General features: G+C 63.4%; 101 protein-coding genes and 1 pseudogene (1 of these 102 running past the window's edge). 55 read left to right on the top strand and 47 right to left on the bottom strand.

Features of this window, described 5'->3' with window-relative positions; genetic code table 11:
• The 4 genes in view from X771_RS151190 to X771_RS151200 are tightly spaced (at most 55 nt apart) and all read left to right on the top strand, a layout consistent with a single transcriptional unit that may run on beyond the window.
• Positions 1-1,909, top strand: partial view of a TonB-dependent hemoglobin/transferrin/lactoferrin family receptor gene (locus X771_RS151190; protein ID WP_031202687.1) — the 3' portion only. Its footprint begins 227 nt before the window's first position; only the last 1,909 of its 2,136 coding nucleotides appear in the window; its start codon lies off the left edge, out of view; its stop codon occupies positions 1,907-1,909.
• A 5-nt stretch (positions 1,910-1,914) separates the two neighbouring features.
• Positions 1,915-2,349, top strand: a complete 435-nt coding sequence (locus X771_RS151195) for a hypothetical protein (RefSeq protein WP_023673858.1) — start codon at positions 1,915-1,917, stop codon at positions 2,347-2,349.
• Position 2,350: 1 nt separating this feature from the next.
• Positions 2,351-3,442, top strand: coding sequence for an energy transducer TonB (locus X771_RS0133980; protein ID WP_245260815.1), 1,092 nt, complete (start codon positions 2,351-2,353; stop codon positions 3,440-3,442).
• 55 nt (positions 3,443-3,497) lie between these two features.
• The gene (locus tag X771_RS151200; RefSeq protein ID WP_023688161.1) at positions 3,498-3,812 is read left to right on the top strand and encodes an antibiotic biosynthesis monooxygenase; all 315 of its coding nucleotides are present in this window, start codon (positions 3,498-3,500) and stop codon (positions 3,810-3,812) included.
• Between the two features lie 45 nt (positions 3,813-3,857).
• Here the strand turns inward: X771_RS151200 and X771_RS151205 are convergent, their stop codons facing one another.
• Both X771_RS151205 and putA read right to left on the bottom strand, forming a co-directional pair.
• Positions 3,858-4,922, bottom strand: coding sequence for a glycosyltransferase (locus X771_RS151205; RefSeq protein ID WP_023688160.1), 1,065 nt, complete (start codon positions 4,920-4,922; stop codon positions 3,858-3,860).
• 87 nt (positions 4,923-5,009) lie between these two features.
• A complete protein-coding gene (gene putA / locus X771_RS151210; RefSeq protein WP_023688159.1) occupies positions 5,010-8,618 on the bottom strand; it encodes a bifunctional proline dehydrogenase/L-glutamate gamma-semialdehyde dehydrogenase PutA in 3,609 nt (1,202 codons plus the stop codon).
• A gap of 163 nt (positions 8,619-8,781) precedes the next feature.
• Between putA and X771_RS151215 the strand changes: the two genes are divergently transcribed.
• Complete coding sequence (locus tag X771_RS151215) at positions 8,782-9,234, top strand: Lrp/AsnC ligand binding domain-containing protein (RefSeq protein ID WP_023688158.1); 453 nt, start codon at positions 8,782-8,784, stop codon at positions 9,232-9,234.
• A 1-nt stretch (position 9,235) separates the two neighbouring features.
• On the opposite strand, the gene X771_RS151220 is transcribed toward X771_RS151215, so the two are convergent.
• Complete coding sequence (locus X771_RS151220) at positions 9,236-10,435, bottom strand: cytochrome c peroxidase (protein WP_023688157.1); 1,200 nt, start codon at positions 10,433-10,435, stop codon at positions 9,236-9,238.
• Positions 10,436-10,439: 4 nt separating this feature from the next.
• The gene (locus tag X771_RS151225; RefSeq protein WP_023688156.1) at positions 10,440-10,883 is read right to left on the bottom strand and encodes a FixH family protein; all 444 of its coding nucleotides are present in this window, start codon (positions 10,881-10,883) and stop codon (positions 10,440-10,442) included.
• Positions 10,884-11,037: 154 nt separating this feature from the next.
• On the opposite strand from X771_RS151225, the gene X771_RS151230 reads away from it, so the two are divergent.
• A complete protein-coding gene (locus X771_RS151230) occupies positions 11,038-11,958 on the top strand; it encodes a sugar kinase (RefSeq protein ID WP_023688155.1) in 921 nt (306 codons plus the stop codon).
• Positions 11,959-11,962: 4 nt separating this feature from the next.
• Here the strand turns inward: X771_RS151230 and X771_RS151235 are convergent, their stop codons facing one another.
• The 3 genes from X771_RS151235 to X771_RS151245 form a co-directional block, all read right to left on the bottom strand.
• A complete protein-coding gene (locus tag X771_RS151235; protein WP_023688154.1) occupies positions 11,963-12,988 on the bottom strand; it encodes an aldose epimerase family protein in 1,026 nt (341 codons plus the stop codon).
• 193 nt (positions 12,989-13,181) lie between these two features.
• Positions 13,182-14,639, bottom strand: coding sequence for an NAD-dependent succinate-semialdehyde dehydrogenase (locus X771_RS151240; protein WP_023670445.1), 1,458 nt, complete (start codon positions 14,637-14,639; stop codon positions 13,182-13,184).
• A 251-nt stretch (positions 14,640-14,890) separates the two neighbouring features.
• On the bottom strand, positions 14,891-15,841 hold the full coding sequence (locus tag X771_RS151245) for an AEC family transporter (protein ID WP_023681741.1): 951 nt from the start codon (positions 15,839-15,841) through the stop codon (positions 14,891-14,893).
• 145 nt (positions 15,842-15,986) lie between these two features.
• On the opposite strand from X771_RS151245, the gene X771_RS151250 reads away from it, so the two are divergent.
• The 7 genes from X771_RS151250 (at position 15,987) to X771_RS151280 (ending at position 24,812) form a co-directional block, all read left to right on the top strand.
• The gene (locus X771_RS151250) at positions 15,987-19,037 is read left to right on the top strand and encodes a caspase domain-containing protein (RefSeq protein WP_023688153.1); all 3,051 of its coding nucleotides are present in this window, start codon (positions 15,987-15,989) and stop codon (positions 19,035-19,037) included.
• Between the two features lie 98 nt (positions 19,038-19,135).
• Positions 19,136-19,684 carry a histidine phosphatase family protein gene (locus X771_RS151255; RefSeq protein WP_023688152.1) on the top strand — a complete coding sequence of 183 codons (549 nt, stop codon included), beginning with the start codon at positions 19,136-19,138 and terminating at the stop codon, positions 19,682-19,684.
• A 209-nt stretch (positions 19,685-19,893) separates the two neighbouring features.
• A complete protein-coding gene (locus X771_RS151260; protein WP_010909964.1) occupies positions 19,894-20,175 on the top strand; it encodes an acyl carrier protein in 282 nt (93 codons plus the stop codon).
• Positions 20,176-20,230: 55 nt separating this feature from the next.
• The gene (locus X771_RS151265) at positions 20,231-21,421 is read left to right on the top strand and encodes a beta-ketoacyl-ACP synthase (RefSeq protein ID WP_023688151.1); all 1,191 of its coding nucleotides are present in this window, start codon (positions 20,231-20,233) and stop codon (positions 21,419-21,421) included.
• Between the two features lie 42 nt (positions 21,422-21,463).
• Positions 21,464-22,735: a beta-ketoacyl-ACP synthase gene (locus tag X771_RS151270; RefSeq protein ID WP_023688150.1), complete on the top strand. Its 1,272-nt coding sequence runs from the start codon at positions 21,464-21,466 to the stop codon at positions 22,733-22,735.
• A 36-nt stretch (positions 22,736-22,771) separates the two neighbouring features.
• Positions 22,772-23,800: a zinc-binding dehydrogenase gene (locus X771_RS151275; protein ID WP_023688149.1), complete on the top strand. Its 1,029-nt coding sequence runs from the start codon at positions 22,772-22,774 to the stop codon at positions 23,798-23,800.
• A 4-nt stretch (positions 23,801-23,804) separates the two neighbouring features.
• Positions 23,805-24,812 carry a lipid A biosynthesis lauroyl acyltransferase gene (locus X771_RS151280; RefSeq protein WP_031202684.1) on the top strand — a complete coding sequence of 336 codons (1,008 nt, stop codon included), beginning with the start codon at positions 23,805-23,807 and terminating at the stop codon, positions 24,810-24,812.
• A gap of 13 nt (positions 24,813-24,825) precedes the next feature.
• Here X771_RS151280 and X771_RS151285 read toward each other — a convergent pair whose 3' ends face one another.
• Entirely contained in the window at positions 24,826-25,257 is a 432-nt protein-coding gene (locus tag X771_RS151285; protein WP_023681747.1) for a L,D-transpeptidase, read from the bottom strand.
• Positions 25,258-25,480: 223 nt separating this feature from the next.
• Between X771_RS151285 and X771_RS151290 the strand changes: the two genes are divergently transcribed.
• The 5 genes from X771_RS151290 (at position 25,481) to X771_RS151310 (ending at position 32,125) form a co-directional block, all read left to right on the top strand.
• Entirely contained in the window at positions 25,481-26,761 is a 1,281-nt protein-coding gene (locus X771_RS151290) for an acetylornithine deacetylase/succinyl-diaminopimelate desuccinylase family protein (RefSeq protein ID WP_023688147.1), read from the top strand.
• 121 nt (positions 26,762-26,882) lie between these two features.
• Positions 26,883-28,358, top strand: coding sequence for an ABC transporter substrate-binding protein (locus tag X771_RS151295; RefSeq protein WP_023688146.1), 1,476 nt, complete (start codon positions 26,883-26,885; stop codon positions 28,356-28,358).
• A gap of 334 nt (positions 28,359-28,692) precedes the next feature.
• Complete coding sequence (locus tag X771_RS151300; protein WP_023688145.1) at positions 28,693-29,640, top strand: ABC transporter permease; 948 nt, start codon at positions 28,693-28,695, stop codon at positions 29,638-29,640.
• The gene (locus X771_RS151305) at positions 29,637-30,506 is read left to right on the top strand and encodes an ABC transporter permease (RefSeq protein WP_023688144.1); all 870 of its coding nucleotides are present in this window, start codon (positions 29,637-29,639) and stop codon (positions 30,504-30,506) included. Before X771_RS151300 ends, X771_RS151305 begins: the two co-directional genes overlap by 4 nt.
• Positions 30,503-32,125 (top strand): dipeptide ABC transporter ATP-binding protein, encoded by a 1,623-nt coding sequence (locus X771_RS151310; RefSeq protein ID WP_023688143.1) that lies wholly within the window; start codon positions 30,503-30,505, stop codon positions 32,123-32,125. The genes X771_RS151305 and X771_RS151310 overlap by 4 nt, the downstream gene beginning before the upstream one ends.
• A gap of 115 nt (positions 32,126-32,240) precedes the next feature.
• On the opposite strand, the gene X771_RS151315 is transcribed toward X771_RS151310, so the two are convergent.
• A complete protein-coding gene (locus tag X771_RS151315; protein WP_023688142.1) occupies positions 32,241-32,672 on the bottom strand; it encodes a TerB family tellurite resistance protein in 432 nt (143 codons plus the stop codon).
• 196 nt (positions 32,673-32,868) lie between these two features.
• Here X771_RS151315 and X771_RS151320 point away from each other — a divergent pair, with 196 nt between their 5' ends.
• The 3 genes and pseudogenes from X771_RS151320 to X771_RS151325 all read left to right on the top strand — a co-directional run.
• The gene (locus X771_RS151320) at positions 32,869-33,654 is read left to right on the top strand and encodes a TSUP family transporter (protein WP_023688141.1); all 786 of its coding nucleotides are present in this window, start codon (positions 32,869-32,871) and stop codon (positions 33,652-33,654) included.
• Positions 33,655-33,706: 52 nt separating this feature from the next.
• Positions 33,707-33,877, top strand: a complete 171-nt coding sequence (locus X771_RS1000000166785; protein WP_023670429.1) for a hypothetical protein — start codon at positions 33,707-33,709, stop codon at positions 33,875-33,877.
• A gap of 99 nt (positions 33,878-33,976) precedes the next feature.
• Positions 33,977-34,195, top strand: a pseudogene (locus X771_RS151325) (AraC family transcriptional regulator); the annotation flags it as partial.
• A 107-nt stretch (positions 34,196-34,302) separates the two neighbouring features.
• Here the strand turns inward: X771_RS151325 and X771_RS151330 are convergent.
• Both X771_RS151330 and X771_RS151335 read right to left on the bottom strand, forming a co-directional pair.
• Positions 34,303-35,763 carry a cobyric acid synthase gene (locus X771_RS151330; RefSeq protein WP_023688139.1) on the bottom strand — a complete coding sequence of 487 codons (1,461 nt, stop codon included), beginning with the start codon at positions 35,761-35,763 and terminating at the stop codon, positions 34,303-34,305.
• 24 nt (positions 35,764-35,787) lie between these two features.
• A complete protein-coding gene (locus tag X771_RS151335) occupies positions 35,788-36,396 on the bottom strand; it encodes a dimethylsulfonioproprionate lyase family protein (protein WP_023670427.1) in 609 nt (202 codons plus the stop codon).
• Between the two features lie 148 nt (positions 36,397-36,544).
• On the opposite strand from X771_RS151335, the gene X771_RS151340 reads away from it, so the two are divergent.
• The 3 genes from X771_RS151340 to mmsB all read left to right on the top strand — a co-directional run bounded on the left by X771_RS151340 (position 36,545) and on the right by mmsB (position 39,107).
• Positions 36,545-37,714, top strand: coding sequence for an isobutyryl-CoA dehydrogenase (locus tag X771_RS151340; RefSeq protein ID WP_023688138.1), 1,170 nt, complete (start codon positions 36,545-36,547; stop codon positions 37,712-37,714).
• A 27-nt stretch (positions 37,715-37,741) separates the two neighbouring features.
• On the top strand, positions 37,742-38,110 hold the full coding sequence (locus X771_RS151345; RefSeq protein ID WP_023688137.1) for a four helix bundle protein: 369 nt from the start codon (positions 37,742-37,744) through the stop codon (positions 38,108-38,110).
• A 112-nt stretch (positions 38,111-38,222) separates the two neighbouring features.
• A complete protein-coding gene (mmsB, locus tag X771_RS151350; RefSeq protein ID WP_023688136.1) occupies positions 38,223-39,107 on the top strand; it encodes a 3-hydroxyisobutyrate dehydrogenase in 885 nt (294 codons plus the stop codon).
• A 424-nt stretch (positions 39,108-39,531) separates the two neighbouring features.
• On the opposite strand, the gene X771_RS151355 is transcribed toward mmsB, so the two are convergent.
• From X771_RS151355 to X771_RS151375, 5 genes are all read right to left on the bottom strand, one after another.
• Entirely contained in the window at positions 39,532-40,911 is a 1,380-nt protein-coding gene (locus X771_RS151355; RefSeq protein WP_023688135.1) for an aspartate aminotransferase family protein, read from the bottom strand.
• Positions 40,912-40,963: 52 nt separating this feature from the next.
• Entirely contained in the window at positions 40,964-41,086 is a 123-nt protein-coding gene (locus X771_RS151360; RefSeq protein WP_023670422.1) for a hypothetical protein, read from the bottom strand.
• A gap of 32 nt (positions 41,087-41,118) precedes the next feature.
• Entirely contained in the window at positions 41,119-43,188 is a 2,070-nt protein-coding gene (locus X771_RS151365; RefSeq protein ID WP_023688134.1) for a prolyl oligopeptidase family protein, read from the bottom strand.
• Between the two features lie 97 nt (positions 43,189-43,285).
• On the bottom strand, positions 43,286-44,443 hold the full coding sequence (locus X771_RS151370; protein ID WP_023688133.1) for an MFS transporter: 1,158 nt from the start codon (positions 44,441-44,443) through the stop codon (positions 43,286-43,288).
• A 110-nt stretch (positions 44,444-44,553) separates the two neighbouring features.
• A complete protein-coding gene (locus X771_RS151375) occupies positions 44,554-45,747 on the bottom strand; it encodes an MFS transporter (RefSeq protein WP_023688132.1) in 1,194 nt (397 codons plus the stop codon).
• A 271-nt stretch (positions 45,748-46,018) separates the two neighbouring features.
• Between X771_RS151375 and X771_RS151380 the strand changes: the two genes are divergently transcribed.
• The 5 genes from X771_RS151380 to X771_RS151400 all read left to right on the top strand — a co-directional run bounded on the left by X771_RS151380 (position 46,019) and on the right by X771_RS151400 (position 53,841).
• Positions 46,019-47,596, top strand: coding sequence for a trimethylamine methyltransferase family protein (locus X771_RS151380; protein ID WP_023688131.1), 1,578 nt, complete (start codon positions 46,019-46,021; stop codon positions 47,594-47,596).
• A gap of 215 nt (positions 47,597-47,811) precedes the next feature.
• Positions 47,812-48,276 carry a DUF559 domain-containing protein gene (locus tag X771_RS151385; protein ID WP_023688130.1) on the top strand — a complete coding sequence of 155 codons (465 nt, stop codon included), beginning with the start codon at positions 47,812-47,814 and terminating at the stop codon, positions 48,274-48,276.
• A gap of 18 nt (positions 48,277-48,294) precedes the next feature.
• Positions 48,295-50,865 carry an FAD-dependent oxidoreductase gene (locus tag X771_RS151390; RefSeq protein WP_023688129.1) on the top strand — a complete coding sequence of 857 codons (2,571 nt, stop codon included), beginning with the start codon at positions 48,295-48,297 and terminating at the stop codon, positions 50,863-50,865.
• 44 nt (positions 50,866-50,909) lie between these two features.
• Positions 50,910-52,478 (top strand): glycosyltransferase family 39 protein, encoded by a 1,569-nt coding sequence (locus tag X771_RS151395; protein ID WP_023688128.1) that lies wholly within the window; start codon positions 50,910-50,912, stop codon positions 52,476-52,478.
• A 55-nt stretch (positions 52,479-52,533) separates the two neighbouring features.
• Positions 52,534-53,841, top strand: a complete 1,308-nt coding sequence (locus tag X771_RS151400; protein ID WP_023688127.1) for a Xaa-Pro peptidase family protein — start codon at positions 52,534-52,536, stop codon at positions 53,839-53,841.
• Here the strand turns inward: X771_RS151400 and X771_RS151405 are convergent.
• The gene (locus X771_RS151405; protein WP_023688126.1) at positions 53,806-54,633 is read right to left on the bottom strand and encodes a PhnD/SsuA/transferrin family substrate-binding protein; all 828 of its coding nucleotides are present in this window, start codon (positions 54,631-54,633) and stop codon (positions 53,806-53,808) included. The two genes, X771_RS151400 and X771_RS151405, sit on opposite strands and share 36 nt — an antisense overlap.
• 91 nt (positions 54,634-54,724) lie before the next feature.
• Positions 54,725-55,735, bottom strand: coding sequence for a fatty acid desaturase (locus X771_RS151410; protein WP_031202678.1), 1,011 nt, complete (start codon positions 55,733-55,735; stop codon positions 54,725-54,727).
• A gap of 224 nt (positions 55,736-55,959) precedes the next feature.
• On the opposite strand from X771_RS151410, the gene X771_RS151415 reads away from it, so the two are divergent.
• Positions 55,960-56,817, top strand: coding sequence for a helix-turn-helix transcriptional regulator (locus tag X771_RS151415; RefSeq protein ID WP_023681768.1), 858 nt, complete (start codon positions 55,960-55,962; stop codon positions 56,815-56,817).
• 114 nt (positions 56,818-56,931) lie between these two features.
• Complete coding sequence (gene bmt / locus X771_RS151420) at positions 56,932-57,954, top strand: betaine--homocysteine S-methyltransferase (protein ID WP_023688124.1); 1,023 nt, start codon at positions 56,932-56,934, stop codon at positions 57,952-57,954.
• An 8-nt stretch (positions 57,955-57,962) separates the two neighbouring features.
• Here the strand turns inward: bmt and X771_RS151425 are convergent, their stop codons facing one another.
• From X771_RS151425 to X771_RS151455, 7 genes are all read right to left on the bottom strand, one after another.
• Entirely contained in the window at positions 57,963-58,229 is a 267-nt protein-coding gene (locus tag X771_RS151425) for a hypothetical protein (RefSeq protein ID WP_031202677.1), read from the bottom strand.
• A 241-nt stretch (positions 58,230-58,470) separates the two neighbouring features.
• Positions 58,471-60,582 (bottom strand): VWA domain-containing protein, encoded by a 2,112-nt coding sequence (locus tag X771_RS151430; RefSeq protein WP_023688123.1) that lies wholly within the window; start codon positions 60,580-60,582, stop codon positions 58,471-58,473.
• Between the two features lie 2 nt (positions 60,583-60,584).
• A complete protein-coding gene (locus X771_RS151435) occupies positions 60,585-61,145 on the bottom strand; it encodes an RNA polymerase sigma factor (protein ID WP_023688122.1) in 561 nt (186 codons plus the stop codon).
• A gap of 215 nt (positions 61,146-61,360) precedes the next feature.
• Entirely contained in the window at positions 61,361-62,539 is a 1,179-nt protein-coding gene (locus X771_RS151440; RefSeq protein ID WP_023688121.1) for an NAD(P)/FAD-dependent oxidoreductase, read from the bottom strand.
• Positions 62,540-62,634: 95 nt separating this feature from the next.
• Complete coding sequence (locus X771_RS151445; protein ID WP_023688120.1) at positions 62,635-63,372, bottom strand: dienelactone hydrolase family protein; 738 nt, start codon at positions 63,370-63,372, stop codon at positions 62,635-62,637.
• 104 nt (positions 63,373-63,476) lie between these two features.
• A complete protein-coding gene (locus tag X771_RS151450) occupies positions 63,477-64,163 on the bottom strand; it encodes a hypothetical protein (protein ID WP_023688119.1) in 687 nt (228 codons plus the stop codon).
• 89 nt (positions 64,164-64,252) lie between these two features.
• Entirely contained in the window at positions 64,253-65,827 is a 1,575-nt protein-coding gene (locus X771_RS151455) for a trimethylamine methyltransferase family protein (protein WP_023670403.1), read from the bottom strand.
• A gap of 259 nt (positions 65,828-66,086) precedes the next feature.
• Here X771_RS151455 and X771_RS151460 point away from each other — a divergent pair, with 259 nt between their 5' ends.
• Positions 66,087-66,785: a B12-binding domain-containing protein gene (locus X771_RS151460; protein WP_023688118.1), complete on the top strand. Its 699-nt coding sequence runs from the start codon at positions 66,087-66,089 to the stop codon at positions 66,783-66,785.
• A gap of 88 nt (positions 66,786-66,873) precedes the next feature.
• Here the strand turns inward: X771_RS151460 and X771_RS15890 are convergent, their stop codons facing one another.
• Positions 66,874-67,014, bottom strand: coding sequence for an entericidin A/B family lipoprotein (locus X771_RS15890; protein WP_023688117.1), 141 nt, complete (start codon positions 67,012-67,014; stop codon positions 66,874-66,876).
• Between the two features lie 65 nt (positions 67,015-67,079).
• On the opposite strand from X771_RS15890, the gene X771_RS151465 reads away from it, so the two are divergent.
• Positions 67,080-67,721 carry a DUF1638 domain-containing protein gene (locus tag X771_RS151465; protein ID WP_023688116.1) on the top strand — a complete coding sequence of 214 codons (642 nt, stop codon included), beginning with the start codon at positions 67,080-67,082 and terminating at the stop codon, positions 67,719-67,721.
• Positions 67,722-67,737: 16 nt separating this feature from the next.
• On the opposite strand, the gene X771_RS151470 is transcribed toward X771_RS151465, so the two are convergent.
• Positions 67,738-68,304, bottom strand: coding sequence for a hypothetical protein (locus tag X771_RS151470; RefSeq protein ID WP_156935992.1), 567 nt, complete (start codon positions 68,302-68,304; stop codon positions 67,738-67,740).
• Positions 68,305-68,388: 84 nt separating this feature from the next.
• Here X771_RS151470 and X771_RS151475 point away from each other — a divergent pair, with 84 nt between their 5' ends.
• The 9 genes from X771_RS151475 (at position 68,389) to X771_RS151510 (ending at position 76,764) form a co-directional block, all read left to right on the top strand.
• On the top strand, positions 68,389-68,964 hold the full coding sequence (locus tag X771_RS151475) for a DUF4893 domain-containing protein (RefSeq protein ID WP_023688114.1): 576 nt from the start codon (positions 68,389-68,391) through the stop codon (positions 68,962-68,964).
• Between the two features lie 110 nt (positions 68,965-69,074).
• Positions 69,075-69,857, top strand: coding sequence for a formyl transferase (locus X771_RS151480; protein WP_023688113.1), 783 nt, complete (start codon positions 69,075-69,077; stop codon positions 69,855-69,857).
• 188 nt (positions 69,858-70,045) lie between these two features.
• Positions 70,046-70,348, top strand: a complete 303-nt coding sequence (locus tag X771_RS151485; RefSeq protein ID WP_023670397.1) for a virulence factor — start codon at positions 70,046-70,048, stop codon at positions 70,346-70,348.
• Positions 70,341-70,964, top strand: a complete 624-nt coding sequence (locus tag X771_RS151490) for a methylenetetrahydrofolate reductase C-terminal domain-containing protein (RefSeq protein ID WP_023688112.1) — start codon at positions 70,341-70,343, stop codon at positions 70,962-70,964. Before X771_RS151485 ends, X771_RS151490 begins: the two co-directional genes overlap by 8 nt.
• Positions 70,961-72,052 carry a methylenetetrahydrofolate reductase gene (locus X771_RS151495; protein WP_023681780.1) on the top strand — a complete coding sequence of 364 codons (1,092 nt, stop codon included), beginning with the start codon at positions 70,961-70,963 and terminating at the stop codon, positions 72,050-72,052. Before X771_RS151490 ends, X771_RS151495 begins: the two co-directional genes overlap by 4 nt.
• Before the next feature lie 80 nt (positions 72,053-72,132).
• Positions 72,133-73,113 (top strand): methyltetrahydrofolate cobalamin methyltransferase, encoded by a 981-nt coding sequence (locus X771_RS151500; protein WP_023688111.1) that lies wholly within the window; start codon positions 72,133-72,135, stop codon positions 73,111-73,113.
• Complete coding sequence (locus tag X771_RS151505; protein WP_033001388.1) at positions 73,064-75,193, top strand: ASKHA domain-containing protein; 2,130 nt, start codon at positions 73,064-73,066, stop codon at positions 75,191-75,193. Before X771_RS151500 ends, X771_RS151505 begins: the two co-directional genes overlap by 50 nt.
• A gap of 186 nt (positions 75,194-75,379) precedes the next feature.
• Positions 75,380-75,547, top strand: coding sequence for a hypothetical protein (locus X771_RS1000000168790; protein ID WP_196813564.1), 168 nt, complete (start codon positions 75,380-75,382; stop codon positions 75,545-75,547).
• Positions 75,548-75,798: 251 nt separating this feature from the next.
• On the top strand, positions 75,799-76,764 hold the full coding sequence (locus X771_RS151510; protein ID WP_023688109.1) for an alpha/beta hydrolase: 966 nt from the start codon (positions 75,799-75,801) through the stop codon (positions 76,762-76,764).
• Between the two features lie 124 nt (positions 76,765-76,888).
• On the opposite strand, the gene X771_RS151515 is transcribed toward X771_RS151510, so the two are convergent.
• On the bottom strand, positions 76,889-77,788 hold the full coding sequence (locus tag X771_RS151515) for a LysR substrate-binding domain-containing protein (RefSeq protein ID WP_023670389.1): 900 nt from the start codon (positions 77,786-77,788) through the stop codon (positions 76,889-76,891).
• Between the two features lie 202 nt (positions 77,789-77,990).
• Here X771_RS151515 and X771_RS151520 point away from each other — a divergent pair, with 202 nt between their 5' ends.
• The 3 genes from X771_RS151520 (at position 77,991) to X771_RS151525 (ending at position 79,962) form a co-directional block, all read left to right on the top strand.
• On the top strand, positions 77,991-78,176 hold the full coding sequence (locus X771_RS151520; protein ID WP_023681786.1) for a hypothetical protein: 186 nt from the start codon (positions 77,991-77,993) through the stop codon (positions 78,174-78,176).
• A 363-nt stretch (positions 78,177-78,539) separates the two neighbouring features.
• Entirely contained in the window at positions 78,540-78,674 is a 135-nt protein-coding gene (locus tag X771_RS1000000169740; RefSeq protein ID WP_023681787.1) for a hypothetical protein, read from the top strand.
• Between the two features lie 349 nt (positions 78,675-79,023).
• Positions 79,024-79,962, top strand: a complete 939-nt coding sequence (locus X771_RS151525) for a GlxA family transcriptional regulator (protein WP_348524244.1) — start codon at positions 79,024-79,026, stop codon at positions 79,960-79,962.
• A gap of 13 nt (positions 79,963-79,975) precedes the next feature.
• On the opposite strand, the gene X771_RS151530 is transcribed toward X771_RS151525, so the two are convergent.
• The 16 genes from X771_RS151530 to X771_RS151605 form a co-directional block, all read right to left on the bottom strand.
• A complete protein-coding gene (locus tag X771_RS151530) occupies positions 79,976-80,773 on the bottom strand; it encodes an ABC transporter ATP-binding protein (RefSeq protein WP_023688108.1) in 798 nt (265 codons plus the stop codon).
• Positions 80,770-81,543 carry an ABC transporter permease gene (locus X771_RS151535; protein WP_023688107.1) on the bottom strand — a complete coding sequence of 258 codons (774 nt, stop codon included), beginning with the start codon at positions 81,541-81,543 and terminating at the stop codon, positions 80,770-80,772. Before X771_RS151535 ends, X771_RS151530 begins: the two co-directional genes overlap by 4 nt.
• Positions 81,544-81,634: 91 nt before the next feature.
• On the bottom strand, positions 81,635-82,585 hold the full coding sequence (locus tag X771_RS151540) for an ABC transporter substrate-binding protein (RefSeq protein WP_023688106.1): 951 nt from the start codon (positions 82,583-82,585) through the stop codon (positions 81,635-81,637).
• A gap of 98 nt (positions 82,586-82,683) precedes the next feature.
• Complete coding sequence (locus X771_RS151545; protein WP_023688105.1) at positions 82,684-83,529, bottom strand: DUF1194 domain-containing protein; 846 nt, start codon at positions 83,527-83,529, stop codon at positions 82,684-82,686.
• Positions 83,530-83,623: 94 nt separating this feature from the next.
• The gene (locus X771_RS151550) at positions 83,624-83,803 is read right to left on the bottom strand and encodes a hypothetical protein (protein WP_156935991.1); all 180 of its coding nucleotides are present in this window, start codon (positions 83,801-83,803) and stop codon (positions 83,624-83,626) included.
• Positions 83,800-84,381 (bottom strand): M50 family metallopeptidase, encoded by a 582-nt coding sequence (locus tag X771_RS151555; protein ID WP_023688103.1) that lies wholly within the window; start codon positions 84,379-84,381, stop codon positions 83,800-83,802. Before X771_RS151555 ends, X771_RS151550 begins: the two co-directional genes overlap by 4 nt.
• A 138-nt stretch (positions 84,382-84,519) precedes the next feature.
• Entirely contained in the window at positions 84,520-87,081 is a 2,562-nt protein-coding gene (locus X771_RS151560; protein ID WP_023688102.1) for an FAD-dependent oxidoreductase, read from the bottom strand.
• Positions 87,082-87,235: 154 nt separating this feature from the next.
• Positions 87,236-87,991 carry an FkbM family methyltransferase gene (locus X771_RS151565; RefSeq protein WP_023688101.1) on the bottom strand — a complete coding sequence of 252 codons (756 nt, stop codon included), beginning with the start codon at positions 87,989-87,991 and terminating at the stop codon, positions 87,236-87,238.
• Positions 87,988-89,214, bottom strand: a complete 1,227-nt coding sequence (locus X771_RS151570; protein WP_023688100.1) for a DUF2029 domain-containing protein — start codon at positions 89,212-89,214, stop codon at positions 87,988-87,990. Before X771_RS151570 ends, X771_RS151565 begins: the two co-directional genes overlap by 4 nt.
• A 33-nt stretch (positions 89,215-89,247) precedes the next feature.
• Positions 89,248-90,678, bottom strand: coding sequence for an aspartate aminotransferase family protein (locus X771_RS151575; protein ID WP_245260644.1), 1,431 nt, complete (start codon positions 90,676-90,678; stop codon positions 89,248-89,250).
• 67 nt (positions 90,679-90,745) lie between these two features.
• A complete protein-coding gene (locus X771_RS151580; protein WP_023688098.1) occupies positions 90,746-91,753 on the bottom strand; it encodes an NAD(P)-dependent oxidoreductase in 1,008 nt (335 codons plus the stop codon).
• Positions 91,750-92,193 carry an EamA family transporter gene (locus X771_RS151585; RefSeq protein ID WP_023688097.1) on the bottom strand — a complete coding sequence of 148 codons (444 nt, stop codon included), beginning with the start codon at positions 92,191-92,193 and terminating at the stop codon, positions 91,750-91,752. The genes X771_RS151580 and X771_RS151585 overlap by 4 nt, the downstream gene beginning before the upstream one ends.
• A 124-nt stretch (positions 92,194-92,317) precedes the next feature.
• Positions 92,318-93,670: an FAD-binding oxidoreductase gene (locus tag X771_RS151590; protein WP_023688096.1), complete on the bottom strand. Its 1,353-nt coding sequence runs from the start codon at positions 93,668-93,670 to the stop codon at positions 92,318-92,320.
• 3 nt (positions 93,671-93,673) lie between these two features.
• Entirely contained in the window at positions 93,674-95,107 is a 1,434-nt protein-coding gene (locus tag X771_RS151595) for a UbiA family prenyltransferase (RefSeq protein ID WP_023688095.1), read from the bottom strand.
• Between the two features lie 207 nt (positions 95,108-95,314).
• Entirely contained in the window at positions 95,315-95,578 is a 264-nt protein-coding gene (locus X771_RS151600) for a hypothetical protein (protein ID WP_023670370.1), read from the bottom strand.
• A 145-nt stretch (positions 95,579-95,723) separates the two neighbouring features.
• Positions 95,724-98,213 carry a mechanosensitive ion channel family protein gene (locus X771_RS151605; protein WP_023688094.1) on the bottom strand — a complete coding sequence of 830 codons (2,490 nt, stop codon included), beginning with the start codon at positions 98,211-98,213 and terminating at the stop codon, positions 95,724-95,726.
• Positions 98,214-98,532: 319 nt separating this feature from the next.
• Here X771_RS151605 and X771_RS151610 point away from each other — a divergent pair, with 319 nt between their 5' ends.
• From X771_RS151610 to X771_RS0133970, 5 genes are all read left to right on the top strand, one after another.
• Positions 98,533-99,792, top strand: a complete 1,260-nt coding sequence (locus tag X771_RS151610; protein ID WP_023688093.1) for a sarcosine oxidase subunit beta family protein — start codon at positions 98,533-98,535, stop codon at positions 99,790-99,792.
• A gap of 11 nt (positions 99,793-99,803) precedes the next feature.
• The gene (locus X771_RS151615) at positions 99,804-100,100 is read left to right on the top strand and encodes a sarcosine oxidase subunit delta (protein ID WP_023688092.1); all 297 of its coding nucleotides are present in this window, start codon (positions 99,804-99,806) and stop codon (positions 100,098-100,100) included.
• Positions 100,097-103,108: a sarcosine oxidase subunit alpha gene (locus X771_RS151620; protein ID WP_023688091.1), complete on the top strand. Its 3,012-nt coding sequence runs from the start codon at positions 100,097-100,099 to the stop codon at positions 103,106-103,108. The genes X771_RS151615 and X771_RS151620 overlap by 4 nt, the downstream gene beginning before the upstream one ends.
• Positions 103,101-103,718: a sarcosine oxidase subunit gamma gene (locus tag X771_RS0133975; RefSeq protein WP_050587437.1), complete on the top strand. Its 618-nt coding sequence runs from the start codon at positions 103,101-103,103 to the stop codon at positions 103,716-103,718. Before X771_RS151620 ends, X771_RS0133975 begins: the two co-directional genes overlap by 8 nt.
• Before the next feature lie 153 nt (positions 103,719-103,871).
• Positions 103,872-105,257 (top strand): MFS transporter, encoded by a 1,386-nt coding sequence (locus X771_RS0133970; protein ID WP_245262609.1) that lies wholly within the window; start codon positions 103,872-103,874, stop codon positions 105,255-105,257.
• Between the two features lie 74 nt (positions 105,258-105,331).
• Here the strand turns inward: X771_RS0133970 and X771_RS151625 are convergent, their stop codons facing one another.
• Entirely contained in the window at positions 105,332-106,036 is a 705-nt protein-coding gene (locus tag X771_RS151625) for a nitroreductase (protein ID WP_023670762.1), read from the bottom strand.
• 282 nt (positions 106,037-106,318) lie between these two features.
• Between X771_RS151625 and X771_RS151630 the strand changes: the two genes are divergently transcribed.
• From X771_RS151630 to X771_RS151650, 5 genes are all read left to right on the top strand, one after another.
• A complete protein-coding gene (locus tag X771_RS151630) occupies positions 106,319-106,861 on the top strand; it encodes an XRE family transcriptional regulator (RefSeq protein ID WP_023688088.1) in 543 nt (180 codons plus the stop codon).
• Positions 106,862-106,957: 96 nt separating this feature from the next.
• Positions 106,958-109,411 (top strand): FAD-dependent oxidoreductase, encoded by a 2,454-nt coding sequence (locus tag X771_RS151635; protein WP_023688087.1) that lies wholly within the window; start codon positions 106,958-106,960, stop codon positions 109,409-109,411.
• Entirely contained in the window at positions 109,408-110,307 is a 900-nt protein-coding gene (locus X771_RS151640) for a homocysteine S-methyltransferase family protein (RefSeq protein WP_023688086.1), read from the top strand. Before X771_RS151635 ends, X771_RS151640 begins: the two co-directional genes overlap by 4 nt.
• The gene (locus tag X771_RS151645) at positions 110,307-111,488 is read left to right on the top strand and encodes a pyridoxal phosphate-dependent aminotransferase (protein ID WP_023688085.1); all 1,182 of its coding nucleotides are present in this window, start codon (positions 110,307-110,309) and stop codon (positions 111,486-111,488) included. The genes X771_RS151640 and X771_RS151645 overlap by 1 nt, the downstream gene beginning before the upstream one ends.
• Complete coding sequence (locus tag X771_RS151650; RefSeq protein ID WP_023688084.1) at positions 111,485-113,932, top strand: FAD-dependent oxidoreductase; 2,448 nt, start codon at positions 111,485-111,487, stop codon at positions 113,930-113,932. Before X771_RS151645 ends, X771_RS151650 begins: the two co-directional genes overlap by 4 nt.
• Before the next feature lie 170 nt (positions 113,933-114,102).
• On the opposite strand, the gene X771_RS151655 is transcribed toward X771_RS151650, so the two are convergent.
• Positions 114,103-114,684 carry an NAD(P)H-dependent oxidoreductase gene (locus X771_RS151655; RefSeq protein WP_023688083.1) on the bottom strand — a complete coding sequence of 194 codons (582 nt, stop codon included), beginning with the start codon at positions 114,682-114,684 and terminating at the stop codon, positions 114,103-114,105.
• On the bottom strand, positions 114,684-115,265 hold the full coding sequence (locus X771_RS151660; RefSeq protein ID WP_023688082.1) for an NAD(P)H-dependent oxidoreductase: 582 nt from the start codon (positions 115,263-115,265) through the stop codon (positions 114,684-114,686). The genes X771_RS151655 and X771_RS151660 overlap by 1 nt, the downstream gene beginning before the upstream one ends.
• Positions 115,266-115,343: the final 78 nt, after the last annotated feature.

Raw genomic sequence — 115,343 nt, 5'->3', positions numbered from 1 at the left:
CGACCGCCGCATGGCGACGACGCCGAACGAAATGCTGCTCGGTGTGCCTGGTGTCGCCGTGCAGGCCGATGCGCGACGCGTCAGCTCCAGCATCAACATCCGCGGCCTGCAGGATTTCGGTCGCGTCGCCGTCATCGTCGACGGTGCCAGGCAGAATTTCCAGCGCTCAGACCACGGCACGCAGTCGACCTTCTATGTCGATCCCGAGCTCATCAAATCCGTTGACGTCATTCGCGGACCGACCGCCAACACCTACGGCTCCGGCGCCATTGGCGGCGTCGTCTTCTTCGACACCAAGGATGCGGTGGATTTCCTCAGATCGGGCGAAACCTGGGCCGGCTCCGTCACCGGGCGCTATGAAAGCAACGGCAAGGGCTGGACCGCCAGCGCCAGCGGCGCCTACAAATTCAACGACGATTTGGATGTGCTGGGCAACATCGTCTACCGCGACTACGGCGACTACAAGAATGGCAGCGGCGACACCGTCGCCGGTTCCGGTTTCGACGTGCTGAGCGGCCTGCTCAAGACCACAATCCGCCCGAGCGAGAACAGCGAATTGAAGCTCGGCTGGGTCGGCTCGAGCGACGGCTGGACGGAAACCAGCGGCGGCGTGCCGGCCAACGACGTCGACCTGAAGTCGAACACCTTCACCGCCCGCTACAACATCACTGACGACGCCAAGAGCTGGCTCGACCTCCACATCAACGCCTCCTACAACAAGACCAATCTCGACCTCACCACGCTGGTCCCGCAGAACCGCTTCGATCCGTCGACCGGCCTTCCCGTGCTGCTGCCCGTCGGTTCGACCTCGACCTTCGACGTTGGCACGGCCGGCGTCGACATCTGGAACACGTCGCGCTTCGAAACAGCCGGTGTTGCGCACGAATTGACCTATGGCGGCGACTGGGTGGGTGACGATGTCGAGACCGGCGGCACCGCCGGCGGCGACAGCTTCTACACCCCATCGGGCAAGCGTAGTGTTTCGGGCGCCTACATCCAGGACAAGCTCACCTGGGACTGGCTCGAGGTCATTGCCGGGCTGCGTTACGACAATTACAGCCTCGAAGACAGCACCCACGAAACGTCAGGTGATCGTCTGTCGCCGCGCATCACCGTTGGTGTCACGCCCTTCGAAAGCGCCAGCCTGGCGGGCCTGCAGTTCTATGGCACCTACGCGGAAGGCTACCGCTCGCCGTCGCTGACCGAAACGCTGATCAGCGGCAACCATCCGGCGGGCGTCACCTTCCCGTTCCTGCCCAATCCGAACCTGCGGCCAGAAACCGGCAAGACCACTGAATTCGGCGTCAACTACAAGCTGAACGACCTTATCGAGGCCGGCGACGCGTTCCGGCTCAAGGCCGGCTACTTCCACAACGATGTCGACGACTACATCGAAGGCGTCACGTTGTCGGCATTCGACCCGACCAGCGGTTGCCCGTTCGGCCCCGGCATCCCGATCTGCTTCCAGTACCAGAACGTCGCCCAGGCCAAGATCAACGGCTTCGAACTGGAAAGCGTCTACGATGCCGGCTGGGGCTATGCTGGCCTCTCAGCCTCGATCATCAACGGCCACACCATCTCCGATGAAGGCGAGCGGGCCGACCTTGCCACCATCCCGTCCTCGCAGGTCACCGGGCAGCTCGGCTTCCGCTTCCTTCAGGACAAGCTGACCGTCGGCGGCGAGGTGCAGTACAACGGCAAGCCGAAGGGCAACCCCGTGGCCAAGGATTATACTCTGGTCAACGCCTTCGCCAGTTACCAGGCCACCGACAATCTGAAGGTGGACTTCCGCGCCGACAATTTGTTCGACGTCAAATACACCAACCCGCTGAACGGCGGTACCACCGCCGTCATCTATGAACCCGGCATCACGCTGAAGCTGGCCGCAACCATGCGCTTTGGAGGCTGACACCCATGACAAGTTTGACGGCATCGCTTCGCCTCCTGACCTCGACGCTGGCGATGTCGCTTGGCTTGATGCCGGCGTGGGCTCAGTCCGCGTCGGCTCCGCAACTCAGCCTCGAGCTCAATGCCGCGCAGCCCTCCGAAAAGGGTTGCCGGCTGACCTTCGTCGTCAACAATGCGCTCGGCGCCGATCTTTCCAAGGCGGCATTCGAAATCGCGCTGTTCAACGAGGCCGGCATTGTCGACCGCCTGAGCGTGCTCGACTTCAAGGACCTGCCGGCCGGCAAGACCAAGGTGACCCGCTTCGACCTCGCCGGCACCGACTGCACCAAACTCAGCCGCGTGCTGATCAACAGCGCCACCGAATGCGCCGGCGTCGAACCGGGCGCCTGCATGCGCGGCCTGAAGACGCAGACCAAGACCGGTATCGCATTCGGCGTTTGAGGTGGGTCTGCATCCCGCCTTCCTGCACGACAATGCGACACGACCCGTCGCAGCTCCGCCGTTATGGCCGGCAACCGATCTTGATTTGACAATCCCGCCGCGCTCGCGGCAGGTCTCGCCGCGAACCATGCAGGACATCACCCCCCTCCCCGACGCTGGCAACGAACCGGCGATAACAATGGACGAGCTCGTACAGCCGGCGGCCGCGGACCGCAAATGGACTGTGGCGATCGTCGCGTCCTGCCTGCTCCATGCCGCTGCCGCAGCGGCGTTCATGGTCGCACCCGCCGGGACATTCGATACCGGAAAGGCAATACAGGCCGAAGGCGCCGATCGATCAGGCGCAGACGTCCTCGGCACCGCTTTGCAAAACCCGGTACCCGACGCAGTGGATGTTACCCTGGTAACCGATCCTCAGCCGGCCAACCCCGTCCAACCCACGCCGCAAACCGAGGCGCCTCAAGCCGTAGAGGAGCCGGCGGCGCCCAAATCTGCGCCGGAAGCTGCCAAGCAGGTAGTCGTCGCTCCGGATGCACCGACGGCTGCCATCCCGGATGATCAAAGTGTCGCCCCGGAGGGTGAGACGCCTGCACCGTCACCGGTTCAAACGCAGAGTTCGGAGGCGTCTCCCGCCAATGAGCCTGCCGTTGAATTGCCTACCGCGAGGCCACCAGTCCCAAGCCCGAGGCCAAGTACATCAATATCAGGCGCACCAATACCGGGAGAGACTGGCGGCACGGCAGATGGCGAGGAGCGCGAGGCAACGGCGGTTGCCAGCAAAGGCGGAAAACAGGGCGCGGCGGGCAATTCGATGGAATCCGGCTACAGCGTTGAAGTTCAGAACAAGCTTGTCCGCGCCAACCGCCACGTTTCGAAGGCGGTTCAAGCCAAGGCTCGCAACAATGCCAGGGTCTATTTCGTCGTCATGGCCGACGGCAGCGTCAGCGACTTGCAGCTTGTCGAAAGTTCAGGGTCTGCCGAGCTAGACCAATTCGCTTTGAAACTGGTGCGCCAGCAAGCCCCGTTCCCGCCCATTCCACCCGAGACCGGATTATCAAGTTGGGTGTTCAGGGCGCGGATCGGTCCGTTTTAACCAGCTCGCAGACCTTCGCCAAATGTCGTCGTCCACCAATTCAAGAGGAAGCCCAATGTACATCGCCATGAACCGCTTCAAGGTCCAGAACGGCTCGGAGACTGCCTTCGAGGATGTCTGGAAGAACCGCGATTCCAGCCTTTCGAAGATGGAAGGCTTCAGGGAATTCCACTTGCTGCGCGGCCCGGTCAACGAGGCCGAGGGTTACACGCTGTTTGCCTCGCACACGGTGTGGGCAAGCCATGAGGATTTCGTCGCCTGGACCAAATCCGAGAATTTTCGCGCCGCCCATCGCAACACCGGCACCTCGAAGGTGCATTATCTCGGCCATCCGCAGTTCGAAGGCTTTTCGGTTGTCGAAGGCGCCTGATTGAGATTTCACCCGTCGACGAGATCTGACGACCTGCAGATGCCGTCATGTTCCGGTTGAATTCCGGCCGCCCAGTCGCCGAAGCCACTGGGCAATGTGCAGGCGCAGCCGCCGCCAGGGCTGTCCGCGTGTCAGGTAGCGCGCCAACCGCGGATCACCGGCCAACTCCGGGAACTGGCGCACATGCTGCGTCAGGAATGCAGGTATGAAATTGCGCCCGTTGAGATCGCTGAGCCAGGCAGAATTCGCCAGCAAATAGTCTGCGGCATCCGCCGCCAACACGCTCCTGTAGCTCCTGTATGCAGGCGTTTGCCGCACATTGCCGCCAGCAAAGGCAGTTCCGGTGGACAGGTTGGAGCCATGCAGGCGATAGAGCCCGAGACCTTCTGACAGGATGAGGCTGCCGCCGGCCTGGTGCGCGAGTGTCGCCGTCAGATAATCCGTCCCGACCTTGGCCTTGAACGGGAAGGACAATACCGGTTCCAGCGCGCCACGCCGGTACATGATCGCCGAGCATTGCGACCACAGCCAGCCCGTCACCGCAGGTGCGAAATAGGTTACCGGATGCTCCGATGCGTAGGCGATCCCGGGCGCCATGCCGGCAAGCCGGCCACCGGGCGCGATGGCGACGCCACTGCGATCCGCTCCGGACCGCGGTTTGCGCAAGGCAAGGAAGGTACCGCCCAGCAAGGTGCCGTCGCCATCGACAAGGAACACATCGGAACTCGACAGTGCGGCCGAATGCGTCGTGTTGAGGTGGGCGGACAGATGAGCGAGGAGAAAATCCGGCAGCCACACGTCATCGGCGTCGAGAAACGCGACGAAGGGCGCGTCGGTTGCGGCAAAGCCGTCGCGGAATCCCGCGGTCTGGCCGCCATTCTCCGTGCGCGCCAACAGGCGCAGGCGCGGGTCTTCTATATCCCTTAGAAGCTGTCGGACATGGTCGGCCGAGCCGTCCGTCGAGGCATCGTCGACGATGACGCATTCCCAATTCCGGTAGGTCTGCGCAAGCACCGAGCGGATCGCCTGTTCGACGTACGGCCGATAGTTGAAGCAGGTGATGACCACCGCCACGCGCGGCAGCTCAAACGGTCGGGACGTGTCTTCCATCTGTTCGGCTGCCCCGCTCGAGTTGCTCTCTGTCCCTTGCGCATACCCTTGCAACCCGACGCAGGCAAGCGAGCCGCGAAAAGCCCCCTAGGCCGCCGCGAGCAGGCTGGCATTGCCGCCGGCAGCCGTGGTGTCGACGCAGACAGCGCGTTCATGCGCATAGGCCGCCGGGTTGAGCACCTCGCTGACCAGCGGCACGATCGGCCCGCTGCGGTCGGCAATGACCTTGCGCACGATCCGCGCCGCCTCGGGCCTGCCCGAGAAGGCGACGACATGGACGCGCAGCGAACGCGCTTCGACTGGGTCTGGCCGACCGTCTATGGCCGCCAGCGGCAACCCCTTGCCGGTCAGCGCCGACAGTGCCGCCGGCGCGCCCGGCGCCACGGCCAGCACCGCATTGCCGGCGGCCAGCGCCTGGATCGTCTGGGCAAGCAGCGTGTCGGCGTCCGGACCGAGGCACAGCACCCGGCCACGCGGCGACAGCGACAGCGTGTTGGCCTCGCCGGTCGGTCCGGGCAGGTCGACCTGGCCGAAATCGATGGCGGCTGCAGCGCCGATGGCTGCAGCGCCCTTGCCGCGCAGATGTTTTCTCAAAATGGCGATGCGGTCCGGCCTCGTCGACCAGCCGCCAAGCGTCGGATCGGGCAGATTGTCGGCCAGTTCGGTCGCCGTCACCTTGTGGCCCTCGGCAATCTCCGTGCCCGCCTCCGGCCCTTTGCGGAACCGCCGGAGATAATGCGGCCCGCCGGCCTTCGGCCCGGTGCCCGAAAGCCCCTCGCCCCCAAAGGGCTGCGAACCGACGACGGCGCCGATCTGGTTGCGGTTGACATAGATGTTGCCGGCATGGATGCCGTCGACGAAATGCTGGACGCGGCCTTCTATGCGGGTGTGCAGGCCGAAGGTCAGGCCATAGCCCTTGCGGTTGATGGCGGCGATGACGGCGTCGATCCCGTCGGCGTCGAAGCTGGCGACATGCAGCACCGGACCGAACACTTCGCGCTCCATCTCCTCGATGCCCTTGACCCGGAACACATGCGGCGCAACGAAGCGGCCGTCCTTCGGTGCTTCGAGCTTGGCAATCAACCGGCCCTGCAGCCCCATCTTGGTGCAATACTCGCGGATCGATTCCTGCGCCTCGTCATCGATGACCGGCCCGACATCGGTCGAAATCTGCCAGGGATCGCCGATGGTGAGCGCTTCCATGGCGCCCTTCAGCATCTCCAGCATCTTCTTCTCGACATCCTTCTGCACGTAGAGCACGCGAAGCGCCGAACAGCGCTGGCCTGCACTCTGGAAAGCCGATGCCAGTATGTCGCGCACCGCCTGTTCGGGCAGTGCTGTGGAATCGACGATCATGGCATTGAGACCGCCGGTCTCGGCGATCAGCATGGCGTCCGGCGCGGCCGTCTCGGCCAGTTGCTTCTCGATCAGCTTTGCAACCTCGGTCGAGCCGGTGAAGCAGACGCCGGCAATGCGCGGATCCGCAGTTAGCGGTCCGCCGACCGCCGGACCGTCGCCCGGCAGAAGCTGGATCACATCTTCCGGCACGCCGGCCTCGCGCAGCAGCTCGACGGCGCGGAAGGCGATCAGCGGCGTCTGTTCGGCTGGCTTGGCGATGACCGAATTGCCGGTGACGAGCGCTGCCGCGATCTGGCCGGTGAAGATGGCGAGCGGGAAATTCCACGGCGAAATGCACACGATCGCGCCGCGCGCCTCGGTGCCCGCTTCGTTGTTGGCCGCTTCGGCAGCGTAGTAACGCAGGAAGTCGACGGCTTCGCGCACTTCAGCCACGCCGTCGGCCAGCGACTTGCCGGCTTCCCTTGTAGCCAGCGCGAAAAACTCGACCGCATTGGCCTCATAGAGGTCGGCGGCGCGGTTGAGGATGGCGGCGCGCTCGGCGACGGGACGCTTCGCCCAGGCCGGCTGCGCTTCCACAGCAAAGCGCACCGCGGTCGCGACCTGCTTGGCAGCGGCTTCGGCGACCGTGCCGACGATCTCGGCAGGCTTTGCCGGATTGACCACCGGGCGCTGCTTGCCGTAGCCGGCGGCGCGCGTGATCGGCTTGGCATGCCAGCGCTCGGGCCCGGCAAAGGCCGCCTTGGCCTTGTCGATCGCCGCCAGCGTCACCGGATCGGTGATGTCGAACCCCTTCGAGTTGCGCCGACCAGCGCCGAAGATCGTCGCAGGACGAGCGATTGCCGGATTGGCGGCGGGGCCCTGGCTCTCGACCGTCTCGAGCGGATCGCGCGCAATATCCTCCGGCTCGACGTCCTCGTCGGTGAGCTGATGGACGAAGGAGGAGTTGGCGCCATTCTCCAGCAGGCGGCGAACCAGATAGGCCAAGAGGTCGGAGTGCGCGCCGACCGGCGCATAGATGCGGCAGCGCGTGCCTTCGGCCTGGCGCACCGTCTCATGCAGCGCCTCGCCCATGCCGTGCAGGCGCTGGAATTCGAAAGCGTCACGGTTGTCAACCATCGACAGGACGGCAGCGACTGTATGGGCGTTGTGCGTGGCGAATTGCGGATAGATGCGGTCGGTCATCGACAGCAACTTCCTGGCGCAGGCCATGTAGGAAACATCGGTGTTGGCCTTGCGGGTGAAGACAGGGTAGCCGGAAAGCCCGAGCGTCTGTGCCCGCTTGATCTCGGTGTCCCAATAGGCGCCCTTGACCAGCCGCACCATGATGTTGCGGTCGTACTTTTTCGCCAGCGCATAGAGCCAGTCGATGGTGAAGGCCGCGCGCGGGCCGTAGGCCTGGACGACGACGCCAAAGCCATTCCAGCCGGCAAGCTCCGGCTCGGACAACACACGCTCGATCACATCGAGCGACAGGTCGAGCCGGTCGGCCTCCTCGGCGTCGATGTTGAGGCCCATGCGCGAATGGCGTGCGGCCAGCGCCAGCGACAGCAGCCGCTCCGCCATCACCGGCAGCATCTTTTCCTTCTGTGCCTCTTCGTAGCGCGGATGCAGCGCCGACAGTTTGACCGAGATGCCGTGGTTCTGGCGGATATCGGGACCGTTGGAGCCTGAATCGAGCGAGGAGATCGCATCGGCATAGGCCTTGAGGTAGCGCAGCGCGTCGGCCTCGGTGCGGGCCGCCTCGCCCAGCATGTCGAAGGAATAGAGATAACCTTTCTGGATCATCGACTTGCCGCGCTTGACGGCTTCCGCAATGGTGCGGCCGAGCACGAACTGCTCGCCCATTTCGCGCATGGCGGCGGCGACCGCCTTGCGGATCACCGGTTCGCCCAGCCGGCGAACCATCGAGCGCAGCGTGCCTTCAATGCCGCCCTCGCCCTCGTCGAGCACACGGCCGGTCAGCATCAGCGCCCAGGTCGAGGCGTTGACGAAGATCGAGCTCGAACCGCCCGAATGCGCCGACCAGTCATGCGGTGCGATCTTGTCGGCGATCAGGTCGTCCATAGTCTCGGTGTCAGGCACGCGCAGCAGTGCCTCGGCCAGGCACATGAGCGCCACTCCTTCCTTGGTGGAGAGGCCGTAGGCGGAGAGAAAAACCTCCATCAGCCGCGGGTCGGACGAGCCGCGCACCGCGCGCACCAGATCCGCGGCACGGGCCGAGACGGCTTTGCGGTCATCGGCCGAAAGTTCTGTCGCGGCAGCCAGGCGCTTCACAGCCGCGTCTTCGTCGGGCAGGTAGTTGGCGCGGATCTGCTGGCGGATGGTGTCGAGCGGCATGGCGGTCCTGCGGAGCAAGCATCTGGGAGCGGGCCGGCGGTCGCCGGACCGAATGGCGCAAGCTAGCACAGAGCCGCATTTTCGGCCGGTCCAAAGAAATCGACATGCCAGGCCGAGCGGTCTATCATGCGGCTAAATTGTTATCAGATGGACTGTGATATCCGTGACAGGAGACCAATTGGACCGCATCGACAGAAACATCCTGTCGGCGCTGGCGCGCGACGGGCGGCTGTCCATGTCGGAACTGGCCGGCAAGGTCGGCCTGTCGAAGACGCCGGTGCAGGCGCGGGTGAAGCGCCTGGAGAAGGACGGCTATATCAGGGGCTATCAGGCGATCATCGATCGCGAGCGCATGGGCGAAGGTCATGTCGCCTTCGTCCAGGTCAAACTGTCGGACACACGCTCGGCCGCGCTCGATGCTTTCAATCGCGCGGTGCAGGCCGTGCCGGAGATCGAGCAGTGCCACATGATGGCGTCGAGCTTCGATTATCTTCTGAAGGTCCGCACCACGGACATCGCCGCCTATCGCCGTGTCCTCGGCGAGCGCATCTCGGCATTGCCGCATGTTGCGCAGACTTCAACCTTCGTGGCCATGGAGACGGTGAAGGATCGCTGACTCACTCCGACAGCGTCTTCAAAAACGCCACCAGCGCCGCGCGTTCGCGGTCCGACAGCTGCAGCGGGTGGACCTCGGAGGTGCCCTCGACGCTCGCCTCCGCCTTCGCATAGTGCGCCACCACCTCCTCCAGCGTGGAGAACTGTCCGGCATGCATATAGGGCGGCCGTGTCGCCGCGCCCCTGAGCGACGGCGTCTTGTAGGCGCGCATCAGTTCGGGTGCTGCCTTGACGATGAAGCGCAGCTCGCCGCAGGCGCCGGCGTCGCCATCGCGGAAGGCGCCGAAGCAGTTGAATGGGTCGGCCTGAACCTGGGCCACCGCATCGAAACGGCCGCGATCCAATGGCAAATCCCTGACCGGCGGCACGCCGGTGTTGTGGAAAGCGTTGTCGGTGAAGCGCGGGCCGTTATGGCAGGTGACGCAATTGGCCTTGCCGATGAACAGTTTCAGCCCGAGCATCTCCTCCGGCGAAAAGGCATCGTCGGCTTTCGACTTGGCGCCTGACGCAAGATCGATGGCAAAGCGGTCAAAGCGCGTCTGTGCCGGTTCGACCGACCGTTCGAAGGCGGCGATCGCCTTGCCGATGTTGGAAAAGACGCGGTTGACGTCGTCCATTTGGGCCGCGGTCATTCCCTTCCATGCCGCCTGCTCGGCCTCGTTGCCAAGCGGGCTGGCGTTGGCCGGCACGGCGGAAAGATCCGGCAGTGGCCCGAAGATGCGCTCGTAGCGCGCACCAAAGCGCTTCTGGATGTAATGCGCGAAGGCCGCGCGGTTCCCCGCCTGCTCGAGCGGATTTTCCAGCGGCGTCAGCGCCTGCGCCCACAGGCTGTCGCGCCGTCCATCCCAGAAGAACCAAGGATTGCGGGCGATGCCGGCCAGCGGCATCGAGCGCCTGTTGGTGCGGCCGACACCGACGGATTGCGGCAGGTCATCCTGGAACTGCCGGTCGATCTTGTGGCAGGTCGAGCAGGATACGTTACCGTCGCGGCTCATGCCCTGGTCGAAGAACAGAGTGGAGCCCAAGGCGGCGGCGGCCGGCACGTCGGCGAACCGGTTGGTGGTGTCGGGTTTGAGCGCCGGCAAGGTGTTCAGCGCCAGCGAAGCGATGGTCTTCTTCTCGGCATCGGAAAAATCCGGTTTGCCGCAGCCGGCAACGAGCAAGACCGCCGCCAATGCCAGAAGGCGCAACAGGCGGTTCATCCGCTCACAGCACCACGTTGAAGACGACCGTGTCGGAACCGGCCGCCGCCGAAATGGCGAAGCGCAACTGCCACACGCCGCTCATGGTGAATTTCAGCCCCTCGATCCTGTAGCGCCCCTCGCCAAGATAATCGGTCGCCTGCGGACTGGTCGGCAAGCCGTGATTGTGCTGCGGCATGCCGCCGGACACCGAGATCGCCGCACCTTCCACGGAATCGCCCTTGACCGTCTTCAGGGTCAGCAACCAGGATTGCAGTTCGCCTTGCCGGATAACGCCGCGTTCCGGCTGAATGCTGGCGACAAACAAGCCGTTCGCCGTCTTCTTCGAGCGCGAAATATCCGGGCCCGGCGCCGACTGCGGCGCGGTCAGATAGACGATCGCCAATATGCCAGCCAGCAAGGCGGCCAGACCAACGCCCGCAAGAAGATAACGCCATATCGATGCCAAACCGGTTCCTCTTCTGGACATAACGTCTCGGGAAGCAATTCGCGTCCCGCCGCTTCTGTGGGAAAACGCTTCTGGCGCAAAAAACCGCCGCCGCCAAGCATGGCGCTGCCGGCCGCAAAAAGCTACAGCAGCGAACTGATCCGGAGACAGATACATGGCAGCAGACGGCGTCGCTTCGATCGGTGAATGCATGCTCGAACTGTCCGGCCAGGCCGGGCCGAACTGGCGCATGGGCTTTGCCGGCGACACGTTCAACACGCTGTGGGCGCTGCATGCGCTGAGCGGCGAGCGGCCGGCGACCTATGTCTCGGCCTTCGGCGACGATCCCTTCTCGCAGGGCCAGATTTCGTTCTTCGCCGAAAACGGCATCGACATCGGCGCCAGCCCGGTCATCCCAGGCGCGCGGCCCGGCCTCTACGCCATCACCTTGACCGGCGCCGAACGCGCCTTCACCTACTGGCGCAGCGACGCGGCGGCCAGGCGGCTCGCCTCGCACCCGGCCGCCTTGGCAAAAAGCCTTGAAAACCAGGCTCTTGTGTATTTTTCCGGAATCACTTTGGCAATTCTGGATGCCGCCGCGCGCAAGACGTTGCTGGCGGAAGTGTCCAAGGCGCGGGCTGCCGGTTCGCTCGTCGCCTTCGACCCCAACTACCGGCCGCGCCTGTGGCAGAGCCGCGAGGAGGCGCAAGCCGCGATCCTCGACGCGCTTGCCGTCACCGACATCGCGCTGCCGACCTTTCCCGACGAGCAGATGCTGTTTGGCGACACGGCATCGCAAGCGACCGCCGAGCGGTTCGGAAAACTGGTCGGCGAAGTCGTCGTCAAGAATGGCGAGGAACCCGCGCTGATCGCCACTGGCGGAGCCCTGCAGCCGGTTCCGGCCCAGCATGTCGCCACCCCGGTCGACACCACCGGCGCCGGCGATTCCTTCAATGGCGGCTATCTCGCCGCCCGGCTTGCCGGCCATGCCCCGGCGGATGCCGTGCAGCGCGCGCATCGCGTCGCCGCCGCTGTCGTGCAGGTGCGAGGCGCGCTGGCGCCGTTCGAGGTTCTAAGAACCGCTTTCGAGGGCTAAGACCTTAGGGAAGCCTGAAACGATATTCCGTCACCTGATGATAGATCTGGCCCGGCCACAGCGTGGCCTGTGGGAAATAGGGCCGGTTCGGCGCGTCGGGCCATGTCTGCGCTTCCAGGCAAAAGCCGGAAAACGCCTTGTAGCGCCGTCCGTCCAGGCCGCCCGAGGTCGGCGCGACATACTGGCCGGTGTAAAGCTGCAGGCCCGGCTCGGTGGTCCAGACTTCCATCTCGACGCCGGAATTGGCGCCTTGCGCCCACGCCACCTGGTGAAGCGGGCTCCGGGCTGACGCCAGGCAGAAATTGACGTCGTAGGGAAGCTGCTCGCCTTCCGTTTCCATCCGCAGCGGCCGCGCCTGGCGGAAGTCGAAGGGCGTGCCGTCGACAGGTTTGACGACGCCGGTCGGGATCATCTCGCCATCGACAGGCGTATAGGCGCCGGCGTTCAGCATCAGCCGGTGGTCGAGAATGTCGCCGGCGCCGCCATCGTCGAGATTGAAATAGGAATGCTGCGCCAGATTGCACAGCGTCGGCTCCTCGCAGGTGGCGGTCAGTTCCATCGAGAGCGTGCCGGGAATCTTCAGCCGGTAGGTGCAGGTGACGTCGAGCGCGCCGGGAAAGCCCATCGTGCCCTCAGGATCGTGCAGGGTCAGGGTGACAAAATCCCGGCCGTGCAGCGAAACCGTCCACGGCCGATGGAAGAAGCCCTCCGAGCCGCCATGCAGCGTGTGCTTGCCGAGGAAATTGCGCTCGGTCTGGTAGCGCTGGCCGGCAATGGTGAAGCGGCCGTCGCGGATGCGGTTGGCATAGCGGCCGACGACCGCGCCGAAGAAGGCCCGGTCAGTCTCGTAAGGCTCGAAGCGATCGTAGCCCAGCACCAGCGGCGCGTCGTGCCCGGCGAGCCGCAGATCCTGGATGATTGCGCCGAGCCCGATGATGTTGGCGCTGACGCCGCCGCCCCGGATGGTGAAACGGCGAACGGGTTCGCCTGCCTGCGTCGTGCCGAAGACTTCGCCGTCCTTCATCGCTATGTCCAAATGCTAATTCATCGATCTGTCGACTTAGAGCAATTCCAGGAAAAGTGTGAAACGGTTTTCCGTCCGGAATTGCAAAAAACAAAGAACTGGAGCGGTTCGGCGTTTCCGTGAAACGCTGAACCGCTCCAGTCCGGCTGAATGTCGTCTGGCAAGGGCAGGCGCGCGGCCTGCCCTGCCCGTGAATGATTTAGAGGCCGAGACCCCCGATGCAGACATATTTGGTGTCGAGATAATCCTCGATGCCCTGATGTCCGCCTTCCTTGCCGAGGCCCGATTCCTTGACGCCGCCGAACGGCGCTTCCGGCGTGGTGATCAGGCCTTCATTGACGCCGACCATGCCGTATTTCAGGCCTTCCATGACCCGGAAGGCGCGGCCGAGGTCGCCGGTGTAGAAATAGGCGGCCAGGCCGAACTCGGTGTCGTTGGCGAGCGCAATGGCTTCCTCCTCGGTCTCGAACTTGAACACCGGGGCGATCGGGCCAAAAATCTCTTCCTTCATGAAGCGCATGTCGGGCTTCGCATCGGCGATGACGGTCGGCTGGAAGAATGAGCCGCCAAGCGCGTGGCGCTTGCCGCCGGCAACGACCTTGCCGCCCTTCGACGTGGCGTCGGCGATGAATTCCTCGACCTTCTCGACCGCCTTCACGTCGATCAGCGGTCCCTGCTGCACGCCCTCTTCCAGGCCCGAGCCAACCTTCAGCGCATTGCTGGCAGCGGCCAGCTTCTCGACAAACTTGTCGTAGATGCCGGCCTGCACCAGGAAGCGGTTGGTGCACACGCAGGTCTGGCCTGAATTGCGGTATTTGGCGGTGATGGCGCCGGCGACGGCGCGATCGAGGTCGGCATCGTCGAAGACCAGGAACGGCGCATTGCCGCCGAGTTCCATCGAGACCTTCTTGACGGTGACGGACGACTTCTGAATCAGCAGCTTGCCGATCTCGGTCGAGCCGGTGAAGGTGATCTTCGACACCAGCGGATTGGCGCAGATCTCGTCGCCGATTTCGCCGGCAGCACCCGTCAGGATGTTGATGACGCCCTTGGGGAAGCCGACTTCCTCGGCGAGCGCGCCCCATGCAAGGCCGGAATACGGCGTCTGCGAGGCCGGCTTGACCACGGCGGTGCAGCCGGCGGCAAGCGCGGGGCCAAGCTTGCGGGCAAGCATCGAGGAGGGGAAATTCCACGGCGTGATGGCGGCAATGACGCCGACCGGCTCCTTGGTCACCAGGATGCGGCGATCGCCCCATGGCGATGGCACGACATCGCCATAGGTGCGGCGGCCTTCCTCGGCAAACCACATGATATAGGCGGCGGCCGAACCGATCTCGCCCTTGGATTCGGCGAGCGACTTGCCCTGCTCGATGGTGAGCAGTTCGGCCAGCACATCCTGATTGTCCATCATCGCGTCATGCAGCTTGCGCAACAGCTTCGAGCGCTCGAGCGCGGTCGTCTTGCGCCAGGTCTTGAAGGCTTCGCTTGCGGCTTCGATGGCGCGGCGGGTTTCCGCCTTGCCCGACTTCGGCACGGTGCCGATCTTGAGACCGGTGGCCGGGTTGTTGACGTCGACCGTCTGGCCGCTGTCGGCCTGCACCCATTCGCCGTTGATGAGATTGGCCTGGCGCATGAAATGGCTGGTTTTCTGCAGCATGGTCTAGCCTCCGTTCGGCGCACTGACGGGCCGGTTTCCTGGATCTCTTGAACGAGCGTGCACAATGGCGGCGGAGCCGACACGCTGAAGCCACTGCTCTTTACCTAGGGCAAGCCCGGCAAGCAATTGCAAGATGGCATATAGGCTTTGGGCCAGCCCAACGCCAGAGAAAATTCACATGTAAATTAGTTTGGGCCGCAGCCTTGTCAAAGACCAGCCTTGCCAAAGACCAGCCTTACAGAAGACCAAGCCTACCCAAAGACATGCACCACCACCGTCAGCCAAAAGGCGGTTGTAACAACCGCGCTTGCCGTGGCGATGGTCATCTGGTTCGACGCCAGCGCCTGGCCGGTGTTGAACTGCACGGCGATGAGATAGGAATTGATGCCGGACGGCAGCGCCGCCACCACGACCGCCACTTTGGCCGTCAAGGGCGGCAGGCCAAACAGCCAGACCAGGCCGAGCACCAGCGCCGGCATCAGGAACAGTTTCAGCGTCGACAGCGCCAGCGCCGGTCGGATGTTACCGGAAATGCCGAAACGGCGCAGGCTGAGCCCCATGGCGAACAGCGCCACCGGCCCGGCGGTGTTAGCCAGCGCATCGGCCAGTCGCATGGCAAGGTTCGGCAGCGGCGCGCCGGTGAGGCGCCATGCCAGCCCGGCCAGGATGCCGATGATCAACGGATTGGTGAACAGTCTTCTCAGAAAGCTCTGGATGATGCGCAGCGGGTGTACGGGCTCGCTGCCGCCGCGGCCAAATATCTCGAACATGATGATCGAAGCCATCATCATGGTCGGCAGATGCACGGAAACGAGCAGCGACAGCACTTCGAATCCGCTGGACCCGAATACGCCGAGAACGAAGGGAATGCCCAGCAACACCACATTCGAGAAGGATGACGACACTCCACCGACGATGCCGGTGCGCGCGTCCCGCCCGAAGATCCGTGTCGTCACCAGATGGCCGGCGGCCCATGTCATTGCAACCGCCGCGAAATAAGCACCCCACAGCGACCAGGGCGCCACGCCGTGGAAATCCGAATTCACCATCGTCCGAAACAGCAGCAGCGGCATCGCGACGTTGATGGCGAATTCGGAGATGCCGTCCCCGCTGGCCGGTTTCAGATAGCCGGTGAGCCCGGTGACATAGCCGAGCGCGACGAGGCTGAAGACGAAAAGAACGGTTTCGGTGAGCGGAGACATTTTTCAGGGATAGGCGAGCCCGGATTCCAGCGCAATCGCCATGATCTTCAGAAACTGATCCTAGATCCGCCCGGCGCCTGAATTTGATCATGGTCGGGTGGCAGCGCTATACAGGCTTGGGATCATCAGGGCGGACACACAGCGAATGATTGCGACGCCGAAACAGCGTCATTTCAGACGGGAGTGGCTGGTCAGACAAGTGTGGCTGGTCAGACAGGGGTGGCTGGCGGGTTATGTCGCTATACTGCTTTGCCTTGGCGTATCTGAGGCCCAGGCCGCCGAGACCAAGAGTCTCAAGGGCGTGGCGCTGATCATCGGCCAGTCGAAATACGAACACATCGCAGCCCTTGCCAACCCGGCCAACGACGCCCGCGACATGGCCAAGATGCTGACCGACCTCGGCTTCGACGCCGGCAACGTCACCGATCGCGATGCCGCCAAGCTGAAGCGCGATCTCGATCGGTTTGTCGAGGACGCCGAAGGCGCCGACGTCGCCTTCATCTATTATTCCGGCCACGGCATCGAGGCGGGCGGCGAGAATTATCTGGTGCCGGTCGATGCCGACGTCTCGTCGTTGAAAAATGCCGGTGAGGCGCTGGTGCCGATTTCAGCCGTCATGGACGAGCTGAAAAAGACCGTGCCGGTGACGATCGTGCTGCTTGACGCCTGCCGCACCAACCCGTTTCCGCCGGACGCGGTCGTGCGCCGCGGGCCGACGGCTTCCGCCGAGCCTGTCGGCGCCGGTGGGCTGGAGCCGGTGCGCGGCGCCAAGGCCCTCGCCGATGCCTCAGTGGATGATGCCAGCCTGGGAACCGTCGTCGGCTTCGCCGCCGAGCCGGGCCGACCCGCGCTTGATGGCGCAGCCGGCGAAAACAGCCCCTACGCCGCCGCCCTGCTGCGCCACCTCACCGCGATGAAAGGCACGGAATTCGGCTCGGTCATGCGCATGGTCACCGAAGAGGTCTATCTCGACACCAAGGCAAAGCAGCGCCCCTGGGTCAGCGAGAGCCTGCGTCGCCTGCTCTATTTCGGCGTCGCGCCGCCGGAACCGACCGGCGACGACGGGCTGATCACCGGTGAGCGGCGGCAATTGCTGCTGACCATTTCCGACCTGCCCGATCCCAAACGGGCTCAAGTGGAGTTGGCTTCTCTGCAGGACGGCGTGCCCCTTGACGCGCTCTACGGCGTGCTCAAGGCGCTCGGCACGGAAAAGATCCCTGAGGATCCGAACGACCTGCAGAAGGTGCTGGACAGCCAGGCCGAGCGTCTGAAGAAGATGATGGCCGAGCGCGCCGCGCTGCGCACCGGCGATCCCGAGATCAGTCGCCTGGTCGCATCCGCCGACAAGGCCATAGGCCAGGGCGCCATGGTGACGGCGCGCAAATTCCTCGACGACGCGGTCGGCCGGATCGAGGAAAACAGCGGTGCGGTCGACGAGGCCGAGGACCTGCTCCGGCAAAAGCGCATCGCCGACGCCGCCATCTATGCCAAACGCGCCGACGCCGCCGCGCTGGTCTTCGACTACAAATCCGCCGCCAACGACTATGCCAAGGCGTATTCGTTGGTCGAGAAGTGGGACGAAAAGCTGCGCTGGAACTACAAGAACCAGGAGGCCGAGGCGTTGAACGCTCATGGCTACGCCACCGGCGACCTCGATGCGCTGCAGCACTCCATCGAGGCCTATCGCACCATCTTGAACTTCATCCCCAACGGCGAACAGAATCGCGACTGGGCAATCACCCGCAACAACATGGCGGTGGTGCTGCAGACCATTGGAGAGCGCGAAACCGAGACTGCGCATCTCGAAGAAGCAGCGGTGATTTTCCGCGATTCGCTGGTGGTGTTCGAGCGCGAGAAGGACGACCGCAACTGGGCCGCGGCGCAGAACAACCTGGCCAACGTGCTTCTGAAGATCGGCGAACGCGAGAGCGACCCGCAGCGTCTCAATGAAGCGGTGGCGGCGACGCGCGCCACCCTTGAGAAGCGTCCGCGCGACAAGCTGCCGTTGGACTGGGCCGGTTCGCAGAACAATCTAGGCCTCGCGCTCTATGCACTCTCCGAGCGTGAGCCTGCCGGCGAGCATCTCACGCAGGCGGAAGCAGCCTACCGGCTGGCGCTTGAGGAATACACACGCGAGAAAGCACCCGTGGAATGGGCGATGGTCGAGAACAATCTCGGCAACACGCTTGTAACGCTTGGCATCCAGCTCAACGACAAGGCGAAGATCAACGAGGCGGCCGACGCGTTTCGCGCCGCGCTGGAAGTGCGAACCCGCGAAACTTTCCCGGTGTCCTGGGCGACCAGCCGCCTCAACCTGGGCAATGCGCTGAGCGGTATCGCCCGCTTCGATATGGGCACGGCTACGCTCGAAGAAGCTGCTGCTGCCTATGACGACGCTCTGACGGTGTTTACCCGCAAGCGCTTCCCGATGGACTGGGCGTCAGCCCAGAACAATCTCGGCTCGATCTATCAGACGCTGGGCCAGCGCACCCGTGATGCGGCCAAGCTGGAACAGTCGGCGGCAGCCTTCCAGGCGGCACGGCAGGTCTATGTCAGGCGGAAGTTCCCGCAGGACTGGGCGATGAGCTACTACAATCTCGGCAACACGCTGCAGCTTCTCGGCGGCGTCACCGACAAGCCCGAGCATTACAGCGAGGCGGTCGACGCCTACGGCAATGCGTTGCGCGAGTACAAGCGCGAGACCAACCCGCGGCAATGGGCAATGGCCCAGGCCGGCCTGGGCTCGACGCTGCACTGGTTGAACATGAGCAATGGCGATGCCAAGACGCTGCAGGATTCGATTGCGGCGCGGCGGGCAGCGCTCGAAATACTCACCATCGAGGCCGCGCCGGTCGACTGGGCCAACGCTCAAAATGGCATCGGTATGAGCCTGCTCAATCTCGGCAATCTCCAGCGGACCGACAAATATCTCAACGACGCCGAAGCGGCGTTCACGGCGGCGCTGAAGGTGTTTACGCGCGAAAGTCAGCCGCTGCAGTGGGCCTTCGAGCAGAACAATATCGGCGACGTCCACTGGAACCGCGCCAGCTATGGCGCGGGCAAGCCGGAATATCTCAAGGCGATCGAATTCTTCGAGAACGCCAAGCAGGGCTTCACCGAAGCCGGCTACACGATCCCTATCCCGCTCACCGATCAGAAGATCGAGCTGGCGAAGAAGCAAATGGCGAAAATGTGAAGCGAACCGAGGGTTCGCCTTTCGCTTGTCTTTGTGCCGGCTTTCCGATCCCTATATCAGAATGACCGGAGCGGCATCCGGCTCCCGGAAAGGTTTCGATGATTCGATTTGTGCTGTCGCTGTTCCTGCTTGCTGTTCCCGCCGTCGCCCACGCGACCGACGCCGGCTGGGCGCTGCTGCGTGACGGCGGCCATGTCGTACTGCTTCGCCACGCACTGGTCACCGGCTCCACCGACCCCGCCAATTTCGACATCGACAACTGCGCCACCCAGGTCAATCTATCGGCGCGCGGCAAGCAGCAGGCGAGCAAGATCGGCGCGCTGTTCGGCGCCCGCGCCGCCCCCATCGAGCGGGTGCTGTCCAGCCGCTATTGCCGCTGCCTCGACACCGCCCGCATCGCCTTCGAGGCGGAGCCGGAGCTTTTTGCGCCGCTCGACCTCCTGAGGAGCGATCCGACCGAGAAGGCCGCGCAGCTCGACGCGGTGATGAAGGAAATCCGCGCCTACACCGGTTCCGACAATCTGGTCATGGTCACGCATCTCGAAAACATCGTCGCGCTGACCGGCGTCTCGCCGCGCGAGGGCGAAGCGGTGGTGGTCGAGCCGCAGGGCGATGGCTTGCGCGTGCTCGGCCGCGTCACGTTCTGAGAAAGCCAGTGGTCAAGCTCCGTGAAAACTAAGCTGACGTAACGTCAACTGGGAGGGCCGCCGGCTTGTCGGGCGGCCCTTCTTGTCTTCACGGGAGGGCCATCCCATCTGCGCCCGGCGCATCAGGCCTTTTCCTGCCGGAAAAAACCGATTAGACAGCGCCCAAACCAGATGCGGACAGATTCCGCCCGCAACCGAAGGAAGAGCCCTTGTCCACCACGTTCGACAAAGTCGCCAAGATCATTGCCGACACCAGCGAGATCGATATCGACACCATCACTCCCGAGAGCCACACGATCGACGATCTCGGAATCGACAGTCTCGATTTCCTCGATATCGTCTTTGCCATCGACAAGGAATTCGGCATCAAGGTGCCGCTGGAAAAGTGGACCCAGGAAGTCAATGACGGCAAGGCTTCGACCGACGATTACTTCGTCATGAAGAACCTGTGCGCCAAGATCGACGCGCTGGTCGCCGCCAAGACCGCCTGATATCGGCTGGCGCGCGGCCTTGACGGGCTGCGCCGCCTGACCCACAAAGCCGCTCATGAGCAGCCCTCGCGACGTCGTCATCACCGGTATCGGCCTTGTCTCCTCGCTGGGAGAGGGTCCGGATACCCACTGGCAGAAGCTGGCGCAGCCGGGCCTGCAGCCGGTGCTCGAATCCGCACGCTTTGCGCCCTACACCGTGCATCCCCTGCCGGAGATCGACTGGAACCTGCAGATCGCCAAGCGCGGCGACCAGCGGCAGATGGAAACCTGGCAGAGGCTGGGCACCTATGCCGCCGGCATGGCGCTGGATGACGCCGGCATCAAGGGCAATGACGATCTCTGCACGACGATGGACATGGTGGTGGCCGCCGGCGGCGGCGAGCGGGACGAGGCGGTCGATGCCGCCATCCTCGCAGCGTCCGAGAGCCGCAACGACCGCGACGTGCTGCTCAACGAGAAACTGACCACCGAATTGCGGCCGACCCTTTTCCTGGCCCAGCTCTCCAATTTGCTCGCCGGCAACATCTCCATCGTCCACAAGGTGACGGGGTCGTCGAGGACCTTCATGGGCGAGGAAGGTGCCGGCGTCGCGGCCGTCGAGACCGCCGCCGCGCGCATCCGCTCCGGACAGTCGACGCACATACTGGTCGGCGGCGCCTTCCAGACCGAACATTCCGACATGCTGCTCGGCTATGAATTGGCCGGTTATCTGCATCGCGGCCCATGGAAGCCGGTCTGGCAGAGACAGGGCGCCGAGGGCGGCGGCCTGGTCTCCGGCTCCGGCGGCGCCTTCCTGGTGCTGGAGCAGCGCGAACACGCGCAAAGGCGTGGGCGGAAAATCTATGCCGAGCTCGGACCGGTCGTCTCAGGCCGCGCCCGGCGCTCGCGCGGCGAGCTTGACGCCGAGATCGCGGCATTGCTCAAACAGGCGGCTCTCCCGAACGGCAAGTTGCTGGCCCTGTCGGGCGCATCCGGGGCGCATACCGCAACGTCAGCCGAAAAGTCAGCGCTGGATGCCAATCCGGCGATATCGGCGCGCGGCTTCGCCACGCTGACCGGGCATATGAAGGAAGCGCAGTTTCCATTCGCGGTCGCCCTCGCCGCCCTGGCCGTCGACCGCAAGGCCGCCTACCCCGTATTCGACGCCGCGGCCGAGAAGCCGTTCGAAGGCATTCCCGAAACCGTGCTCGCAACGGCGATCGGCTATCACCAATTCGAGGGCATGGCGCTGGTCAACGTTGCTTGAAGCAGCGCTGCGCGATCGTGCTGCAAAGTTAAGAGGTTCCGGATGGCCAATCTCAGAGATCACATGGGCAGGCCGATCGTCGCCGTCACCGGCATCGGCGTGGTAACGTCGCTCGGCATCGGCAAGGCCGATAACTGGGCGGCACTGACCTCCGGCACATCGGGCATCCACCCGATCACCCGCTTTCCCGTCGACCACCTCAACACCCGCATCTCCGGCATGGTCGACTTCCTCGACTCAAGCTCGAAAGGCGCCAGCCTGCTGACCTACGAGCTGGCCGAAACCGCAGCGAAGGAGGCGGTGGCCGAATCCGGCCTCGATTCCTCTGATTTTGGCGGGCCTCTGTTCCTCGCCTCGCCGCCGGTCGAACTCGACTGGCAGGATCGCTTCGCGCTCTACAATTCCGACGGCAAAGGCGCCGGCGCCGAAAGGCTGCTCAGGGTGGCGCGCGGGCTGAAGGAAACAGATACGTTCGCAAGCACGCAGTTCGGAGCGATCGCCGACCGGCTGGCCGACCGCTTTGGCACGCGCGGCCTGCCGATCACGCTGTCGACGGCCTGCGCTTCGGGCGCCACCGCCATCCAGCTCGGCGTCGAGGCGATCCGCCGCGGCGAATGCGACCGGGCGCTGTCCATCGGCGCCGACGGTTCGGCAACCGCCGAGGCGCTGATCCGCTTTTCGCTGCTCTCGGCGCTGTCGACCCACAATGACATCCCTGAAAAGGCGTCAAAACCCTTCTCCAAGGACCGCGACGGCTTTGTGCTGGCGGAAGGCTCCGGCGCTCTGGTGCTGGAATCGCTTGAGGCAGCCCTTGCCCGGGGCGCCAGCGTTCTCGGCATCCTGCGCGGCTGCGGTGAAAAGGCCGACGATTTCCATCGCACCCGTTCCAAGCCCGACGGTTCGCCGGCGATCGCAGCAGTCCGCGCCGCCCTTGCCGATGCCGGCCTGAGCAAGGACGAGATCGACTACGTCAACGCTCACGGCACCTCGACACCGGAAAACGACAAGATGGAGCATCTGTCGCTGTCGACCGTGTTCGGCCATCGCATCGGCTCGATGCCGGTCTCGTCGAACAAGTCGATGATCGGCCACACGCTGTCGGCGGCGGGTGCTGTCGAAGCGGCGTTTTCGCTGATGACCATGCGCGAAAGCGTGATTCCGCCGACCATCAACTACGACAATCCCGACCCGGCAATCGTGCTCGACGTGGTGCCCAACAAGAAGCGCAATGCCGAAGTCGGCACCGTGCTCTCGAACTCGTTCGGCTTCGGCGGCCAGAACACCTGCCTTGTCATGGCGCGGGAACCGGTCTAAGCGACCTTTTTCAGCCAGACTGAACTGACAGGCCCCATGCGCGCACTGCAACTTATCGAGGACCGCCGTCTTGAAACGGTGGACCTGCCGCCCCCGCCGCCCCCCGCATTGGGCGAAGTCACGCTGCGCATCAAGGCGGTGGCGCTGAACCATATCGACGTCTGGGGCTGGCGTGGGATGGCCTTCGCCAAGCGTAAGCTGCCGCTGGTCGTCGGCGCCGAGGCCTCCGGCGAGGTCGAGGCTGTCGGCCCCGGCGTCTCCAGCCTGCTGCCCGGACAATTGGTGTCGATCTACGGCGCGCGCACCTGCGGCCTTTGCCGCGCCTGCCGCGAAGGCCGTGACAATCTCTGCGAACATGTCTCGGGCGTCCACGGCTTCCATCTCGACGGCTTTGCGCAGGAGAAGATCAACCTGCCGGCGCGCCTGCTGGTCCCTGCTCCTCCCGGCGTGAGCGATGTCGGCGCGGCTGTCGCACCCGTTACCTTCGGCACCGTCGAGCACATGCTGTTCGACAATGCCAAGCTGCAGCCCGGCGAAACCATCCTCATCCATGCCGGGGGCTCCGGCATCGGCTCGGCGGCGATCCAGCTGGCCAAGCGCATGGGTTGCACCATCATCACCACGGTCGGGTCCAACGACAAGATCGACAAGGCCAAGGCGCTCGGAGCCGACCATGTCATCAACTACCGCGACGATCGTTTCGAAGGCGTCGTGCGCAAGCTTACCAGGAAGAAGGGCGTCGATGTCGTGTTCGAACATGTCGGCGCCGACACCTTTGCCGCCTCGATGCTGTGCCTCAAGCGCGGCGGCCGCCTCGTTACCTGCGGCTCGACCTCCGGCGTGTCGACCCAGATCAATCTGATGCAGCTGTTCCAGCAGCAGCTGAAGCTGCTCGGGTCCTTCGGCTGCCGCATGGAGAACATGGCCAACGCCATGCAGAAGATGGCGGCGGGACAGGTAGCACCTGTTATCGACACCGAGGTCGGCTTCGACGGCATCGACGCCGCGCTGAAGCGCATGGAAGGCCGCGACGTGTTCGGCAAGATCATCCTGCGCGTTTCTTAGGACTATGGTCGGCAAGGTGTTCAAGAAAGCCCGCCGGGACTTCATGTTCCGCTATGGCAGGCGGCTGCGCCAGATGGAGCACTGGCTGGTTGCGCGTGCGGCGATGACGATCATTTCGCTGCTGCGCCTTTTGCCCGCCGACAGCGCGCTCAATTTTGCCGACCGCGCCGCACGCCGCATCGGTCCGCGGGTCGGGCGCCACCGTGTCGCCATCGACAATCTGCGCCTTGCCTATCCCGAAAAGAGCGATGTCGAGATCGAGGCCATCGCCTCCGACATGTGGGGCAACATGGCCCGGCTCGCCGCCGAATACATCTTTCTTGACGCGCTCTTCGACTATGATCCGAACGCAGCGACGCCCGGCCGCGTCGAAGTTGGCGGCGCCGATCATTTCCATCAGATAGCTGGCGAGGACAAACCGCATATCCTGTTCACCGGCCATCTCGGCAATTTTGAATTGCTGCCGGTGGCTGCCGCGACGTTCGGCATGAAGATCACCGCGCTGTTTCGTCCGCCGAACAATCCCTACCTCGCCGATTATATCCATTCGACGCGGCGTTCGAGCATGGGCGCCTTGCTGCCGTCTTCGACCGGCGCCTCCTTCGCGTTGGCGTCGATTCTGGAGAAAGGCGGCAATATCGGCGTTTTGGTCGACCAGAAATTCTCCAGCGGACTGGAGACGATCTTCTTTAATCGCCCATGCCAGAGCAATCCGGTTCTGGGCATGCTCGCCCGTCACTATGATTGCGACGTCTATCCGGCGCGATGTGTGCGGCTGCCTGGCAACCGCTTCCGCCTCGAGATCGAGGACAAGCTGACCTTGCCGCGCAATGAAAGCGGCAGCGTCGATGTCGCGGCCACCACCCAACTGCTCGCCAACGTGGTCGAGCGCTGGGTGCGCGAGGATCCGGGACAGTGGATGTGGTTCCACAAAAGGTGGGAAATCTCAGGCCGGCGTCGCCGCCGGCGCGGACAGGCCAACGCCACCGGCCAGGGGCAGCGTCAATCTTAAGTCGTCGAAAGCCTCAGTTCGTCACAACGATCCGCGTATTGCCGAAGCCGACTTCGCGCACCATCGCATAGAACATCGCGGCATTGGCGGTGTGCAGCCGCACGCAGCCATGCGATGCCGGACGCCCTAGCTGCCTGACCGCGCCGGTGCCGTGGATGGCGTAGCCGCCATGGAAGAACACCGAGTAAGGCATTGGCGACATGTGGTATTTTTTCGAATACCACATCCGCGCCGTGCGTTGCGGCCGATAGGTGCCGCGCGGCGTGAAATAGCCGCTGCGCGCGGTCGACACGCTCCAGCGATAAAGCACCTGGCCGTATTGGCTGACGGTCATGGTCTGCGACGAGACGTCGATGCTGGCCACCAGCGAGGCAGCCCTGCTTTCGATGGACGTGCCGAACAGCATCGCAGCAAAAGCAGCTGCCATGAGAACGATTTTAGTCATGAGATCAAACCCCTTTGATGCCCCTTGCCTGCCCTGTCATCACGCGGTTTTTCATCTTTTTAACGACAGGTGAGTGATCTAACACACACTCCTTGATAAATTCGCCAATCTAAAGCAGCGAATTTGAACGATTTTCCCGCCTTAGTTGCCGCTGCGACACGAAGTTTCGGCGCCAGTGGCGCGATGCTTGCAAAACCACCCCCTTGCCTGCTCAAATCCGGGAATGAACGAACGACTCTTCAAAGCGATAGACGCCCGTGTTGATGACCTGGTCGCACTGACCGCCGACCTGATCCGCTTCCCGACCATCAACCCGCCCGGCGAAGCCTATCGCCCCTGCGCCGAATATATCGGTGCGCGCCTAGGCAGGCTTGGCTTCGAAACCGAATTCATCCGCGCCGCAGGCACGCCCGGCGACACCGACCGCTATCCCCGCGTCAATGTCGTCGCACGCTTCGACGGCCGCTCGCCTGGGGCCTGTGTCCATTTCAACTCGCACATCGATGTGGTCGAAGCCGGCGAGGGCTGGAGCGTCGATCCCTTTGCCGGCGTGGTGAAGGACGGCAAGGTCTACGGGCGCGGCGCCTGCGACATGAAAGGGGGCATGGCCGCCTCGATCATCGCGGCGGAAGCCTTCATGGAGGTATTCCCCGACTTTCCTGGCGCCATCGAAATCTCCGGCACCGTCGATGAAGAGTCCGGCGGCTTCGGCGGCGTCGCCCATCTGGCGAAGCTTGGCTATTTCTCGAAACCCAAGGTCGACCACGTCATCATCCCCGAGCCGCTGAACAAGGACCGCATCTGTCTTGGCCATCGCGGCGTCTGGTGGGCGGAGATCGAGACCAAGGGCGAGATCGCGCATGGCTCGATGCCGTTCCTCGGCGACAATGCCGTGCGCCACATGGGCGCCGTGCTGCAGGCCTTCGAGGATGACCTGTTTCCGGCGCTCGACCGCAAGGTGACGCGCATGCCTGTCGTGCCCGAAGGCGCAAAGCGCTCGACCATGAACATCAACTCGATCCATGGCGGCCAGACCGAGGATTTCCGCCCCGGCCTGCCCTCGCCCAACGTGCCCGACGCCTGCCGGCTGACCATCGACCGCCGCTTCCTGCTCGAGGAGGACCTTGCCACGGTCAAGAGCGAGGTGACCGATATCCTCGACCGGCTGAAGCGCGAGCGCAAAAAGTTCGACTACGAGATTCGCGACCTGATGGAGGTGCTGCCGCTGATGACCGAGCGCGACGCGCCGGTGGTCAAGGCGGTGGCGCAAGGCATCATGGCGATCTTCGACCGCGAGCCGGAATATGTCATTTCACCAGGCACTTACGACCAGAAGCACATCGCCCGCATCGGCCACATCTATGATTGCATCGCCTATGGCCCGGGCGTTTTGGACCTCGCCCACCGGTCCGACGAATGGGTCGGCATCTCTGATATGGTGGAGTCGGCCAAGGTGATGGCGATCGGGCTGAATGTGCTGCTCAGGGGCACGGCCGCGGACTGAACCATCGGCTTCGCTGAAAAAACATTCCTCCCCGCGCCGCTGCAGAGCACGAAACGCAATTTACTCCACCTCGAAATCACGCTTCTATCGCACCAGGGTTCGAGCATTTGGGAGTTGCACGATGAAATTGTGGAAAACCATTCTTGCCGCCGCAGTGCTGGCACTGGCCGGCAGTCAGGCATTTGCCGCACGCACCGACCTGGTGATCGGCATTACGCTCGAGCCGCCACATCTCGATCCGACCGCCGGTGCTGCCGCGGCGATCGACGAAGTGCTCTACGCCAACGTCTTCGAGGGCCTGACCCGCATCGGCCCGAATGGCGAAGTGCTGCCCGACCTTGCCGAGAGCTGGGCCATTTCCGACGACGGCAAGGTCTACACCTTCAAGCTGCGCACCGGCGTCAAATTCCATGACGGCAGCGATTTCGACGCCGGCGACGTGAAGTTCTCGCTCGACCGCGCCCGTGCCGACAATTCCGTAAACGCGCAAAAGGCCTTGTTCGCCGCCATCGATACGGTCGAAGTCGTCGATCCGACAACGGTCAAGGTGACGCTGAAGAACCCGCAGGGGTCGTTCCTCTACAATCTGGGCTGGGGCGACGCGGTGATCGTGGCGCCCGAGAGCGCCGACACCAACAAGGAAAAGCCCATCGGCACCGGCCCGTTCAAATTCCAGAGCTGGGCCAAGGGCTCGTCGATCACGCTGGTGAAATCGGACACTTACTGGGGCGCCCCGGTGTTCCTCGACAAGGCCGAGTTCCGCATCGTTCCCGACGCCGCTGCCGCCGTGCCGGCGCTGCTCTCCGGCGACATCCAGGCTTTCCCTTTCTTCGATCCCGACAGCGTCGCGCAGGTCAAGGACGATCCGCGCTTCAAGGTGGTGATCGGCTCGACTGAGGGCGAGACCATTCTGGCGATCAACAACAAGAAGCCGCCTTTCGACAAGCTCGAGGTGCGGCAGGCAATTGCCTTCGCGCTCGACCGCAAGGCGATCATCGACGGCGCCTCGGCCGGCCTCGGCGTGCCGATCGGCTCGCACATGTCGCCCGCCAGCAAGGCGTATGTCGACCTCACCGGCCTGTACCCGCACAATGTCGACAAGGCCAAGGAGCTGCTGAAGCAAGCCGGCTTCGAAAACGGCATCAAGGCGACGCTGAAACTGCCGCCGCCTTCCTATGCACGGCTTGGCGGCGAGATCATCGCCTCGCAGCTGCGCGACGTCGGCATCGACCTGGAAATCATTCCGGTCGAATGGGCGCAGTGGCTGGATCAGGTGTTCACCAAGAAGGATTACGACCTGACCATCGTCTCCCACACCGAGCCCAACGACATCGATATCTACTCGCGCGAGGACTACTACTTCAACTACGACAACCCCGCCTTCGACAAGATCATCGCCGAGCTGAACCTCACCTCCGACGACGCCAAGCGCAACACGCTGCTCGGCGAAGCACAGAAGATCCTGGCCGACGACGCCGTGGTCGGCTTCCTCTATGAACTGCCGAAGGTCGGCGTCTGGGACGCCAAGCTGCAGGGCCTGTGGGAAAACGCGCCGATCCAGGCGAATGACCTGACCAAGGTGAAGTGGGCGGATTGAGGCGGCGGGCCAAAGGGCGGCGTTTGCGCTCCGTCACACCCCCCTCTGCCCCGCCGGGCATCTCCCCCGCAAGGGGGGAGATTGGGCTCTCGTCTCCGCTTTCGCCTATCGCGAACGTTGAACGCTGGTCGACGACACAGAAACTGCTGATCTCCCCCCTTGCGGGGGGTGAGGAGTGGTCCGCGCAGCGGACGGAAAGCCAACTGCTTGGCTTTCCGAACAACGAACGCCCGAAGCGACAGCGAAGGGCCGGGTCCGGTAGGACAGAGGGGGGTGTGACAGAACGCTGCCTTTGCTCAGTCATCGCACTTGGCAACGCACCATTCCCTCCACCATGACCGCCTACCTCCTCAAACGCCTCGCGATTGCCATCGCCACCTTGATCCTGGCCTCGATGGTCGTCTTCGCCGTGCTCGAAATCCTGCCTGGCGACCCGGCGCGGCTGATGCTCGGCCTCAACGCCAGCGCCGAGCAGGTCGAGCTCCTGCGCAACCAGATGGGCCTCAACGAGCCGCTTCTCCTGCGCTACCTCCACTGGGTCGGCGGCCTGCTCAGCCTCGATTTCGGCCGCTCCTACACTTATTCGGTGCCGGTCATCGATCTTGTCCGCGAGCGCATGGCGGTTTCCCTGCCGCTGGCGCTGATGGCGCTGGCGCTGTCGACCATCATTGCCATCCCGGTCGGGCTCTATTCCGCCAGCCGGCGCGGGCGGGCCGGCGACACCGTCGCCATGGGCGCCGCCCAACTCGGCGTCGCCATCCCGAACTTCTGGTTCGCGCTGATGCTGATCTACCTCTTTGCCGTCTGGCTGCGGCTGGTGCCGGCCGGCGGCTTTCCCGGCTGGAGCGCCGGTGTCTGGCCGGCGCTGAAATCGCTGCTGCTGCCGGCCGTAGCACTTGCGCTGCCGCAGGCGGCGATCTTGGCGCGCGTTGCCCGCTCCGCGCTGCTCGAGGTGCTGAACGAGGATTATATCCGCACCGCCCGCGCCAAGGGCCTGCCCTATCGTGCCGTACTATGGCGGCACGCGCTGCGCAACGCGATGATCCCGGTTCTGACCATTCTGGGCCTGCAATTCGCCTTCCTGCTCGCCGGCACCATCATCATCGAGAACGTCTTTTATCTCCCCGGCCTCGGACGGCTGGTGTTCCAGGCGATCACTCAGCGCGACCTGATCGTCGTCGAAAGCATCGTCATGCTGCTGGTCGTCGCCGTCATTGCCGTTAACCTCGTCGTCGACGTCTCCTACGCCATCGTCGATCCGCGCCTTCGAGGCCGGCAATGACGCTGCACATCGACATCCCGCAGGAGACGTTGGGCAGCATTCTGGCCAAGGCCTTCCGCAACCGCTCCTTCCTCATCGGCTTCGCCATCACGGTGCTGGTGGCTGCAATAGCGGTCATCTCCTACGTCTGGACGCCCTACGACGTGACCAAACTGGTGATCTCGGACAAGACGCTCGCGCCCTCTGCGGCGCACTGGTTCGGCACCGATCATTTCGGCCGCGACATCCTGTCGATGATCATGGTCGGCGCCCGCAACTCGATCGCCGTGGCGCTGGTCGCGGTCGGCATCGGCATGGGCGTCGGCGTGCCGCTCGGCGCCTTCGCCGCGGCGCGCGGCGGGTTGGTCGACGAGGCGCTGATGCGGCTGAACGACCTCGTCTTCGCCTTCCCGGCGCTGCTGTCGGCGATCATGATCACCGCCATCTTCGGACCGGGCGCGATCAACGCCATCATCGCCATCGGCATCTTCAACATCCCGGTGTTTGCGCGCGTCGCCCGCGCCGGCGCGCTGGCGATCTGGCCACGCGAGTTCATTCTCGCCGCGCGCGCCGCCGGCAAGAGCAAGACGCAGATTACAATCGAGCACGTGCTGCCCAACATCGCCACGCTGCTTCTGGTGCAAGGCACCATCCAGTTCGCGCTCGGCATTTTGGCCGAAGCCGGTCTCTCCTATGTCGGCCTCGGCGCCCAGCCGCCAATGCCGAGCTGGGGCCGCATGCTGTTCGACGCGCAGACGCGCATGGTGGTGGCGCCTTGGATGGCGATCTTCCCCGGCATGGCCATCGTCATCACCGTGCTTGGGCTCAATCTGCTCGGTGACGGCATCGCCGACATACTCGACCCGAAATCGCGGCGGCAGCGATGAGCCTGCTGCAGATCGAGAACCTGTCGCTGGCCGTCGGCGACACGCCGATCCTGAAAGGGGTCGAGCTCTCCGTCGCGCCCGGCGAGGTGATGGGCCTGGTCGGTGAATCCGGTTCCGGCAAATCGATGACGGCGCTGACCATCATGCAGCTTCTGCCGCATGCGGCGCGCGCCACCGGCCGCGTGACCTTCGACGGCATCGATATTCTGGCCGCAACCGAGGACCAGATGTGCGCGCTGCGCGGCGACGACATCGGCATGGTGTTCCAGGAGCCGATGACGGCGCTCAACCCCGTCAAGACCATCGGCGAGCAGGTCGCCGAAGGCATACGCTGGCACACTAGGGCAAGCCGTGCCGACGCCGAAGACCGCGCGCGCAAAATGCTCGACCGCGTTGGCCTGCCGGAGGCCAAATTCCCGCTGTCGCGCTATCCGCACGAACTGTCGGGCGGCCAGCGCCAGCGCGTCGTCATCGCCATTGCCTGCGCATTGAAACCCAAGCTGCTCATCGCCGACGAGCCGACCACGGCGCTCGACGTGGTGCTGCAGGCGCAGATCCTCGACCTCTTGCGCGGCCTTGTCAGCGAAAACCGAATGGGCCTGCTGTTGATCTCGCACGATCTCGCGGTCGTCACCGAAATGGCCGACCGCATCACCATTCTGCGCCATGGCGAGGTGATGGAAGCCGGCGACACCGCACGCACGCTGTCGGAACAGCTGCATCCCTACACGCGCCAGCTGGCGCTGGCCTCCATGCACGTGCCCGCGCGCGCCAAGGTTCACGCCGCCGGCCAGGGCAAACCGCTGCTTGAGGTCGAAGGCGTGACACGGGACTATCCGGGCCGGCGCACCTCCCTGTTCAAGTCAGCGGCTCCGATCCGCGCCGTCGACGACGTGTCCTTGTCGCTGGCGCCGGGCCAATCGGTGGCGCTGGTCGGCCGCTCCGGCTGCGGCAAGTCAACGCTTGCCCGCATGATCCTGGCGCTCGACAAATCGACATCGGGAACGATCCGCTTTCGCGGCGAGACCATAACCGGCAAAAGCGAGGCGGAGCTCAAAGCCGCGCGGCGCGACATGCAGGTCGTGTTCCAGGATCCCTACGGCTCTTTCGACCCGCGCCAGAAGGTCGTAAAACTGGTCGCCGAGCCGCTGCATGTACTGGAGACGAAGCCGACACCGGCTGAGCGGCGCGAGATGGTGGCGCATGCGCTGCACGAGGTCGGCCTCGGCACCAGCGACATGGACAAATATCCGCATGAGTTTTCCGGCGGCCAGCGCCAGCGCCTGTCGATCGCCCGCGCCATCATCACTAGGCCGAAGCTGGTCGTCGCCGACGAGCCGGTCTCGGCGCTCGACGTCTCGATCCGCGCCCAGATCCTCGATCTGTTCGCAGAGCTCAACCAGAAGCTCGGCATCGGCTATCTCTTCATCACCCACGATTTGACCGTCGCCCGCGCCATCACCGATGAGGTGCTGGTCATGCATGACGGCAGGATCGTCGAGCGCGGCAAGACCGGTGACGTGCTCGATCATCCGCAGTCGGAGGCGGCCAGGGCGCTGATCGCGGCTGCGCCCGATCTGCATCGGGCGATCGCTCACCGTATGCAGGAACAGGGGTAAGTGACCGGTTCGCGCAGCGAATTCATCGTGCCAGTGGCACGATGAAAGGTCACAAACGCTGGGACGCTGCGAAGCAGCGGGGACCCGGCTGGGCGGCCGTTGCCCCTGGTCTGCCTCACTCCTCCGGCTTCACCACATCGACCGGGCTGATGTCGAGCAAATCGAGCGTGCGGCGCAACAGCCGCACTTCGCTCTCGGCCAGTTTGGAATCGGCTTTGGCGATCTCCGCCATGTGGAGCGCCAGCAACTTGCGCCGTTCGACATCGAGATCGCGGAACAGCGCAATGGCTTGCGAACCGTTGGTCTCGTAGCCGAAATCATTGAGATATTCGATGACCGCGTCGATGCTGGTTTCCGGGATGCCGAAGGCGTCCTTGCAGATGCGCCGGAAGGCGACCATCTCGCTCTCCGAAACCGAGCCGTCGGCCAGGATCATGCGAAACAGCATCAAGAGCTCCGCCGACAGCACAGGGTCGTCGGCAACCTTGCGCACGCCGGGGTCACCATCGAAGATCGAGCGTATCTGGTCGAGCAATGCCATCGCCAACAGTGTCCCTTTCCCGAGCCCGCCCAGCGCACATGACCCAAAACTGCGCAGCGGTACTGAGATAATGACATGCACCACAGGAAATCCAAGCGCAACGCGCTTGGATGGACGTAGCGCGGAATCGGCCTTGCGCAAACCGGATGGCCATGAGAAGGCGCGGCACCACCTTTCCCGCCGGAATGTTCAGAAAATCCCGATGCTCGACCTCGCCACCCAGACCGTCATCATGCTTGCCTTGGCCGCTTTTGCAGCCGGCTTTGTCGATTCGATAGCCGGCGGCGGCGGGCTGATCACCATCCCGGCCCTGCTGCTTGCCGGCTTCCCGCCGGTCGCAGCACTTGGAACCAACAAGCTGCAGGGCATTTTCGGCACCGCTTCGGCGACCATCCACTACGCCATGAAGGGCCATGTCGATCTGCGCCGACAGCTGCCATCGGCGCTTCTGGCCCTTGCCGGCAGTGCCGTCGGCGCCTTGCTGGCGGCATTCGTGCCAGGTGATCTCCTGCGAGCGCTGCTGCCGCTGCTTTTGATCGCCATCGCGATCTACTTCGCCGTGAAACCCAACATGAACGATGTCGACCGCGCCGAGCGCCTGTCGCCCTTCCTGTTCGGGCTGATCATCGCCCCTTTGGTCGGCTTCTATGACGGGCTGTTCGGGCCGGGAGCCGGCTCCTTCTATATGCTGGCCTTCGTCAGCCTTGCCGGCTTCGGCGTGCTCAAGGCGACGGCACACACCAAGCTGCTCAATTTCGCCTCCAACATTGGCGGCTTCATCGTCTTTGCCATCGCCGGCGTCGTCTACTGGAAGATCGGGCTGATGATGGGCGTCGCCCAGTTCCTCGGCGCCCGGCTCGGCGCCAGCCTTGCCATCCGCATCGGCGCCCGGCTGATCAAGCCGCTGCTGGTGATCATCTGCCTGGCGCTGGCGGTGAAGCTGCTGGCCGACCCGGCGAACCCATTGCGCCAGCTGATTGGTGTATAAGCCTCACGCCTGATAGGATGCCGTTGTACGAATCATGTTGGAGGGACCACACATGAATCTTAGTGCACCCACTCAGCTTGTTTTCATCATATCCCTAGTCATCGCCATCATCGGCGTGCTCGCCGCGCTTGGCGTTCTTGCGTTCATTCCTCTGGCTGCGGTGTGGATTGTCCTCATCGCATACATCGTGCTTGCCGCCGCCTGCCTGATGCGCGGCGCCTAGGCACCCGAGACTTCTGCAATTCGAAGCGCCCGGTCAAAAGCCGGGCGCTTTTGCTTTGGATGCATGGTCCGTTAGGCTCTTCCGCGCGGAAGGATGACCATGTCCGGCGAGACGGAGCGCCACGATCAACAGCACCGCCCGGTAGCCGACCGGTTCGAGATGGTGCGGCGCGCGCCGGGCCTGCGGCTGCAGAACGCGGTCACCGACATTTGTCGCTATCGCGAAACGGCGCCCGGCCATTTTCGCAATGTCGAATACGCCTCGCTCACCGTCCCGCTGGTGATCAGTTTCGCAGAATCCTTCGCCATCGGCCTTGGTCCTTCAGCGCCGCGTCGAAGGTCGGCGAAAGCGCCCGAACTTCGACATCCACGGAGTGGAAACGAAGCGGAAGCGCAGACCCGAGGATGACGAAACGATGGGCGGCCCTACCTCGCTAACCCAAAAATCGCATCGCAATCGAGATGGCGCTCCAGTTCGGTTGCGATCTCGTCCAGAGCGTTTTCCACCTCCGCCCGATAGTCGACGCCGCCGCCTTTCACGCCGAGGCTTTCCAGGAATCTCGCTCGGAAAGCGTCGGCGGAAAACAGGCCGTGCAGATAGGTGCCAAAAACCTTGCCATCGGCGGAAATGGCACCGTCGTCGATGCCGTTGATCACAGCCGACGGCCGCGCCATGTCCGGCCCGGTGGTACGGCCGAGATGGATTTCGTAGCCCTCGAGCGCCAGGCCGAACGGCACCGAGCGGGCGCTGACATTGCGCACCGTCTTTTCCGGCTCCATCACCGTCTCGATGTCGAGCAGACCAAGACCTTCCGCCTCGGTGACGCTGCCCTCGATGCGATCGGGATCGCGCACCAGGCGGCCGAGCATCTGGAAGCCGCCGCAAATGCCGACGATATGGCCGCCGCGTTTGCGGTGCGCGAGGAGATCGCGATCCCAGCCATTCTCGCGGAACTTCATGAGATCGCCGATCGTCGATTTGGAACCGGGAATGACCACCAGGCCGGCATCCTCCGGCAAGCGCTGCCCCGGCGGCACAAACACCACTTCGACCTGCGGTTCGGCCTTGAGCGGGTCGAGGTCGTCGAAATTGGCGATGCGGCCAAGCATCGGCACGGCGACCTTCAACGCCCGCTTCTCGCCCGATGCCAGGCGTTCGAGCACGACCGAATCCTCCGAAGGCAATCGCGCCGCCGCCTTCAGCCACGGCACGACGCCAAAGCAGCGCCAGCCGGTGAAGCTTTCGATCGACCGGATGCCGTCGTCGAACAGCGAGACATCGCCGCGGAACTTATTGATGAGGTAGCCGACGATCATGCGCCTGTCTCCCTCCGGCAGGATCAGATGCGTGCCGGCGACCGAAGCGATGACGCCACCGCGGTCGATGTCGCCGACCAGGATGACCGGCACGTCGGCGCGCGTGGCAAAGCCCATATTGGCGATGTCGCGGCTGCGCAGGTTGATTTCGGCCGGCGATCCGGCGCCCTCGACGACGACCAGATCGGCGCCCTCACCGACCTTCGTCCAGGACTCCAGCACGGCGTCCATCAGCCCCGCTTTCATTGTCTGGTAGTCGCGCGCTCGCGCCTCGCCGAACACCTTGCCCTGCACGATCACCTGCGAACCGATGTCGCTCTGGGGTTTGAGCAGCACCGGATTCATATGCACGGTCGGCTGAACACCACACGCCAGCGCTTGCAGCCATTGCCCACGGCCAATCTCGCCGCCGCCGGGGCGGTCGTCGCCCGGAATGTCGGCGACGGCGGCATTGTTCGACATGTTCTGCGGCTTGAACGGCCTGACTTTCAGCCCGCGATTCCTGGCCGCGCGGCAGAGCCCCGCCACCAGCACCGTCTTGCCGACATCCGAACCCGTGCCTTGCAGCATGATCGCCTTNCGCCTTGGCCATGCTCAGCCCCTGCCCTGCGCGCCGGAAACGGTCGATTTCTGCGCCAGCGGCCCGCCGCGCCAGATGTAGAGCGCCAGCAACGCTTCGCTGCCGGTGCGCATGGCATGGCTGACATTGGAGGCGTGATGGATAATTTCGCCCGCCTGGCGGGTGTGAAAGCCGCCTTCGCCCATGCGCCACTCGGTGCCGCCGGTCAGCGGAATGTAGATCTCCTCGGCAATGTGATGATGGTCGGGATAGGTGATGCCGGGCCCCAGGATCAGCAATCCGGCCGCGACCTCTTCATTGGCGAAATGGCCGCGCGTGCCAAACACCTCCAGCCAGCCGTATTTCTGCAAGAACGCTTCACCAAAATCGCTCGCGTTGTAGGTCTGCCCCCAGCACAGATCGTCACGACGCTCCGCCAGCAGTTGCACCAGAGGCTGCGGGTCCGGCGGCGCCAGTTCGACAATGCGGTCGAGCAGACCAAGGCAAGGCAGCGGATGCGCTTCGAGCACGCGCGCCGTCATATTCCAGCCGATCCGGGTCACGGCGTCCCGCACCAGCGCGTTGTCCACGCCCCGGAGATAGGCATGGAAGCGGTCGAGCAATTCGTCGAAATATGTCGGCACGCAATGCTCCCTTGATCCATTCATGCACAGCGGCTGCGCGGCGAGCCGGGTTGCGCGGCGGCATCATTGGTCTAGATTGAGCGGCGCGCAAAGCCAAAAACAACAGGCCAGCAAGCCAACCCCAGCTGGGGAACACAGGGAGCACGCCATGGACGCCGCGGTCGATGCGAGCACCAGCCAGTTCGAGCTCAACGAGGAACAGCGCGCCATCCAGGAGATGGCACAGGCCTTCGCCGCCGATCGCGTTGCGCCCAATGCGCTCGAATGGGACCGGGCAAGACACTTTCCTGCCGATGTAATCCGCGAGACCGGCCCGCTCGGCCTCGGCGGCATCTATGTCAGGGACGATGTCGGCGGCTCGGCGCTCGGCCGGCTCGACGCCGTGCTGATCTTCGAGGCACTGTCGCACGCCGATCCGGCGTTTTCCTCCTTCATCTCGATCCACAATATGGCGGCGTCGATGATCGACCGCTTCGGCGACGACGAGCAGCGCCAACGCTTCCTGCCGAAGCTGACCTCGATGGAATGGCTGGCGAGCTACTGCCTGACCGAGCCGGGTTCAGGCTCGGATGCCGCGGCGCTGAAGACGCGCGCGGTGAAGAACGGCAACGACTATGTGCTTAACGGCGCCAAGCAGTTCATCTCCGGGGCCGGCGACAGCGACCTCTATGTCGTCATGGCGCGCACCGGCGCCGACGGGCCGAAGGGCATTTCCACCTTCGTCGTGCCGAAGGATGCGCCCGGCCTCTCCTTCGGCGCCAACGAGCACAAGATGGGCTGGCACATGCAGTCGACCCGCCAGGTGATCTTCGAGGACTGCAAGGTGCCGGCTGCAAACCTGCTGTCGGGGGAAGGCGCAGGTTTCGGCATCGCCATGGCCGGCCTTGACGGCGGCCGCCTCAATATCGCTGCCTGTTCGCTCGGCGGCGCGCAATCTGCGCTCGACAAGGCGCTGTCCTATACCGCCGAGCGCAAGGCTTTCGGCTCGAAGATCAACCAGTTCCAGGCGCTGCAGTTCAGGTTGGCCGACATGGAGACCGAATTGCAGGCAGCGCGGATCTTTCTCTACGCCGCCGCCTCGAAACTCGACCGCAAGGCGTCGGATGCCGGCAAATGGTCGGCCATGGCCAAGCGCTTCGTCACCGACATCGGCTTCAACGTCGCCAACGAGGCGCTGCAGCTGCATGGCGGTTATGGCTATCTTCATGATTACGGTATCGAAAAACTGGTGCGCGACCTGCGCGTCCACCAGATCCTCGAAGGCACCAACGAGATCATGCGCGTCATCATCGCGCGGGCGTTGATCGGACGGCAGTAGGCAGTAGGCAGTAGGCAGTAGGCAAAGATGACCGGCAAGGTCAACTCGTACAAGGATCTTATCGTATGGCAGCAGGCGATGGATCTGGCTATCAGCACCTACTCATTGACCAAGACATGGCCCAAAGAGGAATTATATGGGCTGACCAGCCAAATCCGCCGTTCAGCAACCTCTATCCCTGCAAACATCGCGGAAGGCTATGGCCGAGACAACCGAGGCTCCTATCAGCAATTTCTCAGGATAGCCCAAGGCTCGCTTAAGGAGTTCGAGACACACCTCCAAATCGCTCAACGCATTGGCGTTGCCACGCATGGGCAAGCTGAGCACCTGCTTCTGGCGGCCGAGGCCATCGGAAAAATGCTTCGCCAACTTATTCTCAAACTCGCACCCGAATAGGTCGCCCTACTGCCTACTGCCTACTGCCTACTGCCTACTGCCTACTGCCTACTGCCTACTGCCTACTGCCTACTGCCTACTGCCTACTGCCTACTCATCATGGAGCACCGCTATGACCACTGTCGCCTTCATCGGCTTGGGTAATATGGGCAATCCTATGGCCGCCAATCTGGTCAAGGCGGGTCATACGGTACATGGCTTCGACCTGATGCCGGAGAACCTGACCGTCGCGCGCGAGCATGGTGTCACCGTCATGGCTAATGCTGTTGCCGCGGTGAAGGACGTCGATGTCGTGATCACCATGCTTCCCGCCGGCAAGCACGTGCTCTCGGTCTACGAGGACATCGCACCCAAGGCCAAACCAGGCGCCCTGTTCATTGATTCCTCGACCATCGATGTCGAGTCGGCCCGCAAGGCGCATGCCGTAGCAAGGAAGCACGGGCTGCATTCGATCGACGCCCCCGTCTCCGGCGGCACCGGCGGTGCTGCTGCGGGAACGCTGACCTTCATGGCCGGCGGCGCCAAGGATGCCTTCGCCAAGGCCGAACCGGTCCTGAAGCCGATGGCAGGCCGCATCGTCCATTGCGGTGACGACGGCGCCGGTCAGGCAGCCAAAATCTGCAACAACATGATGCTCGGCATTTCGATGATCGGCGTCGCAGAGGCCTTCGTGCTGGCCGAAAAGCTCGGCCTCTCGCATCAGGCCCTGTTCGACGTTGCCTCGACTTCGTCGGGCCAGTGCTGGTCGCTGACCACCTATTGCCCGGTGCCGGGTCCCGTGCCGGCCTCACCCGCCAACCGCGACTACAAACCGGGCTTTGCCGCGGCACTCATGCTGAAGGACCTGAAACTGGCGCAGGAGGCGGCCCAAAGCGCCGGCGCGGTGACGCCAATGGGGGCCGAAGCGGCCCAGCTTTATGCGCTGTTCAACGCCCAGGGAAATGGCGGATCGGATTTTTCCGGCATCATAAATTTCCTTCGCGGCAGTTCTCTATAAGTTTCGAATTTGGCAGCGCTTTTCTCGATTTTTATTGCGCGGAAAAATTGCAAATTTAGATTTGCTTAAGCTCTCGATAACCCGGCGGTAACGATGTGCCTATATAACGGATGGCGAGGCGGACATATCGCATCCGCCCGGCGCTCCGGATCAGGTCTCGCGTACCGGAGCCCGTAAGTTTCGCAAGTGTATTGTTGGCGAAATGCCATGCGTATCTGGCAAAGCCGCGTTCCGATGGAGCGCGGTTTTTGCGTTTTGCAGTCCTATACTGTTCGATCTGAATTATATTCCGATTGCAGCGTTCGGAATTGCCTGATGGTCTTCATTGACCAGCACGATCGGTGCGCTGACCCCTTCGACCCTGACGATAAGCAGGCGCACAGTCCGGGCGCCCTGATTGCAAGGCGTCCGGCTGTCGTTCCATCTACTTCTTGCGCAAATCCGCTTGCGCCAGATCCAGCGCTTTGGCGATGCGATCGCAAGCCATGTCGATCGTCGCGCGGGTCCAGATCAGCGGCGGCGACAGGATCATCGTGTCGCCGGTGGCGCGCAGCATCAGGCCTTGCGCGATGGCGTGGTCGCGGACGGTGACGGCGGCACTGCCCGCCGGCAGGAAGCGCTCCTTGGTCGCCTTGTCCTTGACGATCTCGACCGCGCCCATCAGCCCGATCGATCGCACCTCGCCGACCAGTTCGTGGCCGGCAATGCGCTCCTGCAGCGCCTGGGCGAAGTAAGGTCCAGTGTCGTTCCTGACCCTGTCGACCAGGCCTTCTCGCTCCATGATCTCGAGATTCTTCAGCGCCACCGCGCAGGCCACCGGGTGACCCGAATAGGTATAGCCGTGGTAGAATTCGCCGCCCTTTTCGACCAGCGTCGCCGCGATACGGTCGCCGACCAGCAGCGCCGACAGCGGCTGATAGCCCGAGGTCAGTGCCTTGGCCGTGGTGATGGTGTCGGGCTCGATGCCGAAGGTCTGCGCCGCAAACCATTCGCCGGTGCGGCCATAGCCGGTGATGACCTCGTCCAGCATCAAAAGCACATCGTATTTGCGGCAGATGCGCTGCACTTCCGGCCAATAGCTCATCGGCGGTATTTTCACCCCGCCCGCTCCCATCACCGGCTCGCCGATGAAGGCAGCCACCTTGTCGGCGCCGGCCTCCAGAATGGCATCCTCGACCGCCTTGGCCGCGCGCAGGCCGAAATCATGGTCGCTTTCGCCAGGCAGCGCCAACTCATAGGCATAGGGCATCATCACATGGACGATGTTGGGAACCGCCCCGCCGAGCTGCTTGTGCATCGAATCCATGCCGCCGAGCGACGTGCCGGCGACGGTCGAGCCGTGATAGGCCGACTTGCGCGAGATGATGCGGTTCTTCTCCGGTTTGCCTTCCAGCACCCAATAGTGGCGCACGAGCCGCAGCGCCGTGTCGTTGGCCTCCGAGCCGGAGGAGCCGTAAAACACCTGGGCGATGCCCTTGGGCGCCAGCTCGGCCAGCTTCTTCGACAGCAGCACGGGCGTCGGCGTCGAGCATTTGAAGAAGGAATTATAGTAGGGCAATTCCTTCATCTGCGCGTAAGCGGCGTCGGCCAGCTCGTCGCGGCCATAGCCGACATTGACGCACCACAGCCCGGCCATGCCGTCGAGTATTTCGGTGCCGTCGGCATCGTAGATGAACGGGCCGTTGGCGTGGGTGATGATGCGCGAGCCGGTCTCGCGCAATTCCTTGTGGTCGGTGAAGGGATGCAGATGATGCGCGGCGTCAATCTGCTGAAGCTGCTTCAGCGAATAATTCTGGTAAGTCATGGGTTTGCTCTTTCCTCTGGAATCAAACCGGCAAGCTGCCGGGGCGACTTCGTCAGAGGACGGCGGGCGGCGAATAGCCGATGCGAGCGCACAGCCTGAGCAGTTCGGCGCGCAGCGTGCGCGGCGACGGTGTCACCGCGACCCCGAAGGCGCCGGATGTGCTCATGTAGACCATGGCGGCAGTCTATGCCGCCCGAGGCCCGAAATTCAAGCGGTGCCGCTCAATACCCTTTGCAGGAACACGTATTTCATGGCGGTTTGCGCCGCTTGCGGCCGGCGGTCGCCGCGCCCGCCATGGCCGCCTTCCGTCTCCTCGAAGAACAACGTCTTGCCGTGACCTGCTTCCTGCAGCTTCGCCGCCATCTTGCGGGCATGGCCGGGATGGACGCGGTCGTCGGCGGTTGATGTCGTGAGCAGCACCGGGGGATAGACGGCATCGGCCGAGACATGATGGTACGGCGAATAGGCGGCGAGCCAGTTGGCCTCTTCCGGTTTTGCCGGATCACCATATTCGCCGATCCACGAGGCGCCTGGCGGCAGTTCGGTGTAGCGCAGCATGTCGAGCAGCGGCACCTCGATGATGACGGCGCCGAACAGTTCGGGATGCTGCGTCAGGGAAACGCCGGTAAGCAGGCCGCCATTCGAGCCGCCCTGGATGCCGAGGGAAGCAGCGGTGGCGATGCCGCGCCTGACGACGTCCTGCGCCACCGCGGCGAAATCGTCGAAGGCAGTCTGGCGATTGCCCTTCAGCGCGGCCTGATGCCAGGCCGGCCCGAACTCGCCGCCACCGCGGATGCAGGCCTGCACATAGGCGTTGCCCTTTTCCAGCCACAGCCTGCCGCGCACGCCGGCATAGCCGGGCAGCAGCGGTATTTCGAAGCCGCCATAGCCGTAGAGCAGCGTCGGCACCGGACCCTTCTGGTCGCGCCGCCTGACGACGAAATACGGGACCATTGTGCCGTCCTTCGAGCGCGCCTCGAACTGTTCGGAGACCAGCGGCGCGGCGTCGAACCGAGCCGGCTGCGATTTCACGGTGGCCAGCGTCGCCCCGTTATCATCCGACCAGATGATCGAACTCGGCGTCAGGAAATCGGTGAAGGAGAAGGAGACGCTGGAACCGAAATGCTCGGCATGCGCGATGCCGACATTGCCGTTCTCGGGCAGCGCCACCGGCTTCAGCGACCAGCGGTCGCCGCTGCGCTCGGCGACAACGACCTTGCCGCGCACATTGTCCATCAGATTGATGAACAGCCGGTCCTGAGTGCGGGCAATGCCGGCGACCGAAACACGGTGCGCTGGCGCGAGCATGGTTTCAACAGGGCCCAGGTCGCCGGTGTCCATCCAGTGTTCGAAATCGAAGGAATAGAGGCCGTCCGGCAAGCACTCAGTGCCGCCCGGCGCCGTCCATGGGCTGCGCACCCCGAACACGAACCGGCCCTTGAACAGCGCGGTGTCGGTGACATCGTCCGGCAGCGGGATGCGCCGGTTTTCGCCCGACGGCAGGCGCAGAAAACTGTGCGAGGAGAAGAAGGCGATCGTGCGGGCCAGAAACAAATACTGCCTGTCGCCATCATGCTCGACCCCCGCGCCGGCCGCGAGATCCTGCTTCTCGGCCTCGAAGATCGGCGTCGCCTCCTCCAACCGGGTGCCGCGCTTCCACAGCTTGACGACGCGCGGATAACCGGACTGGGTCTTGTCGTCTTCATCGAAGGCAGCCGAGACAATGACCGTGTCCCTGTCCAGCCAGGAAAAGCCGGATTTCGAGGCGGGAGCGCGGAAGCCGCCCTCGATGAATGATTTGGTCTCGATGTCGAATTCGCGCATCTCGCTCGCATCGCCGCCATCCGGCGACATCGCCACCAGGCAAAGGTTGAAATCGGGGTAAAGGCGGCTGGCGCCGCTGAACACCCACTTCACCCCCTCCTTGGCCGACAGCACGTCGAAGTCGATGATCGTCTCCCACACAGGCTTCTCGGTCTTGTAGGAAGCAACCGTCGTGCGGCGCCAGAGGCCGAGCACATTGGTCTTGTCCTGCCAGAAATTATAGACTTGGCCGTTGAGCGCGGCACCGACCGCAATGTTGTCCTCGGCCGTCATCAGGTCGAGCGCCGTCTCGAAGGCCGCCTGGTAGGACGGATCGCCCTGTAGTTCGGCCACGGTGATCTGGTTCTGGCGATGCACCCAGTCGAGCGATTCCTTGCTGGTCCGGTCCTCCAGCCAGAGGAACTTGTCCTCCGCGGTGGCATCCGTCTGGCGTTTTGTCGTCGATTGGGTCACGCATGGTCTCCAGGCTAGTGGCGGGCAGCCCTGCCTACATCGCGTTGCAAGCGGTTTTATTCAAGATGGTACGTCAGGTCATCGGGGGAATGCGGCCTCAAACCATCCGCCGGCGCAGGACCGTGGCCACAGCCAGTGCCAGACAAATCGCGCCCAGCGTGATCGGCAGACCGGAGGCGCCGATCACATCCATGACGCCACCCGCCAGCGGCGGCACCACGATGCCGCCGATGCCCCACATCAGGGAGAAGGCGGCATTGCCGGCGACCAGCGCCGAGCCGGTAAAGCGCTCGCCGAGCTCGATGATCGACATGGTGTAGATGCCATAGGAGACCGCGCCCCAGATAAAGACGCAAGGCCAGATCAGCGGCGTCTCGATGAGCAGCGGCAACAGGGCGCAGCCCAGCACCGTCACCACGACGCAGATGAATCGCACCAGACGCGCCGTCAGCCGTTCCGCCAGCAAGCCGAGCGGCACCTGCATGGCGATGTTGCCTGCGATCATCACCGACAGCAGCGCCGACATGCGCGCTTCCGCGATGCCATAGTGCGTGCCGTAGACCGGCAGCAGCGCCAGCACGCCCTGTTCGAAACCGGCGGCAACGACCACCGCCGACAGCAATAGCCATGCCAGTGGCATGAAGCCCATGACCGAAACCCTGCGCCCGGCTTCGTCGACCTTCGGCAGTTGCGGCAGCACCAGCGCCAGGCAGGCGCCGCAGAAGATGAAGGCGGCGATCCCCACCAGGAATGGCGGCCATCCCACGGTGCCGACAACGAGCAGGCAGAGCGGCCCGGCAGCGAAGCCGGCCGAGATGATGGTTGAATAGACACCCATGACGCGACCGCGGCGCGATGGCGGCGCCAGTGCAATGACCCAGATTTCGCTCAAGACATAGAGCGGGTTGGTCACCACCCCGATCAAGAAGCGCAGCGGAAACCACAGATAGACATTCTGGGTCCAGCCGATCAGCGCAAGCACAATAGCCGAAAGCGCCGCGCAGGTAAGCGCGGTGCGCCCTGCCCCGAACCGGCGCGCCAGTGCCGGGATCAGCGGCGACGAGACAATGAAGCCGATCGGCGTCATTGCCGCCGAGAGCCCGATGATGGCCGGCGAAACGCCTTGGCGTTGCAGAATGAAGCTCAGCAGCGGATAGGACAGGCCTTGCGCGATGGCGAACATCGAGACGGTCGCGATCACGCCGCTGATCGCCGCCCACTGCATCTTCTCGTTGTCAGCTTCCGCCAGGTTCATCATTGGCACCTAAACCAGGCTCAGGACTAGCTTTTCTGTCCGACGCGGGTAAGCCCCGCCCCGGTAAAAACCGTTTGCTCCAGACAAGGCCTGTCATGAGTTTGGGCCTGTCAGGAGTTTTTGGGCCTGTCAGGAGTTTGGCGCTTGAACGATCGGTAAAGCGCGAAGCTCACCAGCAGCGCGTCGAGTCCGGCGATCACCACCGGCAGGCCGAGCGGACCGATGACCTGCATCAGCGCACCGGCGCCGGGCGGGCCGACAATGCCGCCGGCGCCCCACATCAAGGCAAAGGCGGCGTTACCGGCGACCAGCACGGTTCCCTTGAAGCGGCTGCCGAGCTCCACCAGCGCCATGGTGTAGACGCCATAGCCGACCGCTCCCATGACGAGAAGGACGAGCCAGATCGCCGGCGTCGTGATCAACAACGGCAGCAAAACCGCGCAGGCCGTTGTCGCCAACGCACAGAAGATGATCATCGCCCGCCCGCCGAAACGCTCGGCCAGCAGGCCGAGCGGGATTTGCAGGAAGATGTTTCCCAGCGACAGTGCCATCACCAGGGCCGCCAGCGTCCTTTCGGGCAGGCCATAGGCAGCACCGAAGACCGGCATCAATGCGTAGGTGCCCTGCTGGACCGCCGCCGAAACCAGCACGGCAAACAACAGCGCCGGCGCCAGCCTGGCGAAACCGAAAAAGCCGCCGGGCAATTGGCCGTCATCCTCGAAGCCGGCGAGGCTTGAGGAAACAGCACGAAGGATCGCGGCGCACAGGATGAAGCCGGCCATGCCGACCAGGAAAGGAACCCAGCCCGATATCCCTACCGCGGTCAGGACCAAAGGCCCCGCAGCATAGCCAGCGCCCAGCACGGTGTTGAATGCCCCCATCACCCTGCCGCGGCGCGACGGCGGCGCCAGCGACAGCGCCCATACTTCGCCCAGTATATAGAGCGGGTTGATGACGATACCGATGATGAAGCGGATGACGAACCAGCCCACCCAGTCCTGCAGGTAGCCGATGCCGAGGAAGCACAGCGCCCCAATCAATGAGCAACCCACAGCCAGGTTGCGCGCGCCGACCAGCCGAATGGCTGCCGGCACGAACGAGGCCGAAAGGATCAGGCCAAGCGGCATCATCGCTGCCGACAAGCCGATCAGCGCCGGCGACATGCCTTGCTTCTGCATCAGCAGCGTAAACAGCGGCGAGCTCAGCCCTTGCGCCGCACCGAACATCGCGAGGGCGGCAGTTACGCCGGCAAGCGCCGCCCATTGCGTCCCCGCTTCGCCATCGCTCGAACCGGTCGCAGCCATGATGCCTTCCACATGAATTGCCGGCCCATCCAGCGGCAAACCACTGAGCTAGCGGTTCGATTTAGGGAAAGGAAGGGCCGCGCCTGAAATCCCCTTGCGCCAAGAGCCGCAGTGGGCGCGTCCTGTCCGCTAATCCCCGGCAAGGTTGTCAACTATCGGACTGCCGTTCGGGCATGTCGCTTCCCTCGTCCTAGTGGTCGCCGCCTCCGCAATGGTCGGACAGCCGCCGGTCCATTATGCCGCCCGCTACCAGCATCGTACGAGGACCATCATGACCGCCGCCCTGCATCCAGCCGAACCGCCTTTGGCAACCGACCGGGCCCGTCGCGGTGGCCGTGCGGGCAAGCGCGCCGGCGGCTCGGCCGCCTTCGAACAGCCGGCTTTTCGGCAACTGAGAAATCCGCTAACGCCGACCAAGCTGGTCTCTGACGACGAGCTGGAATCGATCCACCTCGCCTCGCTGCGCGTCTTGAGGGAAATAGGCGTCGACGTGCTGCATGACGAAGCGCGCCGCATGATGAAGGAAAACGGCGCCGATGTCCGCGAGGGCAGCGAGCGCGTGCGCTTCGACAGCGACATGATCCTCGATCTCATCTCCAACTGCCCGCCGGAATTCACGCTCCATGCCCGCAACCCAGCGCACAATGTGCGCTTCGGCGGCAACAATGTGATCCTGTCGATGATGGCGTCGGCACCGAACTGCTCCGACCTCGATCGCGGCCGCCGTCCGGGCAACCAGCAGGACTACCGCAACTTCCTGCGTCTGGCGCAGATGCACAACATCCTGAACTGCACCGGCGGTTATCCGGTCGAGCCGACCGACATCCATCCTTCCGTGCGCCACCTCGAATGCATCCGCGACCTCGCCACGCTGACCGACAAGGTGTTCCACATCTATTCGCTCGGCAAGGAGCGCAATGTCGACGGCATCGAGATCGCCAGGATCGCCCGCGGCATCAGCCATGAGCAGATGCTCGAAGAGCCGTCCGTCTTCACCATCATCAACACCAATTCGCCGCTGAAACTGGATGTGCCGATGATGGAAGGCATCATCCAGATGTCGAGCAAGGGTCAGGTCGTCGTCATCACGCCCTTCACCCTGTCCGGCGCGATGGCGCCGGTGACCATCGCCGGTGCGCTGGTGCAGCAAAATGCCGAGGCGCTGTCCGGCATCGCCTTTGCCCAGATGGTGAGAAAGGGCGCGCCGGTTGGCTATGGCGGCTTCACCTCGAATGTCGACATGAAGTCAGGCTCGCCGGCCTTCGGCACGCCTGAATATATGAAGGCGCAGCTTGTCGGCGGCCAGCTTGCCCGCCGTTACAAGATCCCCTACCGCACCTCCAATACCTGCGCCGCCAACACGGTCGACGCGCAGGCAGCCTATGAAAGCGTGTTCTCGCTGTGGGGCGCCATCCAGGGCGGCGGCAATCTGATGATGCACGGCGCCGGCTGGCTCGAAGGTGGCCTGCGCTGTTCCTACGAGAAGACCATCCTGGACATCGACCTGTTGCAGATGGTGGCCGAGTTCCTCACCCCGCTCGACCTGTCCGACGAAGCGCTCGGCTTCGACGCCATCCAGTCGGTCGGCCCCGGCGGCCATTTCTTCGGCACCCAGCACACGCAGGACCGCTACAAGACAGCCTTCTACTCGCCCATCCTCTCCGACTGGCGCAATTTCGAGACCTGGGCCGAAGCCGGATCGCCGACCGCGCTGGAAAAGGCCAACAAGGTCTGGAAGGAGCGGCTGGCATCCTACGAGGAACCCTATATGGACCCGGCGATCCGCGAAGAGCTCAACGACTTCGTCGAAAAGCGCACGGCCGAAGGCGGCGCGCCGACCGATTTTTGATCAATGTTGTTGATGAACAGTCGACCCCCACTCCGTCGAGCTTCGCTCGACACCTCTCCCCCGATCGACGGGGGAGAGGAAAGGCGCGAGCCTNCCGTCGAGCTTCGCTCGACACCTCTCCCCCGATCGACGGGGGAGAGGAAAGGCGCGAGCCTATGCAAGGGCGCGAATTTATGCGGGCTGGCTCCCTTCCTCTCCCTCCGGAGGGGGGAGAGGTGGCGCCGCGAAGCGGCGACGGAGTGGGGGACGGCGCTCATGAAACCCGCAGTCGCCGCAAGATGGGCACCACCCAACGCGCGCGAACGCTGAGGCAAGGCGGCAATCAGGCGGAAGCATTGCTATGGCTTGAATTGAAGGCGCGCAAGCTTGGCGGCTATCGCTTCACCCGCCAGTTTTCCATCGGACCCTTTTTTGCAGACTTCGCCTGCCGCGAAAAATGGCTTGTCGTGGAAATCGACGGCCATCAACACGCCGGCAGCTCCTATGACCGTCGCCGTGACGATTTCATGCGCGCGCAAGGCCATTCGATCCTGCGTCTCTGGAACCATGACGTCCTGAACCATCGCACTTCCGTCTGCGAAACCATCCTTGCCGCGCTTGATGGCAGGTTGGCCGAGAACGTCGCTGCGGCCGATCTCCGCTTTGTTTTCACGCCACGCCCATTCGATTCAATCTCTTAAAAAACGGACCTATCTCTCATGAAATCTCACGTTAAAGCGGTTGTCATTGGCGGCGGCGTCGTTGGCTGCTCGGTGCTCTATCACCTGGCCAAGGCCGGCTGGACCGACATCATGCTGATCGAGCGGTCCGAGCTCACCTCCGGCTCGTCCTGGCACGCAGCCGGCGGGTTCCACACGCTGAACGGCGATCCCAATGTCGCCAAGCTGCAGGCATATACGGTGCAGCTCTACAAGGAGATCGAGGAAATCTCCGGCCAGTCCTGCTCGCTGCATCTGACCGGCGGCGTGATGATGGCCGATACGCCCGAGCGCATGGATTTTCTGCGCCTGGCCCACGCCAAGGGCCGCTATCTCGGCATGGACACCGAACTGATCACGCCCTCCGAAGCCAAGGCGATGTTCCCGCTGATGGACGAGACCAATTTCGTCGGCGCCATGTGGGATCCGGTCGAAGGCCATCTCGATCCCTCCGGCACGACGATCGCCTACTCCAAGGCGGCCAAGAAGCTGGGCGCCGAGATCGTGCTGCGCAACCGCGTCGTCGACTTGACGCAGGAAGTTGACGGCACCTGGAACGTCGTCACCGAACAGGGCACCGTCCACGCCGAGCATGTCGTCAACTGCGGCGGCCTGTGGGCGCGCGAGATCGGCCGCATGGTCGGCGTCGAACTGCCGGTGCTGGCCATGGAGCACATGTACCTGCTCACCGAGCCGATGCCCGAGGTCGAGGAATTCAACAAATCGACCGGCCGCGAGATGATCGGCGTGCTCGACTTCAAGGGCGAGATCTACACCCGCCAAGAGCGCAACGGCATCCTGCTCGGCACCTATGAAAAAGCCTGCAAACCCTGGTCGCCGGTCAATACGCCGTGGGATTTCGGCCATGAACTGCTGCCGCCCGACCTCGACCGCATCGCGCCGTCGCTGGAGATCGGCTTCAAGCATTTCCCCGGCATCGAGAAAGCCGGCATCAAGCAGATCATCAACGGCCCCTTCACCTTCGCGCTCGACGGAAATCCGCTGGTCGGGCCGGTGCAGGGCCTGACCAATTTCTGGTGCGCCTGCGCCGTCATGGCCGGCTTCAGCCAGGGCGGCGGCGTCGGCCTCGCGCTGTCCAACTGGATGGTGCATGGCGATCCCGGCTTCGACGTCTGGGGCATGGATGTCGCCCGCTTCGGCGAGTGGGCCGGCCTGCGCTACACCAACGCAAAGGTGCGCGAAAACTATTCGCGCCGCTTCTCCATCCGCTTCCCCAATGAAGAGCTGCCGGCTGCGCGCCCTGCACAAACCACCCCGCTCTATGACACGATGCTCGCCAACAACGCCGTAATGGGCGATAGCTGGGGCCTGGAGACCCCGCTGTGGTTCGCGCCGAAGGGCAAGGAGCCGAAGGACGTCGTCTCCTTCCACCGCTCAAACGATTTCGGTCCTATCGGCGAGGAAGTGCGCGCCACGCGCGAACGCGTCGGCGTCACCGAAATCGCCAACTTCGCCAAATACGAAGTGTCGGGACCTGCGGCTGAGGATTTCCTCAACCGGCTGATGACCAACCGCATGCCGAAGATCGGCCGCATCGTGCTGACGCCGATGATCAACGAGTTCGGCAAGCTGATCGGCGACTTCACCATCGCCAAGGCAGGCGAAGACAGATTTATGATCTGGGGTTCGTCCGCCGCGCAGAAGTACCACATGCGCTGGTTCGAAAAGCACCTGCCGAAGGATGGTTCGGTGCGCATCCACCGCTTCGATCAGACGCTCGTCGGCCTGTCGATCGCCGGGCCGAAATCGCGCGATCTCTTGCAGAAGCTGGTCGATGTCGACATCTCGACCAAGGCGTTTCGCTTCATGGATTTCCGCGAAATGGCGGTCGGCGGCGCGCCCTGCATGGTCAACCGCATCACCTATACCGGTGATCTCGGCTATGAAATCTGGATGGCGCCGGCCTATGAGCGCCTGGTCTACAAGGCGATCAAGGACGCCGGCGAGGAGTTCGGCCTCGTCGATTTCGGCATGCGCGCTTTGCTCTCCATGCGCCTGGAGAAGAACTTCCCGACCTGGTACCGCGAGCTGCGGCCGATCTACGGCCCGTTCGAAGGCGGGATGGACCGCTTCATCAAGCTGGAGAAGAACGACTTCATCGGCCGCGAGGCCGCCGCCAAGGAACAGGCGGAAGGACCGAAACTGCGCCGTGTCTCCTTCATCATTGATGCGGCCGACGCCGATGTCATGGGCGACGAGCCGATCTGGGCCAAGGTCGGCAAGGACTATGGCACGGTGGAAAAGCCGCATGGCTATGGCGCGCCGCGCTTCGACATGGCGGGCAAGGAAGTGCGTGGCTCGAAGGCTGCCGAAGGCGCTTCCGCCGTGCGCGGCATCGTCGACGGCGACTGGCGCGTGGTCGGCTGGGTCACCTCGGGCGGTTATGCGCACTATGTGCAGAAATCGATGGCGCAGGGCTATGTGCCGGCGGCACTCGCCGAGGACGAAAGTGCCGGACTGTTCGAGATCGAGATCCTCGGCCACCGGCGTCCGGCGCGTATCAATGTCGAGGCGCCCTTCGACCCCAGCGGCGAGAAGATGCGGACCTGAAAAGGCGACAGGGAGCGTGAGATCGTGTAAGGGGCCTTCGGCAGTTGGCCGCAGGCATTTCCCTCGATGAGAAGACGATCCCCTTGCAGTATCTAGAGAAATGGACGGACTGGCTCGGCGAAGGCAAGGTCGGTCCCTTCAACGCCGCACTGGTCTGCGTCGCGGTCTATTGCGTCGTCCAGATCGTGGTGATGGCGCTGCTGTCCCATGTCGTGGGAACCGGTGTCGGCGTCGACGATTCCGAACAGCTGATGTACATGCACTACCTCTGGGCTGGCTATGGCGGCTCGCAGCCGCCGCTCTACACCTGGCTTGCCCGCCTCGTCGCCGCCGTGGTCGGAACGAACATCCTGGCGCTCAAGATCGTGAAGTACCTGCTGATCGGAGCGGCGCTGGCGTCGGTTTTCATCGCTGTCCGCCGCCTGGGCTATTCCAGCCGCGCTGGCGCCGCCGCATTGTTCGGCCTGCTGTTGTTTCCGCAGATGGTGTGGGAGATGCAGCACGCCCTCACCCACTCGATCGCCGCTTTCTGTTTTTCAGTGGTGCTGTTTCTTGCGCTCGTCGAACTGGTGCAGCGGCGTTCGCTGGCCACCTATGTGCTGTTTGGCGTGGCGATGGCCGCCGCCATCCTGTCGAAATACAACAACGCGATCTTTCTCGGCGCGCTGATGCTGTCCACCCTGTCGCTGCGCGAAACGCGCGGCGTCATCCTCAACCGCCGGTTTTCGATCAGCCTTGTCGTGGCGGTGCTGCTTTGCCTGCCGACGCTCTACTGGAACCTGACCTACACCGACCAGTTGCTGTCGCACAGCGGCGGCTTCGGCATGGGCAGAGGAGAAAGCGCCATACAAACCGCATTCTACGGAATGCGCGGACTGGGCAAGGCTATCCTGTATTTCGCCGTGTTGCCGGCCGGCATATTCGTCGCGGCTTTGCTCATCGCATGGAAAAAGCCGGCGCCGGCTCTGCAACCGGCGCCATGGACCGAGAAACTGGTGTGGCGCACCATCGCTTTTGCCCTGGCGATGACCATCGTGCTCGTCCTGGCGAGCGGGACGACGCAATTTCGCGATCGCTGGATGCTTCCCATTCTTGTGTTGCTGCCGGTCGCGCTGGCCTTGCGGATGGATGCCAGAGGCGACAAGGGAAGGAAGGTGCAGGACGTCGTCGTCTTTGTCGGCGCAACGCTTGCCATCCTCGTGCTGCCGGTGACCTGGTACACGCACCTCAATGGCGGCGACAGCCGCGGCAGCATCGTGCGTGTCGACTACCAGTCGCTCTATGGCCAGCTGACGGCAAACGGTCCGGTTCGCACGGCGATATCGAGCTGGCACTGGGTGGGAAATCTGCGTCTTGTCGATCCCGATCTGGTCGTGCTCGACGACGAGATGCCGGACTTCGGCCATTTGCTGATCGAGCCGGCGGTGCTCGTGATGGCCAATGACAAGGAACCTCCCGAGGGCATCCTGCGGGCCTTGAGCGAGGCCGGCTATGTCGCTGACGGCTCGCCGCAGCAGTTGGTCGTCCCGATGCTGTTCGACAGCGAGCCGCCCACCCGCACGCTGACGGTCACGCGGCTGAAGAAAGCGGCCGCGGGCGCAGCGCCACAGTAAGTCGGCAGGGAGGCGTCGGGTGGAGAAACAAGGGTTCGGCCGTCACCGCAAGATCATGCCGTTCGAGCCGGGCTCCGTCGAAGCCTTGCGCGACGCCTCGCGCCAGAAAGCGGCGTCGCTGAACCAGCATGTGCTGGGCTATGGCGCGCTGGCTGAAACCGAATGGCAAGCGGCAGGCATCGCCGCGCCCGATCTTGCCGCTATGCGCCAATACCGGCTCGAGCGCATCCGAGCCGAACTGAGGCGCCGAAACTACGCCGGCGCGCTGCTCTACGACCCCGTCAACATCCGCTACGCCACCGATTCGACCAACATGCAGCTGTGGGTCGCGCACAATCCGACCCGCCACTGCTTCATCGCCACTGAGGGACCCGTGGTGCTGTTCGACTATTTCTCCTGCGAGCATCTGTCCGACCATTCCGGCGTCGTCGACGAGGTGCGGCCGGCAGTGTCGTGGATGTACCTCTATGGCGGCGAGCTGACCGAGCACAAAGTCCGCCGCTGGGCGGCCGGCATCGCCGATCTGGTCAAGGAGCATGGCGGCGGCAACAGCCGCATTGCGGTCGACCACATCAACCCGGAAGGCGTCGAGGAACTCGCCCGGCTCGGCATCTCGATTGGCAATGGCGAAGCGGTGATGGAAAATGCGCGGCTGATCAAATCGCCGGACGAGATCCTCGCCATGCGCCGCGCAATCGTCGCTTGCGAAGCGGCGATGGGTGAAATGGAGAAGGCGCTGACGCCGGGCATTTCCGAAAACGAATTGTGGGCCGAACTCCACCGCGGCAACATTGCGCGCGGCGGCGAATGGATCGAAACCCGGCTGCTTGCCTCGGGGCCGCGCACCAATCCGTGGTTCCAGGAATGCTCATCGCGGGTGATCGAGGAAGGCGACCTCGTCGCCTTCGACACCGACCTGATCGGTCCCTACGGCTTCTGCGCCGATCTCTCCCGCACCTGGCTTTGCGGTGACGCCAGGCCGTCGAACGAGCAGCGCGACCTGTTCCGCATCGCCGCCGACCAGATCGCCCACAACACGCAATTGATGCAGCCCGGCATATCCTTTCGCGACCTGGTCGAACGCTCCGTGGTGCCGCCGGGAGATTGCTTCCCGACACGCTACGGCGTGCTCTATCACGGCGTCGGCCTGGCCGACGAGTACCCGACCCTGCCGCATGCAAGCGACTGGACGCCGGACACGCCCGACGGCGCGCTGGAGCCGGGAATGGTGCTGTGCGTGGAAAGCTATATCGGCCGTCTCGGCGGCCATGAGGGCGTCAAGATCGAGGAACAGATCCTGATCACCGCGACCGGTAACGAGCAGCTTTCAACCTACAAGCTGGATGCGAGGCTGCTCGGCTGATCCGGCAAGCGCCTCGCGCAGAGCCTTGAGCGTCTTTTCCGGCGTCGTCCTGGCGGTGATGTAGGGCAGGCCTTTGCGCCTTGCCGTCCAGCCGACGACCTTCACGGCGTTTGCCGCAGGTTCGAAACGCTGCGCCAGCGCCCAGCTCTCACAGTCGATGGCAGCTATATCCGCCTTGCCCTCGGCGACCGCGACGATCGAGCCGCGATGGCCACCGCTTTCGCTGCGCGAGGAAAAGATATCCAGGCTTTCGCCGGCGGCCTGCAGGTCGCGCGCCAGTGCAATGATGCCCGACATCGAATCGAGGCTGTTGTAGGTAAAACGCTTGCCGCGCATCAGATCGAGCGGCAGCGAGGCTTTGCCATCCGCGGGCGAGCTAACCTCCGGTCCCTCGCCCGTCCGCATCACCAGCGCGCTCGAATAGAGTTCGCCTTCGCCGCCCTCGTAAGCGTCGTAGCTCGGCTGGCCGACCACCTGCACATGCTTGCTCAGGCCGAGTTCCATCGGCCCCCAGCAGGTCTGCGCGAACAGCAGCGCCGGATGCAGCCAAAGCTGGTGATGGTCGAGTTCGTCCGGCGGCAGTGTCGCCGGATCGGGCGCGATCAGTCTGCCCTCGGCGTCGTGGATACCGCCCGGCACCGGCGGCAGGTCGCCATTGCGGCGCACGATTGTCTGCGGCCCATCGACGCCCTTGTGCCGAAAAGCATCGCGCAACGCTGCCCATTGCGCGTCGACCTCGCCGCGCACTTCGGGCCAGTCATACATCGGCAATGCCGCAACCAAATCACTCATGCCGACACTCAATCATCATGGCTCGGGAAAGGATCGCAAAAACGCGGCGTCCAATCAGAATTGGCCGACACGGGTTCGGGAAGTCCGGGGATTATTCCTTCGGCGGCTCGGCCGGAACCGGCGCGCTGCCAAGCCCGCTGATGCTGCGCGCCCTGATGCGCGGCTTGAACGCCCTGCCCGGCTCGGGCTGGCGGCGCAGCACCGGGTGCACGATCGGCTCCTTGGCCTTGAAGGCGTAGGCTTTGATCAGTGCGAAATAGTTCGGATAGGCGTAGCCATTGTTCATCCGCAGCCACTCGTCGCGGCGGTCGGCAAACAGTTTTGGCAGCCTGTACCAGGCAACGGTCGGGGTCTTGTGGTGAACGAAGTGCAGATTGTTGTTGAGGAACAGGAACGACAGCGGCGAGCGCTCGATGATCACCGTGCGTCCTTCAGGGTGCTCGGACCACTGATGTTCGGCGAAAGTCCGGACCGCGATCAGCGACTGGCCGAGCCAGACCGGCACCAGAATGTAGAGCCATACCGGAATGCCGAAACCGAACTGCACGATCGGCACCACGATGGCGAGGCCGATCGCATGCAGCAGCCATGCCTTGCCGATCACCTTGTCGCCGGCAATCACATGCCTGGCGTCGTCGACGAAGAAACCGATGCAGGACAGCCAGGGGCCGAGAAAGAAACGGCCGGCCATGGTGTTGTTGATCTTGAGCAGGAATTTCATCGTCGGCGGCAGATCGTCATGCATCCACAACGCCTGGTAATAGCTCTCGGGATCGTCGAGCGGATCGGTCAGGCGCTCGTCGGCGTGGTGGCGCAAATGGAGCGTCTTGAAGCGACGGAACGGCCAGACCAGGCCGATCGGCAGGAAGACGAAGGCTTCGTTGATGAGCGCTCTGCGCGTCGGATGGCCATGCAGCACTTCGTGCATGATCGACGACTGCAAGGCCAGGATGAAGCCGAGGAGAAGAAGTGCCGGGATCGGATAAGAGGGCCAGAGCAGGAGCCCGGCAGCGAGCCACATTCCGTAACAGAAGAAAGCGAGGACCACGGTCGGCCACTCGATGGCCGCTGCGTCGCGTCGCTTGATGCGCTTGCCTGTCATGCTATCGACCACTGTCCCTCAGTCGCCGGAATTGGTTCCTGACAGCATAGTGTCAGGAGAAGCGATTCCGCTCAACGAGACAAAGTGTACAAAATGTTGCGATTGCGCATTTTCGACCGCAAATGTTATACATTGTAAACAACCCTACGGATTCATTTACGCTGGAAGTGCTGATTCGACGGCTCGGGCGCAAATTTTTCCTAAGAGAGTGCGGAGAACGAACAGTGGACAAACGGGACCTTTCGGCAATCTTCCGGGAGCGCCTGAAGCTGCTCCTGACACGGTCCGATCTCAACCAGTCAGCTTTCGCGTCAGCAGTTGGCATCGACCGGTCGGCGCTGTCGCAACTGATGTCCGGCGCCTCGACGCGCCTGCCACGCGCCGAAACGCTGCTCAACATCGCCGCCGAATTCAAGATCTCGCTGGACTGGCTGCTCGGCCTCTCCCAGGACGAAGGCGTCACCGGCGAAATCCGCGAAAGCCTGGAGATCGAAGAGGCGCCCGACGGCTTCGACCGCACGCTGCTCGCCAAATGGTTCGCGGAAGCCGCAGGCACCAAGATCCGCTATGTGCCGGCCGGCATTCCCGATCTCCTGCGCACACGCCAGCTGGTCGACTACGAAGCCAACATCACCAACCGCAGCCGTCTGGCGCAGGCCAGCGAGACGCAGTACCGCATCGAGTACAACCGGCGCCCTGAGACCGATATGGAGGTCTGCATGCCGCGCCACACGCTGGAGATTTTCGCCCGCGGCCTGGGCGTCTGGGACCGCTTTCCCGAGGCTGACCGCCGGCAGCAGCTTGCCCATATGGCGACGCTGCTTGACGATCTCTACCCCACCTTCCGCCTGTTCCTCTATGACGGCCGCATGCGCTATTCGATCCCGCTGACAATCTTCGGTCCCTACCGCGCCGCCATCTATGTCGGCGACATGTATGTCGTGCTGAATGCCACCCAGCCGGTACAGGCGCTGACCCAGCATTTCGACAATCTGATCCGGGCCGCCGACATCAACCCGCATGAGGCCGCCGCCTACGCGCGCAATCTGGCCGGCGCGTCATTTCCATCGGGTTCTGCCTGATCGCCAACGCCCCGGAAAGGTGAACCGCGCGGCAATTGCAGGTCGCAAACACATTGACTGGACATAAAGACTTCTTTATATCCTTATTCCATTCAAAATCTGAAAGCCGATCCGATGACCGCGAACAATCCCATCGATGCTCTGCTGGCCGAAAAGGGCGTGCTGCTCGCCGATGGCGCCACCGGCACCAATCTGTTCGCCATGGGTCTGGAGGCCGGCGAAGCGCCGGAGTTGCTGAACGAGACAGCGCCCGACACCATCACCAGCCTGCACCAGAATTTCGTCGACGCCGGCGCCGATATCATTCTCACCAACTCGTTCGGCGGCACGCGGCACCGGCTGAAGCTGCACCATGCGCAGGACCGCGTGCATGCGCTGAACAAGCGCGCCGCCGAGATTGCCCGCGCGGTCGCCGACAAGGCCGGCAGGAAAGTCATCGTCGCCGGCTCGGTCGGTCCGACCGGCGAGTTGCTGGTGCCGCTCGGCGCCATGACCTATGACGAAGCGGTCGAGGCTTTTGCAGAGCAGATCGAGGGTCTCAAGGAAGGCGGCGCCGAAGTCGCCTGGATCGAGACCATGTCTGCGCCGGACGAAATCCGTGCCGCGGCGGAAGCCGCCATTCGCGTCGGCCTGCCCTACACCTATACCGGTTCGTTCGACACTGCCGGCCGCACCATGATGGGCCTGCTGCCCAGGGATATCCACGGCGTCGTCGACGGACTTTCAGAGACGCCGCTCGGTGTCGGCGCCAATTGCGGTGTCGGCGCTTCCGACATCCTGGCCTCGCTGCTCGACATGACGGAGGCGAAGCCGGAAGCGACGGTGATCGTCAAGGGCAATTGCGGCATTCCCGAATTTCGTGGCACCGAGATCCATTATTCCGGCACGCCGGAGCTGATGGCCGACTATGTCCGGCTGGCGGTGGATGGCGGCGCGAAGATCATCGGCGGCTGCTGCGGCACCTCGTTCCAGCACCTTGCCGCCATGCGCAAGGCGCTCGACGCGCACACCAAATCCGAACGCCCGACCGTCGCGGGGATCGTCGAGCGCATCGGTCCGATGCGCAACAAGGTGGCGACGGAAAACACCGCCGAGACCAGCGAAGCCCGCCGCGAACGCCGCCGCAGCCGCGCCTGATATCGAACTTATTCGCTGTTTTCAGCGTAACGCGATAGCGCCGTCTTGAAATCCAGGGCGGTGCCGTTGGCGTTGCCACTCATCGTCACCAGGTCACCCGACGACTGCGGATTGCCGATCTGCTCCAGCATGACGCGAAAGCGGTCATTGGTCAGCGCCGACTTTGCGGTATTCCGGGCTGCGTCAACGTCATCCATGATGCGCCTGGATTCTGGCGACAGCGTTCCCGACGCCTGCGTGTGTCTCACCGCCGGCGTCGTGTTTCCAATGTTCATGATCTGCAATTCCCGGCTCCCCAAGCCCAGTCCCGACCCCATGCAATAATAGCAGGGCATTGCGATGACGTTCCGGAAAAGCCGCGCAATTTAACGATCAGGCGGATCATCTGTGCGCTTCGGATCAATCGATCCGAAAAAAGGCCGGCAGGGTTTCCCCCGCCGGCCTGCCTCACCCCGCCCGTAGCCGGTTCCCCGTATCAGAACGACCCCCGTCTGAAAGGAACCGGCGTTATTGCCACTACCGGTTACCGCCGAGCGCCGAGGCAAGGCGCACAAGCGAAAGGAACTCGGACCTGTACCCAAACGGGTCGGCTCCTCGGGCGGCGGTGGCAATCTCCATGATCTTGTCGTAGCCGAACTTCGCGGTCGCATCCTCGTCGCGCAGCTTCTGGCCGAAGGCGGCGACAGCGACGGAGAAACGCTGGTCGGTGCTGGCCTGGTCGAAGGACGCGACCTCGTTGGCCGACGTCACCGGCGTGGTGATCAGCTTCGAGACGTCTTCGTTCGGCAGCTTGTAGCGGATTTTCACGAAGGCATATTCGTCGGCGTTGGCGACGCCGCCATTGTCGACCGCGGCCTGGCCGTAGCGCAGCGGATCCATCTGCTCGCCGCCACTGCCCTTCGGCGTGATCTCGTAGATGGCGGTCACCGAATGACCGGAGCCGATATCGCCGGCATCGACGCGGTCATTGTTGAAGTCCTCGCGGTTCAAGGCGCGGGTTTCATAGCCGATCAGCCGGTACTCCGAGACCTTGTCCGGATTGAACTCGACCTGGATCTTGACGTCCTTGGCGATGGTGAACAGCGTCGAGGAGGCATCCTCGACCAGAACCTTCTCGGCCTCGGCCAGCGTGTCGATATAGGCGGCGGTGCCGTTGCCGTTCTGGGCGATGGTCTGCATCATCTGGTCGTTCAGATTGCCGCGTCCAAAGCCGAACACCGACAGGAAGACACCGGTCTTGCGCTCCTGCTCGATCAGTCGCTTCAGATCGTCGTCATCGGTCTGGCCGACATTGAAGTCGCCGTCCGTGGCCAGCATCACACGGTTGATGCCGTCCTTGACGAAGGACTGCTGGGCAAGCTTGTAGGCTTCCTTGATACCCGCCTCGCCGGCCGTCGAGCCGCCCGGCTGCAGATTGTCGATGGCGTTGAGGATCTTGTCCTTCTCGGTGACCTTGGTCGGCATCAGCACGGTGCCGGCGTCACCGGCATAGGTGACGATCGAGATGGTGTCGTCCGCCTTGAGCTTGCTGACCAGCAGCCGGAAAGCCGACTTGAGCAGCGGCAGCTTGTCCGGCTCATCCATCGAACCCGAGACGTCGATCAGGAACACCAGATTGGCCTTGGGCTGCTCGACCGGCTTGATGTCGAAGCCCTTGATGGCGACGTGCATCAGCTTGGTGTGCCCGTTCCACGGCGTCGGCATGACGCTGACGGTCGAGTTGAACGGCGTCGAAGCCGAGTCCGGACCCTTCCAGTCATAGGGGAAGTAATTGACCATCTCCTCGACGCGGACCGTATCGGCCTGCGGCAGGTAGCCCTGCTTCAGCGAGCCGCGGACGAAGGAATAGGAAGCCGTGTCGACGTCGATCGAGAAGGTCGAGACCGGATCCTGAAGGGCTGCATGCACCGGATTGGTCTTGAAATCCTCGACGCGGTCGCGGTTTGGCTCCTGCGGCGCAATCTGGTCGGCCGGCATCGTCGAAGGCTGTGCCAGGTACTTGGATTCGGTCGCGCCGGCCATGCGGTTGACCCGCGCGCCGCCGACCGGAGCAGCACTGCCGTCAAGCGAAAACTCGCGGCTCTCAACTGGCGCAGGCTCGGCCAACACGCCGCGTCCCAGCGCATCCTGCTGCGCCGGGGCGACAGCAACGGTCGATTCGGGCTTCGGCGGCGCGGGTGGCGTAAGCGGCGTAGTGGTGTCGCGGCTTCGCACATCGGCGTCGGTCTTCTTGTCGCCTTCAGGCGCCTGCTTTTCTTTTACCGGCGCGTTGGTTGCCGGCCCATTGGTTGCCGGCTTGTCGGCCAGCGTCTCAGTGATCTTCTCGTCGCTACCGAACGGCAACGGCTGTTCCCTCAGCATGTGGAAGGTGGCGTATCCGGCGATCGGCAGGGCGACGAGCCCGGCAATGGCTGGCGTGGCGATGAGTTTCTTTTGCATGATCTCGCTCCAGAGCTTTTGTGCTCGCTCTGTGAGACGAAGCCCGCCGACCGAACCTTGGGTGACGGCAGAAATATTTTCCTGATCATAGGCGCGCATGGCGGCTTCGAAGGCGCGTGTCTTCGCGCTCTCGCCTGGCGCAGGTACTGCTGCATCGCGCAGCCTGTTGAGTTCGTTGTCGTCGACCATGGTCACACTTCCCCGGCTGAACGAATCAACGTCTTCAGCCGTTTCTTCGCTTCATGGATGTGCCAGGAAACCGTCGTCTCCGAGATTGCCATCGCCTCGGCGGCGGCCGCATGGCTCAAACCTTCGCCATAGACCAGAAGTACTGCATCGCGCTGCTTGTCCGGCAATTGCCGCACCGCTGCCCAGAGCGCCTCAGTGGGATCTTCAGGTTCGGCCGAGGCCTCTCCCGATATCATGCTGTAGGCGCCGAAAGCCTCGGTCTTGACGTTTTCGCGCGTCGTCTTGCGCATCATGTCGCGCGCCGCGTTCAACGTCACGGAATAGAGCCATGTCGTGAACGCGCCGCCGCCGCGGTAGTCGCGGATCGCCTTGCCGAGACGGACACAGACCTCCTGGGCGATGTCTTCGGCATCGGCCTTCTTTCCGCACCAGCGATAGGCGGCGCGATAGACGAAGTCGTAGTGCCGCTCCAGCAATTTGCCGAAGGCACCCCTGTCTCCGCCCTTCGCCCGCCCGATCAATTCGGCGTCGGAGGCTTCGCTTTCATCCAGCATCATCGCCATCATTTGCCTGTTGGACGAAGGCTAATGGCCAATCCTTGGGGTTATGGAAAGATTTTTTTCCGAGGCGACGGATGCACGCGCAACAGGTGCGCTGAGATTCAGGTCAGGCCGAGCCGAAAACGATGGATTTCGAGAACCGGAGCGGAGCGTACTTTTGGTACGCGAGCACCGGAAGCACAGAAAGCCGTCGTTTGCAGGCCGGCCTCACCTGAATATCAGCACACCTGGCCCGAGGCCCAGCCGGACGACCAAGCCCACTGAAAATTATAGCCGCCCAGCCAGCCCGTGACATCGACGACTTCGCCGATGAAAAACAGCCCCGGCACGGATTTCGCCTGCATCGTCTTCTGATCGAGCCCGTTGGTATCGACACCGCCAAGCGTCACTTCCGCCGTGCGGTAACCCTCGGAGCCGGCCGGCTTGATGCGCCAGTCGTTGACGGCGGCTTCGACGGTTTTCATTTGCAGGTCTGTCAAATCAGCGAGATTGCCATCGATCCCACTGCGCTCGGCGACTGCTTGCGCAAGGCGCTTCGGCAAATGGTTTGCAAGCACCGTCTGCACCGCTTGCCTGCCGTTGACGCGCCGGGCGGCGCGAAGCAGTTCCGCCACATCCCTCCCCGGCAGCATGGCGATGCGGATCTCGTCGCCCTCGCGCCAATAGGACGATATTTGCAGGATGGAAGGCCCGCTCAAGCCGCGATGCGTAAACAGCATCGCTTCTGAAAACCGCGTCTTGCCGCAGGCGACTTCGGCATCGACGGCATTGCCGGCCAAAGGCGCCAGCCGCTCCAGCGTTCTTGCGTCGAAGGTAAGCGGCACCAGCGCCGGCCGTGTTTCCACCACCGCAAGGCCGAATTGCGCCGCAAGCTCGTAGCCGAAACCGGACGCGCCCATTTTGGGGATCGACTTGCCCCCGCAAGCCACGACCAACGAGTTGCAAGCGACGCTGCCAGCGGAGAGCGTCAGCACAAACCCGTCCGCGGTCTTGCTGACGTTCCTCATCTCGGTCGACAGCGCCAGCTCCACGCCGCCATCCTGCATTTCAGAGACCAGCATGTCGATGATCAGCCGCGCCGAGCCATCGCAAAACAGCTGTCCAAGCGTCTTCTCGTGATAGGCGACGCCGTGGCGTTCGACGAGCTCGATGAAATCGCGCTGCGTGTAGCGGCTGAGCGCCGAGATGCAGAAATGCGGATTGCCGGAGATGAAATTCTTCGGGCTCGCATGGATGTTGGTGAAGTTGCAGCGGCCACCGCCGGAGATGCGGATCTTCTCGCCGGGCTTTGCCGCGTGATCGAGCACCAGGACCGAGCGGCCGCGCTTGCCGGCCTCGATGGCGCACATCATTCCGGCCGCACCGGCGCCGATCACCACGACATCATAGGATTGCATCAGGCTGTTCGTTCCCGCTCGACTGGCGCTGTTTTAACAGGCCGCGCCAATCGTGCAGTCTCTACCCGTTCGTTGCGACTTCAGGCAACGCCTCGTTAGATCAGCGTCTCGGCGAACAGCGTCGTCAATCGCTTCCAATGACGTTCGGCGCCGGCCGCGTTGAACACGCTGTGATCCGACACGCACCAGCCATGCGCCATGCCGGCATAGTTTTCGATGACGTGGTCGACTTCCGCCACGCGCAGCGCCTCGGCCAGTCGCGCCGACTGCTCCGGCGGAAAGCTGCGGTCCACCCCAGACGTTCCGACATAGACCCGCGCCTTGATCATTGCAGCCTTGCGGTGCGGACTGTCGGCGGCATCGCTGGCCAGATTGCCGCCATGGAAGCTTGCCGCCGCCACGATGTGATCGGGATAGGTTGCAGCCGCATTCAAGGCCCGCGCCCCGCCCATGCAGTAACCGACGACACCGACCGGTCCGGTGACACCTTCAGCGGTAAGCGTGTCGAGGAACGCCCTGCTGTCGCGGATGGTCATGTCCTGTGTCGTGCCGTGGACCAACGCCGTCAGCGCGACCTTGGTCTCCTCGACGACGAAAGCGGTCTTGGGCTCGAACGGCCCGTAGGGTGCGTTGCGATAGAAAAGATCCGGCACCAGCACCGCACAGCCCTCGCCGGCCAGCCGCTCCGCCATTGCGTCGAGCGCCGGTCGCGGACCGAAGGCGTCCATATAGAGAATGACACCGGCCCTGGACGGGGAAGCGGTCGCCGAACGGAACAGCCCGGCTTTCGCTACGCCGTCCTCGGTTTTTATCTCAATGTCCTGCTTCGCCATGGCGCGCCCCGTTGATTGTCGTGTGATACATATAAGCAGGCATTGTCAGGGCAAGCCGTTCCCTGACAATCCCGTTCAACACTTTGTGCGGGCTTTCGACCCGGCTACAGGCCAGCAAACGCCGTCATGTGAAAGGCCTGAACCTCAGGCGGATAGCGATGGGCCGTGCCATACGGACAGGCGTTGCGGTCGAGGCAGCCGCCGCCGCGGCATGGTTCGCCCTTCGATCCCCGCACATGCGCCAGGCAAGCCTGATGAGCGAAACCATCCGCGGAATAGGCGTCAACCGGACAGGATTTCAGGCAAGGTTTTGCGACACAGGCCTCGCAAAGGTGAATCGCTTCGCGACGTTCAGGAAGCGCGATCTCATCCTCGAACAGCAACGCGCCGCGATAGGCATGCCAGAGCCCGTACTGCGGATGCATCAGGATGCCCAGCGGCGACGGTCTCAGCCCCTCCGCTCGCATCGCCCATTGCTGGAACGGCAGATAAGGTCTGTCCGAAGGCGAAACGGCGCGCGCGCCGAATTTCTCCGCCACCGCACCGATCACTTCGCGCGACCATGTGTCGAGCGGATTAGCAATGGTTTGCGGTTGCCGGTCGCGCCAGCGCAGGAAATGCGGCCAGGGTGCCGCTCCCGCCTGCCCGACCAACAGCACGGATTTGGCGGGGGCAACTGAAGGGCCATGCGGCGGCGTTTCGCTTGTTGCGAAATTGAAGCCACCGCGCAGGATGAGGCCGTCAGCGGAAAGCGCGGCCGCTATCTCGTCAGCCCGGCGCCGCGCAATCATCCCTTCTTGTCCGGGTCGGAGAAAGCGCTCCGCCAGACTTCCATGTGGATGATGTTGGCGACTTTAGCCCCGCCTGACTCGGGCTCCTTTCAGGTGAAGGCGTCAGCCATCGACGCCTTCTTCGTCGCGATGTAGTCCTTCAGCCCGTCGTCGATGCCCGGATCGAGATACGGCGCCTCATAGGTCTCCAGCCAGCGGCGGGCGAGTTCGTTGGCGCGCTGCGGCGCTGTCTTCTCGCCCTCGGCCAGCCACTGCTCGTAGGAATTGTTGTCGGCGATGCTGGAGCGGTAGAAGGCGGTCTGGAAATTGGCCTGGGTGTGGTCGCAGCCGAGATAGTGGCTGCCCGGGCCGACCTGGCGGATGGCGTCCATCGCCTGGCCGTTTTCCGACAGGTCGACGCCTTCGGAAAACTTTTGCGTCATGCCGAGCTGGTCGATGTCCATCATGAATTTCTCGTAGCAGGACGCCAGTCCACCTTCGAGCCAGCCGGCCGAATGCAGGACGAAATTGGTGCCGGCAAGAATGGTCGAGTTGAGCGTGTTGGCGCTCTCATAGGCGGCCTGCGCATCCGGAACCTTGGAGGCGCAGAGCGAGCCGCCGGTGCGGAACGGCAGACCGAGCCGGCGGGCAAGCTGTGCGGCGCCGTAGGAAACCAGCGACGGCTCCGGTGTGCCGAAGGTCGGCGCACCAGACTGCATGGAGATCGACGAGGCGAAGGTGCCGAACAGCACCGGCGCGCCGGGACGGATCAACTGCGTGAAAGAGGCGCCGGCCAGCACCTCTGCCAGAACCTGCGTCAGCGTGCCGGCCACCGTGACCGGGCTCATCGCGCCGGCAAGGATGAACGGCGTGACGATGCAAGCCTGGTTGTGACGCGAATAAACCTTCAGCGCGCCCAGCATGGTTTCGTCGAACACCATCGGCGAATTGGCGTTGATCAGGCTGGTCAGCACGGTGTTGTTTTCGACGAAATCGTCGCCGAACACGATCTTGGCCATGGCGACGGTGTCTTCGGCCCGCTCTGGCGCCGTCACCGAACCCATGAACGGTTTGTCCGAATATTTGATGTGGCTGTAGATCATGTCGAGATGGCGTTTGTTGACCGGCACGTCGACCGGCTCGCAAACCGTGCCGCCCGAATGGTGAATCGACGGCGCCATATAGGCGAGCTTCACGAAATTCCGGAAATCCTCGATCGTCGCGTAGCGCCTGACACCGTCGAGATCGCGCACGAAGGGCGGACCATAGACCGGCGCGAAGACCGTGGCGTTGCCGCCGATCTGCACCGAACGTTCGGCGTTGCGCGCATGCTGGGTGTAGATGGGCGGCGCGGTCTTCAGCAGCGAGCGGCAGAGGCCCTTGGGAAAATGCACGCGCTCGCCCTTGACGTCGGCGCCCGCCTCTTTCCAAAGCTGCAGCGCCTCGGCGTCGTCGCGAAAGATGATGCCGATCTCTTCCAGCACCGTATCGGTGTTGTTTTCGATAATCGCCAGGCCTTCCTCGTTGAGGACCTCATAGATGTTGATCTTGCGCTTGATATAGGTGAGCTGGGTGCCCGGTCCGCCGCCCGAGCGCGCCGCCCGCCTTGCAGCCGCGCCGCCGCTGGCAGCACGTCCACGTCGCGCATTGGACGCTTCCTGGTCGACTGACGCGTTTTCACTCATGATCGTTTTTCCCTAAAAACCGTTTGCGGCCGCGTAGGCGGCTTCTCGCCCGGATCGTAGCCATGCACCCTATTCGAAACGGCCCGCCAGCGCCAACGCCTGTCGCAAAATCGACAAGAATTCCAATAGATTTGCGGTCGCTTTCCTTTTGCGGGAAGTCGCAAATCAGCTATGGATACCTGCCCCCGCCGGGTTAGGTATTGACGCGATTATTTTAAGCCGCCGTGATCGCATCCGCGCGGCAAGGAGCCCGAGAAAAATGGCCGACGACGAGATCATCCTCTCCGAGCTTTCCGACGACGAGTTGGTGCAGCAGATGCACGACGATCTCTATGACGGACTGAAGGAAGAGATCGAGGAAGGCACCAACATCCTGCTCGAGCGCGGCTGGGTGCCCTACAAGGTGCTGACCGAAGCTCTGGTCGAAGGCATGCGCATCGTCGGCGAGGACTTTCGCGACGGCATCCTGTTCGTTCCCGAGGTGCTGCTGTCGGCCAACGCGATGAAAGCCGGCATGTTCATCCTGCGCCCGCTGCTGGCCGCCACCGGCGCGCCGAAGCAGGGCAAGATGGTGATCGGCACCGTCAAGGGCGACATCCACGACATCGGCAAGAACCTCGTCGGCATGATGATGGAAGGTGCCGGCTTCGACGTCATCGATCTCGGCATCAACAATGCGGTGGAAAAATACCTCGACGCCATCGAGCAGCACCAGCCCGACATTATCGGCATGTCGGCGCTTTTGACCACGACCATGCCTTACATGAAGGTCGTCATCGACACGATGAAGGAAAAGGGCATCCGCGACGACTATGTCGTCCTGGTCGGCGGCGCGCCGCTAAACGAGGAATTCGGCAAGGCCGTCGGCGCCGATGCCTATTGCCGCGACGCGGCTGTGGCGGTCGAGACCGCCAAGGACTTCATGAAGCGCAAGCATAACGTGCGCGCTTCAGCCTGATCTGTTACGCAAGGCGTCTGGGCCACAATCGAAAGCCGCGCCTTGCAGCGCGGCTTTTTTGTTCCAGCTATTGGAACGGATGGCTGCGTCAGGGTTTGGTGACGGTGTCGTCGACGGCTTTCGCAGTCGATTTGATATCCCGGCCGACACCACGGACGGTGTTGGCACAGGCCGTAAGCGCCAGGATGCAGGCAAGGATTGCAATCGGCGCAACGCGTAACAGTTTCATGGACGGTTTATCCCTCTCTCGATAGATTCGCCACACAGCAACGAAGGCCGCTTCGACCAGGTTCCATGGCCAGAATGCAAAAAACGAAACCGAATCAGGACGACAGGCTGCTGGTCATCGCCTGCGGAATGATTGCGCGCGAAGTTTTGGCCGTCAAGGAGCAGCTCAAGCTCGACCATCTCGACCTGACCTGCCTGCCGGCGGAGTTCCATTTCTACCCCGACCGCATCGCACCGGCGATGGACAAGGCGATCGAAAAGGCCAAGGCGGAAGGCTATAGCAACATCTTCGTTGGCTATGCCGATTGCGGTACCGGCGGCATGCTCGACCGGGTCCTGGAGAAGCACGGCGTCGAGCGCATGGCCGGGCCGCACTGCTTTGCCTTCTACCAGGGCATGGACGCCTATGCGAAGGTCGCCGACGACGACATGATGTCGTTCTACATGACCGATTTCCTGTGCCGCCAGTTCGACGCCTTCTTCATGAAGCCGCTCGGCCTCGACAAGCACCCGGAGCTGATCAAGGACTATTTCGGCAACTACCAAAAGCTGATCTACATCGCCCAGACCGACGATCCGGAACTCGACAAGGTCGCCGAGAAGGCCGCGAAGATGCTTGGCCTCGCCTATGAGCGCCGCTCGACCGGCTATGGCGACCTGACGACTGAATTGGCGCGGGTGGCGGCACATCCAGAAGAAGTGCGTTAGGCGCCCGACTTTCGGATTATTTGCTCTCCGGTTGCGGATCCGACACGAAATCGACAACGCGGCCGTTGTCTAACCGGATCGGCCCTCTTGCAGTTGGATCCTTGCGCAAAGCCTCTGCAAGCAGAGCGTCGACTGTGTCGAGATTGACCTGCAGAATTGTGCGGTCGCCCAGTTCCCAGTACTCGCCTTCATCGAAGACGTCGAACTTGTCGAAAAAAGGAGCAACTTTGCGAAGCAACTCGATGATCTCGATATGCGCCTCCGACCCCGCAAACTGGGTCTTGCAATATTGCTGCATGAAGAGGTCCCTGTCGAACTCGAACCTTAGGCGATCCGACTTGGGATGCGGCAGGCATTCTATCCCCATGACCGGGCCGATATAGTCAACGCTGCGTTCGTCGATGACCCGGTTGAGAACCATTTCGGCCTCGTCTATCGGCCGAAATCGCCAGTCTCGAGCGATGGCAAGCGCTTCAACTTCCTGCAACAGCGCAAGATATTGTTCCTCTCCGCGCAGTTGTCCCTCAAAATGGATTGTAACCCCCACGCGCACCTCCCGCGGAACATACCGCTGTTTAAGCACGGATGACAGGCCGCCGCGAATGGGTAAGTTGTGCGCTGGAAGATAGAATCGGCTGCTCCAGCCGCGCCAACATGGATACCACCGATGACCGCTCGCGTCCTGCTCGCCGCCCTTGGCCTCCTCTGCCTCGTCTTGCCCGCTCGCGCCGACGGCGAGGTGCAGAAGATCATCACGCCTGCCGACAAGGTTCGCCTCGACAAATATGGCGAGACCCGCAAGGCGGCGCTGGCCGAGGCAAAAGCGGGAGACCCGGCTGAGGTCAGCCAACTCGACGCGCTGCTGGCAAAGCCGATAGTGGCCTTTTCCGACAAGGACCTGAGCGGCAACTGGCAATGCCGAACCATCAAGGTGGGCCTGACCGGCCCGCTGGTCATCTATGGCTGGTTCAAGTGCAAGGTCACGGACGATGGCTCCGGCTGGCAGCTGGAAAAGGTCAGCGGCTCGCAACGCACCAAGGGCCGTTTCTTCGACGATGGCGAAAAACGCGCGATCTATCTCGGCTCCGGCTATGTCAATGACAACAAGCCAAAACCCTATGGCAGCGGCCCGGAAAGCGACCAGGTCGGCTATGCCTTCCGCACCAGCGCCAATGAATGGCGCATCGAATTCCCGGCGCCCTACTACGAATCGAAACTCGACATCATCGAGTTCAAGCGCTGATCCGTTGGTCTCTCGCTGGCCGGGCGGTCATCAAGATTTAACCTCGCCCGGCACAGAATTGAGCCGGGCAGCGCACGGCAAATGGTTGCGCGCCGGCAAGAAAGCGCGCCATGGCATCAGCGGTTGAAAAAAGTGCTGCGATCGTCATCGTCACCGAAGGCGGGCCGCACATCTGGACCATCGTCAACGCCATCGCAGACCAGCTCGACCCTGTCAGCGTCATCCTCGAAAGCCCTGAATCCAAAAAGCAATTGCTGCTCGGCCGCGCGCGCCGCCAGGGCTGGTTTTCGGCCATCGGTCAACTCGGCACGATGGTGTTGACGAGGCTCGGCAAGCGCTTCTTCGCTGGCCACGCAGAGCGGCTCATCGCCGATCAGAAGCTTGAGACCGAGCCGAAGCCGGGACAAAAGATCATCCACGTCTCCTCCGCCAACGCAGCCGATTGCCTGCAGGCGATCGCCGACATCCGCCCGGGCGTGGTGCTGCTCGCCGGCTGCCGGCTCTTGTCCCGGCAGACGCTGGCGCAAATGCCCTGCCCGGTGCTCAACTACCACGCCGGCATCGCGCCCAAATACCGCGGCATGAATGGCGGCTACTGGGCGCTGGCCTGCGGCGATCCCCAGAATTTCGGCACCACCGTGCATCTGGTCGACGCCGGCGTCGACACCGGCGGCGTGTTGAAACAGGCGCGCGGCAAGCCGGAGCCCGGCGACACTATTTCGAGCTATGCGTTGCGCCAGGCGGCGTTCTCGCGTGACATCTGCGTCGAGGCGGTCCGCGGTGCCTTGGACGGAAAGTTGGCCACGATCAAGCCGGACCTGCCCTCGAAACAATGGTACCACCCGACGATCTGGTTCTATCTCTGGACCGGCCTGACCAAGCGGGTTTGGTAGCCAGCCTTCCCTCGGAATCTCGCCTTTCTTTTTGCGACTCTCAATAGCGTCGCTTTTGAATGCGCGCGCGTCGTCCCATAACAAGCAGCCCCACTGCGCATCCGGCAATGCTCACACCAGCTGGATAAAGTGGTGGAACGTCGTTTCCCTCATGGACGCACGGCGCTCTACAGGGAGTGAGAGAATTCATGGCCGATCTGATTGTCGTCTATTGGCGCGACATCCCCGCCCAGGTCATCGTCAAGAAGGGCCGGCAGAACGCCAAGCGCGAACTGCCGCTGCGCTTCACCGAGGCGATCGATATGTGCGCCATGCGCACCGGCGCCGGCGGCACCGACGATTACCTCGCCGAATGGCGCAAGGCCGATCCAATCCCGGTCGGCGACGACCTCGAAGCCGAGGTCGAGAAGGCATTCAGCGACATCGACGCGAAATACGACCGCGAGCGGCTGGTCGCTCTGGTCAAGGCGGGCGGGAAAGAAAATGTCTGAAACCACTCCTGCCAAAGAGGGGCCAAGGGTTACCCAGCCGGTTACCCAGGCCACTCAGGTCAAGAAAGCAGCGCCGAAATCCGACTACAAGCCGGCCGACGTGTCGCCGCAGCGGCGCGTGCAGCGGTCGTTTGCCATCAGGCTGTGGTCCATCCGGCACTCGCGATTGCTCGAATGGTTCTACTCCAGGTTCGCCGACATGTTCCTGCTTCTTCATCCGCTTTGGAAAGGCCTCGGCTATGGGCGCGTCGAGGCGCCGATCAAGTTTGTCGAAAGGCGCGTCAAGGGCTTCATGTTCGACTGCCGCATGTGCGGCCAGTGCATCCTGTCCTCGACCGGCATGTCGTGCCCGATGAACTGCCCCAAGCAGCTGCGCAACGGCCCTTGCGGCGGTGTGCGCGCCAACGGCAATTGCGAGGTCGAGCCCGATATGCCTTGCGTCTGGGTCAAGGCCTGGGAAGGCTCGCGGAACATGGAGCATGGCGACAGGATCCTGACCGTGCAGAAGCCGGTCGACCAGTCGCTGCGCGAAACCTCGGCCTGGCTGCGGGTGACGGCCCAGTCGGCAGCGGCCCGTGAAGCAGCGGCCAAAGCCAACACTGGAGCGGCCGCGTGATCGGCCGCCAGCGCGATGAAAACCCGGCCGGCATCCATCTGCCGCTCGATCCGCTGCCCGGCCACTCCTCGCGTGGCCGGCTGGAGCGTGTGCTGCGGCGCGGCGAATTCGCGGTCACCACCGAGCTCAACCCGCCCGACAGCGCCGATCCCGAAGACGTCTATAACCGCGCGAAAATCTTCGACGGCTGGGTCGACGCCATCAATGCCGTCGATGCCTCCGGCGCCAACTGCCACATGTCGTCGGTCGGCATTTGCGCGCTGCTCACCCGCATGGGCTACGCGCCGATCATGCAGATCGCCTGCCGCGACAGGAACCGCATCGCCATCCAGGGCGACGTGCTGGGCGGTGCCGCCATGGGGGTCGCCAACATGCTGTGCCTCACCGGCGACGGCGTCCAGGCCGGCGACCAGCCCGGCGCCAAGCCTGTCTTCGACCTCGATTCCATGTCGTTGCTGGAAACCTGCCGCATTATGCGCGACAACGGCAAGTTCCTGTCCGGCCGCAAGTTGACGACGCCGCCGCAAATTTTCCTCGGCGCCGCCGTCAACCCCTTCGCGCCACCCTTCGATTTCCGCCCGATCCATCTCGGCAAAAAGATCGCCGCCGGCGCGCAGTTCGTGCAGACGCAGTATTGCTTCGACGTGCCGATGTTCAGAACCTTCATGCAGAGGGCGCGGGACCTAGGGCATACGGAAAAAGTTTTCATCCTGTGCGGCGTCGGCCCGCTGGCTTCGGCCAAGACGGCCAAATGGATCCGCTCCAACGTGCCCGGGATCCATATTCCCGATGCCATCATCAAGCGGCTGGAAGGCGCCCAGGACCAGAAGAAGGAAGGCAAGCAGCTCTGCACCGACATCATCAACGAGGTGAAGGAAATTCCTGGCGTCTCCGGCATCCATGTGATGGCGTACCGCCAGGAGGAATATGTCGCCGAGATCGTCGATGAATCGGGCGTGCTGAAAGGCCGCCAGCCCTGGAAACGCGAGATCCGCCACGACGATCAGATGGTCGCCGACCGGCTCGAGAGCATACTGCACGACGACATTACCGAAACGCAGGTGGATATGGTGAAGACCGCGCACTGACGGCGCGGACGGCCAGCCATTTGCTTGAATGAAACCAGACAACGATATAAAGAAATCTTTATATCAGGCGGAGAGACTTCATGACCCGGACCATCGTCGCCTCGGCGACACGAGAGATCATCATCGGCTTCGACCAGCCTTTCTGCGTCATCGGCGAGCGCATCAACCCGACCGGCCGCAAGAAGCTGGCCGCCGAGATGATCGCCGGCAATTTCGAGACCGTCATCAAGGATGCGCTGGAACAGGCCGCCTGCGGCGCCACCATGCTCGACGTCAATGCCGGCGTCACCTCCGTTAATCCGAACGAAACCGAACCCGGCCTGCTCGTGCAGACGCTGGAGATCGTCCAGGGCCTGGTCGACCTGCCGCTGTCGATCGACTCGTCGGTGACCGCCGCCATCGAGGCAGCGCTCAAGGTCGCCAAGGGCCGGCCGCTGGTCAACTCCGTGACCGGCGAAGAGGAAAAGCTCGAAGCCATCCTGCCGCTGGTCAAGAAGTACAACGTTCCAGTCGTCGCCATCTCCAACGACGAGACCGGCATTTCGATGGATCCGGATGTGCGCTTTGCCGTCGCCAAAAAGATCGTGCAGCGCTGCGCCGATTTCGGCATTCCCGCGCATGACGTCGTCGTCGACCCACTGGTGATGCCGATCGGCGCGCTGGGCGATGCCGGCCGCCAGGTCTTCGCGCTGTTGCGCCGCCTGCGCGAAGAGCTCAAGGTCAACACCACCTGCGGCCTGTCCAACATCTCGTTCGGCCTGCCGCACCGCCACGGCATCAACGCCGCCTTCATCCCGATGGTGATCGGCGCCGGCATGACCTCGGCGATCATGAACCCGGTGCGCCCGCAGGAAATGGAAGCCGTGCGCGGCGCCAATGTGCTCAACGGCACCGACGAGAACTGCACCAACTGGATCAGGACCTACAAGGACTACAAGCCGGCCGAAGGCGGTCAGGCGGTCGCAGCGCCCACCGCGGTTAACGCTCCGGGCGAAGGCGGCGGCAATGGCAATGGCGGTCGCCGTCGCGGCGGCCGTGAAGCCCGCATGGCCAGGGGATAAGCGCGCAATCGTGAACTCGCCTGCAAACATTACTGATCCGCTCGTGCTGTTCATGCCGTCAGGCAAACGCGGGCGGTTTCCCCTCGGCACACCGGTGCTCGATGCCGCGCGTCAGCTCGGCGTCTATGTCGAGAGCGTCTGCGGTGGCCGCGCCACCTGCGGTCGCTGCCAGATCGAAGTGCAGGAAGGCAATTTCGCCAAGCACAAGATCGTCTCGTCTAACGACCACATCTCGCCCAAGGGCGCCAAGGAAGAGCGCTATGAGCGCGTCCGCGGCCTGCCCGAGCGGCGCCGCCTGTCCTGCTCGGCGCAGATTCTCGGCGACCTCGTCATCGACGTGCCGCAGGACACGGTCATCAACGCCCAGACCATCCGCAAGGATGCCGACACGCGCGTCATCGCCCGCGATGCGGCGATCCGCATGTGCTATGTCGAGATCGAAGAGCCCGACATGCACAAGCCGCTGGGCGATCTCGACCGCCTCAAGATCGCCTTGATGAAGGATTGGGGCTTTAAAAACCTCGAATTCGACTTCTACCTGATGCCGCAGATGCAAGGCATACTGCGCAAGGGTAACTGGACCGCGACCGCGGCCATCCACAAGGATGCCGAAAGCGACATCGCCCGCGTCATAGCACTCTGGCCCGGCCTCAAGAACGAGGCCTATGGACTGGCCTGCGACATCGGCTCGACCACCATCGCCATGCATCTGGTGTCGTTGCTGTCGGGCCGCGTCGCCGCTTCGTCGGGCACCTCCAACCCGCAGATCCGCTTCGGCGAGGATCTGATGAGCCGCGTCTCCTATGTGATGATGAACCCGGACGGCCGCGAAGGCATGACGGTCGCCGTGCGCGAGGCGATCTCGGGCCTGGTCGACAAGGTCTGCGCGGAAGGCAATGTCCAGCGCAACGACATCCTGGATTCCGTCTTTGTCGGCAATCCGATCATGCACCATCTGTTCCTCGGCATCGATCCGACCGAACTCGGCGGCGCGCCCTTCGCACTCGCCGTCTCGGGCGCGGTGCGCATCAAAGCCTCCGATATCGGCCTGAAGCTCAACCAGGGCGCCCGCCTCTATATGCTGCCTTGCATTGCCGGCCATGTCGGCGCCGACGCCGCAGCCGTGACGCTGTCGGAAGGCCCGCACCGCCAGGACGAGATGATGCTGATCGTCGACGTCGGCACCAATGCCGAGATCGTGCTTGGCAACCGCAAGCGGGTGGTCGCAGCCTCCTCGCCCACCGGTCCCGCCTTCGAGGGCGCGGAAATCTCCGGCGGCCAGCGCGCTGCCCCCGGCGCCATCGAACGCGTGCGCATCGACCCCGATACGCTGGAGCCGAAATACCGCGTCATCGGCTCTGAACTCTGGTCCGACGATCCCGGCTTCCTCGACAGCGTGCAGGCGACCGGCGTCACCGGCATTTGCGGCTCCGGCATCATCGAGATCGTGGCCGAAATGTACCTCGCCGGCATCATCTCCGAGGATGGAGTGATCGACGGGTCGCTGGCCGAGCGGTCGCCGCGCGTCACGGTCAACGGCCGCACCTTCTCTTATGTCTTGAAGGAAGGCGAACCCAAGATCACCATCACGCAGACCGACGTGCGCGCCATCCAGCTTGCCAAGGCGGCGCTCTATGCCGGCACCAAGCTTCTGATGGAAAAGCAGAACACCGAACACGTCGACCGCATCCATTTCGCCGGCGCCTTCGGCTCGTTCATCGATCCGAAATACGCCATGGTGCTTGGGCTGATCCCGGACTGCGACCTCGACAAGGTATCGGCCGTCGGCAACGCCGCCGGCGCCGGTGCGCGCATGGCGCTGCTCAATCGTGGCTATCGCCGCGAGATCGAGGACACGGTCAGCCACATCGAGAAGATCGAGACCGCACTGGAGCCGAAATTCCAGGAGCATTTCGTCTACGCCATGGCGCTTCCCAACAAGGTCGATCCGTTCCCGAAACTGTCGGCGGCGGTGAAATTGCCGCCACGCAAAACCGTCAGCGAGGATGGCGTCGCCGGCGACGCCGCCCCGCGACGGCGTTCGCGCGAAGGCCATGCCGCCAGGCGCAGCCGGGAATAAGCCGCCTTACGAAGGCCGCCAATTCGCCCAATTTCATTTGTATGCAAATGTTTCCAGATCGCACCGATCTGGAAACCGAAACGCTGTTTTGGCGCAATCCGTCCGATACAGACGTGAAGCATTTAACGGACATCGAATGGCGGACCGGACTATTCCGCCGCCACAACGCTCCAAAGGAGAATAGAGATGTTCGAGACCCTGGGCCGTTTTCGTGCGGCCATGAAGAATGCACAGGCCGTGCGCGCCATGAACAACCTGCCACCCGAAATCCAGAAGGACATCGGCTGGCCCGTGTCGCCGCGCATCGACGCCCAGACCAACCTGTCGCGTCTGATCCTGGGCTCGGGCCGCTGATGACCTTCGCCGACAAGTGCAAATTGCTGACCAAGCGCCGGGGCCGCCGCATGGTCCCGGCTGCGACCGACGTCAAGCTGCGCGCCGCGCTGCTGCCCCGGCGCTGAGCCGCGCTGCGCAAAACAGCGGACCTGGCTGATCAAACAACCGTGTTGGCTTGGGCCAGAATCTTGACATTTCGGCTGGAGGTACGATCTTCGAGACAGTGGGGGAATTCTCTTAGTCGGCTGCGGCCGAGCTTGTGTACGCGAATGCCCAGTTTCAAAAGCCACCTCGTTTCCTTCATCCTCCGGCACAGCCGCAAGAAGGCATTTGCCAGCCCGGAAAACCTGCAGCGCTGGATCGCCTATGCCCGCAAGACCGAGGATCATCATCCCCCGGCATTGCTGCGGGAGCAGCTCGATATCACCGAGCGCAGCGTCGATGGCTTCCCTGTCTATGAAATCGCGCCGAAGGCCGGCGAACGCAGGCGCATCCTCTACATGCATGGCGGCGCCTATGTCTTCCAGATCACATCCTATCATTGGGGGTTGATCGCCGAGGTGGCCGAGCGCTTGGGTTTCGGCATCACCGTGCCGATCTATCCCATCGCGCCGGAGCATGATTTCCACGCCATGTTCGGCATGGTCGGCGACGTCTACCGGCAGATGCTGGATGAGACCGACGCTGAAGACATCGTCTTCATGGGCGATTCCGCGGGCGGCAACATGGCCGTCGTGCTGACCATGATGGCGGCTGAGGAAGGCCTGCCCTTGCCGTCGCGCCACGTGCTGATTTCACCCGGCCTCGACATGTCGCTGTCCAACCCCGAAGTGTTCGAGGCGGAACGCAACGATCCGTGGCTCGGCATTTCCGGCGGGCTGGAAGCGATCCGCATGTACAGTGCCGGCATCGATCGCAGGGACTGGCATATCAGTCCGCTCTATGGCGACCTCTCGGTGCTGCCGCAGACCCTGCTTCTGACCGGCTCGCACGACCTGCTCAGCCCCGACAATCTGATCTTCGCCAAAAAGGCACGCGCTGCCGGCGTCGATATCGACGTCGTCTATGAGGAAGGCATGTTCCACGTCTGGCCGCTGATCGAGATGCCGGAGGCGCGTCGCGCCAGGGACAGCATCGTCGCCTTCCTTGAAGGTGAGCCCACCAAGCGGCGCGCAACTGCGCGGCGCACGGCGCGACCCGCTCTCGCGGCGCGCCCCGCCCAAGCAGCGGAATAGCAGAGCAATTCCAGGAAAAGTGTAAAACGGTTTTCCCGGGAAAGCGTGTAGCGCTTTCCCTTGGGAATTGAGTCAAAACAAGGAGTTAGAGCGGCTCGCCGTTTCCGTGAAACGGTGAACCGCTCTAGAACTTGCCGGTTTCGCGGAAAAGCTCGAACGTCGCACGGATATGGTCGGCGACGGCCTTGACCGGCGCGCTGGCGTCCGGCGACACCACCATCGCCAGATTGTAGGTGCCGATATCGGGCATGCCGTCCTTCGGGCAAAGCTCGACCATGTCGTTGCCCAGGAACGACTTCGGCAACGGTGCAACCGCGAGATCCGACATGATGGCGGCGCGCTGGCCTGCCGTGTGGGCGCTCATATAGGCGATGCGGTAATTGCGGCCTTCACGGCTCAGCGCATCGAGCGCGCCGGCCCGCCAGGCGCAGCCCTCTTCCCACAGCGACACCGGCAAAGGCTCGCGCAGATGCGCGCTGCCGCCCTTGGCGCCGGCCCAGACGATCGGCTCGGTGAGCAGCACCTCGGCGCCGAGTGCGCTGGTCTTGTAGGAATTGGTCAGCAGCGTGATGTCGAGCGCCCGGTCGTCCATGCGGCGGCGCAGATTGCTGCTCTGGTCGATGGTGACGTCGACGGCAATCGACGGATGCGACTGCGCGAAACGCTTCAGCACATGCGGCAACACGCGCTCCCCATAGTCGTCCGGCGAGCCGAGCCGCACCACGCCGACGATCTCGGGGATGATGAACTTCGACACCACCTCGCGGTTGATCGACAACAGCCGGCGGGCATAACCGAGCAGCATCTCGCCATCCGTGGTCAGCGTCACCGAGCGCGCATCCCGCGCGAAAACAGAGCGCCCGAGAATGTCCTCGAGCTTCTTGATCTGCATGGAGACCGCCGACGGCGTGCGGAACACCGCATTGGCCGCCGTGGTGAAACTGCCGGTCTCTGCAATGGCCACGAAGGTGCGCAAAACGTCGAGATCGAGCAGCGGCAGCGGATGATTGAGTGGGGCGTTCATCGGGATCGACCTTCAATTTTTCTGATGTGAAGCATCATTCCATTTCGTTTGATTGAACATCAGATTGGGAGGATAGTCAACTCCATCGAAGGCAGGACGTGCCATGGCTCCAACGCTCCTGACACGGAATTGCACTCGATGCGGAATATCCAGGCGACGGAACGCGTTCATGCGGGACGTGCCACAACCAAAGGAGAATGAAATGTCTATCCTGTCATCCATCGGTCGGCTTGCGACCGAATTGAGCGCGGCCCGCGCCCGCTTCCAAACCGAACGTGCGATCCGCTCGCTGCCGATCGAACTGCAGAAGGATATCGGCTGGCCTGAAGCTGCCGACACCAAGACCGGTGCACGCCACGGCGTCGGATCCTGGGCTGGAGCAAAGTAAACCATTGTGTACCTTGTGCTGAAGGCCTGCCGCGCAGACCAGCCCGGCAGGCCTTCTCTATTGGCCCTGCAGGCTTTCTCCAACTTATTTGCACTCAAATGATTTTCAGAGCCGTGTCGCCGCTGCATGGCGCATATGCGTCACTTGCATGGCGCCTCAATGTCGCCGGTAACACACTGTAAGTAATCGTAAATTTTGGGCACCATGCCCAATAATGTCGCAAACGATGTCGCATTTCCATTCAAGCGCTTCGCATTTGCGATTTAGTTTCTGCTCACGCAGGCCTATATCACCGTCAGCAAACGAGCTGCCCCACTCCATCAAGCGAAGGCGACCCGTCTGAGCAACCGATAGGAGATGATGATGAAGCTTTTTGCCCGCCTCTTTGCCCGCCGCGAAATGAACCTGACGACCGCTCTCGAGCGCCAGCGCCTTGCCAATACCATGCCCGGCCAGACCGGTGCCATGAATGCGGTGCGCCTCGGTTTCGTTGCCTGAGATAACGGCTAGCGCTCAGCGCTTCCCTGCCGCTGCCGATAGTCGATAACAGCGCCGCTTCGGCTTGACCGAAGCGGCGTTTCTCATTTTTGGCACCTATGCCGCCGCCACCATGCCCAATCCGTCGGCAGCCCGTGCCTGTCATCCCGGACGATTGCTCATTTGCGACCCATGTCGCAAATATAGTTTCCGCTTAGCCCCCTAGCCGATTGACAGGAATGGTTTTTCCTGATGTCGCTGTGCTGTTCGCGACATCCTGTTCGCGCCATGGCCGCGTGAGGTTCCCTTGAACGCCGTAAAGCATCCGATCAAGCGATCGTTTGTATTCTTCCTTGTCCCGGACTTCACCATGATCGCCTTTGCGACGGCGCTCGACCCGCTGCGCTCGGCCAACCGCATGCTCGGCTATGAGGCCTATCGCTGGCGCCTCGCCAGCATCGACGGCAAGCCGGTGCGCGCCTCCAACGGCGTCGAATGCGCCGTCAACACCTCGCTCGAGGAAGAGCGCAAGAAAATGGCCGGGCCGGATCGGCCGAACATGGCCATCGTCTGCAGCGGCATGAATGTCGAGCGCTACCAGAATAGGTCGGCCTTCGCCTGGCTGCGCGAGGAATACAACAGAGGCGTCGCCGTCGGCGGCCTGTGCACCGGCGCGCATATCCTTGCCGCCGCCGGCCTGCTCTCCAACAAGCGCTGCGCCATCCATTGGGAAAACCTGCCGGGCTTTTCCGAGGCCTTTCCCAAGGCCAACGTCTTTGCCGACCTCTTCGAGATCGACCAGAACATCTACACCTGCGCCGGCGGCACCGCCGCCCTCGACATGATGCTCAAGCTGATCGGCGACGATTTCGACGACAATCTGGTCAACCGCGTGTGCGAGCAGGTGCTGACCGACCGCGTGCGCAGCCCCACCGACCGCCAGCGCCTGCCGCTGCGCGCCCGCCTCGGCGTGCAGAATTCCAAGGTGCTGACCATCATCGAACTGATGGAAGGCAATCTCTCCGAACCGCTGTCGCTGATCGAGATCGCCGACCATGTCGACCTGTCGCGCCGCCAGATCGAGCGCCTGTTCCGCACCGAGATGGGCAGATCCCCTGCCCGCTACTACTTGGAAATCCGCCTCGACCGCGCCCGGCACCTGCTGATCCAGTCCTCGATGCCGGTGGTCGAGGTAGCGGTCGCCTGCGGCTTCGTCTCGGCGTCGCATTTCTCCAAATGCTACCGCGAGCTCTATGCCCGCTCGCCGCAGCAGGAGCGCGTCGACCGCAAGCAATTGCTGGCGGCCTGATCCGAAAACGCACTCAGGCTTCGGCGGGCTGCGCCTGTACTGTGCGCATCGCCTCGACGCGGATATCCTCGGTCAGCCGCGCCTTCAGGCCTGAGAATTCCGGGCTGGTCTTCAGCGTGTAGTGGCGTGGATGCGGCAGGTCGATGGCGACATCCGACTTGATGCGGCCTGGCCGCGCGCTCATCACGATCACCCGCGAAGCGATGAAGATCGCCTCCTCGATGTCGTGGGTGACGAACAGCACTGTCTTCTTGCGCCGCTCCCAGATGCCGAGCAGCAGTTCCTGCATCAGTCCGCGCGTCTGGTTGTCGAGCGCACCGAACGGCTCGTCCAGCAACAGGATTTCGGGATCGTTGGCCAGCGCCCGGGCGATCGCCGTGCGCTGCTGCATGCCGCCGGACAGCTGCTTTGGCCAATGGTTCTCGAAGCCCTTCAGCCCGACGAGGTCGACATAGGAAGCGACGATCCCGTCTCGCTCCTTTTCGGCCATGCTGCGTTCGCGCAGGCCGAAGGCGATATTCTGCGCCACCGTCAGCCACGGAAACAGCGTGTAGGACTGGAACACCATGCCGCGATCCGGTCCCGGCCGCGTCACCGCCTTGCCGTCAAGCAGCACACGGCCTTCGCTCGGCGCTTCCAGGCCGGCAACGATCCTGAGCAGCGTCGACTTCCCGCAGCCGGACGGCCCCAGAATGGTGATGAAGTCGTTGGCCGCGACCGCAAGGTCGACCGGCATCAGCGCCTTGACCGGCTGCCCGCCGCGCACGCCGGCGAAGGTTCGCGAGACGCCTTCGATAAGCAACTTGCTCATGCCAGGCTCCAGGGAAAGAGCCAGCGATTGAACGCCTTGAAGGCGAAGTCGGACAACAGTCCGATCAGCCCGATGACGATGATGCCGAAGATGATCTGCCCTGTCGCCAGCCGCGACTGGCTGTTGATGATCATGTAGCCGATGCCTGAGGACGAACCGATCAGCTCGGCGACGATGACATAGGTCCAGGCCCAGCCGAGCACCAGCCGCAGCGTCTCGGCAATCTCGGGCGCATTGGCCGGCATGATGACCCGTTTGACGATACCGCTGTTGGTCGAGCCCAGCGTATAGGCCGCCTCGACCAGGTCGCGCCGCGTCGAGCCCACCTTGACCGCGACGATCAGGATGATCTGGAACACCGAGCCGACGAAGATGACCAGCAGCTTTTCCAGCTCGCCAATGCCGGCCCACAGGATGAGCAGCGGAATGAAGGCCGAAGCCGGGAGGTAGCGGGCGAAGGAGACGAACGGCTCCAGAAACGCCTCTATTGGTTTCCAGGCGCCCATGGCGATGCCGATCGGCACGGCGACGATCGACGCCAGCAGGAACCCGCCGAAGACCCGCCAGATGGTGATCAATATGTCGAGCCAGAAGCGGTCCTCGACCAGCAGCCGCCAACCATCCCGCAGCATCGACAGCGGGTCGGCGAGGAAGATGCGGTTGACGTGGCCGCCAAGCGTGATCCACGCCCAGAAGGCGACGAACAGCACGAAGAAGGAAATGCCAAGCACGGTTCGAATGCCCGGCGACACCGGATGCAAGGGGCGCATCTTCAGATCGTCCGCATCGTCAAATCATCACTTGTCCAGGAGAGAGCGACGGCCCTAGGCGCCGCCGCACAATGGTCAAAGGCGAGGCCTGTCAGTTCGCCACCGCGCTGGTGTCGGCCAGCGTGGCAACGTCTGGCGCTTCCTTGATCAACCCCATCTGCAGCAGAAGCTCGCCGGCGGTCTTGGAAAAGTCCTGGAATTCCTTGGTGAAGAACTGCTTGTTCTCCGCCTTGTCGGCCCATTTCAGGTATTTCGCCGAATCCTCGAATTCTTTCGCAGACTGCTTCACGTCGGCGCCCATGATCTCGTAGGATCTCTGCGGATCGCTCTTGATCAGGTCGAGCGCTTCGAAATAGCTGTCGGCCAGCGCCTTGGCGGCGTCGGGATTGGCGGTGAGGAATTCAGGCGTGCAGCCGACCGTGTCGAGCACCATCGGGTAGTCGAGCGTGGTCGCCAATATGTGGCCCTGATCGGACTTGTCGCGCACCGCCGAGATGAACGGCTCATAGGTGACCGCCGCATCGTTCTGGCCGGCGAGGAAGGCTTGCGCCGCCGCATCCGGTTCCAGGTTGACGACGGTCACATCCTTGGTCGACAGGCCGTTCTTGTTCAGCACCCAGGCCAGCATGAAATAGGGCGACGTGCCCGGCGCCGAGGACGCGACATTCTTGCCCTTGAGGTCGGCGACGGTCTTGATGTCGTTGCGCACGACAATGCCGTCGGCGCCATAGGATTTGTCGAGCTGGAAGATCTGCTTGGTGGTCACCCCTGAGGCGTTCCACACCAGCCAGGTCTCGACCGTGGTGGCGGCGCATTGCAGATCGCCGCTGGCGATGGCGAGCGGCCGGCTGGCCTGCGGCACCTTCTTCAGGGTCACGTCGAGGCCATGCTTCTCGAAGATGCCGGCCTGCTTGGCGAGCGTCAGCGGCGCAAAGCCGGTCCATCCGCTGATGCCGATGGTGACCGATGTGGCAGCCTCGGCCGGCACGGATATTGCAGCCGCAAGCGCCAATACCGCGGCAGCGACGATGGTCTTGTTCATGTCGGTTCCCCTTGTTTTTTCGGATGCCGATTGTGTCACAGACGCCCATGGGCTTGTCAATGAAACCGGCCCTTCACGGCAGCGTGATGATGCGAACGCTAACGCGCATCGAACATCCAGCTGCGGTCGCGCCACATCTTTTCGCCGACCTGGCAGTCGGTCGGCCGGTCCTGCGCCAGCACCACCGGCGGATGCTCGGCCTCCTCGCGCGCCCGTTGCGGCGAAGCGGCGCCGGCCAGCTCCAGCACCAGCTTGCGGCGGATGGCTTCGGGAAACTGCGTCCAGTCATTGACCGGGATCATGAAGGATCCGGGACCGCCGATGACGCAGTCGCTGTAGTAGCGGTCGAGATTGTTGACGTCATAGGCGCCGCCAAACCCGCCGCGCGTCATCAGCGGCAGGCCGTTGATGATGATGCCTTGCTTGACCACCGCGTCGCGGGTGATGTCGACGGGCGCGCCCTGGTTGTTGGGCCCGTCGCCGGAAATATCGATGACGCGCTTTGTCCCCTGAAAACCGCTTTCGGCGAACAGATCGCTGCCGAATTCCAGCGCGCCGGAAATCGAGGTGCGCCGGGCGCTGGCCGGCGGATGGGCGGAAAGCTGCGCGGCCACCCGCTCGGCATCGGCCCGGCTGGCGATCACCGTCCACGGCACGACGACCTGCTGCGTGGTCGCACCCGCCCATTCGACATAGGTGACGGCGACCTTGCCGTAGGCGCCATCGGCGATGGCCTGCAGAACATTGTCGTGCGTCAGCGCAGCAGCATAGCCGCGACGCTGGATTTCGAGTTCGCCCGGCGACATCGACAGCGACACGTCGACGGCCAGCACCAGCTCGACGTCGACCGGCTCGGCGGCTTGAACCGGCGGCACCAGCCAGAGCCCCAGCGCCAGCGCGGCGCTGCCTGAAAGGAAATGTCGTGCGCAAGAAAAAGCAGACATACCCGAAGGTAAGCGAAAACCGGCTGCTGACAAAGCAAAAAGCCGGGACTGAGGGCTTCTACATCTAACCCCGAAACGGCGGCGCGGTTCGGCCTCATTTGTTGATGGGTCGCCCACCTTTGCCGCGCCATTCCACGTCGTCGGCTCCGGCCTTCGCCGCTTCCGGGTTTGGACGGGACTTCTTTCTGCCGATGCCACGAAGCGCCCTCCAGTTCGGCTTGAATGATGGCGGCAGCCACAACAGGATGCCTGCTATCGCGGCGGGCAGGATCACGGCGAAACGCAATACCGACAGCACGACACCGCAGAACCCGACGATACGCGCCGCCCGCCCCTCGCCGAAGCGCCGCGCAAGCCATTCAACATGGCGCCGATCCATAGCGTCCACGCAAGATAAGTCATCGGCATTGGAGGCGGCGCACTGAACAAGCTGTCCGATTCGACAGGCGCCAAAGGTTTGGCGATCAGATAATAGGAAGCAGCGAAAAACGCCGCCAACAGGATGTTGGTCAGGGGTCCGGCAAACGCAATCCACGCCCAACCATAGGACGACGTGGCGCCGCGCTTGAAGTAGGCAACCCCGCCAAACAGATAAAGCTCAATCCTGTTGGTGCCGATCCCTTGCCGGTGGGCAACCCATGTGTGCGCCAGTTCGTGCAGGAACACCGATACGAAAAACAGTGCGGCAAAGATCGATGTGTGGATCAGCGCGGTTTTGGGACGCGTCGACCACTCGTGCAGAAAGGGCAGGACAACCGGGATGGCAAAGGTCCAGCTGACGAGAACGGGGATGTTCCCATTCACGCTGAACACCAGCGCATCGCTCTTCCTGTCCCAGCCAAATCGCCGCAAGTGCTTCACTCCGCCCGAAGCGACGGTAGGCGAGAATTGCCAGCTTACAAAGAGAAAAGCCCGGCAAGGAGCCGGGCTTTCATCTGTTCGTTTTGCGTCACACCAATATGAGCGGTGCTGCCGAGAAATCGACGGCGCTCAACTCCGCGGTTTCAAATTCTCCGGATCGTAGAGCGGCTTGTAGCCGACGGCAGCCACCTCGACCGGGTAGGTCTCGCCGAAATATTCGATGGCAAACTTGCGGCCCTCCTGGGCGTGGGCCCAGGGCAGATAGGCGAGGCCGATGTTCTTGCCGATGGTCGGGCCATAGGCCATCGACGTGGTGAAGGAGCGGCGGCCGAGTTCGTCGACAAGGGTTTCGCCGGTCTTCGGATCCATCACCGGCATGGTGCCGACGGGATAGCGGGCAACACCCTTCGAATCGACGTTTTCCGTCATCACCAGCGTGCACAGGATCGCCGGCTGGTGTTCGCGGGCGCGGTATTCGACATGTTTGGCCTTGCCGCAGAAATCGTTCTCCTTGACCTTCGGTCGGGCAAGGTCGGCCTCAAGCAGATTGTACTCGGTCAGAAGGTCGGCGTTCTGCAGGCGCAGGCTCTTTTCCATGCGCCGCGTGTTGGCATAGGTCTCGACGCCGAACGGCATGACGCCGGTCGAGCGCAGCGCGTCCCAAACGGCCAGGCCGTCCTCGTAGCGCATATGCAGTTCCCAGCCCTGCTCGCCGACATAAGAGATGCGGAAGGCGGTGACGTCCTTGCCGCCGATCCTGACCGGCTTGATCGCCGCGAAGGGGAAGTTCTCGAGCGAGAGACCATCCGGATTTTCGACCACTTTCTGCAGCGTCGCCCGCGCGTTCGGTCCCCAGATGCCGATGGTGACGTATTTTTCCGTCACGTCGGTGATGGTGACGTCAAAGCCTTTGTCCTGCGCGGTGCGCTGCATGTAGCGGAAGTCGCGCGGACCGGCGTCGGCGCCGTCGATCAGACGGCAGCGGTCGGCCATGCGGATGACGGTGAAGTCGGCGCGCACCATGCCTTCCTCGTCGAGGAAGTGGGTGTAGATACCCTTGCCGATGTTGTTGTCGCCACCAATCTTGGCCGCGCACAGCCACTCCAGCAGCGCGACATGATCCGGCCCTTCGATGTCGTACATCGAGAAATGCGAGAGGTTGACGATGCCGCAATCCTCGCTCATCGCCAGGTGCTCGGCATTGGACACCCGCCAGAAATGGCGATTGTCCCACTCGTTCTCACGTATGGGAACCCGGTTGCCATACTTCTCCAGCAGATGCTCGTTGGCGGCATAGCCATGCGCGCGCTCCCAACCGCCCAGCTCCATGAAGTAACCGCCAAGCTCCTTCTCGCGCTCCCAGAACGGCGAGCGGCGGATGTTGCGGCCTTTGGAGAACGGCTCGCGCGGATGCACCGCTGGATTGTAGACCTTCATCGCCGTCTCGGTGCAGCGATCCCAGATGAACTGCTCTTTCGTCTGGTGCGGATAGAAGCGCGCATAGTCGATGGCGTGATGGTCGATTTCCGTGCGGCCGTCCGTCATCCAGTCGGCGATCAGCTTGCCCATGCCGGGGCCGTCCTTGACCCAGATGGCGACGGCGTACCAGAGGCCCCTCACCTTCTGGCTCTCGCCCATGGACGGGCCGCCATCGGCGGTCACCTGCAACAGGCCGTTGAAGGAATGGCTTTCATTGTAGCCGAGTTCGCCCAGGATCGGCGTCAGTTCCATGGCGCGCTCAAGCGGCGCCAGGATCTGCTCCATGTCGAGATCGCGCTGCGACGGCGACAGCCGCGCCTGATCCTTTTCCAGCAAATCGCGCGGATGGCAAAGACGCGGATTGGTCTCTTCGTAGTAACCCCATTCGATCTGGCCGCCCTCGGCAGTCTTGGGATCGCCGGTGTCGCGCATATAGGCCGAATTGCCTTGGTCGCGCAGCAGCGGCCAGCCGATCTCCTTGCCGGTGCCGGCGAACTCGTTGTAAGGCCCGAAGAAGGTCAGCGGATGGTCGATCGGCATGACCGGCAGGTCTTCGCCGACCATTTCGGCGATCAGCCGGCCCCAGATGCCGGCGCAGACGATGACATAGTCGGCCATGATCGTGCCGCGGTCGGTGACGACGCCCTTGATGCGGCCTTCCTCGACAATGAGGGATTTGGCCGGCGTGTTGGCGAACGACTTCAACTTGCCGGACGCTTCCGCCTGGTCGACCAGCTTGCCGGCGACGGTCTGCGAGCGCGGGATGACCAGGCCGGCATCGGGATCCCAAAGGCCACCCTGCACCATGGACTCTTCGATCAGCGGGAATTTTTCCTTGATCTCGGCCGGTTCGATCAGCCGGGCGCGGGTGCCGAAGGATTTGGCCGAGGCGATCTTGCGCTTGATCTCGTCCATGCGGCTGTCGTCGCCGACGCGCGCCACCTCGAGGCCGCCGATGCGGGCATAATGGCCCATCTTTTCGTAGAAATCGATCGAGTAGAGCGTCGTCCAGCACGACAGGAAATCATGGCTGGTGGTGTAGCAGAAGTCCGAGGCATGCGCCGTCGAGCCGATGTCGGTCGGGATGCCCGATTTGTCGATGCCGACAATGTCGGTCCAGCCGCGTTCGATCAGATGATGGGCGATCGACGCGCCGACAATGCCACCCAGGCCGACGATGACGACCTTCGCCTGTTTCGGAAACTCTGCCATTGCCGCGACTCCAAGGGGATAAAGCGGGCGTGTCCGCGCCCGTTCGAATGGCGCACAATATGCAGAGGACGTGGATGGAGCTACCGCCTGTTTGCGACACGTCGCGGATGCGACGCGACCCGGCGCGCCGGCGTGCCGCCAGTGGCGATCTATCTCAGGCGAAGGCCCAGATGTCCTCGGCCTGGAAGCCGACCTGGTAGCCTGATGTCTTGAGCTTGACCACTACCTCGCCGATTTCGGCCGCCGGCAGCGCGCCGACCTCGACCTTGATCATGCCCGGACGATAGCGCTTGAGATCGAGCTGTTCGAAGACGATCCAGTCGGCGCCCTCGCAATCGACCAGGAAGGCGTCGATATGCGTGATGCCGTTGCGGTCGAGCAGCGTCTGCAGCGTTTCCGACGGCACCTCGATATCCCTCACGTGCGGCGCGAACTTGTTGAAATTGGCGTCGTCCTCGCCCCAGGCATTCTTGCCCGACATCAGATTGGTGTCGGTGACCGACGAGCAGCCGATGAACTCGATCGGCAGCGTGCCGGCCTCGAGTGCCGCGGCATCGAAAGTGTGGACGGTGATCGTGCCCTTGGTCTTCGTCACCGCGACCGGTTCGATGACGAAGCGTTCCGTGTCGGGATAGTTGGCCCGCAACCGCTTCTGATTGTACGGGATCGGCTCGACCAGCACGGCCCGCGCCCGCGGAATGCGGTGCAGCCACGGCGTGACGTCGTCGAACAGCGCGCCGTCGCAAGCGCCGACATTGACCATCTGGAAGGCTTGCCCACCGCCAAACCGCGCCTTCAGCGCCGCCTTGGCCAGGAATTTCGTGCCACGCAACGCCGGCCCCCGATCGAGCAGGCCGGCGGGCAGGCCGAGCGAAAGGGCGATGCGCGCCAGCCCGGAAATGGAACTCATGGCTTACCTCCAGGTATGGCGATGGGCCGCCTTCCATTCAGGCTTGCCGACGCCCACAGCGCCATGATCGGGCCGACAAGCAAAAGGTAGGGCGGCAGAAGGTTCGGGAAGTAGATGCGGGTGTCGTGGATCGGAAAGACGGTGAATTTCGCCAGCACGCCAAGCACCAGTGCTGCAAGCAGGATGCCGGCGCGACGATCGAGCCGGAAGCCGGCGCGGCCGAGCGCAAACCACGCGGCCAGCGCCAGAACCGAGACCCCGACCCAGCTGTTGATGCTGATGGCGCGAATGAAGGATGCGGCAAACGCCTTGAGATAGGCGCCAACCGAGAACGGCGGCTCGAAGCCATCCATATTGTAGTGCTGCTCGATGCTGGAGAACCACAGATGCGGCCACCAGCCGGGATGTTGGGCCCAGTGCGAAATCGCGAAATAGGCGACGAAGGACGCGGCAAAGCCGGCCAGCGCGCCCCACGCCCGCTGCCGGAAGACCAGCAGCAGCACGGCGAAAATGGCCAGGAACACGATGTTGTCCGGCCGCGCCATGAAGGCCATGAAAAGCAGGAAAGCGGTCGCTGCCTCGCGGCCGCGCACATAAGCAAACAGCCCGCCGAGGAACAGGGCCGAGCACATCAGATCCGGAGTCGAGGCGCGCGCCGCGTCGCCGAAATCGGCCATGATCAGTACCGCGCCGGCCGCCGGCGCCAGCGCCAGCGCACCTTCGGTTCGCAGCCACAGCAGCGTGATCATCCCGAACAGCAGGACCGAGACCACCTGCAGCACCCGCATCGCCTCGACCGGCGACATCACCGAACTCATCGTCGACAGCATCTCGGCATAGAGGAACTTGATCCGGTACATGCCAAGCAGCGAGTGGAAGTCGGCGGCATTTTGCGCCATATGGCTGCGGAAGCCGCCGCCATCGTCTGTCAGCGCCTTGTAGTCGGCGGCCGAAACGCCGGCCTGGACCGTCCTGTAGGCATAGTCATGCAGCGCCTGCGCATCTGGGTAAGCGCCCTCCTCGGCGATTGCGAGATAAGGCAGCATGTCCCAATTGGCATCGGGCATCGTCCAGGCGGTAAACGCTGTCAGCAGGATATAGAGCGAAAACGCGATCGCGCCGATTGGCGCGGCCCATCGCGCATAAGTCCCCTCGCCCCACGCCAGAGCGGCCGCGGTCAGCCGGTCGAGTGTGTTTTGCGGGGCGGGAGACTTGCTCAGCATTGTCGGACTCGGGACTTCGCTCAACGGACTTCTTTAACGGACTTGGCTTTTGACGAAATCCTTCACGATCCCCACGATGCCGCGCGACAGCAGGCTATCGAAGGCATCGACGAAATGGTCGACATGCTCGCGCTGGCAGATCAGCGGCGGCTCGAGACGGATGACGTTGCGGTTGTATTCGGTGAAGGCGACGAGCACGTCATAGTCGCGCAGCAACAGCGCGCCGACGAAGCCCGACAGCGAGCCCTTCAGCTTGTCGTCGAGGACGCTGACGATCGGACGCAGCACCATCGGTAAGGTCTGCGAGAAGTCGTGGAACTCGAGCCCGACCATAAAGCCTTTGCCGCGCACATCCTTGATGATCTTCGGGTACTTCTCCTTCAGCGCCTGCAGGCGCTGAAGCAGATAGTCGCCGGTAGTGGCGGCGTTGTCGATCAGCCCCTCATCATAGAGCACGTTGATGCCCTCGATCGCGGTGACGCAGGCCTCGCCCATGCCGCCAAAGGTGGCCATGGCATGGATCATCGCCGTCTTCGGCGTGCCATAGGCCTTCATATAGACCTCGCGCCGGGCGATCATCGCGCCGACCGCCGCCTTGCCGGCGCCGAGCGATTTCGCCAGCGCCGTCACATCGGGCACGACGCCATAATGCTCGAAGGCATAGAAGCGTCCCGAACGGCCATAGCCGCACTGCACTTCGTCCGCCACCCACAGCACGCCATACTGGTCGCACAGCGCTCGCAGCTTCTGCCAATATTGCGCCTCTGCCTGGATGATGCCGCCGCCGCCCTGGATTGTCTCAAGCACGATGACGCCGACCTCCGGGTCGGAGCGGAACAGCCGCTCGACCGCTTCGATATCGGCGAACGGAATGCGAACGGTGTTCTCAGCCATCTTGAAGTCCGCGCGGTAGAGCTGGCCATCGGTAATGCCGAGCACGCCCTTGGTCTTGCCGTGGAAGGAATTCTCGGCATAGACGATTTTTGGCCTCTTAGGCCCGGCGGCGCGCTCGGCGAGCTTCACCGCCGCTTCCATCGCTTCCGAACCCGACGAGCCCAGAAACACCATGTCGAGATCGCCGGGCGAGCATTTGGCGATGTTGTGCGCAAGGGCCGATGCATATTGCGACATGAAGGCGATGGCGATTTCCTGGCGCTTCTCCTCCTGGAATTTGCGCCGGGCCTCCAGGATGCGCGGATGGTTGTGGCCGAAGGCCAGCGAACCGAAGCCGCCGAAGAAGTCGAGAATCTTGCGGCCGTTCTGGTCGATGTAGAACATGCCTTCGGCACGCTCGATCTTGATCTTGTGGAAGCCGAGCAGCTTCATGAAATGCAGCTGGCCCGGATTGAGATGCGCCTTGAACAGGTCGGTCATGCGCGCGACATCCATCGCCTTCGCCTGCTCGACGCTGATCAGGTCGGGCTTGGCGATGGCGGTAGGCGACAACGCCGGCGCGCCGACCATGGTGCGCGCGTTCGTCTGCTCAGGCTTGGCCATGACGGTCATTTCGGAGTTCTCCTGGTCGTCCCACTTATTCGGCGGGGACATGATTGGCGGTGACGGCAAGCCCGTCTTTCTTGGCGCGGTATTCGCTGTAGGCGGCGATCAGCATGTCCTCGTCGCGATATTGCGGCACCCAGCCGAGCTGGCGCTCGGCCTTGGATACGTCGAGCACGCACTCCTCATCGGCGATCAGATATTGTTCGGGATCCATGATCGGCATGTTCATGAGATCGAGCAGGTCGAGGGTGCGCTTGACCGCCCAGCCCGGCGTCGGGATCAGCAGCGATTTCGAGCCGGCATGCTTGATCAGGTCGCCCAGCAATTTCTTCACCGGCGGCGGATTGAGGGAGCCCAGATTATAGGCCTGGTTGGGCACGCCTGCCTTCCAGGCCGCGCGGGCAGCTTCCGCGCAATCGAACACCGAGATGAACTGATAGGGGTTCTTGCCCGAGCCGATCATCGGCACAGGAAAATTCCAGTCGATCAGTTTGAACAGCTTTTCCAGGATCCCGAGCCGGCCGGGACCGATGATCAGACGCGGGCGAAACAGCGAGATCGACATGCCGCGCTTGCGCCATTGAGCGGCGAGCTCCTCGGTCTTCTGCTTCGACCAGCCATATTCGCCGAGCGGTGCGACCGGGTGCTCCTCGGTCATCGGCTGGGTGACCGTGTGGCCGTAGATCATGTCGGTGGTGTAGTGGACGAGCTTGGACGCGCCGGCCTTGTCCATCGCCTGCATGATGTGTTCGGTGCCGTGGAAATTCACCGGAAAGAAGAAGTCGTGACGCTTGGCCCGCACCTGGATCGGCGACAGCATTTTGGCCGACAGGTTGTAGACCATGTCGTCGGCCTTCAATCCGATGTTGGCCACCGAGGCCGTATCCGTGACATCGCAGGTGACGAAGCGAACGTTGCGATAGTGCGTCAGGTCGCTCTTGACGATGTCGGCAACGACAACCTCTTCACCATCGGCCACAAGCTTCGGGGCAAGATGACGGCCGACGAAGCCGTCGCCGCCGAAAATAACATGTCTCATCGAACGATCTCGCTGGTCTTGTCGGGGATGATGGAAGCGGTTTGGTCGTCATGCCCGCTCCCGCCCAAGTCTCGACCGCTTTGCGCGATCAGCACGGTGCCGATGCAGATGAAGGCGATGCCGGCAATGCGCCAGGCATTGAGGTCCTCGCGGAAGATGAAATAGGCGAAGATCGCAACCGCGACATAGGCAAGGCTGAGGAACGGATAGGCAAAGCTGAGCTCGACCTTGGACAGCACATACAGATGCGAAGCCATCGAGATGACGAAGGTGCACAGGCCGAGAAACACCCATGGGCTGAAAACGATCTGCAACAGCTTCAAAAGCGGATTGGTGCCTTCGAACGAAATCGGCCCGAGCGACATCATGCCTTGCTTCAGCATCAGCTGCGCGGCGGCATTGGTCATGACCGTGAACAGAATGAAGACGATGTATTTCATATTTTGCACCCGCCACTCGCAACGGTCCTATTACTAACCTGCAAACATTTCGTGAAGTCACGACAATGCTTTGAGTAAACCACGCAACTTACGATCTATTCACCATGACTTATTCGGATTGTACCTATTCAGCTGCCTCGACACGCCCTGGCCGGACGTTGAGCTTTTTCGCCGTCCGCAGCCAGAAACTGGACACGAACGCCGGGTCGCGCAGCGCTTCAAGCCGCTGCCAATTCGGGAAGGAGGCCGCGAAAGTATCAGCGCCCATGCGCGCATCCTTGTACGGGTTGACCGCGCCGCCGGCCGCGACCGTGATGCGGTCGAGTTCGCTGAGCAGGGCCAGCGTCCTGTCGCCGCGATTGGGGAAATCCAGCGTCAACGTGAAGCCTGGCCGCGGAAAGGACAGCAGCCCCGGCGAGCGGATCGAGCCGAAGCGCTTCAACACGGTGAGGAAAGAGCCCTGCCCGGCCCGTCGCGCCGCCTCGAGCAGCGCCGGCATGGTCTGACGCGCGACATTTTCCGGCACCACGCTCTGGTGCTGGTAGAGACCTTTCGGGCCATACAGCCGATTCCAGTCGCCGACACCATCAAGCGGAAAGAAAAAGCCCTGGTAGCCGGTTTGGCTCGGCCCCGGCGAGCGCCCCTTCTTCCACCGATAGGCGGCGTTGAAGGCGGTGAGGAACGGCCGGTTGAGCACATTGAACGGCGGCTGGAACGGCACTGAAAAACGGGAGCCGGCGCGAGACGCCGCATGCGAGCCATACTCGGCATGATTTCCTGTCAACAACAGGCCGCGCCCGCGGCCATGGCCGCCGGCAAGCTGGTCGATCCAGGCAACGGCATATTCATTGGCCTGGTCGGCGGCCTCGGCCAGTTCGAAGAATTCGCCGAGATCGGCAAACCGCGTTACCTTCTCGGCGATATCGAGCGAATGCACCCGCATCAGCCGGATCGAGGCCGACAGGATCAGGCCGGTCAGCCCCATGCCGCCGATCGTCGCCGCAAACAGCCTTGCATTGTCGGTTGCCGAGCAGGTGTAGGTCCGCCCATCCGAGCGCAGCAGGGTGAGAGACTCGACATGGCAGCCAAAGGTGCCGCGCCGGTGATGGTTCTTGCCATGGACGTCATTGGCGATCGCGCCGCCAAGGGTGACGAACTGGGTGCCTGGGACCACAGTCGGAAAGAAACCGTAAGGTGCAGTGTGCGCAATGATATCGGAGAGGAACACGCCGGCCTCCGCCTCGAGCAGGCCGATCTCGGCATTGAAGGCGCCGATGCGGTTCAGCGGCCGCATGTCCACGACCGCACCTGGCTCGTTCTGGCAGGAATCACCGTAGGAGCGGCCATTGCCATAGGCGAGCAGAGCGTTCTTTGTCGCCTTGCCGCTTCGCATCAGCGCGATGGCATCGTCGGCCGCGATGGCTCGCTTTGCGGCCGGCGTGGCGAGGCCAAAACTCCGGTACCGTTCGCCGGCCATGCCCTACCAGCCTCCCGCGACCAGAAGGGCGGCGCCGATCACCACGACGATCTGGCTTCGCCAGTCGCGAATGATGAAGATGACCGGATCGTCATTCATCTCGTTGCGGCGCGCCAGGATCCAGACCCGCATGGTCAAATACAGCACGATCGGCGCCAGCGGCCAGACCAGCCAGGGATGCGGATAGAGTTCGCGTACCGCGACGCTGTCCATGTAGAGCGCCAGCACCAGCGCCGAGGAGAAGGCCGACGCCATTCCTGCCTGGGCGACGATCTCCTGATCTTCGATGCGGTAGCCGCGACCGGCAATGCGCTCGCCCACCGGAATGGCTGCGGTGCGCAGTTCGACATAGCGCTTCACCAGCGCCAGCGACAGGAAGAAGAAAATCGAGAAGGCGAGCAGCCAGAACGAGACTTCGACCCCGGTCGCCGCAGCACCTGCCAGCACACGCACCGTGTAGAGCCCGGCCAGCGTCAGTACGTCGGCTAGGAGCATGCGCTTGAACGACAGCGAATAGGCTGTGGTCACCACCAGATAGCCGGCGAGCACGCCCAGGAACTCGATCGGCAACAGAAGCCCGGCGGCAATGCCGATCGCCAGCAGCACCGCCATCGCGCCGAGACCGAACGGGATCGACAAAGCGCCGCTGGCGAAAGGCCGGTTGCGTTTGGTCGGATGCTTGCGGTCGAGCGCAAGGTCGAAGAAATCGTTGAGAATGTAGATGGCGGAAGCCACGGCGCTGAAGGAGCCGAACGCCAGCAGGCATTGCCAGATCATGTTAATGTTGAAGTATTCATGCGACAGCACCATCGGCACCGCGATCAGCGAATTCTTCAGCCACTGATGCACCCGCAGCATCTTGACGAATGTCTTCAATGTCCTTTTCGGCGCCGGCATCCTTTCGGCGCTGTGCACGGCCTGCCAGCGCTTCGCATGGCGGTCGGGCGCCACGACGATGGCGTTGCGCGCGGCTCCGAAAACCTTGAGGTCGTGCCGGCTGTTGCCGGCATAGTCGAAACCGCCGTCGCCATAGGCGGCGATGAGCGCGTCGCGCTTGCGGCCCGAGGTCATGTTGTGGGGACCGTCGGTCGCCAGCACATAGTCGAAGACGCCCAGATGCGCGGCGATCGTGTCGGCGAACTTGCGTGGCGTACCGGTCGCCAGCACGATCTTGCGTCCGTCGCTATGGTCGGCGAGCAGCCGCTGCAGCAGCGCTTCGCGATAGGGCAGCGAGGCCGGATCGATGTCGATGCGGTCGGCAATCGCTTGTTTCAGCCGCGCCGGGCCGGCGGCCAGCCAGAACGGAACCAGGAAAACATACAGCGGATTCTTCTTGAGCAGGATGAACAGGCCTTCCCAAAGAAGATCGGTCGCAATCAGCGTGCCGTCGAGGTCGACCGCAAGCGGGATTGCGTTCTTGTCCGACCGCGCATCCATATCTTTCCTGCCCAGCTCAAAAACCCGTCGCGCCACGTTTCGGCGGCTTGGTATCCGGCATAGCGAGCAACGGCGCAACGAACGTTAAAACGTCTGGTTGCAACGGATATGCGCCGGGGTATTTCCCTCGTCATCGTTAAGCAACCGTTGCCGTAGACGAGAAAAGGCCGGGCATTGCCCGGCCTCTGCAAGAGCTGCCTGCCGACGTTACTTGATGCGGGCAACGCCACCCGAGATTTCGACCGTTTCCGAGCCGGTCAGGGCCTCGAGGTCACCATTGGGCAAGGTGACGAAACAGCCGTTAGGGCAGAATTCCACAGTTTCGCCGGCCGCCAGCGCCAGCTCCGTCTTGCCGCCGCCTTCCGTCACAATCAGCGTACGGGTCTCAGCATCCTTGTTGACCGCGCTGGCGGCAAAGGCCGAGCCACTCGCTGCGGTAAGAGCGATGGCGACGACGAGCGACTTCCACATTTTGCAATATCGGTGTTTCCACACCGCCTCTGTTGCATTTCGCAAGGCATTCTCGCCTTTGCATGTGAGCTTATATGAGATGCAAGCTGAACCGCAACTGAATGCCGCATTCATGCCGCAATTGGTTTGGGAGGGGCTTGGGGCCCTAGCTAGGATCGGGTTTGCGGGCCTTGCGACCAGTCTTGGCCAGCCGCTTCGCCTCGGCGGCGGCTCTGGCTTTCGCCTGCTCCTTCTCGGCGAACTCGACCTCGATCTTGTCGTCGTCGATCGGCCATGCGTCGGTCTTCTTGACCTTGACCTCGGCGCGCGGCGTCGAGGGGATTTCTATGTGCTCGGCGTCAAAAGCATCGAGAACGGCAAAGCGGATATCGTTCTGAACGATGGCGCCGTTCAGCACATCGGCCAGGAACACGCGGATCTCGAACTCGAGTGCTGCCGGCCCGAAATTGGTGAACAGCACGAAGGGTTCCGGGTTCTTCAGCACCAGCGCATGGCCGCGCGCAATCTCAAGCAGGACCGCGTGTACCCGCTTGACGTCGCTGCCATAGGCGACCCCGACCTTGATCTCCACACGTCCGAGCTTGTTGCGGTGCGTCCAGTTGCCGACGGCGTTGTTGATGAGGTTCGAATTGGGCAGGATCACCGATTGCCGCTGGAAGGTCTCGATTTCGGTGGCGCGCACGCTGATCTTCTTGACCGTGCCTGATGTGTCGCCGGCGACGATCCAGTCGCCGACCTTGAACGGCCGCTCGGCGAGAAGGATCAGGCCGGACACGAAGTTGGACACGACATTCTGCAGGCCAAAGCCGATACCCAGCGAGAGTGCGCCTGCAACGAGCGCCAGGTTGGAGAGATCGATGCCCGCCGCCGAGATGCCGACGAGCCCAGCGAGCGCGACGCCGGCATAGCCGACCGCCAGCCGGATCGAGTTGCGCACGCCGGTATCGACCTTGCCGCGCGCCATTACCGAGCCGTCGAGCCAGCCCTGGAACCAGCGGGTCAGGAAATAGCCTATGATGAAGACGACGATTCCGGTGAGGATGCCGGTGACCGAAATCGTCACCGAACCGACGGTGACGCCTGTCGCCAATTTATAGCCCCAGGCCTGGATATCGCCGGGCTGGAAGCCCCACATCAACAGGATCAGCGGCAGGAACACCAGCACGATCATCAGGTTGATGGCGACGCTGACGACGAGGCCGAGTTGGTCGAGCGCGGTGTCCTCATAGCTGGAATTGGTCTTCAGCCAGCGCCCGATGGACGTGCCGGCGAAACCACCCTCCTCGCCGATCTCGCGTGCCGACAGGAAGCCGATATAGGCGGTGAGCAGGATGGTGCCGGTGACCACGACCTGCAACGAGACGAAGATGGCAAGACCGATATAGCCTAACAGCGCCGCCGCAATCGTGAACAGGCCGAGCGCGACACAGGTGTAGCGCAGCCAGGCCGGCCAGGGGCGCCAGCGCCCGTCGGCATCCTTGTAAGGCTTCAGCAGCGCCATAAGGATCAGGATTACGCCCACGATGACGGTGGCGACAAAACTCCTGGCCACCGTCAGCGACAGGGGCGAGCCCATCTTGTCGTTGACGATCGACAGGAAATTGTTGATGCCGATGACGACTGCCATGGCCGTCGTCAGCCGCACCAGCCAACGCGCCGGGCCGGTCTCGACCTGGATCAGGCGCCAGTTCGGCATGCTGGGCGACAGCGCCGCATTGGTCAGGCGGTTGACACAGAACACTATGGCGATGACGGCTGCCAGAGCGTTGAGGAAAACGCCTATGTCGCCGCGCAGCACATTGTAGTAATTGTACAGGAACACCGTCGAGGCGAGGAAGGCGCTGACCGCCAGCGTCGGCAGCAAAGTCGACCAGAACGCCACCGACAGGCGGCTGAGATACGTCGGATCTTCAACCGACGCGTCGGGCTCGAAGATGCGCCCAAACAGGCGGCGCCCACCGACCAGAAGCACCACGGCCAACGCGAGCGCCATGAGGGTCGCCGCGAGCATCGCCTGGAACTTGAACTTGAAGGCAAAGCTCAGCCAGGACGACACCGCCCTGTAAAAATTGGCGTATTCGTCCCTGGCGTCGGAAAACACTTGCGGGCTCAGTGCATCGGCCAGCACGTAACGCTTGGTCAGCCCGCTGCGAAACAGCTCGCTGCGCATATTGCCGATCTTCTCGATCAGCGCATTGATGCGGATCGACAGGTTCTGCGCGCCGGCGATGACGGCGTTGATCTCCGCCTTTTCCGACGCCAGCGCCTGGCGCTCGCCGGTCACGATATCCGGTTCAGGCGGCTGTCCGGCAGCCGGGGGCGCACCAAGCTGCTCAAGCCTCGAATTGATCTCCCCCAGCCGGGACCGGAACGCCAGCGCGCTGTTCAGCGCAGCGCGCGACAGCTCTTCCAGCTGCAGGCGGATCTCGACGAGGGTGGTGTCGTCGACGCCGTCCTCCTGGACTTTCTTCTCCAGAGCGTCGGTTTTCGTCGTCAAACCCTGCAGGATTTTCTGCTGGTCGGCGACCAGCCCGGCAGGCGCCTGGCCCAGCCCCTGCGCCATCGCGCCGAACGAATGCGGCGCCAAGGCAACGAGCGCGAGGACCAGGATCAGGCGAAAGAAGCGAAAAGACATAATGGTGGCGACTCAAAGGGCGGCAAAGGCCGCTTCTAAAGCGGTCCTTGATAGAGACGCTCATCCCGTGGGGCAAGTCGTGGCGAAGTCATGACAGTTGGGCGCCTTGCGGGAGTCGGCCAGTCGAAAAGCCATGGCGCAATCTTGGCTTTGCGCACGCCGCCTGCTCTATAATCTGCCGCATCGCACCCGAGCCGGATGGCTTCAGGTCTGTTGGACCTGAAATCATCCGGCTCTAAAAATCAAAGATATAGAGCATGATGTCGTCCGAAAACCGCTTCACACTTTTCGGCATCATGCTCTAGGGATGACATGAAGAATGGCGGAATATTCAGCCCTTTCGCTTCTCACGAACGCGCTCAAGGGAAACAAGGACTGGAAGCCGGCCTGGCGCAAGCCCGAGCCCAAGGCCTCCTATGATGTCATTATCATCGGCGGTGGCGGCCATGGCCTGTCGACGGCGTACTATCTGGCCAAGGAGCACGGCATCTCCAATGTCGCGGTGCTGGAAAAGGGCTGGCTGGGTTCCGGCAATGTCGGCCGCAACACCACGGCGGTGCGTTCCAACTACCTCCTGCCCTCCAACACCCGCTTCTACGAACATTCGATGAAGATGTGGGAGAACCTGTCGCACGACCTCAACTACAACGTCATGTTCTCGCAGCGCGGCTGCCTGAACCTGGCTCACACGCCGGCCCAGTTCGACGACTTGGCCAGGCGCGGCAACGCCATGCGCCATCTCGGCGTCGATGCCGAGCTGATGAGCACCGCCGAGATCGCGCGCCTGGTCCCGGCGCTGGACATGTCGTCCTCGGCGCGCTTTCCGATCGTCGGCGGCCTGATGCAGCCGCGCGCCGGCACCGCCCGTCACGATGCGGTGGCCTGGGGCTATGCCCGCGGCGCCGACCGCCGCGGCGTCGACATCGTCGAGAATTGCGAGGTCACCGGCTTCCTGCGCGACGGCGACCGCATCACCGGCGTGCAGACGACGCGCGGAGAGATCCGCGGCAAGAAAGTTGCCGTGGCCGTTGCCGGCAGCACCGGACGGGTAATGCAGCTTGCCGGCATCGACAGGATGCCGATCGAGAGCCATGTGCTGCAGGCCTTCGTCACCGAATCGCTGAAACCTTTCGTCGACACGGTGCTGACCTTCGGCATGGGTCATTTCTACATGTCGCAGTCCGACAAGGGCGGCCTCGTCTACGGCGGTGACATCGACGGCTACAACAGCTACGCTCAGCGCGGCAACCTGCCCATCGTCGATGAGGTGATGAGCGAGATGCTGGCGCTGTTTCCCGGCCTTGCGCGTGTACGCATGCTGCGCTCCTGGGGCGGCGTCTGCGACATGTCGATGGACGGTTCGCCGATCATCACCACCGGCCCGCTGCCCGGCATGTATCTCAACTGCGGCTGGTGCTATGGGGGCTTCAAGGCCACGCCGGCCTCGGGCTGGTGCTTCGCATACACCATCGCCAAGGACGAACCGCACGCGTTCAACGCGCCGTTCACGCTCGACCGTTTTTATCGCGGCCTGGTGATTGACGACAAGGGCCAGGGCGCAACGCCCCGGCTGCATTAGGGTTCAAACAAATGCTTATCACTTGTCCCTATTGCGGCCCGCGCGACGTCATCGAGTTCACCTATCAGGGCGACGGCAACCGCGAGCGCCCGCAGCCCGCCTCGCAGGACCTCGACGCCTGGAACGCCTATGTCTACGATCGGCTGAACCCGGCCGGCGACCACAATGAGATCTGGCAGCATTCGGGCGGCTGCCGCACCCATCTGAGGATGGTGCGCAACACGGTCACGCATGAGATTTCCAGCACCGGTTTCGCCCGCGGCGACCACAATGCCGCCGCCCGGCACAAGGCCGGAGGCAAGTCGTGAGCCTGCGCCGCACCGAGACCGGCGGCCGCGTCGACCGCATGCGCACCATCCGCTTCACCTTCGACGGCACGCCCTACACCGGCCATGGCGGCGACACGCTGGCCTCGGCGCTGCTTGCCAACGGCGTCACGCTTTTCGGCCGCTCGTTCAAATACCACCGCCCGCGCGGCCTGCTCTCGGCCGGCGTCGAGGAACCGAACGCGCTGGTGACGGTGCTGCGCGGCGAAGTGCGCGAGCCCAACATCGCCGCAACCATGGTCGAGATCTATGACGGGCTGGTGGCCGTCAGCCAGAACCGCTTTCCCTCGCTCGCCTGGGACGTCAACGCCATCAACCAGCTCGGCGGCAAGCTCCTGGCCGCCGGCTTCTACTACAAGACCTTCATGGGTCCGGTCTTCGGCCCGCTGAAGGGCACCAGATTCTGGATGTTCTGCGAGCATTTCATCCGCCGCGCCGCCGGCCTGGGCCGCGCCGGTATTGCCGCCGACACCTCGCGCTACGAGCGCATGAACGCGTTTTGCGACGTGCTGGTGGTCGGCTCCGGCCCGTCCGGCCTGTCAGCCGCCAAGGCCGCTGCCGACCAGGGCGCTCGCGTCATCCTGGCCGAGCTCGAACCGCGTTTCGGCGGCTCGGCCAACTGGTCCGGCGAGGCCATCGACGGCGCGCCGGCCGCCGACTGGGCGGCGCGCGCCGTCAGCCAGCTCGAAGGCCATGACACGGTCCGCCTGCTGCCGCGCACCACGGTGTGGGGCTATTATGACGGCAACACGCTAGCCGCGCTCGAGCGCGTCACCGACCACAAGGAAACGCCCGGCAAGGGCGAGCCGCGCCATCGCTACTGGGCGATCCGCGCCAAGACGGTGGTGCTGGCCACCGGCTCTTTCGAGCGGCCGCTTGTGTTCCCCGGCAATGACCGGCCGGGCGTCATGCTGGCGCATGCCGCCGAGCGCTATGCTAACGATTATGGCGTGCTGCCCGGCGACAGGATCGCGCTGTTCACCAACAATGACAGCGCCTATCGCTCGGCGCTGGCGCTGAGGAAGGCCGGGGCGGCTATTGTCGCCATCGTCGATGTGCGCCCCGAGCTTTCGGCCGAAATGCGCAGCCTCGCCACCGAGGCCGAAGCCGAAATCCTCTCCGGCCATGCCGTGGTCGCCACCGAAGGCGGCAAGGCGCTCTCCGGCCTCAAGGTGCAGCGCTTCGACATGACCTCGGGCGCGCTCAGCGGTGACGCCCGCAGCATCCACGCCGATAGCCTGCTGATGTCGGGCGGCTGGTCGCCGACCATCCACCTCGCCAGCCAGGCTGGCGCGAGAGCCGAGTGGAATCCTGCCCGCCAGGCCTTCCTGCCGCCAAAGCAAACGCAACAGCGCTGGCCAAATCAGCAATGGATTGGTGCGGGTGCTTTCAACGGCAGCTTCTCGACCATCGAAGCGATCACTGAGGGCCGCGCAGCCGGCCTGTCCGCAGCGGGCGGAGCGGCTGCGCCGGCAGCCTTGCCGGATGTCGAAGCAGCCCCGGGAAACCCAGATCCGGCCCCGGTGTTCGAGATCAAGGCGAAAGGCAAAAGCTTCGTCGACTTCCAGCATGATGTCACCGCCGAGGACGTGCGGCTGGCGCATCGCGAAGGCTTCGTCTCGGTCGAGCACCTGAAGCGCTACACCACGCTCGGCATGGCGACGGACCAGGGCAAGAATTCCAACGTGCCGGGTCTCGCCATCATGGCCGAGGCGCTGGGCAAACCGATCCCCGAAGTCGGCGCGACCCGCTTCCGCCCGCCCTATTCGGCGGTCTCCATCGGCTCGCTCGCGGCCGAGCGCTTCGGCGATCTGAAACCCGAGCGCCTGACGCCCATGCATGACTGGCACCTCGCCAATGGCGCAACGATGTATTCCGCTGGCCTCTGGTATCGACCAATGATCTACGGCCTTGCCGGCGAGACGGTCGAGCAGGCCTATGTCCGCGAAGCCAGGGCGACGCGCGAAAGCGCCGGCATTGTCGACGTCTCGACGCTGGGCAAGATCGCCGTGCAGGGACCGGACGCCGGTGAATTCCTCGACCGCGTCTACACCAACATGTTTTCCACCCTCCCCGTCGGCAAGGCCCGCTACGGCCTGATGCTGCGCGAGGATGGGCTGGCCTTCGACGACGGCACCACATGGCGGCTTGGCGAACAGGATTTCCTGATGACGACCACCACGGCCAACGCCGGCAAGGTGATGCAGCATCTGGAATATTTCCTCGACGTCATCTGGCCGGAACTCAAAGTGCATGTCACCTCGGCAACCGACGAATGGGCGGGCGCGGCCATCGGCGGGCCGAAGGCGCGGGCCATCCTCGCCGCCTGTGTCACGGGCACCGCCGTCGACAACACAGCCCTGCCCTTCATGGGCATCGTGCGCGGTGAGATATCAGGCGTGCCGGTGATGATTTGCCGGCTGTCCTTCTCTGGAGAAATGGCCTTCGAGATCTATTCCGGCGCCGGCTACGGCACCCATGTCTGGCAAGCCCTTGTCGAAGCCGGCAAGCCGTTCGGCCTGGTCACCTACGGGCTGGAGGCGTTGGGCACGATGCGCATCGAAAAGGGCCATGTCACCGGCGCGGAGATCGACGGCCGCGCCACGGCGCGCGACCTGCATCTCGACTGGATGCTGTCGAAGAAGAAGCCGTTCATCGGCTCGGCGATGATGGACCGCGAAGGCCTGATCGCGGCCGAGCGGCTGCAGCTGGTCGGCCTCGTCTCGCTCGACAACCGGCCGTTCAATGGCGGCGCCCACCTCGTCGAGGAACTGGACGAAGCCAATCCGCACGATTCCATCGGCCACATCACCGCCTGCTGCTATTCGCCGGCGCTGGGCAAGCACATCGCGCTGGCCCTGGTCGAAGGCGGCAAGGCGCGCCATGGCACCCGCGCGTTTGTCTCCGATCCGCTGCGCAACCGGTTCGGGCCGGTCGAAATCGTCTCCAACCATTTCTACGACCCGGACGGGAGCCGCATGCATGGCTGAGCGCCAATCAACCGAACGCCAATCACCCGAGCGCCTCTCGCCGCTCGAGCCGGTGTTCCATCGGGGTTCGCACGGCAATTTCGAGCATGGCGTCGATGTCATCCTGACCGAAATCAGGCCAGGCTCGATCCTGCAACTGGCCGCATGGCCGGGCGCGGAAAAGCAGCTGATCGAGGCGATCGGCAAGGTCACCGGGCTCGCTTTGCCCGACGGTGCCGGCGGCGGTCTCGCCAAGTTCGGCAAGGCCGTGTTCGGTTTCGCGCCTGGAAAATTCACGGTCGTCGACGATGCCGAGGGCCTGGCGGCGCGTTTTGCCGGGGACGTAACCCCGGCAATCGGCACGATCACCGACCTGTCGCATGGCCGCACCGCTATCCGCATCGCCGGCCCTAAGGCCGAATGGGTGCTGGCGAAATTCTTCGCCATCGACTTTGCGCTGCCCGCCTTCCCCATAGGCTCCGGCCGTTCGACCACCCATCACGACGTCTTTGCGCAGATCCAGCGCACCGGCGCCGACCAGTTCGACATCTATGTCTTCCGCTCCTTCGCCCGCTCGTTCTGGAAGGCGCTCTGCCATGCCAGCGAGGAGGTCGGCTACGAGGTTCAGTAGGGCCGACAGCCGTTCTGGCCTCAAGGCCAGCCGGTTCTGCCGCTAGAGAATGCTCCAATGGAAGCCCATGGTGGGGAACGTGGCCCAACCGGCCCAGGGGATTAAAAAGATCACGTCTCATAGTCGGCATCGTCGTTTGGTTCGAACATCCCCATGACCGCAGAACTATCCGCCGGCGCCACGGATCGCGCCGATGTGTCGGCTAGAGCCTTGCTCCTGCTGCCGCTGACGGTCGCCTGCGGCGTGTTCATGACCAGCCTCGACCAGAATGTCGTGGTCACCGCCCTGCCCGGTATCAGCGACAGCCTCGGCCGGCCGCCGAGCCAGCTCGGTCTGTTGATCACCGTCTATGTCGCCAGCCTGATCATCTCGATGCCGCTCGGCGGCTGGGCCGCCGACCGCTTCGGCCTGCGCAACGTTTACTGCTTCGCCTTGCTGGTGTTCGCCGCGTCATCGGCGCTGTGCGGATTGTCCAACGACATCTGGACGCTGGTCGGCGCCCGCGCGCTGCAAGGCTTCGGCGGCGCCTTGATGGGGACGCTCGGCCAGGTCGTCATCCTGTCGACCTTCCCGCGCAGCCGCACGCTGAAGATCAACATGTATATTTCGCTGGCCGGCCAGTCCGGACCGCTGGTCGGCCCGCTGGTCGGCGGCGCCCTGACGACTTATATCTCCTGGCGCTGGATCTTCTTCTTCAACGTGCCGTTCGCGCTGGCGGCGGCCGTTCTTGCCGCCTCGCTGTTTCCGACTGTTACCAAACCGGTGCGCACGCCGTTCGATTTCCCGGGCTTCCTGCTGGTCGGCAGCGGCATGGTCCTGCTGGTCTTCGGCATGGATTCGCTTGCGGCGAAAGACGCCGCCGGCAGCATGATCGCGGCCGAGCTGACGCTGGCGATCGTCATCCTGACGCTTGCCTCCTTCCACTGCCTGCGCGCCTGCAACCCTTTGCTTGACCTGAAACTCCTGCGCATCCGCACCTTTCGCATCTCCTTCCTCACAGGCGGCGGACTGGACACGATCGGCCTCAGCTCGGTCGTCTTCCTGCTGCCGCTGATGTTCCAGCTCGGCTTTGGCATGAGCGCGGTGCAGGCGGGATCGCTGACTTTCGTTGCCGCAATCGGCTCGCTGATCATGCGTGTGTTCATGCCGCGCCTGCTCAACCGCTTCGGCTTTCGCCGTGTGCTGGTTGTCAACACGCCGATCGTTGCCGCCATGGTTGCGGGCTTCGCCTTGATAGAGGCAACAACGCCCGTCTGGATCGTGCTTGCCTATATCTTCGCCTTCGGTGTCCTGCGCTCGGCGCAATGGGCTTCGACCGGCAATCTCGCCTATTCCGACATCGCGCCCGACCAGCTCGCCCGCTTCAGCGCGCTCTACTACATACTGTGGCAGTTGGGGGTGGCGATCAGCGTCGGCCTGGCGGCGGCGCTGTTGTCGTTCCTGGCTGGCGGCAGGCCGGCGGTGACCAACGATTTCCGCATCCTGTCGTGGTCGAGGGCGTCATCACTTTGTGCGCGCTGTTCGCCTATCTCAGACTGACACCGCAGGACGGCGCCCATGTCAGCGGCCATGGCGCGCAGATGAACGTGGAATAAGGCCCCGGTAGCCGAGGCCTAGCCGCTGAACGTCACCCACTCTTCCAGCGGCACGCGGTCGGTGCGGAAGTCGTTTTCGGGTTTCGACGTATCCTCGAGGCCGAGCGCCATGCCGCAGACGACGATCTCCTCGTCGGGGATGTTGAGCACCGGCCGGATCTGCCGGTGATAGGGCGCGAAGGCGGCCTGCGGGCAGGTGTGCAGGCCCCTGCCTCGCGCCGCCACCATGATGTTCTGCAGGAACATTCCGTAGTCGATCCACGAGCCCTGGTTCAGCCGCCGGTCGATGGTGAAGATCATGCCGACCGGCGCGTCGAAGAAGACGAAGTTGCGGTCGTGCTGGGCGCGCATCTTGTCGACCTCGCGGCGGCCGATGCCGAGTGCCCCATAGAGCCCGAAACCGTTGGCGCGGCGGCGGGTGAGATACGGCTCGAAGAACTGGGTGGGGTAATAGCGATACTCGTCCCAATCGGCCTTTTCGGCCCGGATACCGGAATTCAGGATGGCATCGGTGATCTGCTGCTTGACCTCGCCCTTGACGACATAGACCCGCCAGGGCTGCATATTGGTGCCCGAAGGCGCGCGCGCGGCGACGCCAAGAATGGCTCGGATCGTCTCGTCATCGACCATGTCGGGCAGGAAGGCGCGCACTGAACGGCGCGAGATGATCGCCTCGTCGACAACAGCCGCGTTATGCGCTGCCAGGCCGTTTTTTTCCAGCATGGGCCGTCCCTTTGCGCACACTTCGAAAGCCGAACCGGCTATCGGAGAAGACCTTGCGCAGATTTCAATCCTTGGTCGCCGACCCGCATTCCCACACCCGCCGCTCGTGCCAGAGCCTTTGCATGAACCGCCAAAATCGCGCAAGCAAATCTTGTGTGTCCATGAAAATTCGCTTGATTTTTTCACGGACATGAGCTCTCATGAAATTCATTTCCAGTTTTTCATCAAGTGAGCGTTTTGCCCCCAGCTATCTCCAAAACATTGCAGGGACCTGACGAGCGCCTGCTGGCGAGCGACATCCGTGCGCTGCGCAAGGCGCGTGGGCTGACGCTGGCTGAGATCGCGCTGAAGCTTGGCCGCTCTGTCGGCTGGGTCAGCCAGGTCGAGCGCGGCCTGTCGATTCCTTCGCTCGGCGACCTCAGGGCCTTCGCCGAATTATTCGGCGTGCCGCTCAGCCTGTTCTTCAGCCACGACGTGCCTATCGAGAAGGAGCGCGGCGTCATCGTGCGCGCCGGCAGCCGGCGCACGCTTGGCACAAGCGAATCCGGCCTGGTGGAGGAGCTTCTGTCGCCCGATCTCGGCGGTAGTTTCGAGATGGTGCGTTCGATCTTCGCGCCGGGCGCCGAGATGAAGAGCGAGCAGCTGCGGCCGACCGAGGAAGCCGGCTACATCGCCTCTGGCGTTTTCGAGATCGAGATCGCGGGCGTCTGGCACCGTCTTGTCGAAGGCGATTCCTTCCGCTTCGAGCGCAAGCCATACCGCTGGCGCAATCCCGGCAGCGAGCCGGCCGTGGTCATCTGGGTGGTTTCGCCGCCTGTTTATTGAATGCATGTCGCCCAAAAGTGTGCAGCGGTTTTGGGACAACGACATGCATCAAGCAAAAAATAGAAGCGCAGCGCGCTTCAGGTTTGGGAGAAGAATATGGCCGGTTTGCCGACCACGGCACGCGTGGTGATCATCGGAGGCGGTGTCGTCGGCACCTCCTCGCTCTACCACCTTTGCGAGGCGGGCTGGACCGATTGCGTGCTGCTTGAAAAGAACGAGCTGACATCGGGCTCGACCTGGCATGCCGCCGGCAATGTGCCGACCTTCTCGTCGTCCTGGTCGCTGATGAACATGCAGCGCTATTCGACCGAGCTCTATCGCGGCTTGGCTGATGCCGTCGACTATCCCATGAACTACCACATTACCGGCTCGCTGCGGCTCGCCCACACCAAGGAGCGCATGCAGGAGTTCCAGCGCGCCAAGGGCATGGGCCGCTACCAGGGCATGGACATCGACATTGTCGGCCCTGATGAGATCAAGCGCCGCTATCCCTTCATCGAGACGCATGAATTGAAAGGCGCGCTCTATGATCCAAACGACGGCGACATCGACCCCGCGCAGCTGACGCAGGCACTTGCCAAGGGTGCGCGCGACATGGGGGCAAAGATCATCCGCTTCTGCCCGACCACGGGCGTGCGCCGTGAGAACGACGAATGGGTGGTTGTCACCCCGCAAGGCGAAATCCGCTGCGAGATCGTCGTCAATGCCGCCGGCTACCGTGCCGCCGAAGTCGGCAAAATGTTCGGCCGCGACGTCCCGATGATGGTGATGAGCCATCAGTACATCTTGTTCGAGGAGATACCCGAACTGGTGGCGTGGTCGAAGGAGCAGGGCAAGAAGCTGCCGCTGCTGCGCGACGTCGACACCTCCTACTATCTGCGCCAGGAAAAGAACGGCATGAATCTCGGCCCCTATGAGCGCAATTGCCGCGCGCATTGGGCGACCCACAACGACCCGATGCCGGAGGATTTTTCCTTCCAGCTCTTCCCCGACGATCTCGACCGTCTCGAGCACTACCTTGCCGATGCCGTAGCCCGCGTGCCGATTCTCGGCACTGCCGGCTTGTCCAAGGTGATCAACGGGCCGATCCCTTACGCGCCGGACGGCAATCCGCTGATCGGTCCGATGCCCGGCGTTCCCAACGCGTTCGAGGCCTGTGTCTTCACCTTCGGCATCGCCCAGGGCGGCGGCGCCGGCAAGGTGCTGGCCGAATGGGTGACGCAGGGCCAGACCGAATGGGACATGTGGTCTTGCGATCCGCGCCGGTTCACCAGCTTTGCGGCCGCCCCCGACTATAGCGTCGCCAAGGGCATGGAGATCTACGGCAACGAATACGCCATCCAGTTCCCGCGCCATGCCTGGCCGGCCGGGCGCGACCGCAAGCTGTCGCCGATCCACGATCGCATCAAGGCGCTCGGCGCCCAGTTCGACGCCTATAATGGCTGGGAGCGTGCCACCTGGTATGCGCAACGCGGTGACGACACGTCGGAAGAAGCAACACTCACCTTCCGCCGCGACGGGCCGTGGCAGCACCGCGTGCGCGAAGAATGCCTGGCGGTGCGCGACGCCGCCGGCATTCTGGACCTGCCCGGCTTCTCGCGCTTCAACCTCGAAGGTCCTGGCGCAGCCGAATGGCTGGCGCTGCAGGTCACCGGCCTGGTGCCCAAGCCCGGCCGCATCGGCCTCGCCTATTTCGCCGACGACAAGGGCCGCATCGTCACCGAGATGTCGGTGGTGCGCCATGGCGAAGAGCAGATGACGCTGATCACCGCGGCGGTAGCGCAGTGGCACGATTTCGAATGGCTGAAGTCGCGCCTGCCGAAGGACGCAGCTTTCACCCTCACCGACAGGACCGAAGACTATTCGACGCAAATCCTCGCCGGCCCCAATTCGCGCAAGATCCTGGCCGAGGTCTGTGGCGCGGATCTCTCGCTGCCCTGGCTGACGCATCAGGAAACCACCATCGCCGGCCGCTGGGCGAAGCTGGTGCGGGTATCCTTCGCCGGCGAACTCGGCTGGGAAATCCACACCAAGGTGGGAGACACCGCCGCCATCTTCGACGCCGTCTGGACGGCGGGACAAAAACACGGTCTGAAACCGTTCGGCATGTATGCGCTGGATTCGCTGCGCCTCGAAAAGGGCTACCGGACCTGGAAGGGCGACCTGTCGACCGACTATACGGTCCTGCAGGGCGGGCTCGAGCGCTTCGTAAAATGGGACAAGCCCGACTTCCGCGGCAAGGCAGCCCTGCAGAACGAAAAGCAGCAAGGCGTAAAGAAGCGCTTCGTCACGCTGGTGGTCGAAAACCCCGGCGATTGCGACGCGCCGTCGGTGTCGACGCTCTGGCATGACGGCAAGATCGTCGGCGAGACGACGTCCGGCGGCTGGGGGCATCGCATCGACAAATCGATCGCGCTCGGCATGCTGCGCGCCGACCTGGCTGAACCCAATACCGCGATCGAGATTGAAATTTTTGGCGATCGTTTCAAGGCGGTCGTGCAGAAAGACGAGCCGCTGTGGGATCCGAAAAACGAAAGATTGAGAGCATGAAGAAAGTCATTCTCACCGATGGCGGCATGGGCCAGGAACTGGTCCGCCGCAGCAGCTCCGAGCCGACGCCGCTCTGGTCGGCCAGGGTGCTGATCGACGAGCCGGATCTGGTGCGTGGCCTGCATGCCGAATTCATCCGGGCCGGCGCTCGCGTCATCACCATCAACACCTATTCGGCGACGCCGGAGCGGCTCGCGCGGGAAGGAGCAGAAGACCTCTTCAGGCCCTTGCAGAAGCGCGGCATCGAATTGGCAAGACAGGCACGCGAGGAGGCAGGCGATGCAGCGATCGCCGGCTGCCTGTCACCGCTGTTCGGCAGCTATGCGCCGGCGCTGACCATATCGTTCGAGGAGACGCTGGAAATCTATCGCCGCATCGTCGCCGAGCAGGCCGATGGCGTCGACCTGTTCCTGTGCGAGACCATGGCCTCAGCCGAGGAAGGCCGTGCGGCCGTTACCGCTGCGTCGGAAAGCGGCAAACCTGTCTGGGTGTCTTGGACGCTCGCCGATCACGGCGCGCCGCGGCTGCGCAGCGGCGAAACAATAGCGGCAGCGGCGGACGCCCTCGACGGCCTGACGGTTGCAGCGCGCCTGGTGAATTGCTGCCGGCCAGAAGCGATCGCCGCGGCACTGCCCGAATTGATTGCTCTCGGCGGCCCGGTCGGCGCCTATGCCAATGGCTTCACCTCTGTCGAAGCGCTCAAGCATGGCGGAACGGTCGAAGTGCTGCACGCACGCCACGACCTTGATCCGGATGCCTATGCCGACCAGGCGCTCGGCTGGGTCGCCGCTGGCGCCACCATCGTCGGCGGCTGCTGCGAAGTCGGCCCTGCCCACATCGCCGCGTTGCGCGATCAGCTCGAACAGGCCGGCCACGAAATCTCGGGAGTATCCTGATGCCCAGACCCTCATCGCGCATTTCCGGCATCGTGCCTTCGGGCAAGGATGGCTGGGAGGTCCACACCGAGGCATGGGCCCGCAAGGAGGCCGGCCAGGACATCATCATGCTGTCGGTCGGCGACCATGATTTCGATACGCCGAGCCAGACGATCGAAGCCTGCGTGACGGCGGTTCGCGGCAGCAACCACCACTACACCCCGCTTCCCGGCGTTCCGCGCCTGCGCAGGGCGATGGCGGCGGCCTCGACCGCTTGCACCGGGGTCGAGACGGCACCTGACCAAGTCATCGCCACGCCGGGCGGCCAGGCTGCCCTTTACGCGGCCGTGCAGGCCGTTCTCGACCAGGGCGACCACGCTATCGTGGTGGCGCCCTACTACGCGACTTATCCCAACACGTTCAGCGCCGCCGGCGCCAGCTTCACCGTCGTCGAGACGCCGGCCGAGGACGGTTTCCAGCCGCACGCCGAGATGATCCGCGCGGCGCTCAAGCCCAACACGCGCGCCATTTTGATCAACACGCCGAACAACCCGACCGGCGCCGTCTATTCGCGTGAGCGTCTGGAAGAGCTGGCCGAGATCTGCCGCGAGCACGATCTCTGGCTGCTGTCGGACGAGGTCTACTGGACGCTCGGCGGCGGCGAGCACATCTCGCCGCGCGGCCTGCCCGGCATGGCCGAGCGCACGCTGGTCATCAATTCGATGTCCAAGAGCCACGGCATGACCGGCTGGCGCATGGGCTGGCTGACCGGCCCGACGCAGATGATCACGCTGTTGACCAATCTCAATCTGGTGACGACCTACGGCCTGCCGGCCTTCATCTCGATCGCCTGCGCCGAGGCGCTGGAGAACTGCTTTGGCGTCAAGGAGATCGCCGAACGCTATGCGGCGCGCCGCACCGTCCTGCTCGACGCCGTGCGCGGCATGAACAATGTCAGCGTGCACGGCTCGGAGGGCGGCATGTATGTCATGCTCGACATCTCCGCCGTCGAGCCCGACGACGAGAAATTCGCCTGGGCCTTTCTCGACCAGGAGAGTGTCGGCGTCATGCCGGGTTCCAGCTTCGGCAAGGCCGCTGCCGGCCACATCCGCATCAGCCTCTGCCAACCGGAACCGGTGCTTCAGGAAGCCGCAAAACGCCTGCGCCGCTTCGCATCCGGCTATCGCCGCGAGGCCGCATGACCAGAAGCATTCCCATCAAGGCCCGCGCGGTTATTATCGGCGGCGGTGTCTCCGGCTGTTCGGTCGCCTACCACCTGGCCAAGCTCGGCTGGACCGACATCGTGCTGCTGGAACGCAAGCAGCTGACCTCGGGAACGACCTGGCACGCCGCCGGCCTGATCGGCCAGCTGCGCGGCTCGCAGAACATGACGCGGCTGGCGAAATATTCGGCCGACCTCTACGTCAAGCTGGAGGCCGAGACCGAAGTCGGCACCGGCATGCGCCAGGTCGGCTCGATCACCGTGGCGCTGACCGAGGAGCGCAAGCACGAGATTTACCGTCAGGCCTCGCTCGCCCGCGCCTTCGATGTCGATGTGCGCGAGATTTCGCCTGGTGAAGTCAAGGAGATGTACCCGCATCTCAACGTGTCCGATGTGGTCGGCGCCGTGCATCTGCCGCTCGACGGCCAATGCGATCCGGCCAACATCGCCATGGCGCTGGCCAAGGGCGCCCGCCAGCGCGGCGCCACAGTCGTCGAGAATGTGAAGGTCACCAAGGTCCACACCAAGGCCGGTCGCGTCGCCGGCGTGTCGTGGGCGCAAGGCGACGACCAGGGCACGATCGAGGCCGACATCGTCGTCAACTGCGCCGGCATGTGGGCGCGCGAACTCGGCGCCCAGAACGGCGTCACCATCCCGCTGCATGCCTGCGAGCATTTTTATCTCGTCACCGAGCCGATCCCCGGCCTTGGCCGGCTGCCGGTGCTGCGCGTTCCCGATGAATGCGCCTACTACAAGGAAGACGCCGGCAAGATGATGCTCGGCGCCTTCGAGCCGGTGGCCAAGCCCTGGGGCATGGACGGCATAAGCGAGGATTTCTGCTTCGACCAGTTGCCGGAGGACATGGAGCATTTCGAGCCGATCCTCGAAATGGGCGTCAACCGCATGCCGATGCTGGCAACCGCCGGCATTCACACCTTCTTCAACGGCCCCGAAAGCTTTACCCCCGACGACCGCTATTATCTCGGCGAGGCCCCGGAACTCCGTGGCTACTGGATGGCGACCGGCTACAATTCCATCGGCATCGTCTCGTCCGGCGGCGCCGGCATGGCGCTGGCGCAGTGGATCAATGACGGCGAAGCGCCCTTCGACCTCTGGGAAGTCGACATCCGCCGCGCCCAGCCATTCCAGAAGAACCGTAGGTATCTCAAGGAGCGTGTCTCCGAAACACTCGGCCTGCTCTATGCCGACCATTTCCCCTACCGGCAGATGGCAACGTCCAGGAATGTCAGGCGCTCGCCCCTGCACGAACAGCTGAAGGCGCGCGGCGCCGTGTTCGGCGAAGTCGCCGGCTGGGAGCGCGCCAACTGGTTCGCCCGCGAGGGACAGGAGCGCGAATACCGCTATTCCTGGAAGCGGCAGAACTGGTTCGACAACCAGCGCGAGGAGCACCTGGCGGTCCGCAACAAGGTCGCCCTGTTCGACATGACCTCGTTCGGCAAGATCCGTGTCGAAGGCCGCGATGCCTGCGCGTTCCTGCAAAGGCTCTGCGCCAACGACATGGACGTGGCGCCGGGCAAGATCGTCTACACTCAGATGCTCAACCAGCGCGGCGGCATCGAGAGCGATCTTACCGTGTCGCGGCTGTCGGACACGGCCTATTTCCTCGTCGTACCGGGCGCGACGCTGCAACGCGACCTCGCCTGGCTGCGCCGGCATGTCGGCGATGAATTCGTAGTCATCACCGATGTCACGGCAGCTGAGGCCGTGCTCTGCCTGATGGGTCCGGATGCGCGAAAACTGATCCAGAAGGTCAGCCCTAATGATTTTTCCAATGAGAACAATCCGTTCGGCACCTTCCAGGAGATCGAGATCGGCATGGGCCTCGCCCGCGCGCACCGCGTCACCTATGTCGGCGAACTCGGCTGGGAACTTTATGTCTCGACCGACCAGGCGGCCCATGTCTTCGAGGCGATCGATGAGGCGGGGGCGGATGTCGGCCTGCAACTTTGCGGCCTGCATACGCTGGATTCCTGCCGCATCGAAAAGGCGTTTCGGCATTTCGGCCACGACATCACCGACGAGGACAATGTGCTGGAGGCCGGCCTCGGCTTTGCGGTCAAAACCGCCAAGGGCGAGTTCATCGGCCGCGATGCGGTGCTGAAGAAAAAAGAAGCCGGCCTGTCGCGCCGGCTGGTGCAGTTCCGGCTGAAGGACCCGCAGCCTCTGCTCTTCCACAACGAGGCGATCCTTCGCGACGGCAAGATCGTCGGCCCGATCACATCGGGCAACTACGGCCACCATCTCGGCGGCGCGATCGGGCTGGGCTATGTGCCCTGCCAGGGCGAGAGCGAGGCGGATCTGCTGGCCTCGTCCTACGAGATCGAGATCGCCGGCGAGCGCTTTCCGGCGGAAGCATCGCTGAAACCGATGTACGATCCCAAGGCGGAACGGACGAGGATGTAGCACCTTTTTACCCTCACCTTGTGGGGAGGGTCGGCTCGCAGTCGGAGCGAAGCGGCTTTTCCGAAGCGGGTGGGGGGGTGCGCCCTACGAGACCCCCCACCCCGCTTCGGAAAAGCCGCCTTGCGGCATTTGCTGCGCGACCCTCCCCACAAGGGGGAGGGTGAAGAAGCTCAAAACCGCTCCAGCTTCGCCAGCACCTTCACCAGAAACGCCGCCCTCGTCCTTGGCGTGGAGGCGTCCATCAGGTAGTGCGCCAGGAAAAACGTCCGGCAGCGGCGGGCGCACAGCGCGCGCATACCGCGCAGCAAGGTCTTGCGGCCGGGCTGGCCGACGACGACGCTCCACCAGGTCGGCGCGCCGCAGGTGGTGATGACGCCGACCCTGGTGACATGTGTCATCAGCGACGTGATGCGCCCCTTGCCCAGCTTGAAGGCGACACCGGTCGCCCAGACCCGATCGAGCCAGCCCTTCAGCATGGCCGGCAGCCCGTACCACCAGGTCGGATAGATGAACAGGATCGCCTCAGCCCAGGCGAGATGCTCGAAATGCGGTTTTAGGGCCGGATCCTCCGGCGCCCGCTCATTGTAGGCGCGTCGCTCTTCGCAGCCCATCACCGGATCGAATTTCTCCGCATAGAGGTCGAGCAGCCGCACCTCCCAGCCGCGTGCCTTCAGCACATCGACTGCGGCATCTCTGATGGCGGCGCAAAAGCTTTCGGGCACCGGATGGCAATAGACCACCAGCACGCGCATCAGAATTCATCCATCCCGGCCACGACCTTGGCCATGAAGGCCGCGCGGGTCTTCTCGGTCGACAGGTTCATCGAATAATGCGCGAGGTAGGACACCGAGGCGCCAGGCCTGATCGTCGCGCGCAGCATCCGCTTGACCAATTTGCGCGGCGGATCGCCCATCAGCATGGCGCGGAACCGGCTGCCGCCATAGGTGGTGACGGCGGTCAGCTTGCGGATGTTGTGGAGCGAAGGCCGCGCCTTGCCGTCGACCAATTTGAACGACACGCCGGGCAGAAACACGCGGTCGAAAAAGCCTTTCAGGATGGCCGGGAAGCCGTAGTTCCAGACGGGATATGACAGCACCAGCGCCTCAGCCCGCAGCAAACGCTCGACATGGGGCGCGGCCGGGTCCGCAGGGCTGCGTTGGTTGTGATAATCCAGCCTCTCCCCGCGCGTCAGCCTGGGGTCGAAATCCTCGGCATAGAGATCGCAATCGTCGACCTCATGGCCGGCCGCCGTCAGCCGCTCGACGATGGTGCGGTGCAGGCCTGCATTGAAGCTGGTCTCCACCGGATGCGCGTAGAGGACGAGGACTTTCATGGGGAAATACTTGCGAGGTGGGCGCGAGGCACCCCCCTCTGCCCTGCCGGGCATCTCCCCCGCAAGGGGGGAGATCGG

This window comes from Mesorhizobium sp. LSJC269B00 (assembly GCF_000502815.1).
Classification (GTDB): Bacteria; Pseudomonadota; Alphaproteobacteria; order Rhizobiales; family Rhizobiaceae; genus Mesorhizobium.
The sequence above is the reverse complement of the archived record's forward strand: the minus strand, read 5'-3'. Positions and strand labels throughout refer to the sequence as shown.

What these genes read in the sequence shown, in the direction of transcription:
- X771_RS151195 (WP_023673858.1), top strand. Translation starts at nt 1,915, where the DNA reads ATGACAAGTTTGACGGCATCGCTTCGCCTCCTGACCTCGACGCTGGCG.
- X771_RS151200 (WP_023688161.1), top strand. Translation starts at nt 3,498, where the DNA reads ATGTACATCGCCATGAACCGCTTCAAGGTCCAGAACGGCTCGGAGACT.
- X771_RS151205 (WP_023688160.1), bottom strand. Translation starts at nt 4,922, where the DNA reads ATGGAAGACACGTCCCGACCGTTTGAGCTGCCGCGCGTGGCGGTGGTC.
- putA (WP_023688159.1), bottom strand. Translation starts at nt 8,618, where the DNA reads ATGCCGCTCGACACCATCCGCCAGCAGATCCGCGCCAACTACCTGCCC.
- X771_RS151220 (WP_023688157.1), bottom strand. Translation starts at nt 10,435, where the DNA reads ATGAACCGCCTGTTGCGCCTTCTGGCATTGGCGGCGGTCTTGCTCGTT.
- X771_RS151230 (WP_023688155.1), top strand. Translation starts at nt 11,038, where the DNA reads ATGGCAGCAGACGGCGTCGCTTCGATCGGTGAATGCATGCTCGAACTG.
- X771_RS151240 (WP_023670445.1), bottom strand. Translation starts at nt 14,639, where the DNA reads ATGCTGCAGAAAACCAGCCATTTCATGCGCCAGGCCAATCTCATCAAC.
- X771_RS151245 (WP_023681741.1), bottom strand. Translation starts at nt 15,841, where the DNA reads ATGTCTCCGCTCACCGAAACCGTTCTTTTCGTCTTCAGCCTCGTCGCG.
- X771_RS151250 (WP_023688153.1), top strand. Translation starts at nt 15,987, where the DNA reads ATGATTGCGACGCCGAAACAGCGTCATTTCAGACGGGAGTGGCTGGTC.
- X771_RS151255 (WP_023688152.1), top strand. Translation starts at nt 19,136, where the DNA reads ATGATTCGATTTGTGCTGTCGCTGTTCCTGCTTGCTGTTCCCGCCGTC.
- X771_RS151265 (WP_023688151.1), top strand. Translation starts at nt 20,231, where the DNA reads ATGAGCAGCCCTCGCGACGTCGTCATCACCGGTATCGGCCTTGTCTCC.
- X771_RS151270 (WP_023688150.1), top strand. Translation starts at nt 21,464, where the DNA reads ATGGCCAATCTCAGAGATCACATGGGCAGGCCGATCGTCGCCGTCACC.
- X771_RS151275 (WP_023688149.1), top strand. Translation starts at nt 22,772, where the DNA reads ATGCGCGCACTGCAACTTATCGAGGACCGCCGTCTTGAAACGGTGGAC.
- X771_RS151280 (WP_031202684.1), top strand. Translation starts at nt 23,805, where the DNA reads ATGGTCGGCAAGGTGTTCAAGAAAGCCCGCCGGGACTTCATGTTCCGC.
- X771_RS151285 (WP_023681747.1), bottom strand. Translation starts at nt 25,257, where the DNA reads ATGACTAAAATCGTTCTCATGGCAGCTGCTTTTGCTGCGATGCTGTTC.
- X771_RS151290 (WP_023688147.1), top strand. Translation starts at nt 25,481, where the DNA reads ATGAACGAACGACTCTTCAAAGCGATAGACGCCCGTGTTGATGACCTG.
- X771_RS151295 (WP_023688146.1), top strand. Translation starts at nt 26,883, where the DNA reads ATGAAATTGTGGAAAACCATTCTTGCCGCCGCAGTGCTGGCACTGGCC.
- X771_RS151300 (WP_023688145.1), top strand. Translation starts at nt 28,693, where the DNA reads ATGACCGCCTACCTCCTCAAACGCCTCGCGATTGCCATCGCCACCTTG.
- X771_RS151305 (WP_023688144.1), top strand. Translation starts at nt 29,637, where the DNA reads ATGACGCTGCACATCGACATCCCGCAGGAGACGTTGGGCAGCATTCTG.
- X771_RS151310 (WP_023688143.1), top strand. Translation starts at nt 30,503, where the DNA reads ATGAGCCTGCTGCAGATCGAGAACCTGTCGCTGGCCGTCGGCGACACG.
- X771_RS151320 (WP_023688141.1), top strand. Translation starts at nt 32,869, where the DNA reads ATGCTCGACCTCGCCACCCAGACCGTCATCATGCTTGCCTTGGCCGCT.
- X771_RS1000000166785 (WP_023670429.1), top strand. Translation starts at nt 33,707, where the DNA reads ATGAATCTTAGTGCACCCACTCAGCTTGTTTTCATCATATCCCTAGTC.
- X771_RS151330 (WP_023688139.1), bottom strand. Translation starts at nt 35,763, where the DNA reads ATGCTGCAAGGCACGGGTTCGGATGTCGGCAAGACGGTGCTGGTGGCG.
- X771_RS151340 (WP_023688138.1), top strand. Translation starts at nt 36,545, where the DNA reads ATGGACGCCGCGGTCGATGCGAGCACCAGCCAGTTCGAGCTCAACGAG.
- X771_RS151345 (WP_023688137.1), top strand. Translation starts at nt 37,742, where the DNA reads ATGACCGGCAAGGTCAACTCGTACAAGGATCTTATCGTATGGCAGCAG.
- mmsB (WP_023688136.1), top strand. Translation starts at nt 38,223, where the DNA reads ATGACCACTGTCGCCTTCATCGGCTTGGGTAATATGGGCAATCCTATG.
- X771_RS151355 (WP_023688135.1), bottom strand. Translation starts at nt 40,911, where the DNA reads ATGACTTACCAGAATTATTCGCTGAAGCAGCTTCAGCAGATTGACGCC.
- X771_RS151360 (WP_023670422.1), bottom strand. Translation starts at nt 41,086, where the DNA reads ATGGTCTACATGAGCACATCCGGCGCCTTCGGGGTCGCGGTGACACCG.
- X771_RS151370 (WP_023688133.1), bottom strand. Translation starts at nt 44,443, where the DNA reads ATGAACCTGGCGGAAGCTGACAACGAGAAGATGCAGTGGGCGGCGATC.
- X771_RS151375 (WP_023688132.1), bottom strand. Translation starts at nt 45,747, where the DNA reads ATGGCTGCGACCGGTTCGAGCGATGGCGAAGCGGGGACGCAATGGGCG.
- X771_RS151380 (WP_023688131.1), top strand. Translation starts at nt 46,019, where the DNA reads ATGACCGCCGCCCTGCATCCAGCCGAACCGCCTTTGGCAACCGACCGG.
- X771_RS151390 (WP_023688129.1), top strand. Translation starts at nt 48,295, where the DNA reads ATGAAATCTCACGTTAAAGCGGTTGTCATTGGCGGCGGCGTCGTTGGC.
- X771_RS151400 (WP_023688127.1), top strand. Translation starts at nt 52,534, where the DNA reads ATGCCGTTCGAGCCGGGCTCCGTCGAAGCCTTGCGCGACGCCTCGCGC.
- X771_RS151405 (WP_023688126.1), bottom strand. Translation starts at nt 54,633, where the DNA reads ATGAGTGATTTGGTTGCGGCATTGCCGATGTATGACTGGCCCGAAGTG.
- X771_RS151410 (WP_031202678.1), bottom strand. Translation starts at nt 55,735, where the DNA reads ATGACAGGCAAGCGCATCAAGCGACGCGACGCAGCGGCCATCGAGTGG.
- bmt (WP_023688124.1), top strand. Translation starts at nt 56,932, where the DNA reads ATGACCGCGAACAATCCCATCGATGCTCTGCTGGCCGAAAAGGGCGTG.
- X771_RS151425 (WP_031202677.1), bottom strand. Translation starts at nt 58,229, where the DNA reads ATGAACATTGGAAACACGACGCCGGCGGTGAGACACACGCAGGCGTCG.
- X771_RS151430 (WP_023688123.1), bottom strand. Translation starts at nt 60,582, where the DNA reads ATGGTCGACGACAACGAACTCAACAGGCTGCGCGATGCAGCAGTACCT.
- X771_RS151435 (WP_023688122.1), bottom strand. Translation starts at nt 61,145, where the DNA reads ATGGCGATGATGCTGGATGAAAGCGAAGCCTCCGACGCCGAATTGATC.
- X771_RS151440 (WP_023688121.1), bottom strand. Translation starts at nt 62,539, where the DNA reads ATGCAATCCTATGATGTCGTGGTGATCGGCGCCGGTGCGGCCGGAATG.
- X771_RS151445 (WP_023688120.1), bottom strand. Translation starts at nt 63,372, where the DNA reads ATGGCGAAGCAGGACATTGAGATAAAAACCGAGGACGGCGTAGCGAAA.
- X771_RS151450 (WP_023688119.1), bottom strand. Translation starts at nt 64,163, where the DNA reads ATGATTGCGCGGCGCCGGGCTGACGAGATAGCGGCCGCGCTTTCCGCT.
- X771_RS151455 (WP_023670403.1), bottom strand. Translation starts at nt 65,827, where the DNA reads ATGAGTGAAAACGCGTCAGTCGACCAGGAAGCGTCCAATGCGCGACGT.
- X771_RS151460 (WP_023688118.1), top strand. Translation starts at nt 66,087, where the DNA reads ATGGCCGACGACGAGATCATCCTCTCCGAGCTTTCCGACGACGAGTTG.
- X771_RS15890 (WP_023688117.1), bottom strand. Translation starts at nt 67,014, where the DNA reads ATGAAACTGTTACGCGTTGCGCCGATTGCAATCCTTGCCTGCATCCTG.
- X771_RS151465 (WP_023688116.1), top strand. Translation starts at nt 67,080, where the DNA reads ATGGCCAGAATGCAAAAAACGAAACCGAATCAGGACGACAGGCTGCTG.
- X771_RS151475 (WP_023688114.1), top strand. Translation starts at nt 68,389, where the DNA reads ATGACCGCTCGCGTCCTGCTCGCCGCCCTTGGCCTCCTCTGCCTCGTC.
- X771_RS151480 (WP_023688113.1), top strand. Translation starts at nt 69,075, where the DNA reads ATGGCATCAGCGGTTGAAAAAAGTGCTGCGATCGTCATCGTCACCGAA.
- X771_RS151485 (WP_023670397.1), top strand. Translation starts at nt 70,046, where the DNA reads ATGGCCGATCTGATTGTCGTCTATTGGCGCGACATCCCCGCCCAGGTC.
- X771_RS151490 (WP_023688112.1), top strand. Translation starts at nt 70,341, where the DNA reads ATGTCTGAAACCACTCCTGCCAAAGAGGGGCCAAGGGTTACCCAGCCG.
- X771_RS151500 (WP_023688111.1), top strand. Translation starts at nt 72,133, where the DNA reads ATGACCCGGACCATCGTCGCCTCGGCGACACGAGAGATCATCATCGGC.
- X771_RS151505 (WP_033001388.1), top strand. Translation starts at nt 73,064, where the DNA reads ATGGCGGTCGCCGTCGCGGCGGCCGTGAAGCCCGCATGGCCAGGGGAT.
- X771_RS1000000168790 (WP_196813564.1), top strand. Translation starts at nt 75,380, where the DNA reads ATGTTCGAGACCCTGGGCCGTTTTCGTGCGGCCATGAAGAATGCACAG.
- X771_RS151510 (WP_023688109.1), top strand. Translation starts at nt 75,799, where the DNA reads ATGCCCAGTTTCAAAAGCCACCTCGTTTCCTTCATCCTCCGGCACAGC.
- X771_RS151515 (WP_023670389.1), bottom strand. Translation starts at nt 77,788, where the DNA reads ATGAACGCCCCACTCAATCATCCGCTGCCGCTGCTCGATCTCGACGTT.
- X771_RS151520 (WP_023681786.1), top strand. Translation starts at nt 77,991, where the DNA reads ATGTCTATCCTGTCATCCATCGGTCGGCTTGCGACCGAATTGAGCGCG.
- X771_RS1000000169740 (WP_023681787.1), top strand. Translation starts at nt 78,540, where the DNA reads ATGAAGCTTTTTGCCCGCCTCTTTGCCCGCCGCGAAATGAACCTGACG.
- X771_RS151525 (WP_348524244.1), top strand. Translation starts at nt 79,024, where the DNA reads ATGATCGCCTTTGCGACGGCGCTCGACCCGCTGCGCTCGGCCAACCGC.
- X771_RS151530 (WP_023688108.1), bottom strand. Translation starts at nt 80,773, where the DNA reads ATGAGCAAGTTGCTTATCGAAGGCGTCTCGCGAACCTTCGCCGGCGTG.
- X771_RS151535 (WP_023688107.1), bottom strand. Translation starts at nt 81,543, where the DNA reads ATGCGCCCCTTGCATCCGGTGTCGCCGGGCATTCGAACCGTGCTTGGC.
- X771_RS151540 (WP_023688106.1), bottom strand. Translation starts at nt 82,585, where the DNA reads ATGAACAAGACCATCGTCGCTGCCGCGGTATTGGCGCTTGCGGCTGCA.
- X771_RS151545 (WP_023688105.1), bottom strand. Translation starts at nt 83,529, where the DNA reads ATGTCTGCTTTTTCTTGCGCACGACATTTCCTTTCAGGCAGCGCCGCG.
- X771_RS151560 (WP_023688102.1), bottom strand. Translation starts at nt 87,081, where the DNA reads ATGGCAGAGTTTCCGAAACAGGCGAAGGTCGTCATCGTCGGCCTGGGT.
- X771_RS151565 (WP_023688101.1), bottom strand. Translation starts at nt 87,991, where the DNA reads ATGAGTTCCATTTCCGGGCTGGCGCGCATCGCCCTTTCGCTCGGCCTG.
- X771_RS151570 (WP_023688100.1), bottom strand. Translation starts at nt 89,214, where the DNA reads ATGCTGAGCAAGTCTCCCGCCCCGCAAAACACACTCGACCGGCTGACC.
- X771_RS151575 (WP_245260644.1), bottom strand. Translation starts at nt 90,678, where the DNA reads ATGGTCGGCGCGCCGGCGTTGTCGCCTACCGCCATCGCCAAGCCCGAC.
- X771_RS151580 (WP_023688098.1), bottom strand. Translation starts at nt 91,753, where the DNA reads ATGAGACATGTTATTTTCGGCGGCGACGGCTTCGTCGGCCGTCATCTT.
- X771_RS151585 (WP_023688097.1), bottom strand. Translation starts at nt 92,193, where the DNA reads ATGAAATACATCGTCTTCATTCTGTTCACGGTCATGACCAATGCCGCC.
- X771_RS151590 (WP_023688096.1), bottom strand. Translation starts at nt 93,670, where the DNA reads ATGGCCGGCGAACGGTACCGGAGTTTTGGCCTCGCCACGCCGGCCGCA.
- X771_RS151595 (WP_023688095.1), bottom strand. Translation starts at nt 95,107, where the DNA reads ATGGATGCGCGGTCGGACAAGAACGCAATCCCGCTTGCGGTCGACCTC.
- X771_RS151600 (WP_023670370.1), bottom strand. Translation starts at nt 95,578, where the DNA reads ATGTGGAAGTCGCTCGTCGTCGCCATCGCTCTTACCGCAGCGAGTGGC.
- X771_RS151605 (WP_023688094.1), bottom strand. Translation starts at nt 98,213, where the DNA reads ATGTCTTTTCGCTTCTTTCGCCTGATCCTGGTCCTCGCGCTCGTTGCC.
- X771_RS151610 (WP_023688093.1), top strand. Translation starts at nt 98,533, where the DNA reads ATGGCGGAATATTCAGCCCTTTCGCTTCTCACGAACGCGCTCAAGGGA.
- X771_RS151615 (WP_023688092.1), top strand. Translation starts at nt 99,804, where the DNA reads ATGCTTATCACTTGTCCCTATTGCGGCCCGCGCGACGTCATCGAGTTC.
- X771_RS0133975 (WP_050587437.1), top strand. Translation starts at nt 103,101, where the DNA reads ATGGCTGAGCGCCAATCAACCGAACGCCAATCACCCGAGCGCCTCTCG.
- X771_RS0133970 (WP_245262609.1), top strand. Translation starts at nt 103,872, where the DNA reads ATGACCGCAGAACTATCCGCCGGCGCCACGGATCGCGCCGATGTGTCG.
- X771_RS151625 (WP_023670762.1), bottom strand. Translation starts at nt 106,036, where the DNA reads ATGCTGGAAAAAAACGGCCTGGCAGCGCATAACGCGGCTGTTGTCGAC.
- X771_RS151635 (WP_023688087.1), top strand. Translation starts at nt 106,958, where the DNA reads ATGGCCGGTTTGCCGACCACGGCACGCGTGGTGATCATCGGAGGCGGT.
- X771_RS151640 (WP_023688086.1), top strand. Translation starts at nt 109,408, where the DNA reads ATGAAGAAAGTCATTCTCACCGATGGCGGCATGGGCCAGGAACTGGTC.
- X771_RS151645 (WP_023688085.1), top strand. Translation starts at nt 110,307, where the DNA reads ATGCCCAGACCCTCATCGCGCATTTCCGGCATCGTGCCTTCGGGCAAG.
- X771_RS151650 (WP_023688084.1), top strand. Translation starts at nt 111,485, where the DNA reads ATGACCAGAAGCATTCCCATCAAGGCCCGCGCGGTTATTATCGGCGGC.
- X771_RS151655 (WP_023688083.1), bottom strand. Translation starts at nt 114,684, where the DNA reads ATGCGCGTGCTGGTGGTCTATTGCCATCCGGTGCCCGAAAGCTTTTGC.
- X771_RS151660 (WP_023688082.1), bottom strand. Translation starts at nt 115,265, where the DNA reads ATGAAAGTCCTCGTCCTCTACGCGCATCCGGTGGAGACCAGCTTCAAT.